Here is a 107,295-nt window from a genome sequence, read left to right on the forward strand (position 1 = left end):
ACGCCGGCGGGAAGCCCCTCCAACGTCGCGACAAGCGCGGGTCCGTGCGACTCCCCCGCGGTCAGCCAACGCAACCTGCTCAACGGATGCTCCTCATGCTCGCGCCTCGAACTGCGGTCTTCGTCGGCGCGGCCGGGTGCGCGGCCCTGGCCCGCCACCCCTGATCCTCCCACGACCTGAGTCGGGAACCGGCGCCCGGTCCACCTGGCGGACGGGCCTCGACCACGGCGCGACCAGGGCACGGGCCGGGCGCGACCCGGGGCCTACCGTGCGGCGAGGGCGTGCTCCCCGGCCTTGCGCATGGCGTCCAGCGGCGCCGGCGCGCGTCCCGTCATCTGCTCGACCTGCAGCACCGCCTGGTGCACGAGCAGGTCGAGTCCGCTGACGACCGCTCCGCCGTACGCCGACCAGCGGGCCGCGAGAGCGGTGGGCCACGGGTCGTACAGCACGTCGAAGAGGGTGGCCGGCCGCTCGGGCACGAGAGCTGACAGCGTGTCCGTCGTGCCCGCCGGGGTCGTGGCGATCACCAGGGGGGCGCTGAGCGCCTCCCGCGCGTCCTCCCACGCCTCGGTCCTGACCTCCACGTCGAGCCGCTCGCCCCACTGCCGCATCTCGGCGGCGCGGGCGTCGCTGCGCACGTACGCGGTGACCTCGCCCGTGCAGATCCGCGCCAGGGCGGCGAGCGCCGACGACGCGGTGGCGCCGGCGCCCAGGATCGCGGCGGAGTCGACCTGTTCGATGCCGCGTTCGCGGAGCGCGGCGACCATGCCGGGCACGTCGGTGTTGTCGCCGAGCTTCCGGCCGTCCTCCGTGAACACCACCGTGTTCACGGCCTCGACGGACGCGGCGGTCCCGCTGATCTCGTCGAGCAGCGGAATGATCGCCCGCTTCAGCGGCATCGTCAGGGAAAGCCCCGCCCATTCGGGACCGAGCTCCCCGATGAACCCGGGCAGGGCCGCCTCATCGATCTCGAAACGGTCGTAGGACCAGTCGCTCAGACCCAGCTCCTCGTATGCCGCACGATGCAGCACCGGGGAGAGGGAATGGGCGATCGGGGAGCCAAGGACTGCGGCTCGTCGCTGCTGCGCGCTCATTGCCCCTTCAGGTATTTCTCGCGGTTCCGGTTCTGCTCTTCGTTGGTCTCCGCGAAGAGCGTCTTGTCCTCGCTGACGGAGACGAAGTAGTACCAGTTGCCCTTGGCGGGTTGCAGGGCCGCGTTCAGCGCGACCTCACCCGGGTTACTGATCGGCCCGGGCGGCAGGCCCTTGATCTTGTACGTGTTGTACGGGTCGTCGAGCTTGCGGAGCGCGTCGACCGTGCCGGTGCCGAGCTTGGACTCGCCACGCAGGTAGTTCACCGTCGAGTCGAAGTCCAACAGGCCGTACGTCTCGGTGTTGTTGGGCTTCAGACGGTTGTAGACGACCGTCGCGACCTTCTCGAAGTCGTGCTTGAACTTGCCCTCGGCCTGCACGAGGCTCGCCACGGTGAGAACCTGCAGCGGGTCCTTGAGGTGGAGTTCCTTGGCCTTCGACTGGAGGCCGAGCTCGTCGTATTTCTCGCTGGCCTCGGCGACCATCTTCTTGAGGACGTCCGCGGGCTTCTGGCCCTTCGCGACCGGATAGCTGGAGGGATAGAGGAATCCTTCCAGGGGGTCCTTGATGTCCTTGTTGCTATTCGCCCAGGAAGGAAGTCCGAGGCTCTTCCATTCCTTCTTGGCGACGTTTTCGGTGGTGCCCTTGGCGACCTTCAGACGTTTGTCGATCTCGGCGTAGACCCACGCGTTCCGCCGGCCCTCGGGAATGATGAGGTTGTTACGGCTCTTGGGACTGAGCATCAAATCGACGGCGCTCGCCGCGGACATGTGCTTCTTGAGGGTGTAGACACCCGGCTGAATGGACTGGCCCTTCGGGTGCTTGCCCTGGGCGGAGACGAACGCGTCGACGCTCTTGACGACGTCGGCGGCCTTGAGCTTCTGCCCGATCACGTAGCCGCCGGCGTCCTTGGGGATGTCGACGGTGATCCGCCCCGAGCCGTCGCCCGCGTAGTCCGGCGCCGTGCCGAAACGATCCTGATAGAACTGGTAGCCGAAGTAGCCGACCCCGCCGAGGCCGCCCGCGAAGACGACGGTGACGACCAGACAGGCGCAGCCGCTGCGGCGCTTCTTGCCCTTCTTGCCGCCACGCCCGCCGCGCCGGTCACCTCGGCCGCCCCGGCGACCGGGCTCGTCGTCATCGTCGTACTCGTCGTCGCCACCCGCGAAGAACGCGTGTTCGCCCTGGTCGGGGCCCGGATCCCAGTCCGTCTTCTCGGAGCCGGGCTCGGGCGTCGGGGAGCGACGGCCCGGCGGCTCCGGCGGTGCGTAGGCGTCGGGGGTGGAGTAGTAGTCGTGGCTCTCCGCGCCGTAGCCGCCCTGCTGGCCGCCGTAGGGGTCCATCGGATCGCCGCCGTACGGGACCTGGCCCTGCCCGCCGGTGTCCCAGCCGCCGTCGTAGCCGTGGTCGGAACCGCCGCCGTACCCCTGCCCGGGGCCCGAGCCGTATTCCTGACCGGGATCGCCGTGGTACTGCTGCTGACCGCCGTAGGACTGCTGGTCGTAGGACTGCTGCTGACCGGTGCTCCAGTCGCCGCCGTACGGCGACGGGTGCGGCTGCTGATGCTGGTGCGGCTGCTGCGGGTGGTACTGCCCCTGGCCGCCGTAGGTGGACGTGCCGCTCGCGGGCACCTGTCCTCCCCATCCGCTGTCCCCGTACAACGGGTCCTCCGGATGCCACGGTTCGGAGCCTGGGCCCCGGCCATACTCAGTCATCGATCCCCTACATGCCGCGAGGCGGGGCCGCCGTCGGGATGGCCGGGCAACCGTTCCGCCTCTTGATGCTGTGCGGCAGCTGTTCGAACACCGCCGCATCGCGCGGAACGTTACCGTATCGCGATCAGATGACCACTTCGACGCCCTCGCCGGGAGCTTTGCCTGACGCCCGTTCGGACTCCAGAGCCTGTTGGAGAATGATGACCGCGGCCGCCTGGTCGATAACAGACCTGCCCTTTTTGGACTTCACGCCGGAGGCGCGCAGGCCCTGACTGGCCGTCACTGTGGTCATCCTCTCGTCCACCAGCCTCACCGAAATGGGGGCGACCATGCGGGCGAGGTCCTGGGTGAACACGCGGATCTTGGCGGCCGCCGGGCCCTCGCCCCCGTTGAGGGAGCGAGGGAGGCCGACGACGATCTCGATCGGCTCGTACTCGTCGGCGAGCTGTTTCAGGCGGCGCTGCGCCGCCGGGACGTCGCGCCCCGGGACCGTCTCGACCGGCGTGGCGAGGATCCCGTCGGGGTCGCACGAGGCGACCCCGATCCGGGCGTCACCGACGTCGATCGCGAGGCGTCGGCCCCGGCGCATGCCCTGGGCAGGCTCGGTCATCAGGCCGTCTCGGTGACGAGGCGCTCGACGGCGGCGATCGCGTCGGGCACGGCGGCAGCGTTCTGGCCGCCGCCCTGGGCGACGTCCGGCTTGCCGCCGCCACCGCCGCCGAGCGTCTTGGCGGCGGTGCGGACCAGGTCACCGGCCTTGAGCCCGCGCTCGCGCGCGGCTTCGTTGGTGGCGATGACCGTCAGCGGACGGCCGTTGGCCGTGGTGAACAGGGCGACCACGGCCGGGCGGTCGCCCTGGATGCGGCCGCGCACGTCGAGGACCAGCTTGCGCAGGTCGTCGGCGCCCGTGCCGTCCGGCACCTGACCGGTGACGAGGGCGACACCGCGGACGTCCCTGGCGGACTCGACGAGACCGGCGGCGGCCTGGAGGACCTTCTCCGCGCGGAACTTCTCGATCTCCTTCTCGGCGTCCTTCAGCTTGGCGAGCATGCCGGAGATCTTCTCCGGAAGCTCCTCCGAGCGGCCCTTGACCAGCTCCTGGAGCTGGGCGACGACCGTGTGCTCCTTGGCCAGGTAGTTGTACGCGTCGACGCCGACCAGCGCCTCGATGCGGCGCACGCCGGAGCCGATGGAAGACTCGCCGAGCAGCTTCACCAGACCCAGCTGGGCGGTGTTGTGGACGTGCGTGCCGCCGCACAGCTCCTTGGAGAAGTCGCCGATGGTGACGACGCGGACGCGCTCGCCGTACTTCTCGCCGAACTCGGCGATGGCGCCCTGCTTCTTCGCCTCGTCGATCGACATGACCTCGGCCTGGACGTCCAGCTCGTGGGCGAGGACCTCGTTGATCTTCTGCTCGACGTCCGTCATCACGGCCGTGGGCACGGCGGACGGCGAACCGAAGTCGAAGCGGAAGCGGCCGGGCTGGTTCTCGGAACCGGCCTGGGCGGCCGTCGGGCCGAGCGCGTCGCGCAGCGCCTGGTGCGTGAGGTGCGTGGCGGAGTGGGCACGGGCGATGGCGCGGCGGCGGTGGGCGTCGATCGACGCCCACACCGGGGCGCCGACGGTGATCTCGCCGACCTGCACGACGCCCTTGTGGACGTGCACGCCGGGCACCGGCTTCTGCACGTCACGGATCTCGACGACCGCGCCGCTGTCCAGGCGGATGCGGCCGGTGTCACCGATCTGGCCGCCGCCCTCCGCGTAGAAGGGGGTGCGGTCGAGGACGATCTCGACCTCGTCGCCCTCGGTGGCCGCGGGCGAGGAGACGCCGTTGACCAGGAGGCCGACGATCTGGGCCTCGTTCTCCGTGAGGGAGTAGCCGGTGAAGTCGGTGGCGCCGGAGGCGTCGGCGATCTCGCGGTAGGCGTGCAGGTCGGCGTGGCCGGTCTTCTTGGCCTTGGCGTCGGCCTTGGCGCGGTCCCGCTGCTCCTTCATCAGGCGGCGGAAGCCGTTCTCGTCCACGGAGAGGCCCTGCTCGGCGGCCATCTCCAGGGTGAGGTCGATGGGGAAGCCCCACGTGTCGTGCAGCAGGAACGCCTTGTCGCCGGAGAGGACCGTGCCGCCCGCGGCCTTGGTCTCGGTGACGGCGGTGTCGAGGATGTTCGTGCCGCCCTTGAGTGCCTTGAGGAAAGCGGCCTCTTCGGCGAGGGCGACGGTCTCGATGCGCTTGCGGTCGGTGACGAGCTCCGGGTACTGCAGGCCCATCGTGTCGATCACGACGTCGACGAGGTCCTTGACGACCGGTCCGGTGGCGCCCATCAGGCGCATGTTGCGGATGGCGCGGCGCATGATGCGGCGCAGGACGTACCCGCGGCCCTCGTTGCCGGGCGAGACGCCGTCGCCGATGAGCATGGTCGACGTACGGATGTGGTCGGCGACCACGCGCAGGGAGACGTCCGAGCCGTGCTCGGCGCCGTAGCGCACGCCGGTGAGCTCGGTGGCCTTGTCCATGACGACGCGCAGGGTGTCCGTCTCGTACATGTTCTGCACGCCCTGCAGGATCATCGCGAGACGCTCGAGGCCGAGGCCCGTGTCGATGTTCTTCGACGGGAGCTCACCGAGGATCGGGAAGTCCTCCTTGCCGTCACCCGCACCGCGCTCGTACTGCATGAAGACCAGGTTCCAGATCTCCACGTAACGCTCGTCGTTGACGGCGGGGCCGCCCTCCTCGCCGAACTCCGGGCCGCGGTCGTAGTTGATCTCGGAGCACGGGCCGCAGGGTCCGGGCACGCCCATGGACCAGAAGTTGTCCTTCTTGCCCAGGCGCTGGATGCGCTCGGCCGGCACGCCGACCTTCTCGCGCCAGATCTGCTCGGCCTCGTCGTCGTCGAGGTAGACGGTGATCCACAGACGCTCGGGGTCCAGACCGAAGCCGCCCTTGTCGACCGGGCTGGTGAGCAGCTCCCAGGAGAGCGTGATGGCGCCCTCCTTGAAGTAGTCACCGAAGGAGAAGTTGCCGCACATCTGGAAGAACGTGCCGTGCCGGGTGGTCTTGCCGACCTCTTCGATGTCGGGCGTGCGCACGCACTTCTGCACGCTGGTGACGCGCGGTGCGGGCGGCTTGACCTCACCCAGGAAGTAGGGCTTGAAGGGGACCATGCCTGCGGGGACGAGCAGCAGAGTCGGGTCGTCCGCGATGAGCGACGCCGAAGGGACGACGGTGTGCCCGCGCTCCTCGAAGAAGCTCAGCCAGCGGCGGCGGATTTCAGCCGACTCCATCAGTGGTCCTCATTCCGGTTGTACTGCGTCTTCATGTCGTTCTTGTAGCTGCTGTGGCCCTCGATGACCGCGAAGCGGCGCGGCGGGGCCAGTTCGGCGTCGGGATCGTTCCGCAGGCCCAGCGCCTCGCCCAGTTCGGCTTCGCGCTCGGCCATGCCGTCGCGGATGTCGAGCGCGAAGTCCTTCAGGCGGTGACCCGTCTCGATCGCCTTGTTCGCGGCCTGCGCGGCGAGGCTCTCGGGGGTCAGCTGCTTGAGCTTGCGGTTGACCTTGGTGGTGGCCCATACGCCGGCGGCTGCGCCCGCGGTGAACCAGAAAGTACGGCGGAACATCGCTGCGTCAGTCCCTCTTACTCCGGTCGGCCCGCTTGGCCCGCCGCGCGGACGGGACGGTGCGACCCACGATCACCGTACGACGGGACGGCTTGGCGGGCATGTCGTTTGCTTCGGGGCCGGGCTTGCGGCTGATCGCCCGGCGCACGCCGTAGCCGAACGCGGCCACCTTCACGAGGGGGCCGCCGAAGGTCGAGGCGACCGTCGTGGACAGCGCCGACGCGTTCGACGTGACTTCCTGGACGTCGGAGGCGATGGCGTCGACCCGGTCGATCTGGGTCTGCGCGGAGCGCACCGCGGTGGAGGCGTCCGCCAGGAGGGGCACCGCCTGCTCGGTCACGTCCGCGACGAGTTTGGTGGTCGCCCTGAGCGTCTGGGCCAGCCTCGCCAGTGCCACCGCGAGGAAGGAGACCAGGATCGCCCAGAAGACGGCCACCAGGACCCCGGCAACCTCTCCACCCGACACTTGGCACCGCTCCCTGAATCTCGTCCCTGAACTTCGTACCCGAACATCGAAAAAGTCGTTCTCCGACCCTATCGCGCCGGGGGCGTCGCTCCGTACCGCATTCCCCTTGGCCGCCGCAGGAGTTGTTCGAAGTGATTGTACGGACCGCATACGAATGAGTACGCTCCGTACCCCATGCGACCCATTCCGTCCGGCAATCTCCCTCTGGAGCTGACCGCCTTCGTCGGGCGCGGCACCGAACTCGCCGAGCTGGCCACGGCGTTGGAGTCCGGTCGGCTCGTCACCGTGACCGGGGTCGGCGGGGTCGGGAAGTCGCGCCTGGCCGTGCGGGCCGCCGCCCGGTGCGGACTGCCCGACGGCGCCTGGCTGGTGGACCTCTCGGCGCTGCGCGACCCGGACCTCCTGGAACACGCGGTCGTCGAGGCCCTGGGGCTGACCGACCACACGAAGCGGCCGCCCCGCCAGGTCCTGCTCGGGCACCTCGCCGAGCGGGAACTGCTCCTGGTCGTCGACGGCTTCGAGCACTTGGTCGACGCCTGCGCGTCGCTGGTCCGTGACCTCCTCACGCACTCCCCCGGCCTGCGGGTGCTCGCGGTGGGGCGCAGGCCCCTGGAGACCGAGGGCGAGCGGCTCTTCCCGCTCGCGCCGATGCCGGAGCCGGACGCGGCGGCGCTCTTCACCGACCGGGCCACGGCCGGACTGCCCGGGTTCACCGTCGACGACGGCAACCGCGCGGACGTCATGGAGTTGTGCCGTCGCCTGGAGGGGATTCCGCTCGCCGTGGAGCTGGCCGCGGGCCGGCTGCGGGCCCTCTCCCCCGCGCAGCTGCTCACCCGGCTCGACGACCGGTTCCGGCTGCTGACCGGTTCCCGGCGCGACGTGCTGCCGCGCCACCAGACGCTGCGGACGGCCATCGGCTGGAGCCACGAGCTGTGCGCGCCGCGGGAGCGGCTGCTGTGGGCGCGCCTCTCGGTGTTCGCCGGGCAGTTCGACCTCGAGGCCGTCGAGTACATCTGCGCCGGGGACGGACTGCACGCCGAGGACGTCCTGGACGTCCTCGAAGAGCTTCTCGCGCAGTCCGTCGTGACCCGTGAGGAGTGGCCCGCGGGCGTGCGCTACCGCATGCTCGACACCGTCAGGGCCTACGGCGGCGACTGGCTGGAGGCGGCGGGCGAGGGCGCGCGGCTGCGGCGCAGGCACCGCGACTGGTACATGGGGCTCGCCACCTGGTGCGAGCTGGACTGGTTCTCGCCGCGCCAGGAGCAGGTCGCCGCCCTCGTCGACGTCGAACTCCCCAACCTGCGGGCGGCGTTGGAGTTCTGCCTGACCGAGCCGGACGAGGCCCATCTGGGGCAGTACCTCGCCGGCACGCTCTGGTTCTCCTGGGTCGGGTGCGGGCGGCTCGCGGAGGGCAGGCACTGGCTGGACCGCGCTCTGGAGCTCGACGGCGGCCACGACGACTCCCGGCTCAAGGCGCTGTGGGTGCTCGGCTACGTGGCCGTGCTGCAGGGCGACACGGTCGCCGCGCTCGCCGCGCTGCACGAGTGCCGCGAGGGGGCGGAGCGCTCGGGCAGCGCCGTCGCGGCGGCGTACGCGGAGCACCGCATCGGCTGTCTGGCCCTGGTCACGGACGACCTGCCGCGCGCGGAGACGCTGCTGCGCTCCGCCCTCGATCAGTACCGGGCGATCGGCGAGCTGAACAGCAACGTCCTGATGGGGCAGACCGAGCTCGCCATGGCGCTGGCCTTCCGCGGCGAGCTCGCCGCCGCGGTGGAGCTCTGCGAGCACGTGCGCCTGGTCTGCGAGGACCACGGTGAGCGCTGGGCCCTCGCGTACGCTCTTTACGTCCTCGGCTACGCGGCGTGGACCCGCGGTGAGGCGGAGACGGCGCGGGAGCTGCTCGCCGAGTCGCTGGACATCGACCACCGCTTCCACGATCTGCTCGGCACGGTGCTCTCCATCGAGCTGCTGGCGCTGTTCACGGTGACGGAGGGCGATCCCGCGGAGGCGGCGGTGCTGCAGGGCGCCGCGGACGGCATCTGGCCCTCGGTGGGACTGCCGCTGTTCGGTTCGGCGCACTTCGGCGGGCCGCGGGTGCTGTGCGAGGAGCGGGCCCGCGAGGCGCTCGGCGACGAGCGGTACGAGGAGCACGTGCGGGTCGGCGCGGGGCTCGACCTGGACGCGGCGGTGGCCAGAGCGCTGCGCACGGGCCCAGGAAACGACCGAACCCGCCGCCTGCCCCGCCGGGAAGGGCGGGGAGGCGACGGGCTGAAGCAGGGTGAGCTACGTCCGGGTCAGCGGGCGTAGTACTCGACGACGAGCTGCTCGTCGCAGATCACGGGGATCTCCTTGCGGTTCGGGTCGCGGTCCAGGCGGAAGGCCAGGGCCTTCAGGTTCACCTGGAGGTAGCGCGGGGTCTCGCCGTCGGGGGCGAAGCCACCCTCACGCGCGACCTGGAACAGCGGCTTCTCGCGGCTGCGCTCGCGGACCATCACGACGTCGTCGGGACGGACGCGGTACGACGGCTTGTCGACCTTGCCGCCGTTGACCTCGATGTGGCCGTGCACGACCATCTGGCGGGCCTGGTAGATGGTGCGGGCGATGCCCGAACGCAGAACCAGGGCGTCGAGACGACGCTCCAGCTCGATGACCAGGGCCTCACCGGTCTTGAGCTGCGTCTTGGACGCACGCTCGTAGGCACGGACGAGCTGGCGCTCGGAGAGGTCGTACTGCGCGCGCAGACGCTGCTTCTCGAGCAGACGGACCTTGTAGTCCGAGTTCTGCTTGCGCCCACGGCCGTGCTCGCCCGGCGGGTAGGGGCGGGCCTCGAAGTACTTGACGGCCTTCGGGGTCAGCGCGATGCCGAGGGCACGCGACTTCTTGACCTTGGGGCGGGACTGGTTCGGCATGAACCAACCTCTCTGTTCATTGTGAAATCGGCTTCACCAGTGGTTAGGGGAGGTCGCATCCGCAGCCTGGGAAACCTCACGAGCCATGGGCTCACGAGGCAGCCGCTCCCTGGTCTGGGCACTATGTGCAGCACGCGAGTGGCCCACCGACCGATTCCCGGAGTACGAGATGGTGGTGGGCTGCCCGCGACACCTTCGACGGTGCGCGACGCTCCTGGATCCCCGGTGCCTCGCGGCGGTGGGGTTCCGGCTGGATGTCCCGTTCTGGTGGTGCCGGTACGAGACCGGTCACGGGACGCAGCACTCCGGGCAAGTGTACCGGGTGCGGCGGGGTGCTTCAGCCCGGGGCGGACGGGCCCGAGCCCGGGCCGTGCAGCTCCTAGTTCTCGGGCTGCTCGCCCTTGAGGCGGGCGCGGACGCGGTCGACCACGTCGGCGTACCGCGCCTCGGCGCCGTATCTCGTGGGCTGGTAGTAGCGCTTGCCCTCGATGGTGTCCGGGGCGTACTGCTGGGCGGCGATACCGCCCGGGACGTCGTGCGGATACACGTACCCCTGGGCGTGGCCGAGCTTGGCCGCGCCCTTGTAGTGACCGTCGCGCAGGTGGGGCGGGACGGGTCCGGCGAGGCCGCCGCGGACGTCGGCCTGGGCTTGCTGGATGGCGATCGTCGCGGCGTTCGACTTCGGGGCCAGGGCGAGGGCGATCGTGGCGTGGCTGAGGGTGAGCGCGGCCTCCGGGAAGCCGATCATGGCGACGGCCTGGGCGGCGGCGACCGCGGTGGGCAGGGCCGTGGGGTCGGCGAGGCCGATGTCCTCGCTGGCGGAGATCATCAGGCGCCGGGCGATGAAGCGGGGGTCCTCGCCCGCCTCGATCATGCGGGCCAGATAGTGCAGGGCGGCGTCCACGTCCGAGCCGCGGATGGACTTGATGAGGGCACTCGCCACGTCGTAGTGCTGGTCGCCGTCCCGGTCGTACTTCACGGCGGCCCGGTCGACCGACTCCTCCAGGGTCCGGAGGGTGATCTCCTGCTCGCCCTGGGCCAGGGCCGAGCCGGCGCCCGCCTCCAGGGCGGTGAGCGCGCGCCGGGCGTCGCCGCCCGCGATGCGCAGCAGATGCTCCTCGGCCTCTTCGGGCAGCTCGACCGCGCCGCCCAGGCCCCGCTCGTCGGTGAGCGCGCGGCGCAGCAGGCCGCGCAGGTCGTCGTCGGTGAGTGGTTCGAGAGTGAGCAGCAGGGAGCGCGAGAGCAGCGGGGAGATGATCGAGAAGTACGGGTTCTCGGTGGTCGCCGCGATCAGCGTGACCCAGCGGTTCTCCACGGCGGGCAGCAGGGAGTCCTGCTGGGCCTTGCTGAAACGGTGGATCTCGTCGAGGAAGAGGACGGTCTCCTTGCCGTGGCCGCCCATCGCCCTGCGGGCCCCGTCGATGACGGCGCGCACTTCCTTCACGCCCGCGGTGATCGCGGAGAGCTCGACGAAGCGCTTGTTCGTGGCCTTGGACACGACGTACGCGAGGGTGGTCTTGCCGATGCCGGGCGGGCCCCACAGGAACACCGAGGAGGGGCCGGCGGGTCCTCCCCCGCCCTCGCCCACCAGGCGGCGCAGGGGTGAGCCCGGCTTCAGCAGATGCTGCTGGCCGACGACTTCGTCGAGGGTGCGCGGGCGCATCCGGACGGCCAGGGGACTACTGGACGGGTCCTTCTCCTGGCGGTCTTCGGCTGCGGCGGTGAACAGGTCGGGCTCCACGTCAAGAACCCTATGTCACCCCACTGACAATCCCTCCGGTGCCCGGTCAGGCCCAGAGGTCGGCGCCCCAGCGCGTGAGGATCAGCATCGCGATGACGCCGGTGTGCATCACGGGCAGGGCCCAGGTGAAGTCGGCCAGGAAGCTCTTGGCCCAGCCCGGCGCGGGCAGGAAACCGGCCCGGATGTTGAGGGACGTGACGTACCAGAAGATCAGGAGCGTGGCGACCCAGGCCAGGCAGCACCAGAGGCAGAGCGCGTTGATGTGGTAGAGCGACTGGATCATCAGCCAGGTGCAGAATCCGACCCCGAAGAGCGCGCCCGCGTTGAACGTCAGCCAGTACCAGCGCGGGAAGCGGGCCCGTCCGAGCAGGCTCATGCCGACGCAGATCACGATGCCGTAGGCGACCAGGCCCAGCATCGGGTTCGGGAAGCCGAACGCCTCCGCCTGCTCGCTCTTCATGATGCTGCCGCAGGCGACGACGGGGTTGATGCTGCAGCCGGGCTGGAAGTTCGGGTCCTTCAGGAGCTCGAACTTGTCGAGCGTGATGACCCAGGAGGCGAGCAGACCGGCCGCGCCCGCGATCACCAGAAGCAGAGCGAGCGCACGGCTGCCGCCGACGGCGCGGGGAGCGTCCGCGCGGTCCCGGTCGTCCAGGGCGTCGTCCTTCGCTGACATCGTTTTGCTCATCACGCCGTTCCATCGCTTAGTGGGGCCGCGGGCACGCACATTGTGCCGCACCCATGCGGGTGTCCACCGTTCGATGGACATAAGGAGGCACGTACGGGGGTTCCGGCACTGCCTCCCCCGGAGCGAGGTCGCAGGGCTCTGCCCCGGACCCCGCTCCCCGCTCCTCAAGCGCCGGAGGGGCTCTTCTACTTGCCCAGCTTGGCCGTCAGCGTCGGCACGATCTCATCCACCGCGACTGCCTCCTGCTCGCCGGACTCCATGTCCTTGAGCTGGACGACGCCCTCGGCGAGGTCACGCTCACCGGCGACGACGGTGAAGCGCGCGCCGCTGCGGTTGGCGTTCTTCATCGCGCCCTTGAGGCCCTTCCCGCCGAACGAGAAGTCCGCCGCGACCCCGGCCTTGCGCAGCTCCGTCACCTTGGCGAAGAGGACCCGGCGCGCCTCGTCGCCCAGCGGTACCGCGAACACGCTGGTGGCCGAGGGCAGTTCGAGCTCGACGCCCTCCGCCTCCAGGGCAAGCACCGTACGGTCCACGCCGAGCGCCCAGCCGACGGAGGGCAGCGAGGGGCCGCCGATCATCTCGGACAGGCCGTCGTAGCGGCCGCCGCCGCCCACCGCGGACTGCGAGCCGAGGCCGTCGTGGACGAACTCGAAGGTCGTGCGGGTGTAGTAGTCCAGGCCGCGGACCAGCTTCTCGTCGTCCTCGAAGGCGACGCCCGCCGCGGTGATCAGCTCGCGGACCTGCTCGTGGTACGCCTTGCAGGCGTCGCAGAGGTAGTCGCGCAGCGAGGGCGCGCCCACCAGCTGCTTCTGGACGTCGGAACGCTTGTCGTCGAGGACGCGGAGTGGGTTGATGTCGATACGTCGACGTGTCTCCTCGTCCAGGTCGAGCCCGCGCAGGAAGTCCTGCAGCGCGGCCCGGTAGACGGGACGGCACTCCTTGTCGCCCAGCGAGTTGAGCAGGATACGGAAGTTCCGCAGGCCCAGGGCGCGGTACGCCTGGTCGGCCAGGATGATCAGCTCGGCGTCGAGCGCCGGGTCCTCGGCTCCGATCGCCTCGGCACCGACCTGGGAGAAGTGCCTGTAGCGGCCCTTCTGAGGGCGCTCGTAGCGGTAGTACGAGCCCGAGTACCAGAGCTTGACCGGGAGGTTGCCGGCCTTGTGGAGATTGCCCTCGAGCGCGGCGCGCAGCACGGAGGCGGTGCCTTCGGGGCGCAGCGCGAGTTCGTCGCCGCCCTTGGTGGTGAAGGCGTACATCTCCTTGGTGACGATGTCGGTGGACTCACCGACACCGCGTGCGAAGAGCTCGACGTTCTCGAAACCGGGCGTCTCGATGTAGCCGTATCCGGAGTTGCGCAGCGGCGCGGCGATCGCCTCGCGCACCGCGAGGAACTTCGCGGAGTCCGGCGGAAGCAGGTCGTACGTGCCCTTGGGGGCCTTGAAGGTGCTCACGGAATTTCTCTCGTCACATTCCTCGTCGCGGGGCGGACGTCTCGTCCGCGCCCAGGCCGGCGGCCACCTGCCGCAGATACGGGTTGGTGGCGCGCTCCTGGCCGATGGATGTCTGGGGGCCGTGGCCGGACAGCACCACGGTCGAGTCGTCGAGCGGCAGGCACACGCGGCCCAGCGACTCGAGGATCTCGGTGTGGCTGCCGCCGGGCAGGTCGGTGCGTCCGATGGAGCCGGCGAAGAGCAGATCGCCCGAGAAGAAGACCGAGGGGATCTCGGATGTCTCGGGCATCTGGAAGGTCACCGACCCCTTCGTATGGCCCGGTGCGTGCGCGACGGAGAAGTCGAGGCCCGCCAGCCTCAGATCGGCGCCGTCGGTCAGCTCCCGCAGGTCGTCGGGCTCCCCCACCGTCAGCTCGCCCATCAGCGGCATCCCGATGGAGCGGCCGAGGGCCTTCTCGGGGTCGCTCATCATGTACCGGTCGGAGGGGTGGATCCACGCGGGCACGTCGTGCGCTCCGCACACCGGGACGACCGAGGCGACATGGTCGATGTGGCCGTGGGTGAGGATGACCGCGACGGGCTTGAGCCGATGCTTCTCGAGTGCGTCCTCGACTCCCTGGGCGGCCTGGTGGCCCGGGTCGATGATCACGCACTCCTCGCCTGCGGCGGGGGCGACCAGATAGCAGTTGGTGCCCCAGGCCCCGGCGGGGAACCCGGCAATGAGCACGATCGTCCTTCGTTCGTCGTCCGGCGGGAGGTGACCGCGCTCCCCGGCGGAGAACGCGGCAGATCAGAGCCTACCGGCGCTGCCGATTCCACAGGTAACCCATATACGGTACGGGGCACATTCAGATGGTCCCGGAATGGGTCCCAGGACAAGGGGAGAGACCCGGTGGTCAGCAACGAGCAGCGGCGGCGGCAGCTCGCCCGGGAGAAGTTCGCGCGCCAGCAGGAGCGGCGGGAGGCCGCGCGGCGCAAGGCCCGGATGCGCAACGCGGTGATCGCTGGGGCGCTCGCGGTGGTGGTAGCGGGCGGTGCGGTGTCGTACGCGGCGGGCGCCTTCGACGGCGACGGGTCCTCGAAGGACGACGCGGCCGCGCGGCCCACCAGCACACCGAAGGACCCATGCGAGAAGGCGGCGCCCGGCAAGGTGAAGCCCTTGAGCTTCAAGAAGGAGCCGGCGCTCGACCTCGACAGGTCCGCCGACTACACGATGAACCTGAAGACGACGTGCGGCGACATCGGTCTCGACCTGGACGCGGCGAAGGCCCCGCACACCGTCAACTCGTTCGACTTCCTGGTGAACAAGGGCTATCTCGACCACACCAAGTGCCACCGCCTGACCACCGGCGGCATCTACGTCCTGCAGTGCGGCGACCCCCAGGGCAACGGGCAGGGCGGCCCGGGCTATTCGATCCCGGACGAGAACCTCAAGGACAAGCGCCTGAAGGGGAACGTGTATCCGGCGGGCACGGTCGCCATGGCGAACCAGTACAACGCGTCGAAGAAGAAGGGGAGGAACTCCGGCGGCAGCCAGTTCTTCCTCGTCTACCAGGACAGTCAGCTGCCGCCCGACTACACACCGTTCGGGACCATTTCCGATTCCGGGATGAAGGTTCTCAAGAAGATCGCGGCCGCCGGGGAGAGCAGCGGGCAGGGCGACGGCGCACCGAACGCGACGGTCGTCATCGACAAGGCCACCGTCACGAAATCCTGACCGCCGGTGGGCAAACTTCGCTCGCGCTGGATGCGGACAGCCGCCCCGCAAGTCGCCTATGTTGGCGGTGACGAAACTGTGGACGATGCCGGGGGCCCGAAGGCCCTGCGCAGGCATCATGTGGAGGAGGCGCTGTGAGCAGCGACCCGTGGGGCCGCGTCGACGAGACGGGGACCGTGTACGTGCGTACGGCCGACGGCGGCGAGCGAGTGGTCGGTTCGTGGCAGGCAGGATCTCCGGACGAGGCCCTCGCCTACTTCGAGCGCAAGTACGACGGTCTGGTCGTCGAGATCGGACTTCTCGAGCGCCGGGTGAAGACCACCGACCTGTCGGCCAAGGACGCCATGACCGCCGTGGACCACCTGCGCCAGCAGGTGGACGAGGCGCATGCCGTCGGCGATCTCGACGCCCTGAGCAAGCGGCTCGACAAGCTCGTGGAGAGCGTCGAGTCGCGCCGCGAGGAGCGCAAGGTCCAGAAGGCCAAGCAGTCCGACGAGGCGCGGCACGCCAAGGAGGCCCTGGTCACCGAGGCCGAGGAGCTGGCCCAGAGCGAGCAGTGGCGGGCGGCGGGTGAGCGGCTGCGGGCCCTGGTCGACACCTGGAAGGGCCTGCCGCGCCTGGACCGCAAGTCGGATGACGAGCTGTGGCACCGCTTCTCGCACGCCCGCTCGGCGTTCTCCAAGCGGCGCAAGGCGCACTTCGCGTCCCTCGACGCCCAGCGCGAGGAGGCCCGCAAGACCAAGGAGAAGCTGGTCGGCGAGGCCGAGGCGCTGTCGAGCTCGACGGACTGGGGCCCGACGGCCGCGCGTTACCGCGACCTGATGGCCGACTGGAAGGCCGCGGGCCGCGCCCAGCGCGAGCACGAGGACGACCTGTGGAACCGCTTCCGCGGCGCCCAGGACGTCTTCTTCGCGGCGCGCAGCGCGGTCTTCGCGGAGCGCGACGCGGAGCAGGGCGAGAACCTCAAGCTCAAGGAGGAGCTGGCCGACGAGGCCGAGAAGCTCGTCCCGGTGACGGATCTGAAGGCGGCCCGTGCCGCGTTCCGCTCCATCAACGAGCGCTGGGAGGCCATCGGCCACGTCCCGCGTGACGCCCGCCCGAAGGTCGAGGGCCGGATGCACGCCGTGGAGCGGGCGCTCCAGGAGTCCGAGGAGGCCGAGTGGCGCCGGACGAACCCGGAGGCACGGGCTCGGGCCGAAGGCCTGACGGGGCAGCTGCAGGCGGCGGTGGACAAGCTGACGGAGCAGATCGAGAAGGCGCGCACCGCGGGCAACAACGCCAAGGCCGACAAGCTCCAGAAGGAGCTCGACGGCCGTCAGGCGCTGCTCGACCAGGCCGTCAAGGGTCTGCACGAGTTCGGCGGCTGACACGGCCTTCACGACTCATGGGTCCGCCCCCGGCGCTCTGCGCGCCGGGGGCGGACCCATGTTGTGACAGGAGTCAGGGTCTGCGCGTCGAGGTGACCCTGTAGACGTCGTAGACGCCCTCCACTCCCCTGACCGCCTTGAGGACGTGTCCCAGGTGCTTGGGGTCGCCCATCTCGAAGGTGAAGCGGGAGGTGGCGACGCGGTCGCGGGAGGTCTGCACGGCCGCCGACAGGATGTTCACGTGCTGGTCCGAGAGGATGCGCGTGACGTCGGAGAGCAGCCGCGAGCGGTCCAGGGCCTCGACCTGGATGGCGACCAGGAAGACCGAGGACTGGGTGGGCGCCCACTCGACCTCGAGGATGCGCTCGGGTTCGCGCGAGAGCGAGTCCACGTTGACGCAATCGCTGCGGTGGACCGATACGCCGCTGCCGCGGGTGACGAAGCCGATGATGGGGTCGCCCGGGACGGGCGTGCAGCAGCGGGCCAGCTTGACCCACACGTCCTCGACGCCCTTGACCACGACGCCCGGGTCGGCGTTGGAGCGCCGCTTGCTGCGCCCGCGCGAGGGCGGCGCGCTCTCGGCGATGTCCTCGTTGGCCGCCTCCTCGCCGCCGAGGGCCTGGACGAGCTTCTGCACGACGGACTGCGCGGTGACGTGGCCCTCGCCGATCGCCGCGTACAGCGACGAGATGTCGGGGTAGCGCATCTCGTGCGCGAGGGTGACCAGGGAGTCGCCGGTGAGGATGCGCTGGATCGGCAGGTTCTGCTTGCGCATGGCGCGCGCGATGGCGTCCTTGCCCTGCTCGATCGCCTCGTCGCGGCGCTCCTTGGAGAACCACGCGCGGATCTTGTTGCGCGCCCGCGGCGACTTGACGAAGCCGAGCCAGTCGCGGGACGGGCCCGCGCCCGCGGCCTTGGAGGTGAAGACCTCCACCAAGTCGCCGTTGTCCAGGGTCGATTCGAGCGGTACGAGACGGCCGTTGACCCTCGCCCCTATGGTGCGGTGGCCGACCTCGGTGTGCACCGCGTACGAGAAGTCGACCGGGGTCGCGCCCGCCGGGAGCGCTATGACGTCGCCCTTCGGCGTGAACACGAAGACCTCGTTGCGCGAGAGGTCGAAGCGCAGCGACTCCAGGAACTCGCTGGGGTCCTCGGTCTCCTTCTGCCAGTCGAGCAACTGGCGCAGCCACGCCATGTCGTTGAGGTGGTCGTCCTTGCCACCGGCCTTGCGCGGTACGTCGGTGCGCACCTTGGAGGCACCGGCGACGGCCTCCTGCTTGTACTTCCAGTGCGCCGCGATGCCGTACTCGGCGCGGCGGTGCATGTCGAAGGTACGAATCTGCAGCTCGACGGGCTTGCCGTTGGGGCCGATGACCGTCGTGTGCAGCGACTGGTACATGTTGAACTTCGGCATCGCGATGTAGTCCTTGAACCGGCCGGGGACCGGGTTCCATCGCGCGTGGACGGTGCCGAGCGCGGCGTAGCAGTCGCGCACGGTGTCGACGAGGACCCGAATGCCCACCAGGTCGTAGATCTCGGCGAAGTCGCGGCCTCGCACGATCATCTTCTGGTAGACGCTGTAGTAGTGCTTCGGGCGTCCGGTGACGGTGGCCTTGATGCGGGCGGCGCGCAGGTCGGCCTGGACCTCGTCGGTCACTATGGCCAGGTACTCGTCGCGCTTGGGCGCCCGCTCGGCCACGAGCCGGACGATCTCGTCGTACATCTTGGGGTAGAGGATCGCGAAGGCGAGGTCCTCCAGCTCCCACTTGATGGTGTTCATGCCCAGGCGGTGCGCCAGCGGAGCGTAGATCTCCAGGGTCTCGCGGGCTTTCTTCTCCTGCTTCTCGCGCTTGAGGTAGCGCATCGTGCGCATGTTGTGCAGGCGGTCGGCGAGCTTGATGACCAGGACGCGGGGGTCCTTGGCCATGGCGACGACCATCTTGCGCACGGTCTCGGCCTGCGCGGCCTCGCCGAACTTGACCTTGTCCAGCTTGGTGACGCCGTCGACGAGCAGGGCGACCTGGTCGCCGAAGTCGCGCTTGAGGGTGTCCAGGCCGTACTCGGTGTCCTCGACGGTGTCGTGCAGGAGCCCGGCCATCAGGGTGGCCGGGTCCATGCCCAGTTCGGCGAGGATCGTCGTCACGGCGAGCGGGTGCGTGATGTACGGGTCGCCGCTCTTGCGCTTCTGGCCGCGGTGCCAGCGCTCGGCGACCTGATAGGCGCGCTCGATCTGGCGCAGCGTGGCCGTCTCGATCTTGGGGTCGTTGCTGCGCACTATGCGCAGCAACGGCTCGAGGACCGGGTTGTACGGGTTGGAGCGCTGCACGCCGAGCCGGGCGAGGCGGGCCCGTACCCGGTTGGAGGAGCCGGAACGGCCCGGCTGCCCCGTGGCGGGCCGGATCGCGGGGGCCGTCGGATGGTGGTCCGCGGCCGGCTTCGGGCGGGGCTGCTCGGCCGGTTTGTCGCCCCGAGAGACCTCTCCCTGGGCGCGCTGCGCGGACGTGCCGCCCTGCGCGCCTTCTGCCTTCTGCGCGGGCGCGGCGGAGCCCGCCGAGGCCTGCTTGGCCCTCTGGGCGGCCTTGGCGGCGGTGAGTGGCTGGGACTCGTCTGGCAAGAGCGCTCCCTGTGCGCGATCGGGGTCCCCCGGTCAGGCCCCGAAGAACCCATGGTATCGATCCTGGGCCGTCGGTTCCCCTTCGGCCGATGAGACGCCTCTGTACTGGAGAAACGCAAGGGGCGGTCCGTGGATTCCACGAGGACCGCCGCTCCGGTCCCCCGGCGGCGCCCTCCCGGCGCCCGCGGCGCCGTGGACGTCCGCCCGGGGCCCCGTCCAGAGCGCGAACCGGCCGAAACGACGACGGGCGCCCCGGAGACCTCCGGAGCGCCCGTCGTGCCGTACCGCCCGCCGTCTCAGACGGTGATCAGGGCCTCGAGCGGCGCCCCGTCCAGGGCGCGCTCGAGCTTCGCCCGTCCGCCGAGGAAGCCGAGCTCCATGAGGACCGCGACACCGGCCACCTCGGCGCCCGAGCGGCGGACCAGGTCCAGCGAGGCCGCCGCGGTGCCACCGGTGGCGAGGACGTCGTCGATGACCATGACGCGGTCGCCCGCGGCCAGGTCCTCGGCGTGCACCTCGATCTCGGCGCTGCCGTACTCCAGGTCGTAGCTCTGCTTCAGCGTCGCTCCGGGGAGCTTGCCCGCCTTGCGTACGGGGATGAAGCCGAGCCCGGCGCGGAGTGCGACGGGGGCGCCCAGGATGAAGCCGCGGGCCTCCAGGCCGACGATCTTCGTGGCGCCGTGCCGCACGCTGAGGTCGGAGAGGGTCTCCGTGAGCGCGGCGAACGCGACCGGGTCGGCGAGGAGCGGGGTGATGTCCTTGAACATCACGCCCGGCACCGGGTAGTCCGGGACGTCACGGATGCGGCTGAGCAGCAGCTCCGTGACGCCTGCGAGCTCGGTCATCGGCGCTTCCCCGACGGGCGCCCCTTGCCGCGGCTGCGGGACGCGGGCTGGGTGCGGGGACCGACGACGGCCGGTGCGGCGTTGTCCGCCAGGTCGTCGTCCTGCTCGTCCCCGTCGCCCGCGGACACCGGCGCCTCCGCGGACTCGCCCTTCGCCGCGGCCGCCGCGCGCTTGGCGAGCACCCGCTTCTTGAGCGCCTTCATCTGCGGCTCGCGCTCCTTGAAGTCGGCGACGAGCGGCGTGGCGATGAAGATCGAGGAGTACGCACCGGCCGCGAGGCCGACGAACAGCGACAGCGAGATGTCGTTGAGCATGCCCGCGCCCAGGGCGCCGCCACCGATGAACAGCAGGCCCGCCACCGGGAGCAGCGCGACGACCGTGGTGTTGATGGAGCGCACCAGGGTGCCGTTGATGCTGCGGTTGGCGAGTTCGCTGTAGGTGTACCTGGTCTGCTTGGTGATGTCCTTCGACTGCTCCTTCAAGCTGTCGAAGACCACCACCGTGTCGTACAGCGAATAACCGAGAATGGTCAGCAGACCGATCACCGTGCCGGGGGTGACCTCGAAGCCGACCAGTGCGTACACACCCACGGTGATGGTGATGTCGTGGATCAGCGCGATCAGTGCGGCCAGGGCCATGCGCCACTCGAAGGCGATGGCCAGGTAGATCACCACGAGGACCATGAAGATCGCGAGGCCCTGCCAGGCCTTGTTCGCGATCTGGTCGCCCCAGCTGGGGCCGACGAGGTCGGCGTCGATGTCGCCGGCCTTCACGTCCAGCTCGTCGGCCAGCGACTTCTTGATCTGGTCGGACTTCTTGATGTCGACGCCCGCGATCTGGATGCGGAGCTTGTCGTCACCCAGCTTCTGGACGATCGCGTCGTGGCCGGAGGCCTTCTCCGCGGCCTCTTCGGCGTGCGAGACCGAGGCGGTGGTCTTCGGGGTGTTGAAGACGGCACCGCCCTCGAACTCGATGCCCATGTTCAGGCCGCGCACCGCCAGGCCGACGATGGCCGTGATGGTGATCAGTATCGAGATGCCGTACCAGATCTTGCGCTTGCCGACGAAGTCGTAGCCGACCTCACCGCGGTAGAGCCTGGCGCCGAGATTGCCGAGTTTCGACATCTCACGCCTCCTTCGGGTCGACAGGGCCGGCAGGGGGAGCGGGGGTCCGGCGGGACCGGCGCAGCGGGGGCTTGGCGCCGAGCCGCTGCGGGTCGAGGCCGGACCACTTGTGGCCGTTGGCGAAGAACTTCTTGCGCGCCATGAGCGTCATCAGCGGCTTGGTGAAGAAGAACACCACGACGACGTCGAGCAGCGTGGTCAGGCCGAGCGTGAACGCGAAGCCCTGCACCTTGCCGACCGTGACCACGAAGAGCACGGCGGCGGCGAGGAACGACACGAAGTCGGAGACCAGGATGGTACGCCGGGCGCGCGGCCAGCCGCGCTCGACGGCGGGGCGCAGCGTGCGGCCCTCGCGGATCTCGTCACGTACGCGTTCGAAGAACACGATGAACGAGTCCGCGGTGATGCCGATCGCAACGATCGCACCACACACCGCGGGCAGGTTGAGCGCGAACTTAATGGTCGGGCCGAGCAGCGTCATGATCGTGTACGTCAGCGCCGCGGAGACCAGGAGGCTCGCGATGGCGATGAGCGAGAGGCCGCGGTAGTAGGCCACGAGGTAGACGATGACGAGCGCGAGGCCGATGGCGCCGGCGATCAGGCCCGCCTTGAGCTGCTCGCCGCCGAGGGCCGGGCTGACCGTGGTGACGCTCTGCTCGTGGAAGGTGAGCGGCAGGGCGCCGTACGAGAGGACGTTCGCCAGGTCCTTCGCGGACTGCTGGTTGAAGTTGCCGGAGATCTCGGCGTTGGCGCTCAGGGTCGTGTTGACGCTGGGGGCAGAGACGACGTCACCGTCGAGGACGATCGCGAACTGGTTCTGCGGGGGCTGCTGCTGCGAGAGCTTGCTGGTGACCTCGGAGAACTTCTTCGAGCCGCCCTTGGTGAAGTCCATGTTGACGACCCAGGCACCCGTTTCCTGCCTGATGGTCGCCTGTGCCTTCTTGACGTCCTTGCCGTTCACCTCGGCCGGGCCGAGGATGAACTTGTCCCACGTCTTGCCGTCGGGGCTCTTGCCACAGGCGATGGTGGGGTCGGAGGGCTTGACGCCCAGGCCGGCCTCGGCGCGGGCCTTCTTGTCCGTGCAGTCGAGCTTGGTGAACTGCTCCTGCAGCTTGGCGGTGGCCGGGTCCGGGGTCGGCGCCTTGTCCTGCTTGCCGTCCTTGCCGTCCTTGGCCTTGTCCGACGGCGTCGGGTCGTCCTTCAGCGCCTCGCTGACAGCGCGGCCCTGGGGCGACGCGGTGCCGGTCGGCGAGTTCGCCTTGTCGGTGGCCTTGTCCGTGGCCTTGTCGGTGGCCTTGTCCGTCGCCTTGCCCTTGTCCTTGTCCTTCTCCTTGTCCGTGCCGGACGAGGGGCTGGTGGACGGCTCGGGCGTGGGCTGGCCGGGGGCCTGCGTGATCACCGGACGGAAGTAGAGCTGAGCGGTCGTGCCGACCTGCTCGCGCGCCTGCTTCTCGTTCGACCCCTTGGGAATGTTGACAATGATGTTCTTGTCGCCCTGGGTCTGAACCTCGGCCTCGGAGACACCCAGACCGTTGACACGGTTGTTGATGATGTCAACCGCGGTGTTCATGTTGGTCGGGTTGATCGCGTTCTTCTGGCCCGGCTCGTTCTTGGCCTCGAGCGTGATGCTCGTGCCGCCTGCGAGGTCGATGCCCAGACGCGGCGTGGTGTGCCCGGAAAGGAACATTCCCCCCGTGAGCGCCACGAGGGCGATCAGGATGAAGACCAGTGAGCGTCCCGGCTTGCCCGGGGCACTCTGCCTTCGGCCCTTCTTCGGTGCTGCCACCTTCTCGTTCTCCCTGTCCAACCGCCCGGCATCCGGTCTGCCCCCGTAACCGTGCGGGGAGGCCCGGGCGGGCGGCCATGAAGTGGTGTCGAGATTCGGCGCGAAATGCACGTGATCCGGGGCCCGTGGTGCGCGAGCGGCGCACCCCACGGGCCCCGGGCGTGACTACTTCGCGTCGGACTCGCCGTCGGTCTTCTTCGGCTCCGCGTCGTCGGCCCCGGCGGGCTCGTCCTTCTTGCCGAGGTCGATGCGCGAGTCGTCGGAAGCGTCGGCGGGCTCGTCGGTCTCGGTCAGGGAAGAGGCGTCGTCCGGAACGACGGGGGTGTCCTCTTTCAGGTCGTCCTCGGTGCCGTGCACGATGCGGTTGTACTCGTCGTCGTCGAGGACGGCGCCGATCGAGTTCTTCGCGTAAACCGCGTGGACACCGGGGGCCACCTCAAGGAGGACGGCTTCGTCGTGGACCTCCTTGACGGTGGCGTACATGCCCCCGATCGTGCGGACGCCGGTGCCGGGATGCATTTCGTTACGCATCTGCGCGGCGGCCTGCTGCTTCTTCTTGGCAGACCGGGTCATCAGGAACATGGCCCCGATGAGCACGATGAAGGGGAGGAGGGTCACGATATTCACGGGACGGAGTTTCCTTCGCACGACCGCGCAGGTAAGCGGCCATTGGGATGGGGGTGGGTACGCCACCCGCAAGGGCGGCATCGGCGGAGTCTAAGCGAGTCCGCACCTAACGAACAACGCTCAGCATGGCACCGCAGTTCCTGGGGGGTCGACTCTCCGCGCCGTTCCGCTTCGGCGGCGGCGCCGTCTCGCGGACCTCACGCCCCGAACAGGTCCTGTTGTCCCTTTCCGCCCGCCTGGCGCGGGGGCACGAGGCCGAGGTGCGCCCAGGCCGCGGGCGTCGCGACGCGGCCGCGCGGGGTGCGGGCTAGCAGTCCCTCCCGTACGAGGAAGGGCTCCGCCACCTCTTCGACGGTCTCGCGCTCCTCCCCCACGGCGACCGCGAGCGTCGACAGGCCGACGGGTCCGCCGCCGAACAGCTTGAGCAGGGCTTCCAGGACGGCCCGGTCGAGGCGGTCGAGGCCGCGTTCGTCCACTTCGTAGACGGCGAGGGCCGCGCCCGCGATGTCCTTGTTGATCGAGCCGTCGGCCTTGACCTGCGCGTAGTCCCGGACGCGGCGCAGCAGGCGGTTGGCGATACGGGGCGTGCCGCGGGAGCGGCCCGCGATCTCGGCGGCGCCGTCGGTGTCGATCTCCACGTCGAGCAGGTGCGCGGAGCGGTGGACCACCCGCTCCAGCTCGACGGGTTCGTAGAACTCCATGTGCGCGGTGAAGCCGAAGCGGTCGCGCAGCGGCGGGGGCAGCAGGCCCGCGCGCGTGGTGGCGCCGACGAGGGTGAAGGGCGGCAGTTCGAGGGGGATGGCGGTGGCGCCGGGGCCCTTGCCGACGATGACGTCGACGCGGAAGTCCTCCATCGCCATGTAGAGCATCTCCTCGGCGGGCCGCGACATCCGGTGGATCTCGTCGAGGAAGAGGACCTCGCCCTCCTGGAGGGAGGAGAGGATCGCGGCGAGGTCGCCCGCGTGCTGGATGGCGGGGCCGCTGGTGATGCGGATCGGGGCGCCCATCTCGGCGGCGATGATCATCGAGAGGGTGGTCTTGCCGAGGCCGGGTGCTCCGGAGAGGAGCACGTGGTCGGCGGTGGCGCCACGCGCGCGTGCCGCCCGCAGGACGAGGTCGAGCTGTTCGCGGACCTTCTCCTGACCGATGAACTCGCCCAGGTCCTTGGGGCGCAGGGCCGCCTCGACCGCCTGGTCCTCGCCGTCGGCGGACGCACCCACGAGCCGCTCGGCCGCTTCGTCGGTCGTGTCGTCCCAGTTCATGCGGTGTGCCTCGCGATGCGGTTCAAGGGGTGGTGGCCGGCGGGTGCGTACAGGGGGGCTAGCGGGTGCGGTTCAGGGTCTGGAGCGCGGCCTTCAGGAGCTGGCCGACCTGCGGGGTGCCCTCGGCGGCATCGGCCTGGGGGGTGACGGCGGTGACGGCCTCGTCGGCCTCACGGGTGGCGTACCCGAGGCCGATCAGCGCGGCGTGCAGCTGCTCGCGCCAGCCCGAGGTGACGGCGGTGCCGATCGCGGGTCCGCCGGTGCCGAGCGGCTCGCCGAGGCGGTCCTTGTACTCCAGGAGGAGCTTCTGGGCGCCCTTCTTGCCGATGCCGGGGACGGCGGTGAGGGCCTTCTCGTCGCCGGTGGAGACCGCGCGGCGCAAGGCGTCCGGGCTGTGCACGGCGAGCATGGCCTGGGCCAGGCGCGGGCCCACCCCGCTCGCCGTCTGCAGGAGCTCGAAGGTCTGGCGCTCGTCGTCGTCCGCGAAGCCGTACAGGGTGAGGGAGTCCTCGCGCACGACCAGGGACGTGGCGAGCTTGGCCTGCTGGCCGACCCGGAGCGTGGAGAGGGTGTTCGGCGCGCACTGGACGGCCATGCCGATGCCGCCCACCTCGAGCACCGCCGTGTCGGGGGCGAGGGCGGCGACGGGGCCGCTGACGAAGGCGATCATGCGGTACGGCCTTTCTGTGCTGGGGCGGCTTTCTGCGCTGCCGGGGTTCTCGTGGCGTGCAGGGCGACGGCCTGCTGGAGGCGGTTCTGCGCGGGAGCGCGCCAGATGTGACAGATGGCGAGCGCCAGGGCGTCCGCCGCGTCGGCCGGCCTGGGCGGTGCGTCGAGCCGCAGGAGCCTGGTGACCATGGCGCCCACCTGCGCCTTGTCGGCGCGGCCGCTGCCGGTGACGGCGGCCTTGACCTCGCTCGGGGTGTGCAGGGCGACCGGGATGCCGCGCCGCGACGCGCAGAGCATGGCGACGGCGCTGGCCTGGGCGGTACCCATGACCGTGCGGACGTTGTGCTGGCTGAACACCCGCTCCACGGCGACGACTTCGGGGCCGTACTCGTCGAGCCACTGCTCGATGCCCTGCTCGATGGCGACGAGGCGGTGGCCCAACTCCGCGTCCGCCGGGGTCCGTACGACCCCGACGCCGCGCATGGACAGCGGCCGCCCGGCCACTCCCTCGACGACGCCGACACCGCACCGGGTCAGCCCCGGGTCAACTCCCAGCACGCGCACGTAGCCCCTCCCATCGCCTGTCCGTGCAGGCTATCGGGTCCCTCTGACAGCGCGACGGGCCGACGGGGGTGTGTCCCGTCGGCCCGTTCACGCAGCGGAGCGCTTACGCGTCGACCTGCGCCATGACCTCGTCGGAGACGTCGAAGTTGGCGAAGACGTTCTGCACGTCGTCGCTGTCCTCGAGGGCGTCGATCAGCTTGAAGATCTTCCGGGCGCCGTCCTCGTCCAGCTCGACCTGCATGGTCGGGACGAAGTTGGCGTCGGCCGAGTCGTACTCGATGCCGGCCTCCTGGAGCGCGGTGCGGACCGCGACCATGTCGGTGGCCTCGCTGAGCACCTCGAAGGTCTCACCGAGGTCGTTGACCTCCTCGGCGCCCGCGTCGAGGACGGCGCCGAGGACGTCGTCCTCGCTCAGCTCGCCCTTGGGCACGATCACGACGCCCTTGCGGTTGAAGAGGTACGAGACGGAGCCCGGGTCGGCCATCGAGCCGCCGTTGCGCGTCATGGCGACGCGCACGTCGGAGGCGGCGCGGTTGCGGTTGTCGGTGAGGCACTCGATGAGCACCGCGACACCGTTGGGGCCGTAACCCTCGTACATGATCGTCTCGTAGTCGGCGCCACCCGCTTCGAGACCGGCGCCGCGCTTGACCGCGGAGTCGATGTTCTTGTTCGGGACCGAGCTCTTCTTGGCCTTCTGGATGGCGTCGAAGAGGGTCGGGTTACCCGAGATATCGGCGCCGCCCGTGCGGGCCGCGACCTCGATATTCTTGATCATCTTCGCGAAGAGCTTGCCGCGCTTGGCGTCGATCACGGCCTTCTTGTGCTTCGTCGTAGCCCATTTAGAGTGGCCGGACATCTGCCTGTCTCCTTCGCGTTACCCAACAACCAGTAAGAACTCTCCCAGACCTTAAGGCCCCGGGGCGGTCCCCGGAGATCCTACTAGGATCCCGCTCGCGGGTTGCCCCTCGCCGTCTGCGTCCTCGCCATCTCCACGAACAGCGCGTGGACGCGATGGTCCCCCGTCAGTTCGGGGTGGAACGACGTGGCGAGCGCGTTGCCCTGGCGCACGGCGACGATGTGCCCCCCGTGTTCGGCGAGCACCTCGACCTGGGCGCCGACCGACTCGACCCAGGGCGCGCGGATGAAGACACCTTCCACCGGGGCGCCCTCGACGCCCTTGACGTCGACGGCGGCCTCGAAGGACTCGTTCTGCCGGCCGAAGGCGTTGCGGCGCACGATCATGTCGATGCCGCCGACCGTCTCCTGGCCCGAGCGCGGGTCGAGGATCTTGTCGGCGAGCATGATCATGCCCGCGCAGCTGCCGTAGACCGGCAGCCCCGCACGCACGCGCGCGCGAAGGGGCTCCATCAGGCCGAAGAGGGTGGCCAGCTTGGAGATGGTGGTGGACTCGCCCCCGGGGATGACCAGACCGTCGACCTCGGCGAGCTCTTCGGGGCGCCGGACCGGCCTGGCCACGGCGTCCGCCGAGGCCAGGGCGATCAGGTGCTCCCGCACGTCCCCCTGAAGGGCGAGGACGCCCACTACGGGAGTGGTCATTACCAGCCTCGGTTCGCGTAGCGCTCGGTCTCCGGGAGGGTGTCGCAGTTGATGCCGACCATGGCCTCACCGAGGTTGCGGGAGGCGTCGGCGATGACCTTCGGGTCGTCGAAGAAGGTGGTGGCCTTCACGATGGCGGCGGCGCGCGCGGCCGGGTCGCCCGACTTGAAGATGCCGGAGCCGACGAAGACGCCCTCGGCGCCGAGCTGACGCATCAGGGCGGCGTCGGCGGGGGTGGCGACACCACCGGCGGAGAAGAGGACGACCGGCAGCTTGCCGAGCTCCGCGGTCTCCTTGACCAGCTCGTACGGGGCGCGCAGGTCCTTGGCGGCGGCGTACAGCTCGTTGTTGTCGAAGCCGCGCAGCCTGGCGATCTCGTTCTTGATCTGACGCAGGTGGCGGACGGCCTCGACGACGTTGCCGGTGCCGGCCTCGCCCTTGGAGCGGATCATGGCCGCGCCCTCGGCGATGCGGCGCAGGGCCTCGCCCAGGTTGGTGGCGCCGCACACGAACGGGGTCGTGAACGCGAACTTGTCGCTGTGGTTGACCTCGTCGGCCGGGGTGAGGACCTCGGACTCGTCGATGTAGTCGACGCCGAGCGACTGGAGGACCTGGGCCTCGACGAAGTGGCCGATGCGGGACTTGGCCATGACCGGGATCGAGACGGCCTCGATGATCTCTTCGATCATGTTCGGGTCGGACATCCGGGCCACGCCGCCGTCCTTGCGGATGTCGGCGGGCACGCGCTCCAGCGCCATGACGGCGACGGCGCCGGCGTCCTCGGCTATCTTCGCCTGCTCGGCGTTGACGACGTCCATGATCACGCCGCCCTTGAGCTGCTCGGCCATGCCGCGCTTCACGCGCGCGGTGCCGGTCTCGGGCGTCTGGTTGCTGCTGGAGGGGGTGCTGGACACGGAGTTGACCTCACTCGAGGGAGACGGCTGCTGCGTCTACGAGGAAACTCCCGGCCACCAGGCCACAGCAAGGGCCAATGGGTCACCGGTGGCTCATTTTTTCGTGATGTGGCAGGTCAGGGGCGTAGGGGGTGCGGGGCCTCTGGTCAGCTGCCCGCGCGGTCGGCCAGGGCCACCGGGGGTTCGTCGTCCATCTCGAAGGCCATCGGGAACGGCGCGTGCCCGGCGAGCCGGAACCAGCGGACCTTGCGGTGGCGGCGCAGCGCGCGGGCGGCGCGCACGGCGTCGTTGTGGAAGCGCCGGGCCATCGGCACCCTGCGTACGGAGGCGGCCAGCTCCGTGGCCGCCTCGTCGCCGCCCGGTGCCTCCCGTACCGCCTCCACCTGCTGGACCTCGCCGAAGATCGCCCGCAGCGCCTGGCTGAGCTCGCTCTCGGCGACCTCGCGCTGCTCCTCCTCCGCCTGCCGGGCCGCGTGGGCCGCTTCGTAGAGCACGATCGAGGCGGCGGGGTCGAGGACTCCGGAGGTGGCCAGCTCCTGGGCGACGGAGGCGCGGCGCAGCAGTTGCGCGTCGAGGGCGGCGCGGGCCGCGTCGATACGTGCGTGCAGCCGGTCGAGCCGGCCCGCGGTCCAGCTCAGGTAGAGGCCGATCGCGAAGAGGGCTGCCGCGATCCAGATCAAAGTGGAGGTCACGGGCCGCAAGGCTACCTTCGGGCGGGGGCGCCTTGGGTCGGGTTCCTGTGCGGGGGCCTTGGTGAGGTGTTCCGGGGCGCGCGCTTGCTCCAGGCGGTCGACGGAGTAGATTCGGCGCCCCGCACCGGGGTTTCGGGGGCGCTGCCCCCGCGCCCCCGGTCCTCAAACGCCGGACGGGCTGGAATTGGACCCCAGCCCCAGGCGGTCGGCGGAGTGCATTCGGCGCCCCGCACCGGCGCTTCGGTCCTCAAACGCCGGACGGACTGGAATCGGACCCCGGCCCCAGGCGGTCGGCGGTGTGACTGCTGGAAGCGGTGCCCCGGCCCCAGACGCGCAGCGGCGTGAAGTCGGCGTCCCGCTCCTCACCCCTTCTGTGCCAAGCCCAACCTCGCCCGCAGGCCCACCCGTTCGTCCTCCGCCACCGATGCCGCGCCGTCCGTCACCGTTTCGTAGACCGCGAGGATGTCCGCGCCCACCGTCGACCAGTCGAAGCGGCGTACGTGGGCGCTGCCGCGCTCGTGCAGGCCCTTGCGGCGGGCGGGGTCGGCCAGCAGGCGTACGGCCGACTTCGCCAGGGAGTCCGCGTCCTCGTTGGTGAAGAGGTCGCCCGCCGCGCCCCGGTCGAGGACCTGGGCGAAGGCGTCCAGGTCACTGGCGAGTACGGGCGCGCCCGCGGACATCGCCTCGACCAGGATGATCCCGAAGCTCTCGCCGCCGGTGTTGGGCGCCACGTACAGGTCGACGCTGCGCAGCAGCCGCGCCTTGTCCTCGTCGCTGACCATGCCGAGGAACTCCACCCGGGAGCGGAGTTCGGCGGGGAGCGAGGCGACCGCCTCCTTCTCGTCGCCGCGGCCCGCGACGAGGAGACGGGCGTCCGGGCGCTCGGCGAAGATCTGCGGGAGCGCCTTCATCAGGACCGGCAGGCCCTTGCGGGGCTCGTCGATGCGCCCGATGAAGCCGATCGTCTCGCCCTGCCACTCGGGTCTGGGCTCGGCCGCGGCGAAGAAGTCCACGTCGACGCCGTTCGGGATGACGACCGCGTCGCCGCCGAGGTGCTCGACGAGCGTGCGGCGCGCGTACTCGCTGACCGCGATGCGTGCGCTGATCTTCTCCAGGGCGGGCTGCAGGATCGGGTACGCGGCGATCATCGCCCGGGAGCGCGGGTTCGACGTGTGGAACGTCGCGACGATCGGGCCCTGCGCGGCCCAGCAGGTGAGCAGCCCCAGCGAGGGCGAGGCGGGCTCGTGGATGTGGATGACGTCGAAGCTTCCCTCGTTCAGCCAGCGGCGTACCCGCGCGGCCGAGAGGAAGCCGAAGTTGAGGCGGGCCACGGAGCCGTTGTAGGGGACGGGGACGGCTCGTCCCGCCGACACCACGTACGGCGGCAGGGGCGTCTCGTCGTCGGCCGGGGCGAGGACGGAGACCTCGTGCCCGAGGCGGATGAGGTGCTCCGCCAGATCGCGGATGTGGAACTGGACGCCGCCCGGCACGTCCCACGAGTACGGGCAGACGATGCCGATCTTCACGAGGGCTCCCCCGGGCGGGCGGCGTCGGGGCGGGGTTCCAGGTCGTCGAGCCACAGACGCTGCAGCATGTGCCAGTCCTCCGGGTGGTCGGCGATGCCGGTGGCGAAGGCGTCGGCCAGCGCCTGCGTCATGACAGACGTCTTCTCGGTCCTGGTACCTGTCTCGGGGACGTCGACGGGTGGGTGGACGCGGCCCTTCATGACGGGCGTGCCGTCGTACCAGAGCGTCACGGGCAGCAGGAGCGCGCCGGTCTGCTGGGCCAGCATCGCCGGTCCCGCGGGCATGCGGGCGGTGTCCCCGAAGAACTTCACCTCCACGCCGGAGGCCGACAGGTCGCGGTCCGCGACGAGGCAGATGAGCCCGCCGGCGCGCAGCCGCCGGGCCAGCGTGCCGAAGGCGGAGCCCCCCGTGTGCGGCAGGACCTCCATGCCGAGGCTCTCGCGGTAGGCGACGAAGCGGTCGTACAGCGTCTCGGGCTTGAGGCGTTCGGCGACCGTCGTGAAGGGGGTCTCCAGCTTGGTGGTGACCCAGGCGCCCGCGAGGTCCCAGTTGCCCAGGTGCGGCAGCGCGATGATCACGCCCTTGCCCGCGGCCAGCCCGTCGGTGAGGTGGTGGACGTCCTTGACGTCGAAGCCGCTCTTGATGCGCTCCCTGCTCCAGGACGGCAGGCGGAAGGACTCCATCCAGTAGCGCAGGTAGGAGCGCATGCCCGCCTTGGAGAGCTCGGCGAGCCGCTGCGGGCCCGCGTCGGGCACCACGCGCGCGAGGTTGGATTCCAGGCGCAGGACGCCCTTTCCGCGGCGCTTCCAGATCGTGTCGGCGATGGTGCGGCCGAGCCGTGCGGCGACGGGCTCGGGAAGCTTCTTGACGGTGCTCCAGCCGAGCCCGTACAGCGCGTCGGTGAGTCGGTCCTTCACTGCGCGGCCTCACTCTCCTGGGCCCCGGAACCCGCGGCGGCGTCCGCCTCCGCGGACTCCCTGCGCACGGTCACGACGCGCTGGACGAGGGTCACCATGCTGCCGGCCGCGACGATCCACAGGGCGATGGGCAGCAGGACCTGGATGCCGGGGACGCCGAACTTGTGCAGGCCCGCGAGGCCCGCGGCGACCAGCGAGATCACCAGGCGCTCGGCGCGCTCCACCAGGCCGTTGACGGCGACGGGGAGGCCGATGGCCTCACCGCGGGCCTTGGTGTACGAGACCACCTGGCCGCTCGCCAGACAGAAGATGGAGACGGCGCACAGGATGTTGTCGTCGCCGGACCCCGCGTACCAGAGGGCGAGACCTCCGAAGATCGCGCCGTCGGCCACCCGGTCGAGCGTGGAGTCCAGGAAGGCGCCCCAGCGGCTGGAGCGGCCGAGCTGGCGTGCCATGTTGCCGTCGACGAGGTCGGAGAAGACGAACAGCGTGATGACGATCGTGCCCCAGAAGAACTCTCCCCTGGGGAAGAAGACCAGTGCTCCCGCCATCACACCGGCCGTGCCGATGAAGGTGACCGCGTCGGGGCTCACCCCCCGGCGGATGAGAAACGCGGCGAACGGTGTGAGGACACGCGTGAAGAATGCACGCGCGTACTTGTTCAGCATGGCCTTCCCGAGGGTTCGGTGCGCCGCGTGGCCCCGTTGGCCACCGGCTGGCCCATCGTAGTCACGCGGTTGACCGACCGGCTCGCCCCCTCACGATCGCGTACGACGTATGGACGCACAGTGACCCGAGTGGAAAGCTCGAAAGCACCGCGGGCGACGCACGAGCCGACCCGCACGCGGCCCCGCGTGTCCGCGAGCAGCCAGCATCCCCGAGGGGGCTGTGCCTCCTCACCGTGCACGTGACCGGGAGGCCAAGGCATGGGCGACAAGGCGAATGCACACCCCGGAGCCGCCGGCAGGGCTACAGCGGCCGACCACCCCGCCTCCGTACGGAATGTGGTGCTGGTCGGCCACAGCGGATCGGGCAAGACGACCCTGGTGGAGGCCCTCGCGCTGACCGCTGGGGCGGTGAACCGGGCAGGGCGGGTGGAGGACGGCACCTCCGTGTCCGACTACGACGAGATGGAGCACCGGCAGCAGCGCTCGGTGCAGCTGTCCCTGGTCCCCGTCGAATGGGACGGCTTCAAGATCAATCTGCTGGACACCCCCGGGTACGCCGACTTCGTCGGGGAGCTGAGGGCCGGTCTGCGCGCCGCGGACGCGGCCCTCTTCGTCGTCTCGGCGGCGGACGGCGTGGACGGCTCGACCCGCATGGTGTGGGAGGAGTGCGCGGCGGTCGGCATGCCGCGGGCCATCGTGATCACCCACCTGGAGTCGGCCCGCGCCGACTTCACCGAGATGACCCGCACCTGCGCGCAGGCGTTCGGCGCCGACGACCCCGACGCCGTACTGCCGCTGTACCTGCCGCTCCACGGCGAGCAGGGGCCGGACGGCCACGCGCCGGTGACCGGCCTGATCGGGCTGCTCTCGCAGCGGATCTTCGACTACGCGTCCGGCGAACGGAAGGAGTCCGAACCGGGCGACGACCAGCTGCCGCTCATCGCGGAGGCACGCGACAAACTGATCGAGGGGATCATCGCCGAGAGCGAGGACGAGTCCCTCATGGACCGCTATCTCGGCGGCGAGGACATCGACTTCAAGACACTCGTCGACGACCTGGAACGGGCCGTCGCACGCGGCATCTTCCATCCGGTGCTCGCCGCGGCGCCCGCCGCCGAGGGCGCGCGGCAGGGCATCGGCACGGTCGAGCTCCTCGAACTGATCACGGGCGGCTTCCCCACCCCGCTCGAACACCCGGCGCCGGTCGTGACCACCCCGGGCGGCGCGCCCCGCCCCGCGCTCACCTGCGACCCGCAGGGCCCGCTCGCGGCCGAGATCGTGAAGACCGCGTCCGACCCGTACGTGGGCCGGGTCTCGCTCGTACGCGTCTTCTCCGGCACCCTGCGCCCCGACGAGACCGTCCACGTCTCCGGGCACGGTCTGGCCGACCGCGGTCACGAGGACCACGACGTCGAGGAGCGCGTCGGCGCGCTCTCCTCCCCCTTCGGCAAGCAGCAGCGCACCCTCACCCGGTGCGTCGCGGGCGACCTGGCGTGCGTGGCCAAGCTGAACCGCGCGGAGACCGGCGACACCCTCTCGGCCAAGGACGACCCGCTCCTGATGGAGCCCTGGTCCATGCCCGACCCGCTCCTGCCGCTCGCCATCCAGGCCCACAGCAAGGCCGACGAGGACAAGCTCTCCCAGGGCCTGTCGCGGCTGGTCGCCGAGGACCCGACGATGCGGCTCGAACAGAACCAGGACACCCACCAGGTGGTCCTGTGGTGCCTGGGCGAGGCACACGCCGACGTCGCCCTGGAGCGGCTGCGCAGCCGGTACGGCGTCCAGGTCGACGTGGTGGCGCACAAGGTCTCCCTGCGCGAGACGTTCGCGGGCAGGTCGGGCGGCCGGGGCCGTCATGTGAAGCAGTCCGGCGGGCACGGCCAGTACGCGATCTGCGAGATCGAGGTCGAGCCACTGCCCGGTGGCAGCGGCATCGAATTCGTCGACAAGGTCGTCGGCGGCGCCGTGCCGCGGCAGTTCATCCCGTCCGTCGAGAAGGGCGTGCGCGCCCAGGCGGCCCGGGGCGTCGCCGCCGGGTACGCGCTGATCGACGTGCGCGTCACGCTCACCGACGGCAAGGCGCACTCGGTGGACTCCTCCGACGCCGCGTTCCAGACGGCGGGCGCGCTCGCGCTGCGCGAGGCCGCGTCCGGGGCCCGGATCCATCTGCTCGAACCGGTCGCGGAGGTGCAGGTGCTGGTCGGCGACGACCATGTCGGGGCGGTGATGAGCGACTTGTCGGGGCGCCGGGGCCGGGTGGTCGGCACCGAGCAGGCACCCGGCGGGCGGACCCTGGTGCGGGCCGAGGTCCCCGAGATCGAGATCGGCCGGTACGCGGTGGATCTGCGGTCCCTCTCGCAGGGCACCGCCCGGTTCAGCCGTACGTACGCACGTCACGAGCCGATGCCGCCGCAGCTCTCCGAGAAGATCCGCGAACAGGCGCAGGACACCGCGTAGTTGGGCCGCCCCCGCGCCGCCCGCCCGCTCGCACGCCTGCGGGCGGGCGGCATTCGGCCGCCCCCTGACGGATGTCGGTGCGCACGGATACGCTGATGACCTGATCAGCAGATGTGCCGGACGGCAACAGGTGTGCCGGACAAGGAAGTCGGGAAGAGCCGCGGCAGCGAAGGCGTCGCGGCGATGGGGGCGGCAGTGGCGGACGATGTATTCGACTTCAGGCCCGGGGCCCAGGTCCCTCTCTCGGGCGCCGCGGGGCAGACCGCGGCGACGCATGCCCTGGCCTCGGCCGCGTATCGCGACGGCGATGTCGACGGCATCCTCGCGGCCAACAACGAATGGCACAAGTCCGAGGTGAAGTCCGGGATCTGGTCGCTGTTCAAGCCGAACCTGGGCGAGGCGTTCGCGCGGACCGTGCAGGTGCGGATGCTGGGCGGCGGCCGCGGCCCCCTCATCCAGTCCTTCGGGACCGAGCCGCAGGCGGTCGTCGAGCACTGCCTCGCGGCGAGCCGCATCCGCAAGGAGCGCGACAGCTGGCTGACCGCCGTGACGGTCCTGTGCGGGGTGCTGTTCCTGCCGGGACTGCTCCTGTGGCTGCTCGTCTTCACCATCAGGCGCCAGGTCGCCAAGAGCGAGGACAAGCGCGCGGGCGCCCTCGCCACGGCGGTCCTGGTCGCGGTGGGCGTGCTGGCCGCCCTCGCCCTCCTCAAGCTTCCTTTCCACGGCTTCTGGGCCTGGTATCTGCGGGCGGCGATCGTGTTGCCCGTGGTGGGCTGGTTCTGGGCCAAGCAGATCGCCGAGCGCACCGCAAGGGACCTGCGCGAGCGCTGGTCGGGCCTGCTCGCGGGCGGCGGCATCGGCGCCAAGATCCCCGAGGCGGTGCCCGGCAGCCCCGGCGAGACGGCCGCCGAGCGGCTCCGGCAGGGCCTGGCCAGGCTCTCCGCGGAGCAGCAGAGCAACTCCGTCTTCTACGCGGGCCCCAAGGGCATACTGGGCATGGGCACCCGCTGGGGCAGCTGGCAGCTGGCGGAGGAGCTGGTGCCGGCCGACCCGGACAAGGAGATCCACCCCTTCCGCAGCTGGGATGTCATACGCGCGGTCCACGACCAGCTGCGCATGCTAGAGCGCGGGCCCCTGCACACCGGCGGCTTCCCCACGCCGGACATAAAGCACTGGATCGTCTCCCCCATCGGGGAGAACGCCAAGGCGGTGAGCCGCCCCACCGGCACGGACGTCGAGGCCTTCCAGATCCGCGGCCACGAGATACAGCGCATCTGCAACGAACAGCAGTTCGGCAGCGGCAACCGGCACTACCTCGGCGTGCAGTTCACGCTCTGGGACGGTCAGTTGGTCATCACGATGCTGATCACGGTGACCGTGCTGCACGAGACGCTGCGCATCGAGGTCACCGGCCACGCCCTGGGCCCCGTGCACCCGCTGTTCACCACGAAACCCTCACCGAAGACCAAGACGGTCGCCAAGCCGATCCGGTTCTGGGAGACCACCACCCGCAACCTGCCACTGATCGACGCCGACGAGGTCGTGCGCCTCGCGGTCCGCGCCCCCTTCACCTGGTACCCGCCGATACTCGACCACCTCGGCGGCAAGCTGGTCCTGCCCGAGCCGTTCGGCCTGCGGCACGCCTGGGCGGACAAGCCCTGGCGGCACCGGTTCATGGCGGACGACGCGCTGCGCGCCGCCACGCCCGTGCTGCGCGTGGTCCACTCGGCCGCGATCAAGGTCCTTGCGGAGAACGGCGTGAACACCGAGAAGTTCGGCGCCCGTTCCGGCTTCCTCAGCGGCGCGATCCAGGACCCGATGCCGAGGAAGGCGGACGTGTACGACGCGTGAAGTGGGGGCAGCGGGGCGCAAGCACGCACCCCGCCGCCCCCGGGAACCTCACCGGTGGCCGCCGCACGGACCACCGCTGAGGTGGATCAGAGTGGCGGATCAGATGGCCTGCCACAGAGCGGGGACGTTCGGCGGCTCCCAGCCCGGATAGGCGGTGTGGCCCTGGATGCAGCGGTAGCGGACGCCTTCGTAGGTCACCACGTCCCCCGCCGCGTAGGTCGCACCCAGCCGCCAGGTGGTCTCGCCGCCGCCCGGCACCGTGAGGGTGTAGGTGGTGGTGTGGGTGGCCTGTCCGCTGCCGGTGAAGGTCAGCGTGTAGGTCCCGGCGGCCGTGCCCGCGGCGACCTCGACGGTGGCCGTCGCGGACTCGCCCGAGAGCACGGAATCCGGACTGATGGAGACGCTCACCCCGGACGGGGCCCCCGAGGCCGTGAGCCCCACCTTCTGCGCGGACCCACTGGTCGTGGCAGTGGCGAGGGTGACCTTCGCGGACGAACCCGGCTCGACCGTGCCCGATGCCGGGTCGGCGGAGAGGGAGAAGTCGTCCGTCGGGGCGGGCTTGTCGCCGACGGAGGTCTTCCAGAGCGCGTACGCGACCCCGTCCACGCTGCGGTTCAGCGAGGTGGCGCTGACGTTGGCGGTGGTGTCACAGGCGGAGTGGTAGCACGAGTCGTACGAGCGGCCCGCGGTGCCGCCCCACTTCGCGGCCTCGGACGCGGACTTCGTGGCCGAGGCGCCGGTGGCGTAGCCGGAGGTCGCGATGCCGACGCGCTGGAAGGAGGCGTCGTCCGAGCGGCCCTGGCCCTCGACGTTCTCCTGGGGTGCGAGGTTGAGGGAGGTCCAGTAGTCCCGCAGCGGGACCGAGGCCGCGGAGGTCAGGTTGTTGATGAAGTACCCGGCGTTCGACGAGCCCACCATGTCGAAGTTGTAGTACGCCTTGATCTTGGCGCGCTCACTGGCCGGAAGCGATCCCGCGTAGTAGTCGGAGCCGTTCAGGCCCTGCTCCTCGTCGGTCCACCAGGCGAAGCGGACGCGGTTCTTCATGGTGGGGTTCTGCTGCGCCAGGGTCAGCGCGGCCTCCAGGATCGAGGCAGATCCGGAGCCGTTGTCGTTGATTCCCGGTCCCGCCGCCACGCCGTCGAGGTGCGCGCCGAACATGTAGACGTTGTCCGCGTCGCCCTGCGGCCACTCCGCGATCAGGTTGTTGCCCGCGCCGGCGGAGCAGCCGGAGGCGCAGGTCTGCTCGGTGACCTTGTACCCGGCGGCCTCCAGCTTGCCCTTCACGTACGCGAGAGAGGCCCGGTAACCGGCGCCGGTGGACCGGCGGTTGCCGCCGTTCTGCGAGGCGATGGTGTTGAACTGCGTCAGGTGCGCCCGCACCTTCTCCACGTCGATGTCCGGCGGGAGCGTCGGGTTGCCGCCGCCGCCCACGGTCAGCGTGTACCGGGCGGTGTGCGTCTTGGTGCCCGCGGTGCCCGTGACGGTGATCGGATAGGTGCCGGGCGTGGTGGACGCCGAGGTGGTGATCTTCATCGTGGCGTTGGAGCCGGACGTGACGGTCGCCGGGTCGAACGAGACCCCGACGCCGGTCGGCGCGCCCGCGGCGGTCAGCGAGATCTGCTGGGCGCTGCCGGTGACGGTCGTGGTGTTGACCGTGGCGGTGGTCGAGGCGCCCGCGTCGACCTGCCCCGCGGCCGGGCTGAGCCCGAGGGAGAAGTCGTTCTGCTGTCCGGTGCAGGTCGGGTCACCGCTCTGGGCGGGGATGCTGATGGCGTCCCAGGCGGCCTTGGTGGCGTTGAACAGGTCGCAGCTCGCGTCCAGGTTCTTCGCCGAGGTGAGCGTGGCGGTGCGGTAGCGCTTGTACGTCATGCCGCTGGTCTTGAGCAGCATGGCACCGTAGAAGATCTTGCCGGCGTTCTTGTTGCCCACGCCGGTCACCTGCTGGTTGTTGCAGGTGGGACTGGAGGGCTTGCCGCCGCCGGGGTTGGACCCCTCGGCGAGCAGGTAGAACCAGTGGTTCAGGGGCCCGGCCGCCTTGTGCTCCTCCGTGTTGGGGATGGAGGCGGAGTAACAGTTGGGGTCGTTGTTGACCCGGCTCGGGTCGTACATGTTCCGGATCGGGCCGCGTCCCTGGAGGTTGATCATTTCCCCGACGGTGTAGTCGGGGGTGTCGTAGGGAGCGGGCTCGTTGATGTACGCCTCGGTCAGGGCGCCCATGATGTCGCCGGTCGCCTCGCCCAGGCCGCTCTCGTGGTTCGCGCCGCCGGGGGTGTTGGAGTCCAGGCCGTGGCCGAACTCGTGGGCGACGACGTCGACTCCGGCGATCCACTCGTTGGCGCTGTTGTGGCCGATGGTGACGGAGGAACCGTCCCAGTAGGCGTTGAGCTCGTTGAGGCCCACGCTCACCGGCCAGCTGCCGCCGTTGCCGTTGTGCCCGTTGCGGCCGAACCACTCCTTGAGCATGTTCGACTGCTTCTGCGCGGCGAACATCACGTCGACGCAGCCGGTCTCGCGGCTCGTGGGGTTGCCGGTGCCCCAGTCGTCGGTCGCCTTGGTGAACACGCTGCCCTGGTAGCTGGAGCACTGCAGGCCCGGCCGCGTGGTGTCGCGCAGCACGTAGTTGCTGCCGGACCGGGAGGTGTCGATGGTCAGCGGGTCGGGGCCGTTCCACTTGCTGTGGCCGGTGCCCGCGTGGACGTCGTCGTAGGTGTCGATGACCTTGCCGGTGCGCGCGTCGACGAAGACGTGCAGCCTGCTGGGCTCGCCCGCCTTGCTGCGGCCGGTCAGCTCGGTCTCCCAGGCGAGCGAGGGCACGTCCTTCCTGACCCGGACCACCAGGCGCTTGGAGTCGACCTTCTTGACCGACGCCAGCTTCGTACGGCTCGTCCTGACGGCCTGCGCGGCCGTCACCCGGGCCTTGGTGGTGACCGAGATCCTGGCATCGGTCGCGGCCTGGACGGACCGGACCTTGCCCTTGCCGTCGGCGAGGACCACCGCGTCTCCGCCCACCACCGGCAGCCCGCGGTAGGTGCGTTCGTACGCGACCGAGTACAGGCCCTTGGTCCAGGGGGTGACCTGATGCCGGTCGTACTGCTCCTCGGGCCCTGCGGCGAGCGAGTCGAGGCCGCTGCGCACGGCCTTGTCGGCGGCGGCGACGGCTTTGGCGAGGGGGTCCGGCTCTGCGGCGGAAGGCGCGGTCTGCGCCGCCGAGGCGAAGGAGGCCGGTACCGTCACCCCCGCCAGTGCCAGGGCCAGGGTTATCCCGGCCACTGCGGATCTTCTGAGCATCACGGCTCCTTGTGAGAGGTGTTGAAGCTCGGCTGAGCCAGGGGGAGCACGCGTGCGTCAGGCGGTGCGGTCGCGCCGGTCGTTCCACTTCCGGTCTGGCGGTGACATGACACCCTCGTGGCTGGCGGAACACTCACACCGGCCCGGCCCCCGGTCAATGGATTTCAGACGTCCGGCACGCCCTGGCAAGAACTGGCAAGCGCGGCACGGCCCGCACGCCTCACTCCGACACGCCCCGCAGCCGCTCCCGGTACTCCCGGACCTCCGGCAGCTCCCCCCAGCGCCCGGCGAGCCGGCTGTGCAGTCCGCGCAACTCGACGGCGATCATCAACTCGCGTGCGTCCACGGCCTCTTGCAGGACAGGACCGGCCAGGGTGACCGCCGCGACCGGATCGCCTGCACAGGCCCAACTGTCCGCGAGGCGCAGCGTGAGCAGCAGGCGCGCGGAGCGCATCACGGGCGGCAGCAGCGCGTACGACCGTGCGGTGGCCTCGATCGCGCGCCGGGCCACCGCCCGGTCCTCCCGCACCGCCGCGAGGTCGCGCAGCGCCCCGCCGATCGCCGACTCGACGCGCAGCTCGCCCTCCGCGCCCGAGAGCCACGGCGCTTCGAGACGGTCCCGGTCATCGAGGCGCGCGAACCTGCGCCGCGCCGTGGAGACGTGCCGTCGGCACGCGGCGTCGTCGTGGCGCAGCGCGTACGCGCGCGCCTGGTACAGATCGGCCAGGGTCGCCATCCAGCGCCGCTTGGCGTCCACCACCCCGATGGCCTGCGCGTACACGAGCATCGACGCGACGTCCCCGTCGAGCCGGACGAGCGTGGACATGTCACTCAGGAGGGTCGCCCTGGCCTCGGCGTCCCGGCCGGCGTCCGCCCACCGCAGGCCGTGCCCGAACCAGGCCATGGCCACGCCGCCCTGCCCGCGCTCCATCCGCAGCCGCCCGGCGACCTGGGCGTACTGAGCGGCGAGCCGCAGCTGGCCGTACGGCAGCCGGCCCGCGGAATTGACCGCATCGGCCCAGCGGGCCACCCCGCGCAGCAGCCGTTCCACGGTGTTCGCGCACGCGTCGGTGACGTCGACGAACGCTTCGCGGATCAGACAGGCGAGCACGGCGGTCAGGCCGTGCAGCAGTTCCACCTCCGCCCCGGCCGATTCACCGGCCACGCCGTCCGGCCGGGTCAGCCCGCTCAGCAGGCCGGTGACCGAGCTCCGGTCGGGCGTCGCGCACCCCACCCTGCCGTGCAGCGGGCAGGCCAGGCCGTCGGCGGGCAGCCGCTGCGGCCACGGCTGCGCGGTCAGCGGAGCCTCGTCGCCGGGGGTGTCCGCCCCGGGGATCGGGGAGAACAGCGTGGGAGCCGTCAGGCGCGGGCCGGGTGCGTCCGGCGACGGGGACCGTGCGGCGATGACGGCGGCGAGCCGCCCCTCGGTCCCCAGGACCGCGTCGAGCCGGTTCACCAGGTCGAAGGGCGGTTCCCGCAGCCCGCCCTCGAGCCTGCTGATGAAGCTGTGGTGGTAGCCCACCCGACGGCCGAGCTGCAACTGGGTGAGCCCGGCCCGCCTGCGCTGCACGCGCAGCTGCCGCCCGAACTCCGCCCACCCCTGCTCGACCGCCTCCGACACGCCGACGGACATGACCCCTCCCTGGCCGGGCTCTCTGTGAAAGCAGAGTGGCAGGCGGGGTTTCCCGTACCAACCCCCTTATTGCACAGGGGGGTTGACGGTATGGAACGGCGTCACTGGCCGCCGGTCGGCGTGGGCCAGGCGTCCGCGAGCATCTTGCGGGTGTCGCCGAGCAGCTGCGGCAGCACCTTGGTGTGCCCCACCACCGGCATGAAGTTCGTGTCGCCGCCCCAGCGCGGGACGACGTGCTGGTGCAGGTGCGCGGCGATGCCGGCGCCCGCGACCGCCCCCTGGTTCATCCCGATGTTGAAGCCGTGCGCGCCGGACGCCGTGCGCAGCGCCGTCATGGCCTGCTTGGTCAGCTCGCCGAGCTCGGCGGTCTCGGCCCCGGTCAGGTCGGTGTAGTCGGCGACGTGCCGGTAGGGCACGACCATCAGGTGGCCACCGTTGTACGGGTAGAGGTTGAGCACCGCGTACACCTGCTCGCCGCGCGCGATCACCAGGCCGTCCTCGTCGGACTTGGCCGGGATGGAGCAGAACGGACAGCCGTCGTCGGCCCCTGGGCCCGTGGGCTTGTTCTCGCCCTGGATGTACGCCATCCGATGGGGCGTCCACAGGCGCTGGAACGCGTCCTGCGTCCCGACTCCGATCTGCTGCTCCGGCTCACTCGTCATGAGGTGAAGCATATGACTTGGCCCCGGGGAGAGGTCCCCGGGGCCCGAGCTCACCGCAGTGTCACCGTGGTGTCAGACCTGACGTCAGACCTGCGACCGCTCCTCGACGACCTTCACGATCTTCGCGATGGCCTCGTCGACGGGGATGCCGTTCTCCTGCGAGCCGTCGCGGTAGCGGAAGGACACCGAACCGTTGTTCATGTCCTCGTCGCCCGCGATGACCATGAAGGGCACCTTGGCCTTCTGCTGGTTGCGGATCTTCTTCTGCATCCGGTCGGACGACGCGTCGACCTCGACCCGCAGCCCCTGGGCGCGCGCCTTCTCGGCGAACTCCTGCAGGTATGTGACGTGCCCGTCACCGATCGGGATGCCGACGGCCTGCAAGGGCGCGAGCCACGCCGGGAAGGCGCCCGCGTAGTGCTCGAGGAGCACGCCGAAGAACCGCTCGATGGAGCCGAACAGCGCACGGTGGATCATGACGGGCTGCTGGCGCGAGCCGTCCGCCGCCGTGTACTCCAGGTTGAACCGCTTGGGCTGGTTGAAGTCGACCTGAATCGTCGACATCTGCCAGGAGCGGCCGATGGCGTCCTTGGCCTGCACGGAGATCTTCGGGCCGTAGTACGCGGCGCCGCCCGGGTCCGGCACCAGCGGCAGGTTCTGCTTCTCGGCGGCGAGCCGCAGCGCCTCCGTGGCCTCCGCCCAGTCCTCGTCCGTGCCGATGAACTTGTCGGACTCGTCGCGGGTCGACAGCTCCAGCTCGAACTCGGTCAGGCCGTAGTCGCGCAGCAGGTCGAGGACGAAGGTCAGGAGCGTGTCGAGCTCCTGCGGCATCTGCTCCTTGGTGCAGTAGATGTGCGAGTCGTCCTGCGTGAAGCCGCGCGAGCGGGTCAGGCCGTGCACCACGCCCGACTTCTCGTACCGGTACACGGTGCCGAACTCGAAGAGGCGCAGCGGCAGTTCGCGGTAGGAGCGGCCGCGCGACTTGAAGATCAGGTTGTGCATCGGGCAGTTCATCGCCTTGAGGCGGTAGTTCTGCTCGTCGAACTCGATGGGCGGGAACATGCCCTCCGCGTAGTGCGGCAGGTGCCCCGAGATCTCGAAGAGCTTCTCCTTCGAGATGTGCGGGGTGTTCACGAACTCGTAGCCGGAGACCTCGTGGCGGCGCCGCGAGTAGTCCTCCATGACCTTGCGGATCACACCGCCCTTGGGGTGGAAGACCGCGAGACCCGGGCCGAGCTCCTCGGGGAAGGAGAAGAGGTCCAGCTCGGAGCCGAGCTTGCGGTGGTCGCGCTTCTCGGCCTCGGCGAGGAACTCCAGGTGCGCCTTCAGCTCGTCCTTCGACGGCCACGCGGTGCCGTAGATGCGCTGGAGCTGCGGGTTCTTCTCGCTGCCTCGCCAGTACGCGGCGGCGGAGCGCATCAGCTTGAACGCGGGGATGACGCGGGTGGAGGGCAGGTGCGGGCCTCGGCAGAGGTCCTTCCAGCACAGGTCGCCGGTCTTCGCGTCGAGGTTGTCGTAGATGGTGAGCTCACCGGCGCCCACCTCCGCGTCGGCGCCGTCGGCGGCCTGCGCGGCGTTGCCCTTGAGGCCGATGAGCTCCAGCTTGTACGGCTCGTCGGCGAGCTCGACGCGGGCGTCCTCGTCGGTGGTGACGCGGCGCGAGAACTTCTGCCCCCGCTTCTGGATCTCCTGCATCTTCTTCTCGACGCGCTTGAGGTCCTCCGGGGTGAAGGGCTCCTTGACGTCGAAGTCGTAGTAGAAGCCGTCCCGGATGGGCGGGCCGATGCCCAGCTTGGCGTCGGGGAAGAGCTCCTGCACGGCCTGCGCCATGACGTGCGCGGTCGAGTGGCGCAGGATGTTCAGGCCGTCCTCGGAGGAGATCTCGACGGGCTCGATCTCGTCACCGTCGGCCACGGCGTACGCCAGGTCCTTCAGCTCGCCGGCCACGCGGGCGGCGACGACGGTGCGCTCACCGGGGAAGAGCTCGGCGGCCGTAGTGCCCGTCGTCACCACGCGCTCTTCCCGCTCGGAATCGCGATGGATGATCACACGGACGTCTGACACCGGTCTCTCCTACCTGAAGGGGGCTGCGCCGCTCTCTGTCACGCGTGCGCAAGGGGAATCGTACCGAGCCGCGGGCCCCCGCCGCGAAACGGATATCCCCTCCCCCGCGGACCGGGGCCCTGCGCGGGCCGTGGGCGGCGCGCGGGCCCACCTCCCACGGCCGCCCGCGCCTCAGTCCGTGCCTCCTCGGTCCGTACCTCAGTCCGTCCTCAGTCCGTGCCGAAAAAGTCCAGGTTCTCCTGGAGCGACTTCATGAGCCGGTCGCGCTCCTCGTCGTCCACCTGCACCGGCACCACCCCGCTCGCCCCGGTGAGCCTGCGGAAGCCGCCCCGGCTCTCCAGCCTGCCGTGCACCCGTATCGGCAACCCGACCAGATGCGCGTGGCCCGCGACCCGGTACGACTCCTCGTCCAGGGTCATCCGTACGTGCGGGACCTCGGCCCCCGCGATGACCCGGACCCGCACGACCCCGTCCCCACGCGCCGCCGAGCGCCGCATCCGCACCACCGCCCCGGTGATCCGCACCGGCATCGACGGCTCGGCGCGCAGATACCGGGCGCCCGCCTCGCACAGGACCGCCAGATCGCCGGGCGAGAACTCGACGGGCTCGGCGCGGGCCGCGCACCCCTCGGGCACCCCGGCGCCCGGCGCCCATTCCACGGCGACGCGCGCCCCTTCCGTGCCCCGCACCAGCGCGACGAGGGCCTCGGTCAGCTCGTGGCTGACACCCGCCTCGACCGCGCCGTCGAAGGCGTCCGTACGGCCGGTGGCGCGCTGGTAGTCGACGGCCTCCCGGGCCGCGTACAGCGCCTGGTGCAGCCGGACCGCGAGCGGGCGCCCGGCCGGCACCGGCACGAAGGCGGTGAGCCTCCGGCCGCCCGTCGCGGGCCCGACCAGGACGTTCTCCAGGGACGCGGCGGCGGGGCCGCGGTGCCGCGCGCCGTGGTACCCGGCGCGGCCGCGCGCGGCGAGCGCCCCGGCGAGCAGCATCTGCCGTGCCGCGGCGCGCAGTTGCTCCTCGGCGGGCCAGGTCGCGGCCCCCGCGGGCCCCACCGGCACGTCCCGCCACCAGTGGATCTCGTCGCTGGGCACGGAGAGGGCGACGAGCACCTCGCGCGCGGCGGGCGAGGCGCTGCGGGAGAGTGCGACGAGTGCCTCGCCGAGCAGGTCCTCGCAGTCGGGAAAGGCCCGGCTCTCCGGCACGAGGAGGCTGGTGCCCGCGCCGCCGGGGCCCGGCGGTGTCCACCGGGCGTAGCGGCCGGGGGCGCCGCCGCGCCGCTGCCAGCCGTGCCGGGACAGCAGCGCGCCGAGCACCGCGGGGTCGACCAGGGCGGGCTCGGGCGGCTGCGCCCACTGGCCCGCGGCCGGGGCGGGGTGCGGACGGACGGGAGGCAGTGGCTCGTCGTGCTCGAAGGGGCGGTGCATCAGGGTCTCCCTCCCGTCCCGACGCGCGTCATGATCTCGCAGAGCGCTCGGTCGTCGAAGATCCGCGAGGTGGGGACACGCACGGTGGTCCTGCGCCGGCCGGTCACCGGGTGCCCGGCGAGATTGGTCCAGTAGCAGCAGTGCCGCAGGTCGAGCCGGTCGTGACCGGCGCGCAGCCAGTCGTCACGGGACCGCGGCACGATCATCACGACCAGGATCTTGTGGACCGAGACCGGCGTGCGGGCGAGCTTCACCAGGTGCGCGTTGTCGAGCGTGAAGGAGAAGGCGGGCCCCGCCGGATGCGGCGGCAGCTGGTACGTGCACTTCAGCTGGACCTTGATGGTGACCTCGTCGTCGACCGTGTGCCCGGGGGCGCTGTGGCTGACGTGCCAGTCGATGCCGTTGTCCGGAAAGGGCTGCGAGAGCGAGCATCCGGCGGCCGCCGCGACGGCGTGCAGATAGCCCACCTGAAGGGTCTCCATACAGGCGGTGGTGGCGAGGGTGCCGCGCGGCGGTGCGATCCGCTCGGGCAGCAGCCCACCCTGTTCGGGCTGCGCGAGCGCCATGGTCAACAAGCCTTCCGAACCCGGTGGTTACTGGCTCGGGCCGTCGGTTTTCAGGTCCCGTACCTCTGTTGTCTCCGGGCTGCGTACAGCGCAAACGGCCCGGGTATCACCAGCGTGGGCAGGGGACCGAACGTCATCTGCCGGGACTGAACGAGGAGTTGCGTCACCATGACGTGCTGGTACGAGGGCCCCTTGGCCGCATTCGACACAGAGACCACGGGCGTCGACGTCGAGACCGACCGCATCGTGTCGGCCGCCGTCGTCGTCCAGCAGGGCGCGGGCACCCGGCCGCGCATCACCCGCTGGCTGGTGAACCCGGGCGTTCCGGTGCCCGAGTCGGCCACCGCGATACACGGACTGACGGAGGATCATCTGCAGCGCACCGGCCGCTGGCCGTCGCCGGTGATGGAGGAGATAGCGCGCGACCTGGCCGAGCAGAGCGCGACGGGGCGGCCGATCGTGGTCATGAACGCGCCGTTCGATCTGACCATCCTGGACCGGGAGTTGCGCAGGCACCGCGCCTCGTCCCTGAGCCGCTACATGGAGGGCTCGTCGCTGTGCGTGATCGACCCTCGGGTCCTGGACAAACAGCTGGACCGCTACCGCAAGGGCCGCCGCACGCTCACCGACCTGTGTGCGCAGTACGAGGTGGAACTGGCGGACGCGCACGACGCGGCGGCGGACGCGCAGGCGGCCCTGGACGTGGTCCGCGCGGTGGGGCGGCGCTTCGCGGCGCGCCTCGAACGCCTCTCGCCGGCCGAGCTGCACACGCTGCAGGCGGTGTGGCACGCGGCGCAGGCCCGCGGCCTGCAGGCATGGTTCGCCAAGAGCGGCACGCCGGAGACCGTGGATCCCGCGTGGCCGCTGCGTCCGGAACTCTCGGCGGCCGCCTGAGCATCGGAACGGGACATGAAAAAACCGGTCCGCCTGCTGACGGACCGGCATTCTCCGGGTGGGCGATACTGGGTTCGAACCAGTGACCTCTTCGGTGTGAACGAAGCGCTCTCCCACTGAGCTAATCGCCCGGGAACGGACTGAACAATACAGGTCCGGAGGCCTTTCCTTCAAACGGCTGTCAGCCTCGCCGCGAGGCCGCGCTGCCCGGCGCGCATCATCAGCGCGTGGTTCAGCAGGAACAGCGGCCGGCCGGGGACGGCGAGGCGCCGCATGAGGCGTCTGCGCACGACGACCTCCTGGTCGTAGCGGGCCCGGGTGCCACCGGGCACGGCCCGCAGGGTCCAGCGCGCCCACCCCTCCAGATCGCCCGTCATGGAGATCTCCAGGACCCCGGCGGCAGGGTCGCGGCGCCGCTCCCGCGCGGTGACGACCAGGTCGTACGGCAGGAAGGACCGGAAGCGGGCGATGCCGCTGGATGCGTCGAGCGGCGTCACCTCGCGCACCTGCGGCCACCAGAGCGGGTAGTCCTCCACCCGCTCCAGGGCGGCGTACGCGTCGGCGGGCGCGCCGGGCAGCGGCCAGACACTGCGGAAGCGGTAGTGACACCAGTCCATGGGGGCAGTCTGCCGGAAGGGGCGGGGCCGTCGGGGCGGATGCCCCGGGCCGGGTGCCGGATCTGAGTACGCCCTGAGTATCCGCACCGATGCCGTGCGGTGTGCCGCGGACCACACTTCCCCGACATGACGACCATTCCACCCCCGGCCGAGGAGCTCCGCATCCTCGACGGGGAGTTGCGCCAACTGGAGGCGCGCAGGACGCAGTTGCTGCAGCGCCGGGCCTGGCTGCTCGGCGTCCTGCGCGCGGCGGGCCCGGCCGGGCCGCCCCCTCGTCCGGCCGGGCCGCCCGCCCCCGGAGCCGCGCCGCCGAGCGCACAGAACGTCCTGCTCGCGCTGGGCGGAGTGCTCCTGACCGTCGCGGCGGTCGCCTTCACGGTGGTGAGCTGGGGTCATTTGGGCATCGGCGGCCGCGGGGCGGTCCTCGGGCTCGTGACGCTGGCGGCGCTCGGCGTGCCCGCGTTCCTGCTGCGCCGCTCGCTGCGTTCGACGGCGGAGACGGTGGCGGGCCTCGGGCTCGCGCTGACCGTGCTCGACGCGTACGCGCTGCGTCACCTGGCGCTCCCCGACACCCTCGCCTACGCGGCGGGGACCTCCGCGGTGCTCGCCGTGCTGTGGGCGGGGTACGGCCTGCTCCTCGGCGGTCTGCGCCTGCCGCTGCCGACGGCTGTGGCGACGGCCCAACTCCCGCTGGTCCTCTGGGCGGGCGCCGCACACGCCGGTGATCACACGATGACGGCCGCGCTGCTCGTGACGGCCGCCCTCGACACCGCGCTGGCCCTGTGGTCGGGCGTCCGTTCCGTACGGGTCACCGCCACGGTCTGCGCCGGTCTGCTGGGGGTGTGGGGCGCGGCGAGCGCGGGCTGGCTGTCCGCGCAGGCGGCCGATCCGGCCGGGGCGGCCCGCGCGGGCGCCCTGCTCCTGCTCGCGGCCGTGATCGCGCTGGCGGCCGCGTGGTGGGCGAAGGGGCCGGACGTCGTGACCGGCGCGGCGTGCGCCGGTGGTCTGCTCGTGGTGGCCGCGGTGGGCGGCGTGCCGCGGACGGCGCTGCCCGCCGCGTGGACGGTGCCGGTCCATCTGGCGTGCGGTATCGCGCTGTTGGCGCTCGCCGGTACCGCGCTGCCGGGTCCGCCGCGGCGTGGGATCGCCGGGGCGTCGGCCGTGGTGCAGGGGGTCGCCGTGCTGTGGGCGCTGCCCGTCGCCGCACTCGCCCTGTTCGGGCCGCTCGGCCTGGCCGCCCGGGTCTGGTCGGGCGCTCCCTCGGACGCCCGGGACGCGCTGCCGCTGGAACTGCCGCTGTCGCACCCGTTCATGGCCCCGCCGGTACTCGTGACCGTCGCCTGCGTGCTGTTCGCGGTGAGCCGTCGGCGGAGCGGCGCGGTGGCGCGTGCGGCCCGGTTCGGCGCGCCGGTGCTCGGGTGGGCCGCGGCCGTCGCCCTGCCGTCCGCGCTCGGGCTTCCATACGGCGCCGGGCTGGCGGCGCAGATCCTGGTGACCTCGGTCCTGCTCGGTATCGCCGCGCGCGCCACGACGGCGGCCCCGGCCCTGGTGGCCACCACACTCGCGCTGGTGTCCTCGGTGAGTACCGCGTTCCTCTCGCTGGCCACCACGGCGGCCACCCTCGGCACGCTCGGCCTGCTCACGGCGGTCTGCCTCGCGGCCTGCTTGCGCATGGCCCGCGGCGCGGCGCCCTCACCGGGCGCGGCGGCACTCCCGGCCTGTGCGTCCGTCGCGTACGCCACGGCGCTGGCCTGTGCCGCGGGCGCCGCGTGGGGGCTGCGCCCGGAACACGTCGGGCTGCTGGTGCTCGTGGTGCCCGCCCTGGCCGCGCTGGTCGTGCCGCGCGCGACCGGGCACCCCCTGGTGGTGCCCGTCGAGGTCACGGCGGCCGTTTCCGGGGCCGTCGCCCTTACCCTCGCGGCGGGCGACGGGCCCACGCTCGCGCTCGCCCTGACGCTCGGCGGACTCATCGCCTCGGGCACCGCGCTGCGTCCGGACCGCCGTGCCGTCGGATACGCGGCCGGGGCGCTGTTCGTCCTGGCGAGCTGGGTGCGCCTGGCGTCGTGGGAGGTGTCGGTCCCGGAGGCGTACACGCTGCCGGTGACGGTGCCCGCGCTGGCCATCGGGGTGCTGCGGCGGCGCCGTGACCCGGCGGCCTCCTCCTGGACGGCGTACGGCCCGGGCCTCGCGGTGACACTGCTGCCGAGCCTCGCGGCCGCCTGGAGCGACCCGCACTGGCCGCGTCCGCTGCTGCTCGGCACCGCGGCCCTCGCCCTCACCCTGGCGGGCGCCCACCACAGGCTGCGCGCCCCGCTCGTGCTCGGCGGCACGGTCCTCGCCCTGGACGCGCTGCACGAACTGGCCCCGTACGTCGTGCAGGTGATGGGCGTACTGCCCCGCTGGCTGCCGCCCGCGCTCGCGGGGCTGCTGCTCCTCGCCGTGGGCGCCACGTACGAACAACGGCTGCGCGACGCGCGGCGGTTCCGGAATGCGCTCGACCGAATGCACTGATTCCCGTCCCGCCGTGTCCTGTGGACCCGTCAATTCCCTTGAATGGCACGGGAATACGAGAACGGCCCGGAGGCTCTAAAGCCTCCGGGCCGTAATCCGGGGTGGGCGATACTGGGTTCGAACCAGTGACCTCTTCGGTGTGAACGAAGCGCTCTCCCACTGAGCTAATCGCCCCGGGCGCACGGAGAACATTACCGCATGTCAGCGGGTGCTCCGGACCGCCTCGGAGTCACCCGTCGGTCACTCCTTGATCTTCCACGGCATCGTGATGCCGAACTTCCACACGTAGACGCCGACGAGCACCGCGATGATCACGAGGCCGATGGTCGTCAGGATGATGTTCCTGCGCCGCACCTTGGGGTCGAGTGCACGCTGTGCGGCCTCGGTGACCTTGCGTTTCGTCCAGCGGAGCACCAGCTGGGCCCAGACGAACTCGGTGGCCCAGATCGCCATGCCGCCGAAGATCACCAGCCAGCCCGGTCCCGGCAGGGGCAGCATGATGATGCCCGCGACGACGACCGCGAGGCCCACGACGAAGACGCCGACCTGCCAGCTCAGGTGCAGTGCCCTGCGGGCCTGGATGAACTCCGGCGCCCGCGAGCCGAGCGGCTGCTCGGGCTTGACTCCGGCGACCGGATCCGCGGCCTCCGCCGGCTCGTTACTCCCCGTATTCATGCGGCCAAACCCTACCGGACGGAAACCCGTCACCGGAATGGGTGCATGACCGGACAGGACAATCCGCCAAACGAGGCGGATAAAGACACGCAAATCCCTCAGAGGGGTTTACAACGGCACCGTAGGTGGCATGTCGATTTCGCCGACGTGCGAATCCCCGAGCGCACACTGAGCGAAAGGCCCTGGCGCTTATGAACACCACGGTCAGCTGCGAGCTGCACCTGCGCCTCGTTGTGTCGAGCGAGTCCTCACTGCCTGTACCCGCAGGACTGCGGTATGACACGGCCGATCCCTATGCCGTGCACGCCACCTTCCACACCGGAGCCGAGGAAACCGTCGAGTGGGTGTTCGCCCGCGACCTCCTCGCCGAGGGCCTGCACCGGCCCACCGGAACCGGCGACGTCCGAGTCTGGCCGTCCCGGAGCCACGGTCAGGGCGTTGTCTGCATCGCCCTGAGCTCGCCGGAGGGCGAGGCTCTGCTCGAGGCCCCGGCGCGGGCCCTGGAGTCCTTCCTGAAGCGAACGGATGCAGCCGTGCCACCCGGCACGGAACACCGCCATTTCGATCTCGACACGGAGCTCTCACACATCTTGGCCGAGAGCTAACCGCCGCACGGCGCGTCGAGAACCACAGACGCCGTCCGACTCGGGGCGACGGCGCGGGCAGTCACGACACAACGACACAAGGCGAACAGATGCAGACACCGGCGCCGTCGCCGCGGACTTTCCGCGGCGACGGCGCCGGTGCGTCCCGTGGGTAAGCCGCTAGCATCGGCCAGCATCGGCGGGCATCGGCCCGACCTCCAGGCCAGGGAGCGAATCGTGCTGATCACCCACGACACCCGGTGTTCTCTCGACTCCGTGGTCGATCTGGTGAACACCGCACCGGAGACGAACGGCACGGACGGGCTCGCGGACGTGGCGGCACTCGGTGAGTTCGTACGGACCCACGACGTGAGCGACGTCGGGGTGCTCTCGCAGGAGGACCTCGCCGACGTCCACCGCATCCGCGACCGCTTCGGGGAGGTCTTCGCGCACCCCGAGCCGAGGACCGCCTCCGCGATCCTCAACGACCTGATCGCGTCGGCGGGCACCACGCCCCGGCTCACCGACCACGACGGCTACGACTGGCACATCCACTACTTCGCGCCCGGGGCGTCCGTCGCCGACCACCTCGCGGCCGACTGCGGGATGGCACTGGCCTTCTTCGTGGTCGCCGGTGAGCAGGAACGGCTGCGGCGCTGCGAGGCCCCGGACTGCCGGCACGCCTTCGTCGACCTCTCGCGGAACCGCTCGCGCCGCTACTGCGACAGCCGTACCTGCGGCAACCGCCTGCACGTCGCCGCCTACCGCGCCCGCCGCCGTGAGGCCGCGGGCTAGACACAGGACCTAGAGCAGCAGCAGGTCGTGCAGCGAAGCCAGCAGGATCAAGGTGCCGATCACCGCCAGAAAGATCATCAAGGGCGGCTGGGAGAGGGCGAAGAGACAGCCCTGCCGCTCCTCGTGGCCGGCGGGCCGCTCCGCTTCGCCGTCGGGGCCGTGCCGCTCGGGGTCGGCAGGTCGTCGCTCATGGGCCGGTGCCGCTCGCCTGCCGTCGTCCGACGGGGCGGCATCGCCCTCTGTGGTGTCCAGCATCTCGCGGTGATGATGACGCAGCATCGACGGGTCCGCTTACCAACACGCCCGGTCGGAGCGGGAGTTCGCCGGATCCCGTGAACAGGCGAAACCCCGTGAACAGGCGGAAGCTCGGCGCCCGGGGCGTTCCGTCCCGGCCCCACCGGCACGCCCCCTCGCGAGCCCCGGCGCCACCGCAACGCACTCGAACGAGGGAGCCGCCCATGTTCACGGGGGAGGCATTCACCGGAGGCAAGGGCACGCGGTCGCCGACGGACGGCCGCTCCCGCCGTCAGATGCCGTGCTTCTTCAGGATCGCCTCGATGTCGCTGAAGTCCTCCACGGGTGCGGCCTTCCGCGGCTTGTCCGCGGGGCGCCCCGCGGCCGGCCGGGCGCTCGCACCGAGCGAGGGCGCCGACGCCGCGGGAGCCACGGCCTCCCGCTGGGCGGCCCTCGCGGCCCTGCGCTCCTTGCGGGTGCCGCCCGTGCGGCGCTCGACCGCGCGGGTGCCCAGGAACATGAGCCAGGCCACGCCGAGCACGCCGAAGCCGACCCACGCCTTGAGGCTGAACGCGGTGTCGGCGGCCCAGCCGACGACGCCGGTCATCACCAGGCCCACCGGCACGAGGGAGTACGCGGCCAGGCGGGCCGCGGCGAGGAAGCGCTTGCGGTAGGCCGTGACCGCGGCGATGCCCAGCCCGGCCGCGGATACGGCGGAACAGACGGTCTCGGCAATCATCCGGTCCTCCAGGCATGCAGGCTTGCGTCGGAATATGACGCTGTCGTCCCTTCCATCCTGCACCGCGTGGGCCCCGGGGAGCCATGTCCCGGTCGGACCTCAGGGACATTTCCGGGTCATCTCGGGGTCCGGTCTCCTCCCCAGGTGCCGGTCATCGGCGCCCCGGCCCGGTTGGGAAGCGGCCGCGCGGGCTGGAAGACTGTTTCCCATGAGCGACTCCTCCCCCGCCCGCCCCGTCGTCGTCGACGTCTGGTGCGAGCTGCAGTGCCCCGACTGCCGTACCGCCCTCGACGACGTGCGCGCCCTGCGCGCCCGCTACGGCGACCGCGTCGAGCTGCGCCTGCGCCACTTTCCCCTGGAAAAGCACAAGCACTCCTTCGCCGCCGCCCAGGCCGCCGAGGAGGCCCTCGAACAGGGCAAGGGATGGGAGTACGTCGAGGCGGTGCTCGCCGGGGTCGAGGAGCTCGACCGCAAGGGCGAGCCCCACCTGGTGGACACCGCCCGCGAACTCGGCCTCGACGCCGAGGAGTTCGACACCGCCCTGATCGACGGACGGCACATCCTGATCGTCGACGCCGACCAGGCCGAGGGCAAGGCGATCGGCGTGACCGGCACGCCGACGTACGTCATCGACGGCCGGCGGCTGGACGGCAGCAAGAGCCAGGAAGGGCTGCGCGAGCGCGTCGAGGAGATCGCCGACCGCCTGCTGGCGGCGGACGCCGGTTAGGCAGTTTCCTTCGGATCACTCGCCGTCACGCCCGGCCACGGCGCAGGACGGCGCGGCGGTGACAAGGGCTGAGGCCCTCCTCACCACCGCGCCGTCCGTGGGTACCGAGCGCGTGCGTCAGTGACGGGAGTCGGGCTGGTAACCCGTGCCCTCGTGGCCGTAGCCCGCGGCCTCGGACCAGACGATGCCGAGCGGGCCGCCCACGCTGTCGTACGTACCGGCGAACCCCTTGTGGTGGTAGCCCGTCTCGTGGTGCGGGCCGTTGTAGTCGTCGTCGGCGACGGCCGCGCCTGCCCCGACGGCCAGGACGGAGACGGTGAGTGCGGCGGCGAGGATGGTCGAGCGAACGCGCATGAGAATATTCCTCCTGGAATACGCAGATACTGTCGCTCTGTCACCTGCCGCGGCAGCGGGGCCGGGTAACGGGGCAGCACCCGCTCTCCACCCGAACGGTCCCCAAGGTGCTCCCGCATGGCCCACGGGGACGGCTCCTTGGACAACCCCGCGCGTGCGCTAGAGCAGCGGCTTGCAGAGGTGGTACGAGACCGGTTCGTAGCCGAGCGACTCGTACAGGCGCAGGGCAGGGGCGTTGCCCGCGAAGACGTTGAGGACGATGCGGTCCCGGCCCGCCGCGACGCCCTGCGCCTCCGCGACGAGCATCAGGGAGCGGCCGTGTCCGTGCCCGCGGTGTGCCGCGTCCACCTCGACCCTGATGACGAACACCGCGTCGTCCTCGACGGCGGTCCACAGGACGCCGACCTGCGTGCCCCGGTGCGTGAGGACGCTCAGCCGGACGCCCGGCGTCGCGAGGCCCCGCGGGAGAAGACGCTCGTGGTCGGCACGGGCCTTCGCGCGGGCCTCCGCCCCGGACACACCGCGCCCGATCCAGTCGCGCACGTACTCCTCCCGGGCGTGCGCCACCCACGGCCCGCAGTCGTCCTCGGGCATGCCCCGCCACGCGGTGCCTTCGGGCAGCGGGGGCACGTCGGTGAGCGGCTTCGCCATCCGGCGGCTCCGCTCGACGTACCCGAGCGCCGTGGCCAGGCGCAGGGCCGCCTCCGCACCGGCCGGGACGACCGCCTCGATGCGCCGGCAGCCCCAGCCGCGGGCCACCTCCTCGGCGGCCAGCGCGGCGACGGTGCCGCGCCCGCGCCTGCGGTCGGGCCCGGCGATCCGCAGGTCGGCCACCCGGCACACCGTTGGCCCGAACTCGTCGTGCGTGGCGAGGCCTATCGACCCCACGGGGCGGCTGTTCACGCAGACGTCGTACGTGCGCGCCTTGGCGCCGTCGGCGCCCTGCTGAAGCGGCCCGCTCGGCCGCAGGGTCGTGGTCATCACTGACGTTCTACCCGCCCCGGGGCCGCGGCGTCACCGGGGATTCGGCGGACTTACGGGTCCAGGTCGTCCGCGGCCCGCTCGTCGAACACCCGCATCGCCTTCGTGGTCACCGGGCCCGGGGCGCCGGGGAGTTGGCGCCCGTCGACGCGGTGCACGGCCTGGACGTCGCGCAGCGTCGACGTCAGGAAGATCTCGTCGGCCCGGTCCAGGACGTCCAGGGGCAGGTCGCTCTCGCGGGCGCCCGTCCACTCGACGGCCAGCTCGCGCGTGATGCCCGCGAGACAGCCCGAGGCGACCGGCGGCGTGTGGATCTCGCCGTCGAGCACGACGAAGACGTTGGAGCCGGTCCCCTCGCAGAGCTGTCCGACGGTGTTGGCGAACAGCGCCTCCGATGCGCCCTGTTCGTGGGCGCGGGCCAGGGCGACGACGTTCTCCGCGTACGAGGTGGTCTTCAGGCCGGTGAGCGCGCCGCGTTCGTTGCGCGTCCACGGCACCGTGATCACCGCGGTGGAGTCGGGGCGGCGCGGGGCCTCGCCGAGCGCGACGACGAGCGTGGTGCCCTGGTCGCCGCGGTCCGAGCCGAGCGGCGAGAGCCCTCCGGTGTAGGTAATCCGCAGCCGGCCGAGCGGCAGGGGGTTGGCCTCCAGGACGGCGGCGCAGGCGCGGCGCACCTCGTCCAGGTCCGGCTCGGGCAGGCCGAGGCCACGGGCCGAGCGCGCGAGCCGGGCCAGGTGGCGGGTCAGGGCGAACGTCCTGCCCTCGACCGATTTCACCGTCTCGAAGATGCCGTCACCCACGGTGAGGCCGTGGTCGAGCACGGAGACGCGGGCGGAATCAAGATCCTGCAGCCCGCCGTTGAGCCATATCTTCACGCTGGGGTTCCTCCACTCGCTGCGTACGTCCCCGACGCTACCGCCAGCAGCCGCGCGGCCTTCAGCTCGGTCTCCCGCCACTCCCCCGCCGGGTCCGAGCCCCAGGTGATGCCCGCCCCGGTGCCGAACCGCAGCATGCCCTCGGCCCGGTCGATCCAGAAGGTGCGGATGCCGACGGCGAGCTCTCCGGTGCCCCGGTCGGCGTCCACCCAGCCGATACCGCCGCAGTACGGGCCGCGGGGCGCGGTCTCCAGCTCGTCGATGATCCGCAGCGCGCTGGACTTCGGTGCGCCGGTGACGGAACCGGGCGGGAAGGCGGCGCCGAACAGCTCGGCCCAGCCCGCTCCGGGGGCCAGCTCCCCGGCGACGGTGGAGACGAGGTGGACGAGGCCGGGGTGCTTCTCGACCACGCAGAGGTCGGGGACGGTCACCGTGCCGGTGGCGCAGACGCGGCCGAGGTCGTTGCGGACGAGGTCCACGATCATGACGTTCTCGGCGTAGTCCTTCTCCAGGAGGTCCGCCTCGGTCCGTCCGGTGCCCTTGATGGGGCCCGACTCCACCGTGCGTCCGATGCGGCGCACGAAGAGCTCGGGGGACGCGGTGGCGATCTCGACGCCGTGTCCGGGGAGCCGGATCGTCCCGGCGTAAGGGGCCGGGTTCCCGCGCGCGAGCAGAGCGGTCAGGGCGTCCACGTCGGCGTCGGCGGCGACGGGAGCGGACAGGACGCGGCAGAGGTTGGCCTGGTAGACCTCGCCGGCGGCTATGTACGCCCGTACCCGCCGCACGCCGTCCAGGTACGCGGCGCGGTCGAGGGAGGACGTCCAGGCGTCGGCCGCCGGACCGCGCCACCGGCCCGGGACCGGGGCGGGCACGGCCTCCTCCCGCACGTCGTCGAAGCGGGCGCAGACCAGACCCCCCTCGAAGTCCGCGGAGACCGCCCAGAAGCCGGTGGAGTCCAGGGCCGCGGGATCGCTGGTCACGTCGCGCAGACCGGTGGCCACGCGACCGCCGAAGCGCGCCATGGGCGGGAGCGCGGAAGGGGATGTCAGAGCGGGGTTGTGCACGGCTGTGAGTCTATGACCGGTGTGTCGGCGGCGCCCTGGCCAGCGACAGCGCAGCACGCTGCGCAAACGCGTTTTTGTACTGGCCCAGGAATCCGCTAGAGTTCAACACGTCGCCGGGACGCGCAAGCGGACCGGGAAAGACAAGCGGACGTAGCTCAGTTGGTAGAGCGCAACCTTGCCAAGGTTGAGGTCGCCAGTTCGAACCTGGTCGTCCGCTCGCAGGAAGTGGGGGATCTTCCCGAACCCCCGCACTCCTGGTGGAGTGGCCGAGAGGCGAGGCAACGGCCTGCAAAGCCGTCTACACGGGTTCAAATCCCGTCTCCACCTCCAAGGACGATTAGCTCAGCGGGAGAGCGCTTCCCTGACACGGAAGAGGTCACTGGTTCAATCCCAGTATCGTCCACTGGATCTTCACGAAGCTCGTCTTCACGAAGGTCGTCCCGCGCGATTAGCTCAGCGGGAGAGCGCTTCCCTGACACGGAAGAGGTCACTGGTTCAATCCCAGTATCGCGCACGCAGTACGCAGCACACGCAGGATCACCCGCGCGATTAGCTCAGCGGGAGAGCGCTTCCCTGACACGGAAGAGGTCACTGGTTCAATCCCAGTATCGCGCACCACCACACGAAGCCCCGGCCGTCTCCACGGCCGGGGCTTCGTCGTCACTCAGGACGAGAAGAGCATGTGCCCGAAGCTCTTGTGACGGTTGTGGCCGTAGTGACCGCCGTGGCCCCCGTGACCGCCGTGCGGGGCACCCCAGGCCGGAGCGGGCGCCGCGGGGTAGGCCTGCGGGGCCGGCGGCGCGGGCGGCGGTGGGACCTGCTGACCGCCCCACTGCGCCTCCAGGCGGGTCAGGGACTCCAGCTCGCCGTAGTCGAGGAATATCCCGCGGCAGTTGTTGCACTGCTCGATCTGGACGCCATTGCGGTTGTACGTGTGCATCGGTGCGTGACACTTGGGGCACTGCATGGACGGCTCAACTCCTCGCCGATGGTGACTGCTTCGCCGGAACACTGCCCGGCTTCGGTGCGTTGCACCCTACTTCGTGCCCTCCGGGGCGAACTCCGCCGGTCGGACCGCCACTTTGCCCATCCGGTGGCAGGCGTCGACCAAGGCCTGCTCGACCTCGTCCAGGGAACGGTCCGCGGCGACCGACTTGGTGATCGCCAGCGCCGCGGTCTGCACGGTGAGGGCGCGGGCGGGGACGTCCAGGGCCGGCCAGGGATCGGCGCCGTCCGCGGGCACCGCCGGGCCGCCGGCCCCTCGGTAGGCGTCCAGGAAGCGGGTCCACTCCTCGGGGGCGAGCAGGCCGCACGCGAACCAGGCGGCAGGGCGCGCGAGGTCCCACGCGGGATCGCCGTCGCCCAGGTCGTCCACGTCGATGAGCAGCCAGTTCCCCTCGGGGGCGCGGACGAGCTGGCCCAGGTGGAGGTCTCCGTGACAGAGGCGGCGCGGTCCCGGCGCGGGGGCCTCGGCGCGGGCCCAGGGCGGCAGGGCCGCCCAGGCGCGCAGGACGGGGGGCGCGGCGGGGTGCGGGCCGCTCGCGCGGAGGCGATCGACGGCGCGGGCGGCCTTCGCCGGGCCTCGCATGGCCGGGAGCGTGCGCGGCAGCGCGGTCCGGGGGGTGGCGTGCAGGCGGGCGAGGAGGGTGGCGACGGCCTCCCAAGGGGCGGCGTCGGGGTCGTCGCGGTCGACCGGGGCTCCGTACGGCCAGAGGGTGACGAGGCGGCCGCGGAGGTCCGTGGCGGCGGGGCGCAGCGGTGCGAGGAGGGTCCCCGGGAGGCGGGCCGCGACGTCGAGGCGGGCCGCCAGCTCCGCGGGGTCGGTGTCGGGGGCGTGCGCCTTCGCGACGAGACCGCCGTGCCGCACGACGGTGGCGTCGGCCCGGTCCGCGAGGATCGCGTCGCCTCCCCCGCAGGCGCAGGGCCCTCCGGGCGGCGGATGGGCCGCGGCGCGGACCGTGGCGGTCAGGGCGGGATGGATCGCGGAGGTCACGGGGCTTCCGTACGTTCGAGGGGCTCGGCTGCGTCGACGAAGCGTACGGCTACCGGGCGGGGGCTCGGCAGGGCGCCCTGGCCCGGGGCCGACCTCACTCACCCGCCCCGTCGCGTGGGCCACCTCCCCGTCACCTGCCCGCTCCGCGCGCCCCCCCCCGCCCCCAGGGAAATCCCGTCCCCTTCGACAAGCTGCACGCCCGCGCGCGGGCCCCCTCAGCGCCTCGCGTCCGCATCACCGCATGGCAATGCCCGCGCAGCTCCCCAGCTGCGCGGGCATTTTGCCGTCCGCCGCACCCCCGTCCCCACGGGGTTTCATGGCCGGATGTCCCCGCCCGGACCGCTCTTCCGGGCCTGGGGCGCCGCTCAGCGCCCCAGCATCACGCCCACGGACGACGCTTGTGTGACCACTGCTTCCCAGCCGCCGAAGACGACCACGAGCAGGGCTGCCAGGGGGAGGACCATGGCCGTCGCCACCAAGGGATGGCGCGTGCCGGACGGGCGGACGCCGAACGCGGAGAACCTGCGCCCTTGCGTGCGGATCATGGTCCGCGGTGCCGTGTCCGCCATGATTCCTCTCCTGACCGCTTCGTTGTGGTTTTTGGTAGCGGCGAGTGTCTGACCTCGGGGGACGAGTGCTACACCCGCCGCTTGACCTCAAATTTAGGTGCGGAGGGAGTTCCGGGCGTCATGCCCTCGTACCGATTGCCGGGCCTCCCGGAGGATGACCGCCCGACACCCGCGTACTCCCGTGGGTGGAGACGGGGGCCTAGGACGTGGTCCTAGGACTCGGGGAAGTCCCCGAGGGGTTGCGCGTGACCTCGGAGGAGTCCTCTCTGGGGACCGGTTGTTCGACCAGGGCCAGGACCCGCGTGGCCATGAAGCGCGCCGTACGCACCACCGAGCCGCTGCGGGTGACTTCGCTCACTTCCACCACTCCCCTGCGGACCGCCGTCTCCACCCGGCGACCCGCCCTGCTCGCCACCACTTCGTACGTTCGAGTCGTGTCACCGGCATCCACGACTATCTCCACACGATCACCCTTCACGGGATCAATCCCCCTTCAGCGATGGATGGTTGGGAATCGGGTCGGCGGCAACGCCCCCTTGTCTCCCGTCCCCTGACCACTCTTCAAGTTTCCCACCCGGCACTGACAATCGATCGCCCCGCGAGGGCGCGGCCTCTGCACGTGCCCGGCCGCGGAAACGTAAGCTGTGGCTCGTCAAACGGACCGGGTAGCGGGGATGGACATGACGATGATGCGGCTCCGGCGCGAGGACCCGCGTGTCGTCGGCTCGTTCAGGCTGCACAGGCGCCTGGGCGCCGGCGGCATGGGGGTCGTCTATCTGGGGTCGGACCGGCGGGGGCAGCGCGTCGCCCTGAAGGTGATCCGGCCCGACCTCGCGGAGGACCAGGAGTTCCGCTCGCGGTTCGCCCGCGAGGTCTCCGCGGCCCGGCGCATCCGCGGCGGCTGCACGGCGCGGCTCGTCGCCGCCGATCTGGACGCGGACCGCCCGTGGTTCGCCACGCAGTACGTTCCCGGGCCCTCCCTGCACGACAAGGTCGCCGCCGAGGGCCCGCTCTCCGCGGCCGACGTGGCCGTGGTCGGATCGGCGCTGGCCGAGGGGCTCGTGGCCGTGCACGAGGCGGGTGTCGTCCACCGGGACCTCAAGCCGTCGAACATCCTGCTGTCCCCCAAGGGCCCGCGGATCATCGACTTCGGCATCGCGTGGGCCACCGGCGCCTCCACCCTGACGCACGTCGGTACGGCCGTCGGGTCGCCCGGCTTCCTCGCTCCCGAACAGGTGCGCGGCGCCGCGGTCACCCCGGCGACCGACGTCTTCGCCCTCGGCGCCACCCTCGCGTACGCGGGCATGGCGGACTCGCCCTTCGGGCACGGCAGTTCCGAGGTCATGCTCTACCGGGTGGTGCACGAGGAGGCACAGCTGCACGGCGTGCCCGACGCGCTCGCGCCGCTGATCCGGGCCTGTCTCGCCAAGGACCCGGAGGAGCGGCCCAGCACGCTCCAACTGTCGCTGCGGCTGAAGGAGATCGCCGCCCGCGAGGCCCAGGGCATCGGCGACGTACGGCCGCCCGCGCCCCGTCACAGCCACGAGCAGCCGACGGGCCGGTACGTCGAGACGTACGCGGACGAACGCACCCAGCGGCGCACCGCTCCGGGTGCCGCTCAGGCGCCCCGTACCGGACCGTCCCGCACGGGCTCGTCCCGCACCGGCTCGCCCAGGACCGGCGGCTCCCGGTCCGGCTCCCGGCCCCCGGGGCCCCGCAACACCTCACGCTCGGGCGGCAGGCCCGCCCCGCGCAGCGGCGCCGGACGTCAGGGGCCGCGCACGACGGGCACGGGCCGCCGGGGTCCGGCCAATCCGCGACTGCTGCGCCAGCGGCTCACGGTGTTCGTGGTCGTGACGCTGCTGGTGGCGCTCGCCATCGCGGCGGCGCAGGGCTGCCAGGGCCCCGCGCGGGGCCTCGGGGACGACCGCGGCCGCGACTCGAAGCAGCACACGCGGCCCGGGCCCTCGTTCTCCCCGCTGAACGCGGAGCGCATGGCCGTGCACTACGAGTCGACGCTCACGCGAGAGGACTAGGGCCTCACCGCTCCCCGCTCCTCAGAGCTGCGGGCGTCCCGTCGCCACCGCGTAGAACGCGACCGCCGCGGCCGCGCCCACGTTCAGCGAGTCCACGCCGTGGGCCATCGGGATACGGACCCATTCGTCGGCGGCGACCAGGGCCTGGGTGGAGAGCCCTTCGCCCTCCGCGCCGAGCATCAGCGCGACGCGGTCCATGCGGTGCGGTGCCGCCTCGTCGAGGGACTTGGCCTTCTCGTCGGGGGTCAGGGCGAGGAGGTTGAAGCCCGCCTCGCGCACGCCCTCCAGGCCCTTGGGCCAGGATTCCAGGCGGGCGTAGGGGACCGAGAAGACCGCGCCCATCGAGACCTTCACGGAGCGCCGGTACAGCGGGTCCGCGCAGTCCGGCGAGAGCAGGACCGCGTCCATGCCGAGGGCGGCTGCGGAGCGGAAGATGGCGCCGATGTTGGTGTGGTCGTTCACCGCCTCCATGACGACCACGCGGCGAGTGGTCGCGAGGAGGTCGTCGGCGGTGGGCAGCGGCTTGCGCTGCATGGAGGCGAGGGCGCCGCGGTGCACGTGGTAGCCCGTGACGCGTTCGGCGAGGTCGGGGCTGACCGCGTACACGGGAGCGGGGAGCTCGTCGATGACGTCGCGCATGACGTCGACCCACTTGGCCGAGAGCAGCATCGAGCGCATCTCGTAACCGGCGTCCTTGGCCCGTCTGATGACCTTCTCGCCCTCCGCGATGAACAGGCCCTCGGCCGGTTCGCGCTTGCGGCGCAGTTCGACGTCGGTCAGGCCCGTGTAGTCGCGCAGGCGGGGGTCGTCGGGGTCGTCGACGGTGATGAGATCAGCCACAGGGTGATACTGCCTTGTCCTGGGTGTGGTGCCAACGGCTCCGGACGGGTTCCGTTACCGCTGGTTACTTGGGGGCGTGGGGGCGCGTTACGCGAGGGGTTCGGGGCCGACCTTCACGACCTCGCCGATGACGATGACGGCCGGGGGCTTCACCTCGTGGGTGCGCACCGCGTCGGCGACCGTGCCGAGGGTCGCGTCGACGCGGCGCTGGGCGGCCGTCGTGCCCTCCTGGATCAGGGCGAGCGGGGTGTCGGCGGACTTTCCGTGGGCGATCAGGGCCTCGGCGATCTTGCCGATCTTGTCGACGCCCATCAGGATCACGAGGGTGCCGCGCAGCTTTGCCAGGGCCGCCCAGTCGACCAGGGAGCGTGCGTCGTCCGGCGCCACATGCCCGCTGACCACCGTGAACTCGTGGGCGACGCCGCGGTGGGTGACCGGGATGCCGGCGGCCGAGGGGACGGAGATCGAGCTGGAGATGCCGGGGACGACCGTGCAGGCGATGCCCGCCTCGGCGAGCGCCTGGAGTTCCTCCATGCCCCGGCCGTAGACGTAGGGGTCGCCGCCCTTCAGGCGGACGACGGCCTTGCCCTGCTTGGCGTGCTCGATCAGGGCGTTGTTGATCGCCTCCTGGGCCATGAAGCGGCCGTACGGGATCTTCGCGGCGTCGATGACCTCGACGTGTGCCGGAAGTTCGTCGAGGAGGTCGCGGGGGCCGAGGCGGTCGGCGATGACGACGTCCGCGGCGGCGAGCAGGCGGCGGCCGCGGACCGTGATCAGGTCGGGGTCGCCGGGGCCGCCGCCGACGAGGGCGACGCCCGGGGTGCGCGTGCGCAGGTGCGGGGCGACCAGGCTGCCGTCGCGCAGGCCCTCGACGACCGCGTCGCGGATGGCGGCGGTGCGGCGGGGGTCGCGGTCGTGGATGTCGCTGGAGAGGACCGCGACGGTGACGCCCTCGGAGCGGCCGGTGGCCGGGGTCCAGGCGGTGGCGGCCTCGGCGTCGTCGGAGCGCACGCACCAGACGCGGTGCGCCTCGGCCTCCGCCGAGGCGCGGGTGTTCGCCTCGGCGTCGCTGGTGGCGATCAGGGCGTACCAGGCACCCTGGAGGTCGCCGTCCTCGTACCTGCGCCGGGACCAGGTGATCTCGCCCGCGTCCGCCATGGCCTCGACGGACGGGGTCGCCGACGGCGATACGAGGAGGACGTCGGCGCCTGCCTTGATCAGTGCCGGGAGGCGGCGCTGGGCCACCTGGCCGCCGCCGAGGACGACGACGCGGCGTCCTGCGAGGCGGAGACCTACGGGGTAGGCGGGGTTTTCGGCCATGGCTCTGTGGCTCCTCGTGCGGGCGGAGTCTTCGTGGTGCGCTACCGCTGCTGCGCTGGAGCGGCTGCTTGACGTGCGGGTTCAGTATGGCGGGGGCGGGGCCGGAGGTCTCCCCCAGCCCCGCCCCGGTGCCGAAAACGGGGGCTTCGCCCCATGGCGGCTACTTCTCGGTGACGCCCGCCGAGTCGAACGTGGCGACCTCGTGCATCGCGCGGGCCGCGCTCTGGACGACCGGCAGCGCCAGGAGCGCGCCGGTGCCCTCGCCGAGGCGGAGGTCCAGGTCGACCAGGGGGCGCAGGCCCAGCTTGTTGAGGGCCGCCACGTGGCCCGGCTCGGCGCTGCGGTGGCCCGCGATGCAGGCCGCGAGGACCTCGGGGGCGATGGCGCGGGCGACCAGGGCGGCCGCTCCGGCGCTGACGCCGTCCAGGATCACCGGCGTCCGCAGGGACGCGCCGCCGAGGAGGAGGCCCACCATGGCCGCGTGCTCCAGGCCGCCGATCGCCGCGAGGACGCCGATCGGGTCCGCCGGGTCGGGCTGGTGGAGGTCCAGGGCGCGGCGGACCACCTCGACCTTGCGGGTGTGCATCTCGTCGTTGATGCCCGTGCCGCGGCCGGTGACCTCGGCGGGGTCCACCTCGGTGTAGACGGAGATCAGGGCCGCGGACGCGGTGGTGTTCGCGATGCCCATCTCGCCGGTGAGCAGTGCCTTGTTGCCCGCCGCCACCAGGTCGCGGGCGGTCTCGATGCCGACCTCGATGGCCGCCTTGACCTCTTCCCTGGTCAGGGCGGGGCCGGTGGTCATGTCGGTGGTGCCGGCGCGCACCTTGCGGGGCAGCAGGCCCGGCGTGGCCGGGAGTTCGCTCGCCACGCCCACGTCGATGACGCAGACCTCGGCGCCCACCTGGTTGGCGAAGGCGTTGCAGACCGCGCCGCCGCCGAGGAAGTTGGCGACCATCTGCGCGGTCACCTCCTGGGGCCAGGCGGTGACGCCCTGGGCGTGCACGCCGTGGTCGCCCGCGAAGATCGCGACGGCCGCGGGCTCCGGGATCGGCGGCGGGCACATCCGGGAGAGGCCGGAGAGCTGCGCGGAGATGATCTCCAGCATGCCGAGCGCGCCCGGCGGCTTCGTCATGCGCTTCTGGCGTTCCCACGCCTCGCCGAGCGCCTTGGCGTCCAGCGGGCGGATGTTGGAGACGGTCTCGGCGAGCAGGTCGTGCGGGTCCTCGCCGGGCAGGGCGCGGCGGCCGTACGTCTCCTCGTGGACGACCCAGGAGAGCGGGCGGCGCTTGGACCAGCCGGCCTGCATCAGCTCGGGCTCGGCCGGGAACTCGTCGACGTATCCCACGCAGAGGTAGGCGACGACCTCGAGGTGCTCGGGCAGGCCGAGGGCGCGGACCATCTCGCGCTCGTCGAAGAAGCTGACCCAGCCGACGCCGAGGCCCTCGGCGCGCGCGGCGAGCCAGAGGTTCTCGACGGCGAGCGCCGAGGAGTACGGGGCCATCTGCGGCTGGGTGTGCCGGCCGAGGGTGTGGCGGCCGCCGCGGGTGGGGTCGGCGGTGACGACGATGTTCACCGGGGTGTCGAGGATGGCCTCGATCTTCAGTTCCTTGAACTGCTTCGCCCGGCCCTTGGGCAGCGACTTGGCGTACGCGTCGCGCTGGCGGACGGCGAGTTCGTGCATGGTGCGCCGGGTCTCGGCGGACTTGATGACGACGAAGTCCCAGGGCTGGGAGTGGCCGACCGACGGGGCGGTGTGCGCGGCCTCCAGGACGCGGAGCAGCACCTCGTGCGGGATGGCGTCGGAGCGGAAGCCGTTGCGGATGTCGCGCCGCTCGCGCATGACGCGTAGGACGGCCTCGCGCTCGGCGTCGGCGTACCCCGGAGCGGCGGTGCCCGCGGACACCACGGGCTCGGGGAGCTCGCTGCCCGCTTCCGGTGCCACCGGCGCCGTCGGGAACCCGGCGGCTTCGGGGGACTCCACCACCAGCAGCCCGGGGGCTTCGGGGGCGTCCGGTGCCTCGCCCGCCGCGGGGGCTTCCGGCGCGGCGGCGGGGGCCAGGGGGACTTCGGGAGCCTCGGTCGGCCCGGCGACGGGCGCGGGGACGGAGGCTTCAGGCGCTTCGGCCATCTCGGATGCTTCGGCCACTTCGGTCACTTCGTTCGCTTCGATCGGTTCGAACGAGATGACTTCGTCGGCCTCGTCCAACTCGTCGGCCGGGTCGGCCGTCTCCGGGGCGGCCGGGAACTCGGCCGGAGCCGCCACGGAGGAGACAATACGGGGCACAGCGGAGACGGTCGGGCCCTGGGGGGCCTCACCGGCTTCGGCCGTCGTCGCGTCCACCGCCGGGACCGGCTCGCCGCCCTCGGCAGCGAAGCCCGCGCCGCTCTCCTGAACCGCCGCATCCGGCGCGGGAGTCGGCTCGGCGACGGGGGCCGCGGCGGGCTCGGCGCCGTCACGCGGGGCGGGCACGGTGGCGGACTGCCGCGCCGCTTCCGGCGCCGCCTCGGGGGCGGCCGGGCCCTCGGCGGTCCCGGGCGTCCCGGCCACCGGAATCCCGGCCTCCTGAGCCTCGGCTTCCGGAGTCACAGCTTCCGGAGTCACGGCCTCGGCACCTGTCGCCTCGTTCTGCGGTACGGGTACGGGTACGGGGGCGCCGTCCGCCGGGTCCGCGGGGGCGGCCTGCGCGGCGGCCTCCTCGGCGGCCGGGTCCTCCTGCGGGACGATCACGGGGTGCGGCGGCGTGGGGGCCAGGTGAGGCGTGGTCGGCACCGAACCGTCGACCGGCACGAACTGGCCGAGGGGCGCGGGTCCCTGAGCGCCGCCGGGCTCGTTCCGGAGCGGGGCGTTCAGGGGCGCCGACGGATCCTGCGGGCCCTGCGGCTCGGGGTGCTGCGGGCCGGGCGCGGCGTGCCGCGCCTCGGCGGGACGGCCGCCGTCCATCGGGGGGAACTGCGGGGCGTGCGGCGCGGCGTGCGCGCCCTGGGCGTCGTCGGGGGCGAAGCCCGGCTGCACCTCCCCGTCGGCGTACGGGGGCTGCGCCTCGTGCCACGGCTGGGCGGAGGCGACGGCGAACGCGGGCTGGCCGACGGCGGCGGGCACGGCGTGGGCGAACGCCGGCTGCTCGGCGACCGGCACCTGCTGCTGCTCCGGCTGCGGGAACTGGTGCTCCCCCGTCCGGAACTGGTACTCGCCCGTCGCGAACGGCTGCTCCTCGGCCGGGAACTGCTGCTCCTCCACGGGTGCCTGGCCGGACTCCGCGGCGTTCGGGAACGCGGTGGTCTCCGGGGCGTGCGCGGGTACCTGCGCGGGCAGCTCGGCGGAGAAGGCGTCGGCTTCGGCGCCCGGCATCTGCGGCGCCGGTGTGACACCAGGGGCTTCGGTGAAGCCGGGTGCGACGGGGGCCTCTGCGGAAGCCGGGGCATTCGCGGGCTCAGAGGCTTCTGCGACGTCCGGGGCTTCTGGAGTGCCCGAGGTATCTGGGGCGACTGGGACGTCTGGGACGTCTGGGACGACCGGGACGACCGGGACGACCGGGACGACCGTTTCTGCTGGTGCGGCAGGGGCGGCCTCGCCGGGCGGGGCGTCAGCCACGTACTCCTCAGCCGCGGGCTCGTGGGCCGCGGGCTCCTGAACAGCCTGCTCCTGGGCCTCGGGCTCCTGGGCCTCGGGCTCCTGGACCGCCTGCTCCTGGACCGCCTGCTCCTGCTGAGAGACCTGCCCGTGCTCCTGCCCCTCCGGCGCTCCCCACGGCACGGCACCCTGCGGCGGGATCTCGCCGAGCTGCGGTCCCGGCAGCCCCGCGGCGTCACGCGGGATGTCGAGGTACTCGGGCATCGTGGGCGGCCCCGCGTGCCGCGCGGGCCCCCGGTCGGCGAGCGAACGCACGGGGCTCGCCGAGCCGTCCGGCACCGCGGGGCCCGACGGGCCGTGGTGCAGCGGGCGGCGGGCGGGTCCCGGGTGGGACGGGGCGGGGGTGCCACCGGGCATGCGGATGCCGTTCAGGTCGATCGAGCCGCTGTCACGGCCGGAGGTCTCGTGCGGACCCGGCTGGTGGACGGGCTGGGCGGCGGCGGGCGCGGGCCGGTCGGCCGCGGCCTCCGCCGGGAGGCCGCCCTGAGCGGACGCCTGCCCGTGGCCCGGGACCTGGCTGTGCCGGCCCGGGACGTGCCCCTGGTGGGCCTGTGTCTGCTGGGCCTGTGCCTGCTGGGCCCGGGCCGACGCGATCTGCGCCTCGGTCCACGCCCCCTGGGCGCCCGGCATCAGCAGCAGGTCGTCGTCATCGGCGGGGTTCTCGGAGGGGTCGGTCGGGTCGACGAAGGTGTACGCACCCGGTGCGGGAACGCCCGGCTGCTGCGCCCCCATGCCCTGCGCGGGCCCGGAAGGTACACCGTTGCCTGCGCCCTCCGGCAGTCCCTCACCCGGGACCTGGCCGGTGTCGGTCATGCGTAACCCCTCGCCCATCGGTTAGTGCTTCTTCGACCGCCCCTCGGCCTTCGGCCGGGGAGGCCCCATCGCCCGGAGCGGCGCACCGACCGCCCGTCATCCTCAACGAGCGTGCGCGCCGCGCGGCACGAACCGCGCACCGGACTACAGGCATTCTCCCTGTCCGTCCGCCGCCGTGGCGGCTTGATCGGCCACGGCCCGCTGTGGACTGCGCCACGTTGCGCGTCCTCCGTTCATGCCGTACCACACGGCCCCCCGAAAAGGGCGGGCTTTCCGGACGTCGGCCAACGAACTCCTTGGCACCCGGGTGCAGTACAACGATCGGCCAGCCTACCCCGCACCGCGTGCCGAAAGGGTCACGGGGAGCGGTCGGGAAGACGCCCGGAGAGCAGGAACACCACGGTCCGCTTCTCTTCGCGCCAGGCGCGTGTGTCGAGCTCCACGGACTGCAGGAGCGCGCACTCCACGACGTATCCGTGCTCGCTCAGATCCCTGCCGACGAGTTCGGCCTCGTCGCGTGTCGCGGCGTGCGTCACGATGCGTTCCGGCCGCCGGTCGGCGACCGCGGAGACCACCGCGGCTCCCCCGCCCCCGACCCGTACGACATCGGGTTCGGGGAGGTCTTCGAGGACGTGCGGGGCGACGCCGTGCACGGTCTGCGCCTGGACGCCGAAGCGGCGGACGGCGGCCGTGGTGCGGCCGAGGGCGTCGGCGTCGCGGTCGACGGCGATCACGGCGGCGCCGAAGCGGGCCGCCTCCGCGGTGAAGGCGCCGCTGCCGCAGCCGATGTCCCAGACGAGGTCGCCCGGGCGCGGTCCCAGGCGCGCGAGTTGGGCGGAGCGCAGCCGGTCGGTCTCGCCCTCGCCGAGCCAGATGTCACCGCCGTACTCGGCGGCGGGCAGCGCCCAGCCGCGCGGGCCCCTGCCCGGCTCGCGCCCCATGATCCAGCCGGTGTCCGCGGACGACGCGGTGCCGCCGATGACGATGACGACGTTCGGGTCGCGCCAGGTGTGGTCGGCGGCCTTGTCGGAGGTGACGACGGAGACCTGCTCCCGTTCGGTGCCGAGCTCCTCACAGATCACGAAGGTGCGGTGGACGTCCTGGAGGAGCAGGCCGAGTTCGGCGGGGCCCGCGCCGGGCGAGGTGAGGACGGCGACCTTGGTGTGGGCGCGGCAGACGTTCACGGCGCGGCGCAGGGTGCGGCGGTGGGCGACCACGACCTCGGCGTCGTCCCAGGGCATGCCCGCGCGGGCGAAGGCCTGGGCGACGGAGGAGACGGCGGGCACCACTTCGACCTCGAGGCCGAACTCCGGGACGCGCAGGGTGCGGACGACGCCGAAGAAGCCCGGGTCGCCGTCGGCGAGGACGACGGCGGTGCCGCGGTGGGCGGCGATGCGGCGGGCGGCGAGGCTCACGCTGCCGAGGCGGATCCGTTCGGCGCGGGCGGGCACCTCGTCCAGTGCCAGGTGGTGGGCGGCGCCCGCCACGAGCGTCGCCGCGCTGAGCGCGGAGCGTGCCGCGGCGGTCAGCGGCGTACCGTCCCAGCCGATCACCGTGACCCGGTCGGCCATCGTCGTCTGTCTCCTGGGTTCTCGCGGGTCGTCAGTGCGGGGCGGTGGCTGTGCGGGAGCGACCGTGCACGCGGCCAGGGGCGAGCGTACCTGCTGGGGGTCGGATGTGACCGGGTACCGCAGGCCGCGTGCCGTGCGCGGGGCGGCGCGGGCGGCATCGGGCCTGTCGGGTCAGTTCCAGTCGGAGTAGGCCGAGAACCCGCTGTCGGCGAGGCTCTCCGAGACCCCTTCGAGGTCCTCGGGGAGCAGGCTCCACACGATGAGGTCGGTGCGCACGTCCAGCCAGCCGCCGAACGGGTCGCCGCCGTTTCGCGTGCGGGCTATCCAGGCGCCGCGCAGAACGCCCTCGCTGATGGAGCCGATCTTCTGCGCGACCTGCTGGGCCGCGGTGTTGTCGGCGGCGGTGCGCAGTTCGATGCGCTCGAACTTCTGGTCGTGGAAGAGCCATTGGGCGGTGGCGAGCGCCGCCTCCGACGCGTACCCCTCGCCGCGGGCCCACGGGGCGACGACGTAGTTGAGCTCGGTGGAGCGCACCCGCCAGTCGGTGTCCCGGAGTTGGATGATGCCGACAAGGCGCTGGGTGAGGAACTCGGTGACGGCGAGGACGAGGCCGCGGCCCGCGGAGCGCTCGGCGGGGGCGAGGCGGGTGATCCAGTCGCGCGCGTCGGCCTCGGTGTAGGGCTGGGGAACGGAGGTCCAGGCCGTGACGTTCTCGTCGTTCATCATCTCCGCGTACGCGGGGACGTCCGCCTCTTCGAGGGGGCGCAGCACCAACCGCTCCGTGCTGATGGAGATGTCGGGAAACCCCGATGTGCCCGATGTGCCCGAGGAGGCTGTAGTCATGCGCCGCTCCATAACCTTCATAGACCTGAAGGACCTTCACCTTTCGGTCTTCTGAAGTGCCCAGCATGCAGCATGCACGGGCCCGGACGCACCACGGGGTCCTGTCCCGATGTGGGAGAGGACCCCGTGGGTGTCACGCGCGCGAGAGGTCGTTCAGCCCGCCTCGACGGGCAGGACAGACCCCTCGTACTTCTCTTCGATGAACTTCTTGACCTCGGGCGAGGTGAGCAGTTCGGCGAGCTTCTTCACGCGCGGGTCGTCCTTGTCGCCCTTCTTGACGGCGAGGACGTTGTTGTAGGGATTGCCCTTCGGGGACTCCAGGAGGATGGCGTCCTTCTTGGGGCTGAGCCCGGCGTCGAGCGCGTAGTTGTTGTTGATGACCGCCGCGTCGAGGTCGTCGAGCGAGCGCGGCAGCTGCGCCGGGTCGAGCGGCTTGACGGTGAGCTTCTTCGGGTTGGACGTGATGTCCTCGGGGGTCGCCTCGGAGCCGGCCCCCTTCTTGAGCCCGATGACGCCCCGGGAGGCCAGCAGTTGGAGCGCCCGGCCCTCGTTGGTGGTGTCGTTCGGAACACCGACGGTCGCACCGGAGCGGAGCCGGGCGACGTCGTCGGTCTTCTTCGCGTACACGCCCATCGGAGGCAGGTACACCTCGGTGACCGGCACCAGGTCCGTGTTCTTGGCCTTGTTGAAGTTCTCGAGGTACGGGGTGTGCTGGTACAGGTTGGCGTCGAGCGAGCCTTCCTGGAGCGCGGTGTTCGGCGTGTTGTAGTCGGTGAACTCCGTGATCCGGAAATCGAGTCCGGCCTTCTTCGCCAGGTGCTCCTGTATGTACGTGAGGACTTCGCCGGCCGGGGTCGGGGTGGCGCCGACGACGAGCTCGCCGTCGGCGCCCCGGTCCCCGCCGCACGCGGTGAGGCCGAGGGCGAGGGCAAGGGCCCCCGCCCCGGCGGTGATGACGCGCGTACGCATGATCAGAACGCGGCGACGACGGCGCCGTCGTACTTCTCGTCGATGAACTTCTTGACCTCGGGCGAGGTGAGCAGCTTGGCGAGCTTCTTCACGCGCGGGTCGTTCTCGTCGCCCTTCTGCACGGCGAGGAAGTTGCCGTAGGGGTTGCCCTTGGCGGGCTCGGCGACGATGGCGTCCTTGGCGGGGCTGAGCGCGGGCTTGGCCTCGAGCGCGTAGTTGCCGTTGATCACCGCGGCGTCGACGTCGTCCAGGGTGCGGGGCACCGTGGGGGCCTCTAGCTCCTTGAACTTGATGTTCTTCGGGTTCTTCGCGATGTCCTTGGGGGTGGCCTCGTAGCCGACGCCCTTCTTGAGCTCGATGACGTCGTTGTCCGCGAGGAGCTTGAGCGCGCGGGCCTCGTTCGTGGTGTCGTTCGGGATGGCGACGGTGGCGCCGTCCTTCAGATCACCGAGCTTCTTGACGCTCTTGGAGTACACGCCGAGCGGCTCCAGGTGCACCGTGGCCCCGGGGACGGGCACGATGTCGGTGCCCCGCTTCTTGTTGAAGTCGTCCAGGTACGGCTTGTGCTGGAAGTAGTTCGCGAAGACCTCGCCCTGCTGGACGGCGGTGTTCGGCGTGATGTAGTCCGTGAACTCCTTGACCTGGAGGTCGAGACCGGCCTTCTTGGCCAGGTGCTTCTGGACGTAGTCCAGGATCTCGCCCTGCGGGGTGGGCGTCGCGGCGACGATGAGCGGACCGTCCTTGTCGCCGGCGCCCTTGTCGGAGCCGCAGCCGGAGAGCCCGAGAGTGAGGGCTCCGGCGGCGAGGACAGCGGTCGTGATCTTGGTGGTGTTACGCACGAAAAGTGCCTTTCTCCATGGGTGGTGCAGCCCCGCGGGGTGGTACGCGGGGAAGTCTGCGGACGGGACGCGCGGTCCCGCCGGGGACCGGCCGGTCCGGTGCAGCCGGACTCGGTCAGCTCGTCTTGCCGACCGACTCGGGGGCGGTGGTGCCGGGCAGTGCGCCGCGCAGCGGCCGGAAGAGCAGCAGCGAGCCCGAGCCGCCGCCGCGCTTGTGCAGTCGGCGGGCCGCGTAGTCACCGGCGAACTGGATGATCGAGATGACCACGGCGAGGATCGCCACGGTGATCCACATCAGTTCGGTCTCGAAGCGCTGGTAGCCGTAGCGCAGTGCGAGGTCGCCCAGACCGCCGCCGCCGACCGTGCCCGCCATCGCGGAGTAGCCGATGAGCGCGACGATCGTGGTGGTGGCGCCCGAGATCAGCGAGGGCAGCGACTCGGGGACGAGGACCTTGCGCACGACGGTCCAGGTGGAGCCGCCCATCGACTGCACGGCCTCGACGAGCCCGCCGTCGACCTCGCGGATCGAGGTCTCCACCAGGCGCGCGAAGAACGGGATGGCGCCGACGGCCAGCGGCACGAGAGCGGCCTCACGGCCGATCGTGGTGCCGGTGATCCAGCGCGTGAAGCCCATCAGGGCGACCATCAGGATGATGAAGGGCATCGACCGCGCGATGTTCACGATCTGCCCGATCACCTTGTTGAGGAAGGCGTTCTGCAGCAGCCCGCCGCGCTCGGTGAGCACGAGCAGGACGCCGAGCGGCAGTCCGGCGACGACGGCTATCAGCGTCGACCAGCCCACCATGTAGAGGGTGTCCCAACAGGCCTGCTCCAGCAGGGGCTGCATCTCCGACCAGGTCACTTGGCACCTTCCTTGACCAGCAGCGTGGCGTCCTTCGGGGTGGCCGAGGGGTCTTCGCCCGCGATCTCGACCTGCAGCCCCTGCTCGCGCAGGAAGCCGATCGGGACGACGTTCTCCTCGAAGCGGCCGGGCAGTTCGATGCGCATGCGGCCGACCTGGCGGCCCGCGACGGTGTCCATCGCGGCCCCGAGGATCGAGATGTCGATGTTGTACGTGCGCGACAGCTGGGAGATGACCGGCTGGGTCGCCGCTTCGCCGTGGAAGGTCACGTCGACGACGGTGCGGTCGTCGCCGGTGGCCTCGCCGCTGACCGGGAAGAGCGCGGCGGCGAGCTCGGAGCCGGGCGTCGCGAGCAGCTCGGTGACGGTGCCGGACTCGATGATCTTCCCGCGCTCCATGAGGGCCGCGGAGTCGCAGACGCTCTTGACGACGTCCATCTCGTGCGTGATGAGCAGGACGGTCAGGCCGAGCTGCCGGTTCAGGTCGCGCAGGAGCTGGAGGATGGAGCGGGTGGTCTCGGGGTCGAGGGCGCTGGTGGCCTCGTCGGAGAGCAGCACCTTGGGGTCGCCGGCCAGCGCGCGGGCGATGCCGACGCGCTGTTTCTGGCCGCCGGAGAGCTGGGCCGGGTAGGACTTCGCCTTGTCGGCGAGGCCGACGAGGTCGAGGAGTTCGAGGGCCTTGCGGGTGCGCTCCTGGCCGCTCAGGCCGAGGATCTCCAGGGGCAGTTCGACGTTGTCCTGCACGGTGCGCGAGGACAGCAGGTTGAAGTGCTGGAAGACCATGCCGATGCGGCTGCGGGCCTGGCGCAGTTCCCTGCCCGCGCGCGAGCCGCGTCCCGCGAGGGCGGTGAGGTCCTGGCCCGCCACCGTCACGGTGCCGGAGGTGGGGCGTTCCAGGAGGTTGACGCAGCGGATCAGGGAGGACTTGCCGGCGCCGGACTGGCCGATGACGCCGTACACCTCGCCCTCGCGGACGTGCAGGTCGACTCCGTCGAGAGCGGTTACTTCACGACCGCGTGAGCGGTAGACCTTGGTGAGGCCGGAAGTGGTGATCACAGGGGATTCCGTCACTGTCGAGTGCGCGGCGCGGGTGTGGCCGGGCACGGGGCATTCGTTCGGAACGCGGCACGGTTCTCGCGGCGGTGGGGCGGTGGAACCGGAGGACGTGTGCGCGGGGCGGGCTCGCTTCCTACGTCAGTACGGATCTCGTCGCGTACGTCGTGCAGGGGCGTGGCACAGCGGCTTCGCTTCGGGGCGCGATGCTCTCGGGTGGTGCGGGGGCCCTCAGAAGGCGCACATTCGACACATACAACGAGCACCGGGCGTCGTGATCGCCTCGGTCGCAAGGGTGCGGCTGCTCGTCGTGGTCATGGGCCCAAGTAAAACATGCGTAGGGGCGCCGCTCGCCATCGCTGTCCGTATAGCGGACAGCGATGGGACGGCGCCGGACGTTCGGATTCTGCTCGTCAGTCGGCGAGCAGAATCTCCACGCCACCGGCCGTGGCCTGCGCGGACACGGCGGAGAGGTCCTTGACGACGACATCGGCGGAGAGCTCGGCTGCCTCGTGTGTTGTGGTCAACGCCACGGTCGTCATGCCCGCGGCCCGGCCCGACTGCAGCCCCGCGGGCGCGTCCTCGAAGACCACGCAGCGTGCCGGGTCAACGCCGAGTTCGGCGGCCGCGAGGAGGAAGGGCTCGGGGTCGGGCTTGCCGCGCGTGATGTCGTCGGCGGCGATGACGAGACCGGGGCGGATCCCGGCCTCCGCGAGGCGGGCCTCGCCCAGGGCGCGCGTCGCGGAGGTCACCACGGCCCAGCGGTCGACGGGCAGGGACTCCAGGAGTTCACGGGTGCCGGGCAGCAGGACGACACCGCCCGCCACGTCGGAGACCTCCAGCTCCTCGATGCGGGCGACGGCCTCGGCGACCCGCTCCGCGGGCAGCAGGTCCGCGACGATCTCGACGGCGGGCCGCCCGTGCAGCTCGACCTTGCCGAATTCCTCCGCGGTGATCCCGTACTCCCGCGCCCACCGCGACCAGCAGCGGTACACCGACTCCATGGAGGAGATGAGGGTGCCGTCGTTGTCGAACAGGAGCGCGTCAGCGTGGATCTTCATGCTGTCCGAGGGTACGGGCCCCGCCCCCGGGAGGCGCATCGGGGCGAGGGGCGGTGGGCGGGGGGCCGAAGGTCCCGTAATAAAGTCACGGGCATGGTTGATGCCCTGACGATCGCGGTTTCCGTGGCCGCGCTCGCCCTCGCCGCCTGGTGCGGTTTCGCCGCGTACCGCGACCAGCCGACCAAGGACTGGCACTTCATCGGAATGGCCGTGGTGACCCTCCTGGCCACGGTGCAGCTGATCGTCGGCATCGTCCAGCTCGCGCGCGGCGAGGAGGCGGACCAGGGCACGACGATCTTCGTGTCGTATCTGATCGGCGCCTTCGCGTGCGTACCCGCGGCGGGCTTCATGTCCCTCGCCGAGCGCAGCCGTTGGGGTTCCCTGACGGTCGCCGCGGGCGGCGTGGTCCTCGCCGTGCTCGAAGTGCGGCTCTACGACATCTGGGGAGGCTGAGGTGACGGTGACCGAACCCGGCAGGAACGACGAGGCCGCCCGGGGCGGACCCCCCGCGCGCCAGAAGCTGATCACCGGCCCCGGCATCCTGCTGGTGTGGCTGTACGGCGTGATGGTCGTCGCCGCCGTGTCCCGCTCGGCCGTGCAGATCTCCACGGACTTCGACAGGGCCCCGCTCGCGTACACGCTGTCCGCGCTGGCGGGCGTCGTCTACGGCTTCATCACGTACTCCCTGGTGCGCGGCGGCGCCGCGGCCCGCTCGGCAGCACTGGTGTGCTGCGCCGCCGAACTGCTCGGCGTCCTGGTGGTAGGCACCTGGACCCTCGCGGAACCGTCCGCCTTCCCCGACGCGACCGTGTGGTCGGACTTCGGGATGGGCTATCTGTTCATTCCGGTGATTTTGCCGGTTACGGCGATTTTCTGGCTTCGGCGGGGCACGCGGTAGCGGGGCGGCGCGCCCCGGCTCAAGCAGCACCACGCGGCACCCCTCCCTCCCCCCCCGTGTCCGAGCCAACGGCGATCGGACCGTCCACCAGCGCAAGGGGAGCCGCTGGGAGGCCGACGACTACGTCCTGGCCTCCTGGCCCCGGCGCAGCGCCCGTCTGCTGACGTTGCCGTCAACTACTGCCGTCACCCACCGCAGAAGCCCCGCCAGGACACACCTGACGGGGCTTCATTTTTGCTGCTGCTAACGGATCTTCTGCTTACCCATACGCCTCATCGCCTGTCACTCTGCAAAAACAGGATTGAGCCAGACCGAAACCAGATCACCGTTGTCGACGCCCAAGACAGTTCCGCTAGCGATTTGGACAAACTTAGCGTCGGCGGCATCGTTCAGACGAATGGCGACCCACCCGGAGGAAGGATCATACGAAACCCGCCACCTGTCTCCAGGGGCCTCGAAAGAAACCCCAGGATCGAAGGATTGGTCCGACGAGATGAATACCCTTCCGGGATTGAACTCCGGAGCAGTCAACTCGGCCACCACACCCCGAACGTTTGGGAAGTACCCCCAGGCGAACAGGACTTCCCGAGACTCAATATCGACCTCAAGTTGGAGCGTGCCGATCAGCACACTCGCAACCCCCTCCGAGCCGAGCCTCTCGCTCAACGACTCCCCGCTCTGCGCACTGAAGGAGAATCCGTACTCAGCCTCGTCATAGGCGAGAACGCCCACAAGGGGAGATCCCTCTTGGATGGAGAATTTCATATCCGGCTAGCCCTTTGTGCTCTTGAAGAGGAAGTGAACGATCCTGTTGGAATTTGCGTCGATGTTGAGCTCCCAGATCCCGTTGCTTCCGTTCATCGCTCCGGGTGTTCTCCACTCGACAACCCCAGCAGCGCCACGGGAATCCATCCTGGGCGCGGATCCCTCCATGATCCCCCGAAGGAGTTGCCCATTGTTGCCGTTCATGTAAGGGCGTGCAGCCTTACCGAAGTTAGGGGCATCGACATCCCGAGTACCAGCAATGTCCCAGGTGTGATTTTCGACGGTCTTGGTCATCGAAATGTTCTCAACATCAATCTTGGCTGCGAGATCTGTGACGCCACAGCTCCCGTTGCTGTTGTGAACGAGTACCGGCGTAGCCCCCGCCACCACATAGTACGTATGCAGATCCGCAACCGTCAGGTTGTACACAGCCGCCGCCTGCGTCCAGCGCGCTACCGACGTGATCTGCACATACGTGCCGGCACTCGTCCGCAGCTTCTGGCCCGATCGCAGGTCCGTCGCGTCGATCCATTCGCCCAGCTCCGGCACCCAGAACGGGTGTCCGTCCGTCGCGGTGACGGAGGCCTTCCCTCCGCCCCGCTTGCCGTTCGTGTCGATCGTGACCTTGACCAGGTTCTTGGCGCCCTTGCCCTTGATCTCCGCCGTGACCGTGCGAACCTTCGTCTTTCCGGTCTTCGGGTCGGTGGCAACGACCTTGTCACCTATGTCGACGTCTCTGATGGACTTCGTACTGCCGTCCGCCATCAGGACTCTGGTGCCCGGTTTGAAGCTGTTGCTCACCGAGCACTTGGCGGCGTCCTCCAGCTTGTCGGCCTTCTTGTCCAGCGCGCGCCACTTGCTGTAGCTGCCCTTGAGTTTGTCCAGCAGCCCCCAGACTCGTTTGGCGAGTGCGGCGCCCTTCTTCCAGTTCCACAAGTACTTCTTGGCCAGTTGGCCGATCTTCGCGCCGATCGCGCTCACGACGACGTTCAGGATCGTTGCGCCGCAAGAACCGAGGCTGCCCGTACTGAAACAGTCCAGGGCGTCCGTGATGCCCAGCTCATCCGAGATGATCTTGCCGAGCTCCTTGGCGGCTGCGACCGCGAAGCTCTGCTCGACGTTGGCTCTGGACCGTGCGGCCACGGCCTTCCGCTGTGCTGGGGTTTTGTCCAACTGGTAGTAGTTGTAATAGGTCTTGGAGGGCTTGGTTGCCCAGCCGCCATTGCTCTTCATCCAGCACTGCATGCCCATGAGCTTGCAGTCGTCCGGCATCCGTCCCGTCGGGTCGGCCAACGTCACCGGGCTGTTGTTGGCGTACGCGTACCCGTTGATCTGCTGGGGATCAGTGAAGTCGATCAGCGGGTCGGCGGAGATGAAGCGGCCGTTCGCCGGGTCGTACTCCCTGGCCCCTACGTGCGTCAGGCCCGTCGACGCGTCCACCGGCTTGCCGAGGAAGCCCTTGTCATCGACCCAGGGATCGGTCACAGCGGTGCCGCGTTCGTTGCCGAACGGGTCCATGCGGCGCCGGGTGACCGCGCCCGACTTCGCGTCCACCGCCGCCAGTGACGTCCCGTGGTGGTCGCCCGCCAGGAACTGCACGCCCTTGGGCGTACGCATCGCCACCGTCTGGCCGGCGAAGCTGTAGTAACGGGTCGCCTCCACCGCGCGCGTCTCGGTGTTCAGGGTGAGTTCCATGCCCGGCAGATAAAGCGTCTGCTTGCCGGGCTCCTTGCGCAGCAGACGCTCGCCGGCCGTGTCGTACAGGAAGGACGTGGCCTCTGAGTCCGGCTTCGACGAATCCGTCAGCCTGCCTTCGGCGTTCCAGGTCAGGTCCTGGGTGGTTCCGTTCAGCACCCGCTGCTTCGTGTTGCCCGCGGCGTCGTAGGCGAAGGTGTCCTGCGACTTGACGGCCGGGCCGCTGCCGCTGGCGGGGGCGTCCGTCACGACCTTGTTGAGGGTGTGCGGGCCACCGTTGCCCTCGGCGTCCTTGCCGTACGTGTACGTCCGCGTCACATCGGGCTTGCCGCCCACACCGTGCAGGACCTGCTTGCTCCGGTTGCCCGACGCATCGAAGTCGAAGTCCTGCCAGTAGGCACCCGGGCCACCGAGGGTCGAGGGGCTCGGGGCGCTCGCGCACGCCTTGTTCATCTTGCCGGTACCCCTGGCCTCGTCAGAGGCATTGGCTGTGGCCCAGGCCGACTTCAGGCGCCGCTGCCAGTCGTAGCGGAAGCACTGGACGTCCGCCTGGCCGCCCGTCGGGGTGTCGGCGACGGAGGTGACGTTGCCGGACGCGTCGTAGGTGTAGTCGGCGTCGTATGTCACCGGGTCGACGCCCGAGACATCCACCTTGGAGTTCGTCAGGCGGTCGGTGCCACGCTCGTGCTCATAGGTGAGCCACGTCTTCTTGCCGTCGGAGCCGCCGACCGTGCCCAGTTCCAACTGCTGGAGCTGGGAGGTCGGGGCGTAGGACGCCAGCCCGACGTAAGCCCCCTGCTGCTTTCCGTCCAGGTTCGACAGGAGCTGAGTCGGACGCTGCAGGTCGTCGTAGGTGTAGGTGAGGGTCTCCGGGCCGAGGCCGCCCCCCGACGGGAGTTGTTGCGACTGCACGGTGCCGTCCGAGTTGTACTCGGTGCTGTATTCATAGGTGCCCTGGAGCTCTTCGGCCACGTCACCGCCCAACGCGACCTTGGTGAGTTCCGGCTGGTAGAACTCGTCCAAATGGACGTTGACCGTCGCGGCCTGCACCTTCCCGCCGGCGTATCGATACGTGCCGTACAACTGCCCCTTGGCCACGTGGTCGTAGGTCGTTGCGGTCAGCTGCGTGCCCGTATCCGGCTCACCCTCCCATGTGGAGGCCGGCCGTCCGAGTACGTCGTACTTCGTGGCCACCGTCTTGCCCCGCGAGTCCGTCGTGGAGAGGAGGCGGTCCAAGGTGTCGTACGTATATGTCGACTTGCCCGTGTCGGGGTCGCTGGACGAGGTCTTGCGGCCCCGCTGGTCGTAGCCGTACGACCAGGTGTTGCCGGCCGTGTCCTCGACCGTCTTGAGCTGCCCCGCCGGTGTGTAGCCGTACGACGTGCTCTCGTACTCCGCCGACGGTCCGTTGGGCAGAGGCTTGTCGCCCTTGTACCGGCGGATCTCCGTCGTCCTGTCACGTCCGTCGGTGATCGTCGTCGTGGGCGGCGTGCCGGCCGGCGGGTCGACGTGGACGCGGTCACCACCGTAGGAATAGGTGGTGCGCCACTTCTCCTCGTCGGCGACCTGAACGATCTCGGCTGTCTTGCGCCCGGCGCCGTCGTACCGCGTGACGGTCTGGCCGTCCACCTCGCCCGTCGGCTTGAAGACGGCGTCGGTGGGAGGCTTTGTGGCGTAATAGTCCGAAGCTGTTTCCACTACATTGCCGAGGCCGTCGTAGTGCGTGTCAGCGACGATACGACCGCCGTTCGGGCCTTCGGACTGCTGCTGACGCGGCCGCAGCAAGCCGTCGTAGAGCGTGTATTCGACTCCGTAGGTGCCGTGCCTCTCGCTCTTCTCCGTCTTGACCACGGTCGGCGCGCTCTTGCGGACCAAGTAGGTGTACTTGATCGATGCGGGCGCGCTCCGCGACCGGTCGGGCAGCCAGACGTCAGTGACTCGGCCGAGTGCGTCGTGGGCGGTCTCGCTGCGCTTGCCGTTCATGTCGACCTGCGCGACCGGGCTGCCCCAGGACCGGACGTACTCGGTCGAGACCTGCCAGCCGAGCGGGTTGGTCTCTGTCTGCTTGGTGGTCAGCCCGTCCGTCTCGGTGTAGGCGAATTTCGTCTCGGTGCCCTTGGCGTCCTTCACCTTCAGCGGGCGCCCGAACCGGTCGAAGTCCGTCGTCGCCGACTCCGTGACCGTCTGGTACGTGGCCTTCGTACCGTCGTGCTTCGAAAGCCGCTGCGCCTTGGTCACATCACCCTTGACCGGTGCTTCGCCCAGGCCCTTGCCGTCGTAGAACGTCAGGTCGTCGGAGATGACCTGGGTCTTACGGTCCGGCTTGGTCTCGCAAGTGACGGAGACCTTCTCGACCCGCGAGACCAGTTCGTAGAGGTGCTTGGTCTTGTCGTCCGCGAACTCGGTGCGGATGCACTGGTTGTCGGAGGCGTCCCCGATCTTGCCGTAGTCGTCGGTCTCCACCGCACGGCCGGTCGCGGAGTCGTAGCGAGTGGTCGCGGCGACCTCCTGCCACTTGCCACCCTCCAGGGCCGTGTATGTCCTCGTTGTCTGGGGTCGCACGTAATACGCCTTACGCGTGCCCCAGCTCTTGGTGCGGGTCGCCGTGGCTCGCGACCAGGTGGTGCTGACGTTCTTCGACACGATCTTGTCGGCTGAGTAGCCGCCGTCGTACGTGATCGTCTCCAGCTCCTGGCCGGAGAGCTCCTCATCATCGGCGTGCTTGGCGCCGGTCGAGTCCTCGACCTCGCCGCCGAGGCCGCGCAGGAAGACGTGCTCCGTCCGCTGGTCGGCCGCACTGACGGTGCCGGCTGACTTGGTGACGCGGACCTTTCCGTAACCCCGCCAGTCGCTGTACGTGCGGTACTCGTCCTTCGTGATGCCGTCCGGCTTGGCCTTCTTCCAGCCCGCACTGCCCATGTAGTCGTAGTCGCTGACGCTGTTGGGCGCGTCCGTGGTCACGTCGTCCTCGAGCACCCGGGCGACCAGGTATTTGTGGAACCAGTCAGTGATGGGCTCCTCGGCCCCCGGCGGATTCCACTTGACCGGATAGCAAGCCGTCTTCGGTGAGTCGGCCGACGGCAGATCGTTCGCCTTGCATTCGGCGTCGCGGTACAGGACGTCGAGCCTGCCGCCCGTGCCGTTGTCGACGCCGGCGAGACGGAAGCGGTTCATCGCCTGGATCTGGTCGCCGGGCTTGTCGACCCGGTTGGGCAGCTGCTGGCCGAGCAGTTCAACGGCCGGTGTGGTCACCGTGCCGGACCCGGCGTGCCCTGTCTGCTTGATGGTGTTGAGCCAGAGCGACTTGGAGCTGTCGCCATTGTCCGTGAAGACATGGCCGAGGGACCAGGAGTCGACGTCCGCGTAGCCGTCGCCGTAGCGGATCTGCGTGGTGATCTTGCTCAGCTTCTTACGGGTCCAGAACGTGGGACTGTTCTGCCCCTTGCACTTGGTGCCGGACTTGCAGTTGAGGTCCCAGGGAACATCGGGCCAGCGTCCTGCGGTCGCGTCCGTGAGGTCGCCGGGCTCGCAATCGGCCGCCGTGGCCAGGCACCGCTCGTCGGTGTCGAACAGCATGCGGCCCGCGGCGGGTGTGCTGTACACCTTGCCGTCCTGCTGGCCGTAGTCGATCCGCTTGAGGTAACCGCCGCGCGTGTACGACTTGCCGTCCTCGTCGGTCTTCAGGCCCTGGGTGTAGTAGTTGGTCTCCTTGCCGTAGTAATAGGCCATGGCGTTGTCGTGCGGGTCCACGACGTAATCGAGGTTCCAGCGCCAGGCCTGCTTGCAGTGGGCGTCGGCCAACGTGGCGTCGTAGCAGGGCTCGCCCGCGTCATCGCCGTAGACGGGAACCGTCCAGGTGGAGCCGGTCTGCTCCTTGCCCGAGGTGTATCCGGGCAGGTTGTCCAGGCCGAAGTAGTACTGGGTACCGTCGGTTGTGGTGACGCGCCAGTGCTCTCCGTTGTCGTCACTGTTGCTCGCACCGGTCAGCTTCTCGACCTTGCTGTTGTCGTCGCCGCTGATCCGCCACTCGCCGCTGTCGTCATCCTTGATCAGCTCACCGGAGCTGCCGCCACCCAGCTGGATCGTGGCGTTGTCGTATGCCCAGCACTGGTCACCGTTGGTCTTGGCATGACCGTCGTCGGCACACGGCTTGTACCGCCGCTCGATGAACCCGGGCTCGTAGCCGAAGCCCTGGCCGATCCAGGATCCCTGGTTGTTGGTGGCTGCGGTCTGGCCGTCCACGGACTGGGAGTTGTAGGAGAGCGCGACCGAGGGCACGAGTCCGCCCGGGGCGGGTGGTGTGCGCAGCGGATACGACCAGTTGAACGCACCGGAGGAGTTGGAGACGCTCCACTCGGCTGAGGGCGCGAGCGGGGTCGAGCCGAAGCTGCCTTGATCACCCGAGGCGGCAGCCGTCGCGGCGAGGACGGTGGCAGGGCCCGACGACCGGTCGCCACGGGCCCCTACCGGGACATCTGCGCTCAGCGTGGAGGTGTCGGTGTCATTGGTGGCAGGCAGCTCCCGCGAGGTCGTGCAGCTCTTCTTGTCCGGTGTACTCAGAGCACACCGCGGGAGCTCCACAAGACGGAGACGGGAGCCGTATCCCGCTCCGTACGCGTCGGCGAACTTCGAGTAGTCGAGGGTAAGACGCGCCCTGCCGGGCTTGGTCGACTCCCCCGGCTGCTTCGTGGTGCCGCGTGCCCGTGTGCCGTTCCCCACGTCAGCGAGCGTGAGGAGCACTCCCTCGATTCCAGCCGCCTTCGTCTGGTCCCGGTCGGCGACCACGACCTTCACGGACTCAGGAGTCGCCGGTCTGTGTCGTGTGCGTCTCTCGGGCGGACCGACTTTGACGGGTAAACCTTCCGCCTTGACCAGCCGGGTCGGCGCACTGCCGAGGGACACGATGTCGCTCGTCCCCCTGGGCCAGGTGACCTCGGCCGCCCCCGTCACCCGCGCTTTCTCCGCCGGGTTGGGCCGGTCCTTACCGGCCTTCAGGTCGGTACCGGGCACGGGGGCACCGAGGTCCTTCTGAATGCCCGGGCGGGTACCGCCCTTGTCATCAGCCGCCGCATTAGGGACGTACTGCGGCAGGAGCCCGACGGCGAGCGATAGGCCCAAGGTGATGACGACGTGGCGTCGCAGCTGGGGGCGTGTGGACCTTGAGGGCAGGCGGAATCGTTGTGGCGTAGACACGTTGCGTCTCCAGGAGGCTCGAAATGGGGGCATCGGGGTCTGGGGCGGGACGGGCTCCGGGGAGCCCGCCCTACGTCCTGGCGGCTAGGTCACCGTGCCGTCCAGATTCGCGCCGGACTTCAGGTTCGCCACGGCTGCCACCAGCGGCTCGTCCAGTGCGCCCTCGAAGACGCGTACCTCGTCGATCGCCCCCGAGAAGTACTGCGATCCCGAGGTCAGGCCTGCGCGTCCTACTTGCAGGCCCGCCGTGGAGAAGTCCCAGTCGTTGGACCACCGCACGACCTGGCCCGTCCACTGACCGTTGACGTACAAGCGGGCTTCTTCGAACAGCGCGTTGTAGGAGAGAGCGAGATGGTCACCCCGTCCCTCACTGCTGGGCTGGACGGTGCCTGCCTCGGATTCCGTCACGACGGCGTCGGAGGTGTCCTTTTCGGTCAGCCTCAGCTTCCACCGCTTACTGTCCTTGTCGAACCGGACAGAGGCCACCGATCCCTTGGTGCCGGGCAGCGCGAAGACCGTCTGGGTAGCCGTGGCGTCGGGGGAACCGAGCCTGGCTCGTGCCGTGACGGTGAAACTGGCCTTGGCCTTCAGCAGCCCCGCCGCGCGACTCGCATACCCGTCCTTGCCGTCCAGGGCCAGGTGGCCGTCACCCCAGACGGGCTGTTCGGCCGGTTTGCAGTTCGGATCGAGGACGTCGCAGGTGTCGTTCGCCTGGTACACGGAGGCACCTCCGCGCAGGGTCATCCCTGTGCCGTCCGTACGGTCCGGCACCATCCCGTCGTCGGACTCGTCCATGTCCCAGTAGGCGCGCTGCAACGGCGGAATGCCTCCCAAGCTCTGTGTCTCGCCGGCGGAAAGAACACGGTCGAAGACCTGGACGTCCGCCACCGTCCCCTTCAGGTTCGCCGTGTAGCCGGCGGGTTCCAGAGCCCGCCCGATCTGCAGGGAACCCGTGGCGTTCCAGGTCGTCGGGCGCTCCTGGATGTCGCCTTGCACCAGGGTGCCGTTGACGTACATGCGCATCGTGCCCGAGGAGCCGGCCCTCTTCTCGTCCTTGTCGTAGACGCCGACGAGATGCGTCCACTCACCGGGCACCGCCCTTGGCCCCTGCACCTCCCAGGAGATCGTCGAGTCGATCTCACTGTCGGGTGCCAGGAAGGACCATCGGTGGGAGGCGGCGTCGTACCCGAGCGAGAAGCCCGACTGGGCTGATCCGTCCTGACTGATCACGCTCATCGACTTCGTCGGCAGCTGGGGCAGCATCACCCAGCCCGCCACCGAGAAGGTCTTGTCCGTGTCGACCACGTGCTGGCCTGTGTTGAGGTAGGCACCACTGCTGCCGTCCAACGTCGCCGCCGTACGCACGGAGCCGTGCGGGCCGTCCTCGCCGAAGGTCACGCCGGGCCCTGCGGTCGCCGCCTGCGTACCGTCGCCCCCCGCTGCCTGCCCGGAACCCTCGGGGTCCGCCAGCGCCCATGAGGATTTCGGGGAACGCCCCTTGGCCACCCGAAAGCGATAGGACTTGGTGATCTCCCGGTTGTTGCCCGCCCGGTCCTCCGCCTCGACGTACAGAGTCACCGGCCGCTCCCGCTGCGGCATCCAGCGCACGATGGCCGGCCTGCCGGGCGCGTCCGGCGTGATCGTGTGCTCCGCCTCACCCGTGAACTGGTAGCGGTACTTGACCACGTCGGTCCCCTCGGAGTGCAGCTCGAAGCTGCCGTACTCACCGACTCCTGCGTGCCACTTCCCGTCGTTGGGGTACTTCTCGGACTTCACCTCCGGCGCGTCGGGCTTGGTCGAGTCGAGAATGAACTCGCAGCGGGTGCCGGAACCTTCGTGGCTCCAGGGCCCCCAGGACTCGCCCGATCCTCCGATGTCGTCACCGCCGCGCACCCACCAGCCGATCACGGTGTTCTGCGGCAGCGCGAAGGAACCCGTGCCGTCACCGCGGATGTCTTCGCCCACCTTGTAGGTGAACTCCTCGTATCCGCTGTCGCGGCTCCGGTCGGTGTTCGTCTGCTGGTAGCCGGTGGTGACGACGTACTTCTTTTCGTTGCCGTTCTTGTCCGTCCAGAAGACCTCGAACTGCGCCCTGACCTTCTCCGTGTTGCCCTTCACGTCGCCGTGGTCCGGGTCCCACACGATCGCGGAGAGCGTCGGCGCCTTCTTCGTGTAGTGCTTGGATGCCTCTCCGTAGGCGCACTTGCCTCCGGGGTCCATGGAGAGCTCGTCCATCTTCGGCTGGTAGGGCGGCCTGTTGTACGTCACTTCCAGTGCCGCGTTGTTGCAGAACCGCTTCCAGGAGACGTACGAATCCTCGGTGGCGGCCTGCAGTCCGAACGTGGTCGTGTCCCAACCGCTGGATGACGCCTTCTGCACGGTGCCCTTGACGTCGAAGCGCACGTTCTGATTGGTCGCCGAGCAGGAACCTGTCGCATTGGTCGGCGACTCGGAAGTGATGTGGTCCTTGCTCGACGGACGATTGGACCAATTGGTACGCGAGTTGATCGCACTGCCGCCGGAGCTGTTCACGCGATGCAACTGCACCGAGCGGGCCTCGCTGTTGTACGTGTGCACCAGCGTGATCGCGAACTCTGCCTTGAGGATCCTCTTGCCCTCGAACGTCCCCGTCGGCAGCGCGTAGTACTGACGCTGAACGTCGTTGCTTCCGGTGCAGCGCACGGAGTAGTTCGCCGGACAGCGGCCGACACCCTTGCCGGACTCGACGCCGTCGTCCGAGTTGGGGAACTTCCAGCCCTCGAGGCCCGGCTTCGCGGACGACACCCAAGTCCACGCGGTGCGGCTCTTCGTCCTGGCCACCGGGTCGATGATCACCGGATAGCGGGTGTGCTCCCCCCTGAGCAGGGTCAGATCAGGCTTCAGGGTCATGACATCGCGCCGCAGACCGAGACCGACGTCCGAGACTCGGGCGCCGTCGGCGGGGGCGGCCTGCGCCGCGCCCTTCCTCCGCGCCGCGGCCCCGCTGTCACCGCTGGAGTCCCACATGACGGGCTGCGGCGCCTCGAAGACCGTGCCGCCGGTAGCCGGATCCTTGGCCACGAGTCCACCGCCGGACGCCTTGCGTACGGCGAGACCACGAGTGGCGACGGGAAGCTCGATGCCGGTCAGCTTCGGGTTGGCAGCCGCCTTCGCGGTTTTGACGACCAGCAGATGCGCGAATCCCTCGGGCTCCGCACGCACGACCAGGTCTACGTCCGGCAGGACCGCGCGGTACGTAGCCGTTGAACCCGCTACCTCGGGTGCGGGCAGCCTGCCGGGCCAGGACAGGGACAGCGTCTTGCCGTCGCGCACCATCGTGGCGAACGGACCCTCACCGCCGCCGGACAGCGTCACAGCGGTGGGGGTGGCCTTGGGAGCGAGGGTTCCGTTCGGCTGTTCGACCAACGTGGTGTCGATGTCGGCCCACTTCTCGCCCTTGAGCGTCCGGACCGGCTGCGCGTACTCCTTGGTGGTGAAAGTGCCGTCCGGGTTCGCGAACGTCTGGCCGCGCTCGGTGCGGCGCCCGAGGACTTCGATCCGTTTCCCCGCCTCGTCCGCGCGCCGAACTGCCGCGTCGTCGGTGAGCTCGGCAGTCGACGTGGCCTTTCGCGGCTCACCCGGCGGCTCGGACGATGCCGCGCCGGCCGCAGGCAGCCCGCCGATTCCGGATACCAGCACGGAAGTAATCAAACCGACCGCGACGGCCGCTCTTCGCACACGCCGTTCTGCCCTGCTCTTCACCATTCCCCCTGATCCCCCAGTGTCTGGACCCACGGGAACGCCGCAGGCCGGGAAGCCATCACGGGCGCCGCTGTGTGCACGGCGCCCCGCGTCCGCCTACCTCACGTCCGAACCGAATGCCTTGCCCTCGTCCGGGATGCCGTCGGCGCCCGGCTTGAGCGTGCGCACCGAGCCGGTGCCGTCTTCGATGTGCTTCCACGACATCGCGTACACCAGGCCCTTACGGTCGGCCGGCGTCTTGCTGTAGGGCACTCCGACGTACAGGTCCTTGTACGAGGCCCACAGCCCGAGACCCGCGAAGTCGCGGGCCTGCGCGGTGCCCGGGAGCCCCTTGCCCCGCGTAAGGGCCTTGCCGCCTCCGCCGGAGCGGTCGAGTGCGGACAGGATGTGCACGGCGCCGGCGTTCTCCGCGGCTCCCACTTCCTGGTTGGGAACGCTGACGGCCAGCTTGATCGTCTCGGTGGTACCGACCTCACCGGGAGCGGTGTTGGCGAGGGCTACCCGCTGGCCGAAGAAGTCAGCCGTGGCCGGCCGCTCGTCGCCGCCGGATGCCAGACGGTCCATGAAGTTGACTTCGGTGACGGCACCTGAGGGTTTGATCCGGATGACGGTCACGGCACCCGCGTCCGCAACCGTGCCGATGTTCTCGTTGGGGGTTCCGACGGCCAGCAGCGCGTCCGTCTCGGAATCCGCGCCCGACGGGCGGTACGGGACCATCGACAGCGCTGTGCCGAACCGGTCGTCCTTGGCGGACGCACCGGACACCAGGGCGGGATGGTCCTCGTCCACTCCGTCCAGTGCCGTTGGTCGTCCGGCCACCAGAGCGTGGTTGAACAGGGTCACGGCCCCGGCGAACGACTCCTCACCGATGGCCTCGCCGGGCGCTCCGACGGCGATGAAGCGACTCGTGGCGGCAAGGGAGTGCCCGAACCGGTCATGAGGCTCGGCCACACCCGGCACGTCGGGGTCGTCCTGATTGACCGTGGTCTTGGTGGTGCCCTGCACGTAGTGGATGCACCCTGCGTCCGAGCGGTCCCCGATGGCCTCCCCCGGTACGCCGATGGCGAGGTACGGCTTGCCGCCCGACGTGGCGCCGGCCGCGAGGGCGTACCCGAAGAGGTCACCGGCCTCGGTGGTGGTGTCGCCGTCGAGGCCCGCCTGGGTGTAGCTCTCGACCGTGGCCCCCTCACCCAGGCCCGTCGGCCGGCCGTGGATGACGTAGACCGCTCCGGCGTCCGCCTGTGCCCCCTCGGTGGTTTTGACGTCCTCGTACGGCGCTCCCACCGCCAAGTCGTCACAGCCGTCCTTGTCCGCGTCGTACACGGCGATCGACGCACCGAACTTGTCGCCGGTCTCCGGGTTGGCGGTCATGCCGCTCATCGCCTGGGAGATCTCGGTAACGCCCTTGTCGCCGCCGAGCACGATGCGGACGAGGCCTGCGTTCGCCTTGCCATCGACGGTGGCTTCGGGATCGGCCACGGCCATGTCGCGCATGCCGTCGCCGTTGAAGTCCGACCCCACTCCGGCGGTGCACGAAACCGCGGTCGCGGACGGCGCGCCCAGAGAGAAGGACGCCGCGGCTGTCACCACGAGGGCCGCCAGGGCACCCCACTTGTTCACCCGCACGCCAATGCGCAGGTTGTTGTTCAACTCCACAACCCCACCCCAGAGTTACGGAACATCCACCGGATGTTCACAGCGGGGCGAGTTAATGCTCCGGCCCGATAAGCCGTCAACATGACGCACGTCACACACAATTAACATACGGCCACGACGGTTTACTGTCCGTAGCGACCGGAGGCGACTCCCGGCCACGCTCCGAAAGCCCGACAACACGTGGGATCGGGGCGCCTTTTGGGCGGATGTGAGGTTCACAGCGAACTCACAGGCTGCCTTGCCGCGCCAGCTCACGCCCGAAGCGGCGGAACACCAATAGGGCTCTGCGCGGCGAGAATCGGCCATGCCTGGATGTACCGCACCCAGGGGCATCACGGAACGCGAGGTGAAAGCCAGGCGAAATCCGTGTAGCCCCTGGGCGTTATGTCCCCTCTGGCATCGCCCCTCGCGCAGCCGGACGGCGACCCGAGCGGGGCCGACGTATCCGCTAGGCGCTCGCCACGAACGCGCTCGCCGGTACGTCCTTGGCGAGAGTGACCCGGGTGAGCCGCTCGTTCACGCGCTGGGTGTCCACCGCGGCGTATCCGTGCTTGCGGTACAGCTGCAGGTTCTGCTCGCTGCGGTGGCCGGAGGAGAGCTGGAAGCACTTGGCGGTGCCGGTCGCGCCGAGGTGCTGTTCTATCGCGTCGAGCAGGCGGCCGCCCAGGCCGTGCCGCTGCATGCGGGGGTGGACGATGAGCTTGCCGATGCGCGCCGTGCCGTCCGCGTCGACCGTGCCGCGTACGGAGGCCACCACCTCGTCGCCGAGGCGGGCCACCAGGACCGTGCCCGCGGCCATTTCGGCCCTGATGGAGTCGAGGGACTGCGTCAGGGGTTCGATCGAGTAGTCGCCGTAGATCTCGGCCTCGCTCTGGTAGCAGAGGTACTGCAGTTTGAGGATCTGCTCGACGGCGTCCTCGCCGTCGGCCGTCGCCACCGAGATGGTCACGCTCATGCCCATGTGTGCATGCCTCCCGCTCACCTGCTCCACCGGTTGTCTACCGCTCCCTTCCCCACGGAGCAGGAGCCGCAACCTCCGCCGTGAGCATTCTGCGCAGGCATCCCAGGCATCGGGAACGTTCCGGCCCCAGACTGCCCTGTGACATTCCCAACTCCCCTGCGATTTCGCGGTAGGTGAGGTCCTCGGGGGACAGCAGCGCGGCCATGATGCGCGAGCAACGGCCGGGCAGCCTGCGCACGGCGGCGTGCAGGGCGCGGTGCCGGTCGGCGGTCAGGGCGCGCTGCTCGGGGCCGTGCTCGGCGTCGTCGGCGGGCTCGTTCGCGTACGCCGCCTCGCGGCGCCCGGTGTGCCGGGTGCGGCGCGCCTCGGACCGGACGGCGCCGCGCAGCCACCGCGCCGGGTCGGCGGGCGGCCCCGTCGTCTTCATGCGCTCCAACAGGCGCAGCCAGACGGCCTGTTCGAGGTCACCGGGGTCCGCGCCGGAGCCGAGGGCCTCCGCGGACGCCTCGGCGGCGAGCAGCGGGCGCAGGGTGGGGATGAGGTCGTGGGTCATGCCCGGCGGGACGCGGCCGCTCCGGTACGAGGTTTCCGGAACGGCCGCTTCTCACCCCAACCGGGGCCGGACGGTCGGCCGTTGACGCGAGTCACCCGGCGTCGAAGAGGGACGTCAGTCCTGCGCGAAGTCCGCGGCGGCGAGCAGCGCGGTGTCGCAGTTGTCGGAGAAGATCCCGTCGATGCCCGTCTCGAAGTAGGCCTTGAAGGCGCCGAAGGCGTCTCCGTAGGCGTTCGGGTCGGTGCCCTTCCTGAAGTTCGCGGGCAGGAAGGTGTTCTCGTTGCGCATCGTGTACGGGTGCAGGATCAGGTCCGCCGCGTGCGCGTCGTCGACCAGCGTGGTCGGGGTGCCGAGGCTGCCGTCCGCCTTCTTGGGGATGACGAGGTCGAGGGTCGGGCCGATGCCCTGGGCGAAGCCCGCCATCCACCGCAGGCCCTTGGGCGTGATCAGGTCGGCGACGGTGCGCGGATCGCCCGCCTCGACGAAGTCCCAGGGGCGGGAGTTCGCGGTGGAGAGCAGCACGACGCGGGGGCCGGAGACCAGCTTGGCGAGGCGCTGGATGCTGGAGGGCTCGAAGGACTGCAGGAAGTTCGGCGAGTTCTTCTTGTGCCGGCCGTAGCGGCGCAGGAGCTTGGCGAGCGGCTCCTCGAGACCCAGGCCCAGCTTGCGGAAGTACGTGGGGTGCTTGGTCTCGATGTGCAGCCAGACCGGCCTGCCGCGCCTGCGCCCCTCCTTCTCCGCCCAGCGGAGGACCTCTTCGAGGGTGGGCACCTCCCAGCGGCCGTCGTAGAGGGTGTTGTGCTGGCGGGTGCCCGGGATGCGCTCCTTGGCGCGCAGCGTCTTCAGCTCGGCGAGCGTGAAGTCCTCGGTGAACCAGCCGGTGAGCTTGACGCCGTCCACCGACTTGGTGGTCTTGCGGGACGCGAACTCGGTGTGCGCCGAGACGTCCGTCGTCGCGGTGATGTCGTTCTCGTGACGGCATACGAGGTGGCCGTCCTTGGTGGGCACGACGTCCTGCTCGATCACGTGCGCGCCCATGTCGAGGGCGAGCTGGTACGAGCCGAGCGTGTGCTCGGGGCGGTAGCCGCTGGTCCCCCGGTGCGCGACGACCGTCGGCACGGGCAGGCTCCGGTAGCCGCCGTGCCCCCCGTGACCGCCGCCGTGACGCTCGTCGGCTCTTGCCACGCCGGGCACTCCCGCCACCGCCGTGCCCGCGCCGAGGACCGCCGCCCCCAGTACCGCCCGCCGCCCCGGACTCGTCCCCGGCTGCTGCTGACCCGATCCCTGCGTCGCCATTGGCGCTCCTCCCGATGTGCTGCCGCCTTGCACCTGACAAAGCGGGACTGATCGTAGGTGGCCGGGAGTGACGTGTGGGAGACCCCCGACGGAACGGCGGGATGACGTGGCGTGGCGAGTGGGCGCACCATGGACGTGGCGGCCCGCGCCCGGCGGCCCGCCACGCAGAGCGACGGGTGTGCGTGACAAGGACCACTGGTTCGGGCCACAACGATCCCGTGGGGATACGGTCGTCACAAAGGCGACGGCGCAGGGCAAGATCCCGCAAAGTCAGGTCAACACTGCGTATCGAGTGCATGAACCCGATGTGCAAAGGGCGGTGGCCCGCGAGTATCGTCCTCACCTGCATTTACTCGTCGTCGACCCGTTGACACCGGAGGGCCTGTTGTCCCGTCTAGCGCTCATCAAGGCAGTGCTCGGACCGATCTTGCGCCTGATGTTCCGCCCACGGGTAGAAGGCGCCGAGAACATTCCGGGGACCGGTCCCGTCATCCTGGCCGGAAACCACCTGACGTTCATCGACTCGATGATCCTGCCGCTGGTGACGAACCGTCCGGTGTTCTTCATCGGCAAGGACGAGTACGTCACCGGAAAGGGCCTCAAGGGCCGCCTCATGGCCTGGTTCTTCACGGGTGTCGGCATGATCCCGGTGGACCGGGACGGTGGCCGCGGGGGCGTGGCCGCGCTGATGACCGGTCGGCGCATTCTCGATGACGGCAAGGTCTTCGGCATCTACCCCGAGGGCACGCGGTCGCCCGACGGGCGGCTGTACCGGGGGCGTACGGGGATCGCTCGCCTCACCCTGATGACGGGTGCGCCCGTCGTCCCCTTCGCGATGATCGGCACGGACAAGCTGCAGCCCGGCGGCAAGGGGCTTCCCCGGCCGGGGAAGGTGACGGTGCGCTTCGGTGAGGCGATGGAGTTCTCGCGGTACGACGGCATGGACCGTGACCGGTATGTGCTGCGGGCGGTGACGGACTCCGTGATGACGGAGGTCATGCTCTTGTCGGGGCAGGAGTATGTGGACATGTACGCCACGAAGGCGAAGGCGGCCTAGCCGCCCGGGTGACGGTTCTCATCGGCGCGCCCGTGCCGGGGTCGGGGTCTTCCCCCGGCGCCGGGGCGGGCGTTGTTCGTTCCCTGGGGGCGGTGTGTGGCTGGTCGCGCAGTTCCCCGCGCCCCTGGGGGGACTGGCCTCTGCTCGTTGCCTGCGGGTCGTGGTGGGTTGCTCGCGCCGTTCCCCGCGCCCCTGAAGGGGCTGGCCTGCGTTCGTTGCCTGCGGGCCGTGGTGGGTTGCTCGCGCCGTTCCCCGCGCCCCTGAGGTCTTCGCCGGGGCAAGCCCCCAGCTGGGTGCGGAGGGCAGCGCGGGCAACCACGCACTACCAGGGGCGCGGGGAACTGCGCGACCAGCCACACACCGCCCGCAGACAACACCCGACCCCTTAAGGGGCGCGGGGAACTGCGCGAGCGGTCACCACGTACCGCCCGCCCGCGACGCCCTAGTGCTCGACGCCCGACTCCAACTCCTGGCCCTTCAACAGGAACCACGCCGCCGCAGCCGTCGCGAGCAGCACCGCCGCCCCCACGCCCGCCGCCAGGCGCAGACCGTCCACGAAGGCCGTCTGGGCGGCCGAGAGCAGGACGTCCGCCTGAGCCGCCGGCAGGGACGCCGTCGACTCCACCGCGCCGCCCAGCGACTCGTGCGCGGCCGACGCGACGTCCGGCGGCGTGCCGGGCGGCGCCGTGAAGTCGCGGTAGACGCCGGTGACGATGGAGCCGAGCAGGGCGATGCCGAGCGCCGCGCCCAGCTCGTACGCCGTCTCGGAGACCGCGGACGCCGCGCCCGCCTGTTCCTTGGGGACGCTGGAGAGGATGACGTCGGCGGTCACCGTGAACGAGAAGCCCGCGCCGATGCCGACGACCAGGAGCGAGGCGCCGAGCAGCGGATAGCCGGTGTGCTGGCTGAGCCCCGTGAGCGCGGCGAGGGAGAGACCGACCGCCGCGAGGCCTCCGGCGACCACGATCCGTACGGAGAAGCGCCGCGCCACCATGCCCGCGATCAGACCGGCCCCCACCGCGCCGACCGCCGCGGGCAGTTCGGCGAGGCCCGCCTCGAACGGCCGTCGGCCCTGGACCAGTTGCAGGAACTGGGAGAGGAAGAAGACCAGGCCGGAGAGGCCGAGGACGGTGAGCAGGTCGGCGAGGACCGCCCCGGAGAAGCCGCGGTTGCGGAACAGCCGCATGTCCAGGAGCGGCGCCCTGAGCGTCAGTTGGCGGCGTACGAACCAGGTGAGCGCGGCGACGCCCACGACCGCGCCCGCCACGGCGTCCCAGCGCAGACCGTGCGCGGCCGCCTCCTTGATGGCGTACACGACGGCGATCATGCCGATGAGGGAGAGCACGACGCTGACCAGGTCCCAGGGGCCCGGGGCCGGGTTCTTGGACTCGGGCAGGAACTTGATGCCGACCAGCACGAGCACGGCCATCACGGGCAGGTTGATGAGGAAGACCGAGCCCCACCAGAAGTGTTCGAGCAGGAAGCCGCCGACGACCGGCCCGACGGCCGCACCCGCGGACGCCATGGCGCCCCAGATGCCGACCGCGAGGCTGCGCTCGCGCGGGTCGTGGAAGATGTTCCGGATCAACGCGAGCGTGGACGGCATCAGCGTCGCGCCCGCGACACCGAGCAGCGCGCGGGCGAGGATCATCAGCTCGGGGCTGGTGGCGTAGGAGTTGAGCACCGATACCGCGCCGAAGGCGACGGCCCCGGTGAGCAGCAGCTTCTTGCGGCCGATACGGTCGCCGAGGCTGCCCATGGAGACGAGCAGACCGGCGATGACGAAGGAGTAGACGTCGCCGATCCACAGCAGCTGGGTGCCGGAGGGCTTGAGGTCCTCGCTGATGTACGGCGTCGCCAGGCCCAGCACGGTCGCGTCGACGGCGACGAGGAGCACCGCGAGGGCGAGTACGGCGAGGGCGAGCCAGCGGCCGGGGCTGCGCTCCGCATCGGGCGCCGCCGTCTGCTGATGTGTGCTGGTCATGAGTCCACTCTCCGCTGTGCGCCGCCGATCAGCAGCTCGGCGATCATGTACGAGAAGTCGTTGGCGGCCACCCGGCCGTCCTGCACCGCCCAGGCGCCGGAGCCGACGAGGCCGTAGAACGCCTCGGTGAGCCAGCCGGGGGTGAGATCGATGCGGAACTCGCCGTTCTCCTGGCCGCGCCGGAAGAGCGCGGCGAGCCGGTCGTCGATGCGGGACCAGCCCTCGTTCTGGGTGTCGCCCTCGAACAGCTGGTTCTCGGTGTACAGGAACGCGAGCAGCCCGGCGGCCTGCTCGATCTCCTTCACCAGGCGCCGCAGCGCCTCGCTCGCGCTGCCCTCGCGCAGCCGGGCCCGGTCGACGGCGGCCTCGCACTCCTGGAGGCCGAGGTCCTCAAGGGCGCGCACGAGTGCATCGCGGCCCGCGAAGTGGCGGTGCAGGGTCGCCCTGCTGATGCCCGCGGCGCGGGCGACCTCGTCCATGGTCGAGGTGGCTTTACGGGTGAGCAGGGCCGCGGCGCTGCGCAGGACCTGGTCGCGATCGACTGACATGACACAACCATAAGCCGTGTGAGACACGAATGTCTCATGATGTGTCAGCGGTTCGGTGTCGGCGAGCCGCGGACCGGAGATCGACCCGGGCCCCCTCCCCCGTTCAGTTCCAGGGCAGGCGCGCCCGGCCCTCCCAGTACGCGGCCGGGTCCTGCACGAGCCCCACGAGCCGTTCCAGCTGCCCGGCGTCCAGGTCGACGGCGGCGGCGTGCAGGTTGGAGACGAGCTGGACCGACGTGGCCGCGCCGGAGAGCACGACGCCCGCCCACGGCTCGGCGAGCAGGACGCCGAGCGCGACCGCGTCGCAGCCGAGCCCCGCCTCCTCGGCGACCTCGCGCAGCGCGGGCGGCGCGTACGGCCCCGCGAGCCTGCCGTTGGCCATGCCCTCCTTGACGATCACGGTCAGCCCCGCCTCGTGCGCCTCGGCCAGCGCGGGCCCCGCCGAGGTCTCCAGGATGTTGTACGTGGCCTGGACGGTGCGGAAGAGCGGCTCCCCGTCGATGGTCACGGCGAGGGCGGAGCGGATCGCGGCCGCCTGGTCGGGGCCGCTCACGGAGAGGCCGACGGTGACGCCTTCGGCGGCGAGCGCGGCCAGGTGGCCGTGGAGTTCCTTGTCGGTGAGCGCCGGGCTCTCGGGCGTCACGGAGTGGATCTGGTAGAGGTCGAGCCGGTCTCCGAGCAGTTCGGCGGTCTCGGCGCGCTGGCGGGCGTACGCCGCGACGCTGTGGTCCTTGACCTCGTGCGGGCCCTCGACGTCGGTGCGCCAGTCCGCCGTGTACGTATAGCCCCACTTGCTGCCGATGACGACGTCGGTGACGTCGGGCCTGGCGCTCAGCCAGTCGCCGAGGAACTCCTCGGACCTGCCGTACGACCGGGCCACGTCGAAGTAGCGGACCCCCGACGCGTAGGCGGCGTCGAGGAGTTCCAGGGCGCGCTCGCGCAGGTCCTCGACGCTGCGGGAGGGCGGCAGGTCGGTCTCACGGCCCAGCGTGATGTAGCCGGGCCTGCCGACGGCGGCGAGGCCGAGTCCCAGGTGCGCGGTCGGGGTCGTGGCTGCGGCCAGCCGTGCGAAGGGCATCGCGGGCTCCTCGTCGTAGGGGGTTCCCCGTCAACGTAACCCGCGACGCCCTTTTGTCACCTACGGGCACCCGGCGTCACCGTCGTCCTCGCGGACACCGGCCGTCACTTGCGGGCGCCCGCCCACTCCTGCTGCACCGCCAGGTCCGCCTTGACCTCGGCGAGTTGGACGGCGACGGCGGAGGGCGCGGTGCCGCCGCGGCCGTCGCGGGAGGCCAGGGCGCCGGGGACGTTCAGGACGGTCCGCACCTCGGGGGTGAGGTGCTCGGAGATCTCGGCGAACTGCTCGTCGGTGAGGTCGTCGAGCTCCTTGCCCCCGGCCTCGGCGACCTTCACGCACGCGCCCGCGACATCGTGCGCGACACGGAACGGCACGCCCTGCTTGACCAGCCACTCGGCGATGTCCGTGGCGAGCGAGAAACCGGCCGGGGCCAGCTCCTCCAAGCGCTCGCGGTGCACGGTGAGGGTCGCCATCATGCCGGTGAAGGCGGGCAGTAGGACCTCCAGCTGGTCGCAGGAGTCGAAGACCGGCTCCTTGTCCTCCTGGAGGTCGCGGTTGTACGCGAGCGGGAGCGCCTTGAGCGTCGCCATCAGGCCCGTCAGATTGCCGATGAGGCGGCCCGACTTGCCCCGCGCCAGCTCGGCGATGTCCGGGTTCTTCTTCTGCGGCATGATCGAGGAGCCGGTCGAGAAGGCGTCGTGGAGGGTCACGAAGGAGAACTCCTTCGTGTTCCAGATGATGACCTCCTCGGCGATCCGGGAGAGGTTCACCCCGATCATCGCGGTGATGAAGGCGAACTCCGCGACGAAGTCCCTGGAGGCCGTGCCGTCGATGGAGTTGGCGGACGAGCCGTGCTCGAAGCCGAGGTCCCTGGCGACCGCCTCCGGGTCGAGGCCGAGCGAGGAGCCGGCCAGCGCGCCCGAGCCGTAGGGCGACACGGCCGTCCGGGCGTCCCACTGGCGCAGCCGCTCCGCGTCCCGGGACAGCGACTGGACGTGCGCGAGGACGTGGTGCGCGAAGAGCACCGGCTGGGCGTGCTGCAGGTGCGTGCGGCCCGGCATGGCGACGTCGGGGTGCGCCTCGGCGAGGCCGACGAGCGCGCCCTGGAGGTCGGCGAGCAGGCCGCCGATGATCCGGGCGTGGTCGCGCAGGTACATCCGGAAGAGCGTCGCCACCTGGTCGTTGCGGGACCGGCCGGCCCGCAGCTTGCCGCCGAGGTCGGGGCCGAGGCGTTCGAGCAGGCCCCGCTCCAGGGCGGTGTGGACGTCCTCGTCGGCGACGGTGCCGACGAAGGAGCCGTCGGCCACGTCGGCCTCGAGGCGGCCGAGTCCGTCCAGCATGCCGGCCAGCTCGTCCTCGGTGAGCAGGCCCGCCTTGTGGAGCACGCGGGCGTGGGCGCGGGAACCGGCGATGTCGTACGGGGCCAGGCGCCAGTCGAAGTGGACCGACGCCGAAAGCTTCGCCAGGGCCTCCGCGGGCCCGTCGGCGAACCTTCCGCCCCAGAGCCGGACGTCACCGCCGTTGTTGCTGCTCACTGCACGTGCTCCTCAAGGCCGTTCCCTGCATGCACCGTCATGCATGAGTATGCAGTACTCCGTATGTTTCGTCAATCGAACCACCCCGCACGACAGTGTCCCATTTCGTTAGACAAACAAAGAACATTGCTCAATAATCACTGGCCATGGGAAAAACCTATGAACGCATCGACGGCAGACTCCGCACCTTCATCGAGGAACAGCCGATGTTCTTCACGGCGACCGCCCCGCTCGCCGACGACGGCACGATCAACCTCTCCCCCAAGGGCCTCCAGGGCTCCTTCGTGGTCCTCGACGAACTGCGCGTCGCCTACCTCGACTTCGCGGGAAGCAACGCCGAAACCATCGCCCACCTGCGGGAGAACGGCCGCATCACGCTCATGTGGTGTGCCTTCCAGGGGCCGCCGAACATCGTGCGGGTGCACGGGACGGGCGAGCCCGTCTTCCGTGACGACCCGCGCTTCGCCGAGCTGCTCGGCCACTTCCCCGGCATCGACCCGACGCCGCACGGCCTGCGCGCCATCATCGTCGTGACGGCCGACCTCATCCGCGACACCTGCGGGTACGGGGTGCCGTTCATGACGTACGACGAGGACCGCGACCTGCACAGCAGGCGCTTCGCGCGGGAGGACGACGAGTCGCTCAGCGCATACTTCGCCAAGAAGGACTACATCGCGCAGAGCATCGACGGACTGCCGGGGCTGCCCCTGCCGCTGCCGCCCGCCGTTCCCCGGACGCAGACCTCCGTGTAGCGACCACATACCGAGACGGGGTTGCATGCGCGCCCCGCCGGGGCGTTGCATCGCGCCGTGCGATCCGAACAGCCCGTGCGACCCGACCAGACGCTCACCGGCCCGACCGGCGAGGCGGAGCCGACCGGCGGGGCGGACCCGGCCGACAAGGCCGCCCGCCGCGCCGTCACCGTCTTCCCCGTCCTCGTCCTCGCGGCGGGCGCGCTCGGCCTCGCCCTGCCGGACGCCTTCGAGGGCTGGGGCACGAACGTCCCGTACCTGCTGGGTGTCGTGATGTTCTGCATGGGCCTGACCATGACGCCGCTCGACTTCCAGGGTGTGGTCAAGCGCCCCTGGGCCGTAGCGCTCGGTCTCGTCGCGCATTACATCATCATGCCGGGCCTCGGCTGGCTGATCGCCCACGCGCTCGGCCTGTCACCGCAGTTGGCGGCCGGCGTGATCCTGGTGGGCTGCGCGCCGAGCGGCACGGCGTCCAACGTGGTCACCTACCTCGCCCGCGGCGACGTGGCCCTTTCGGTCTCCGTCGCCACCGTCTCGACCGTCCTCGCGCCGCTGGTCACGCCCCCGCTGACGCTGCTGCTCGCGGGCGAGTACCTGCCGGTGGACGCGGGCTCGATGGTCACCGACATCCTCAAGACCGTGCTTCTTCCGGTCCTCGGCGGGCTGGTCGTGCGGCTGCTCCTCGGGCGGTACGTCGACCGGGTGCTCGGCGCGCTGCCGTGGCTCTCGGCGCTGACCATCGCGGCCATCGTGGCGATCGTCGTCGCGGGCAGCGCCGCGGCCATCAAGTCGGCCGCGGCCCTGGTGTTCCTCGCGGTGTTCCTGCACAACGGGCTCGGTCTCGCGCTCGGTTACGGCGCGGGCAGACTGACCCGCCTCGGCCCGCCCGCCTCGCGGGCCATGGCCTTCGAGGTCGGCATGCAGAACTCGGGCCTGGCGGCGTCTCTGGCGACGGCCCACTTCAGCCCCCTCGCGGCGCTGCCCTCGGCGGTGTTCTCCGTGTGGCACAACGTGTCGGGGGCGTTGGTCGCGGCGTGGATGGCGCGGCGGAATCCAAGCCCGTCCGGCGATTGAGGACGAACTCGGCGGAGCCGGTGATCAACAGCACCCAAGGCCCAGGGCCAGCATCAGTGCTCGTGCGACGCCAGCGGAGACCAAGCCCGTCCGGCGATTGAGGACGAACTCGGCGAAGCCGGTGATCAACAGCACCCCAGGCCCAGGGCCAGCATCAGTGCTCGTTCGACGCCAGCCGCAGCAGGTGGTCCGCCAGCGCCTGCCCCCCGGTGGCCTCCCTGCTGATCAGCATCAACGTGTCGTCGCCCGCGATCGTGCCGAGGATGTCGTGGAGTTCGGCCTGGTCGATGGCGGACGCCAGGAACTGGGCCGCGCCCGGCGGGGTGCGCAGGACGACGAGGTTCGCCGAGGCCTCCGCGGAGATCAGCAGCTCCGCGGAGAGGCGCCGCATCCGCTCCTCCTTGGCCGATTCGCCCAGCGGCGCGCGCGGGGTGCGGAAGCCGCCCTCGCTCGGGACCGCGTAGATGAGGTCGCCCTCGGTGTTGCGGATCTTCACCGCGTTCAGCTCGTCGAGGTCGCGGGAGAGCGTCGCCTGCGTGACGGTCAGCCCGTCGTCGGCGAGCAGCTTCGCCAGCTGGCTCTGGGAGCGCACCGGTTGCCGGTTGAGGATGTCCACGATCCGGCGGTGGCGTGCGGTGCGGGTCTGCGGCACGGCGGGCCCCGCGTGGTCGCCGTGCTCGTTGCCTTGCGCCTGGCTCATCGTCGTCTCATTCTCCGGATCGTCCGTCCCCGTCGGCTTCTGAAGCCCTGCCCAGGATGCCGGGCAGTGCCTCCAGGAACGCGTCCACCTCGTCGTCGCGCACGTTCAGCGGCGGCATCAGCCGTACGACATCGGGGGCGGGCGCGTTCACGAGGAAGCCGGCGTCCTGAGCCACCTGCTGCACCCGCGGCGCGAGCGGCTCGGTGAGCACGATACCCAGCAGCAGCCCCGAGCCCCTTACATGACCTACGAGCGGGTGTCCCGGTGACTCGATCGCGTCGCGCAGTTTCTCGCCCGCCCGCTTGGTGTTCTCGAGGAGCCCCTCGGCCTCGACGGCGTCGATGACGGCACGGCCCGCGGCGCACGCGACGGGGTTGCCGCCGAACGTGGTGCCGTGGTGACCGGGCTTGAAGAGCTCCGCGGCGGCGCCGAACGCTACGGTCGCGCCGAGCGGAAGGCCGCCGCCCAGACCCTTCGCGAGCGTGACGACGTCCGGCTCCACGCCGTCGTGCGCGAGGTACTCGAACCAGTGCCCGGTGCGGCCGATTCCGGTCTGCACCTCGTCGAGGACGAGCAGCGTGCCGGTGGCCGAGGTGATCTCCCGGGCCGCCTTCAGATAGCCCGCGGGCGGCACGACGACGCCGTTCTCGCCCTGGATCGGCTCGATGATCACGAGGGCGGTCTCGGTGGTGACCGCCGCGCGCAGCGCCTCGACGTCGCCGTACGGGACGTGCGTGACGTCGCCGGGCAGGGGCAGGAAAGGATCCTGCTTGCCGGGCTGGCCGGTGAGGGCCAGCGCGCCCATGGTCCGGCCGTGGAAGCCGCCCTCGGTGGCGACCATGTGCCGGCGGCCGGTCAGCCGGCCGAGCTTGAACGCGCCTTCGTTGGCCTCGGCGCCGGAGTTGCAGAAGTACACCCGGCCCTCGCGCCCGAAGAGCTGCAGCAGCTTCTCGGCGAGCGCGACGGGCGGTTCGGCAACGAAGAGGTTCGAGACGTGCCCGAGAGCGCCGATCTGCGCGCTCACGGCCTCGACGACGGCCGGGTGCGCGAGGCCGAGGGCGTTGACCGCGATCCCGCCGACGAAGTCGAGGTACTCCTTGCCGTCGGCGTCCCACACCTTGGTGCCCGCGCCGCGCACGAGTGGCAGCCTGGGCGTGCCGTAGTTGTCCATGAGCGCGCCCTGCCAGCGCGCCGTCAGCTCCTGGTTGCTCATGACTCCCCCTCCTCGTCGGGCACGACCATCGTGCCGATTCCCTCATCCGTGAAGATTTCCAGCAGGATCGAGTGCTGGACGCGTCCGTCGATGACGCGGGCGGTCTCCACGCCGTTGCGCACGGCGTGCAGGCAGCCCTCCATCTTCGGGACCATGCCGCTGGCCAGCTCGGGCAGGAGCTTCTCGAGCTCGGCGGCGGTGAGCCTGCTGATGACCTCGTCGGAGCGGGGCCAGTCCTCGTACAGGCCCTCGACGTCGGTCAGGACCATCAGGGTCTCGGCATCAAGCGCCGCAGCGAGTGCCGCAGCCGCCGTATCAGCATTGACGTTGTAGACATGGTGGTCGTCCTGGGAGCGGGCGATCGAGGAGACGACGGGAATGCGGCCGTCGGCGAGCAGCGCTTCGATGGCGCCGGTGTCGATCTCGGTGATCTCGCCGACGCGGCCGATGTCGACCAGTTCGCCCTCGATGCGGGGCTGGTGCTTGGTGGCGGTGATGGTGTGCGCGTCCTCGCCGGTCAGGCCGACGGCGAGCGGGCCGTGCTGGTTGAGCAGCCCGACGAGCTCGCGCTGGACCTGTCCGGCGAGCACCATGCGTACGACGTCCATGGCGTCCTCGGTGGTGACCCGCAGACCCGCCTTGAACTCGCTGACGATGCCGTGCCGGTCGAGGGCCCTGCTGATCTGCGGTCCGCCGCCGTGCACGACGACGGGCTTGAGGCCCGCGTGGTGCAGGAAGACGACGTCCTGGGCGAAGGCGGCCTTCAGCTCCTCGTCGACCATGGCGTTGCCGCCGAACTTGATGACGACGGTCTTGCCGCGGTGCCGGGTCAGCCAGGGCAGCGCCTCGATGAGGATCTGCGCCTTGGGGAGCGCGGTGTGCTTCCGCGCGGTCGGCCGGCTCATGAGCTGTACGCGCTGTTCTCGTGCACGTAGTCCGCGGTGAGGTCGTTGGTCCAGATCGTCGCGCTCTCGTCGCCCGCCGCCAGGTCGGCGGTGACGACGATCTCCCGGTAGCGCATGTCGACGAGCTCGCGGTCCTCGCCCACGCTGCCGTTCTTGCAGACCCAGACGCCGTTGATGGCGACGTTGAGCCGGTCGGGTTCGAAGGCGGCGGACGTCGTGCCGATCGCGGAGAGCACGCGGCCCCAGTTGGGGTCCTCGCCGTGCAGGGCGCACTTGAGGAGGTTGTTGCGGGCGATGGAGCGGCCGACCTCGACGGCGTCGGCCTCGCTCGCGGCGTTCACGACCTCGACCTTGATGTCCTTGCTCGCGCCCTCGGCGTCGCCGATCAGCTGCCGGCCGAGGTCGTCGCAGACCTCGCGTACGGCGGCGGCGAACTCGGCGTACTCCGGGGCGACTTCGGACGCGCCCGAGGCGAGCAGCAGGACCGTGTCGTTGGTGGACATGCAGCCGTCGGAGTCGACGCGGTCGAAGGTGAGCCGGGTGGCGTCGCGCAGCGCCCGGTCCAGGACGTCGGCTCCGAGGTCGGCGTCGGTGGTGAGGACGACCAGCATGGTGGCGAGGCCGGGGGCGAGCATGCCCGCACCCTTGGCCATGCCGCCGACGGTCCAGCCCTCCTTGGTGACCACGGACGTCTTGTGCACGCTGTCGGTGGTCTTGATGGCGATGGCGGCCTTCTCGCCGCCGTGCGCGGAGAGTTCACCGGCGGCCTTGTCGACGCCCGGCAGGAGCTTGTCCATGGGGAGCGTGACGCCGATGAGCCCGGTCGAGGCGACGGCCACCTCTCCGGCGTTCAGGGACAGCGCCTCGGCCACCTTCTCGGCGGTGGCGTGCGTGTCCTGGAAGCCCTGCGGGCCCGTACAGGCGTTGGCACCACCGGAGTTGAGGACGACGGCGGAGACCAGGCCGCCCTTGAGAACCTGCTCCGACCACAGGACGGGGGCGGCCTTGACGCGGTTGGAGGTGAAGACGCCCGCGGCGGCCAGGCGGGGCCCGGTGTTGACCACGAGGGCGAGGTCCGGGTTGCCGTTCTCCTTGATGCCCGCGGCGATGCCCGCCGCCGTGAATCCCTTGGCTGCCGTCACACTCACGGCGCGACTCCGATCGTAGTGAGCCCGGTGGCCTCGTCGAGGCCGAGGGCGATGTTCATGCTCTGCAGGGCGCCGCCCGCGGTGCCCTTGGTCAGGTTGTCGATGGCGCCGATCACGATCACGCGCCCGGCCGCCTCGTCGTACGCGACCTGGACCTGCACGGCGTTCGAGCCGTACACGGCCGCGGTGGCGGGCCACTGCCCCTCGGGAAGCAGCCGCACGAACGGCTCGTCGGCGAACGCCTTCGCGTAGACGGCCCGCACGGTCTCCGCGGTCACGCCCGCCTTCGCCTTCGCACTGCACGTGGCGAGGATGCCGCGGGGCATCGGGGCCAGGGTCGGCGTGAAGGAGACGGTGACGGGGGTGCCCGCGGCGGCGGAGAGGTTCTGGATGATCTCGGGCGTGTGCCGGTGCCCTCCCCCGACGCCGTACGGGGACATGCTCCCCATGACCTCGGAGCCGAGGAGGTGCGGCTTGGCCGCCTTGCCCGCGCCGGAGGTGCCGGACGCCGCGACGATCACCGCTTCGGGCTCGACGAGGTCCGCCGCGTACGCGGGAAAGAGCGCGAGGGAGACCGCGGTGGGGTAGCAGCCGGGCACCGCGATGCGCTTGACCCCCTCCAGGGCGGCGCGGCCGCCCGGCAGTTCGGGCAGGCCGTAGGGCCAGGTCCCGGCGTGCGGGCTCCCGTAGAACTTCTCCCACTCCCCCGCGTCCGTCAGCCGGAAGTCCGCGCCCATGTCGACGACGAGGACGTCGGGCCCGAGCTGCTCGGCGACGGCGGCGGACTGCCCGTGGGGCAGCGCGAGGAAGACGACGTCGTGCCCGGCGAGGACCTCGGTGGTGGTCGGCTCCAGAACCCGGTCGGCGAGCGGAAGCAGATGCGGCTGCAGCGCGCCGAGGCGCTGCCCCGCGTTGGAGTTGCCGGTGAGGGCGCCGATCTCGACCCCGGGGTGCCCGAGCAGCAGACGCAGCAGCTCGCCGCCCGCGTACCCACTCGCCCCTGCCACCGCTGCGCGTACCCTCATGGAACCCTCCTCTTGGATGGCATGACTATACGTTTCGCCGCAGTTTTATGCAATGTGCTGCCTGGTGGAGCCCCCCGCGCAGTGTGACCGAGAATTTTTGTTGGCACATGGAGAGTGCTAGTTGGCACACCTTGGTCACGTAGCGCTGTGTAGCCAGAGCAGCTGTGCAGCCGGAGAGCCTTGCGCGAGGAGGTCGTACGCGGTGGTGCGCGACAGCGTCGTACGCAATTGGGGACGATCGGCGGTACACCCCAGGCCACCGATACGTGGAGCCGGACTCCCGGTCCGCCCCGGGCCACCACGGCTCCACTCCCGGCCGCCCACGGAGGCCGGCAGTGTCTTCAAGTTGCGCGTTGATCGGTGTCCGCGGCGTCGGCACGGCGCCGACCGACAGGGCCTGAAAATGGGCTGCGGCCGAATGAGACCGGGGCCCACACGTCACTGACCTGGCGACCGGAGGGCCAGATGCTAGTGGTCTGCAGCCTGAACGGGATCACTGCGACGTACTGGGCGGCGAACAGGGCGGAGTCGCGATAGCCCATGCCGCCGCTCCCGCACAGATACGCGCGAGCGGATCTTCCCGGCTCGTGATGCGGACCGTACCGGCCCCGGCCACGCGCACCCCGAGCGCCACAACCGGCTCAAGGGCGATCTAGCTTGCAGCGTCCACCGGGGCAAGCGGCTCGTCCGCCAGCAGATCGAGATGACCACCGGCGACTGCATCTGGCACGTATTCAACACCGAGCGCCGTACGGTCTGGATCGACAGCAACCCATGACCAACGCCGTGGCCGATTGGAGCGCCCGGCCCTCCTCGCTCGGAATCTAACCAAGATCACCGGCTCGGCGCCGAGACCGTAACCGGAACCACGCCGAGACTTGCCCGGAGCGCGAGCCAGCTATTACCCACGCCTCGGCGCCGCCGGACGGCTCTCACCATTAGCCGCTTCGCATGGGTGCCGCATTCAGGGAGCCGCTTTTCAGTAGGCGTGATTCTGCTACTGTCGAGACACCCCTCCAAGAATTCCGGTGGATTTCAGCTGGTCTACCGGGAGGAGGTGATTCGGTGTCCGGCAGGAACCCCGACGAGGGAACCAAGCCGGACCGGACCAAGCGGCAATCAGCCGTCCAGATATGCATCCTGATCGCGCGTGCCAGCCAGGCCGCGTACTGGGTGTACAAGCTCTGGCAGCTGAACTAGCAGCAACGATGGGCCCGGCCGATGCCACGGCCGAGCCCATCCCAGGTCCGGAACCGGGGGCCCCACGATCTCGTGCAACAGAGGCGTGGGGCCCGACTCATTTGTGGACCGAGTGATCTGTCCGGCTTCCCGGAACTGGCGATCAGCTGCCAGCATACATCCCTTTTCCTATTTGTGGAACCCAATGAATTCCGGATCCCGATTCCTGAATCGGGAAACTGTCGAATCTCGGGGTCCTCCAGTTCTCGCGAATGTTGGCATTTCATTCTTTCGATTCGCCCCTGCCGTATGACTTCATTTCCTCATCCTGTGGTGTTTCGAGGGCACGGTCATCGGCTTCGGGGGCGTCCCCGTTCGCTTCGGGAGCACGCTGCCGGGCTTCGAGGCCAGCCACTCTCGCGAG

87 protein-coding genes and 7 tRNA genes are annotated in these 107,295 nt (G+C 70.7%); 22 read left to right on the forward strand and 72 right to left on the reverse strand.

Features of this window, described 5'->3' with window-relative positions; genetic code table 11:
- Positions 1–263 precede the first annotated feature (263 nt).
- From ACZ69I_RS34335 to ACZ69I_RS34360, 6 genes are all read right to left on the reverse strand, one after another.
- A complete protein-coding gene (locus ACZ69I_RS34335) occupies positions 264–1,094 on the reverse strand; it encodes a shikimate dehydrogenase (RefSeq protein WP_470836459.1) in 831 nt (276 codons plus the stop codon).
- Positions 1,091–2,806, reverse strand: a complete 1,716-nt coding sequence (mltG, locus tag ACZ69I_RS34340; protein ID WP_470836461.1) for an endolytic transglycosylase MltG — start codon at positions 2,804–2,806, stop codon at positions 1,091–1,093. Before mltG ends, ACZ69I_RS34335 begins: the two co-directional genes overlap by 4 nt.
- Before the next feature lie 124 nt (positions 2,807–2,930).
- A complete protein-coding gene (gene ruvX, locus ACZ69I_RS34345) occupies positions 2,931–3,416 on the reverse strand; it encodes a Holliday junction resolvase RuvX (protein WP_467679401.1) in 486 nt (161 codons plus the stop codon).
- Positions 3,416–6,085 (reverse strand): alanine--tRNA ligase, encoded by a 2,670-nt coding sequence (gene alaS / locus ACZ69I_RS34350; RefSeq protein ID WP_470836463.1) that lies wholly within the window; start codon positions 6,083–6,085, stop codon positions 3,416–3,418. The genes ruvX and alaS overlap by 1 nt, the downstream gene beginning before the upstream one ends.
- Positions 6,085–6,417 carry a DUF6167 family protein gene (locus ACZ69I_RS34355; RefSeq protein ID WP_467679397.1) on the reverse strand — a complete coding sequence of 111 codons (333 nt, stop codon included), beginning with the start codon at positions 6,415–6,417 and terminating at the stop codon, positions 6,085–6,087. The genes alaS and ACZ69I_RS34355 overlap by 1 nt, the downstream gene beginning before the upstream one ends.
- A gap of 7 nt (positions 6,418–6,424) precedes the next feature.
- Positions 6,425–6,883, reverse strand: coding sequence for a DUF948 domain-containing protein (locus ACZ69I_RS34360; RefSeq protein WP_467679395.1), 459 nt, complete (start codon positions 6,881–6,883; stop codon positions 6,425–6,427).
- A gap of 174 nt (positions 6,884–7,057) precedes the next feature.
- Between ACZ69I_RS34360 and ACZ69I_RS34365 the strand changes: the two genes are divergently transcribed.
- Positions 7,058–9,190: an ATP-binding protein gene (locus ACZ69I_RS34365; protein WP_470836465.1), complete on the forward strand. Its 2,133-nt coding sequence runs from the start codon at positions 7,058–7,060 to the stop codon at positions 9,188–9,190.
- Here ACZ69I_RS34365 and rpsD read toward each other — a convergent pair.
- The 5 genes from rpsD to ACZ69I_RS34390 form a co-directional block, all read right to left on the reverse strand.
- Positions 9,178–9,792, reverse strand: coding sequence for a 30S ribosomal protein S4 (gene rpsD, locus ACZ69I_RS34370; RefSeq protein WP_055563995.1), 615 nt, complete (start codon positions 9,790–9,792; stop codon positions 9,178–9,180). The two genes, ACZ69I_RS34365 and rpsD, sit on opposite strands and share 13 nt — an antisense overlap.
- Positions 9,793–10,171: 379 nt before the next feature.
- The gene (locus ACZ69I_RS34375) at positions 10,172–11,533 is read right to left on the reverse strand and encodes a replication-associated recombination protein A (protein WP_470836466.1); all 1,362 of its coding nucleotides are present in this window, start codon (positions 11,531–11,533) and stop codon (positions 10,172–10,174) included.
- 46 nt (positions 11,534–11,579) lie between these two features.
- Positions 11,580–12,221 carry a vitamin K epoxide reductase family protein gene (locus ACZ69I_RS34380; RefSeq protein ID WP_470836467.1) on the reverse strand — a complete coding sequence of 214 codons (642 nt, stop codon included), beginning with the start codon at positions 12,219–12,221 and terminating at the stop codon, positions 11,580–11,582.
- A 185-nt stretch (positions 12,222–12,406) separates the two neighbouring features.
- Positions 12,407–13,672, reverse strand: coding sequence for a histidine--tRNA ligase (hisS, locus tag ACZ69I_RS34385; RefSeq protein ID WP_467679387.1), 1,266 nt, complete (start codon positions 13,670–13,672; stop codon positions 12,407–12,409).
- Between the two features lie 13 nt (positions 13,673–13,685).
- Positions 13,686–14,399 (reverse strand): MBL fold metallo-hydrolase, encoded by a 714-nt coding sequence (locus ACZ69I_RS34390; RefSeq protein ID WP_470836468.1) that lies wholly within the window; start codon positions 14,397–14,399, stop codon positions 13,686–13,688.
- A gap of 165 nt (positions 14,400–14,564) precedes the next feature.
- On the opposite strand from ACZ69I_RS34390, the gene ACZ69I_RS34395 reads away from it, so the two are divergent.
- Positions 14,565–15,389, forward strand: a complete 825-nt coding sequence (locus tag ACZ69I_RS34395; RefSeq protein WP_467679383.1) for a peptidylprolyl isomerase — start codon at positions 14,565–14,567, stop codon at positions 15,387–15,389.
- A gap of 134 nt (positions 15,390–15,523) precedes the next feature.
- Positions 15,524–16,756, forward strand: coding sequence for a DUF349 domain-containing protein (locus ACZ69I_RS34400; RefSeq protein ID WP_467679381.1), 1,233 nt, complete (start codon positions 15,524–15,526; stop codon positions 16,754–16,756).
- A gap of 73 nt (positions 16,757–16,829) precedes the next feature.
- On the opposite strand, the gene ACZ69I_RS34405 is transcribed toward ACZ69I_RS34400, so the two are convergent.
- The 15 genes from ACZ69I_RS34405 to pgsA all read right to left on the reverse strand — a co-directional run bounded on the left by ACZ69I_RS34405 (position 16,830) and on the right by pgsA (position 32,521).
- The gene (locus ACZ69I_RS34405; RefSeq protein ID WP_470836469.1) at positions 16,830–19,370 is read right to left on the reverse strand and encodes a RelA/SpoT family protein; all 2,541 of its coding nucleotides are present in this window, start codon (positions 19,368–19,370) and stop codon (positions 16,830–16,832) included.
- Positions 19,371–19,666: 296 nt separating this feature from the next.
- The gene (locus tag ACZ69I_RS34410; RefSeq protein ID WP_470836470.1) at positions 19,667–20,215 is read right to left on the reverse strand and encodes an adenine phosphoribosyltransferase; all 549 of its coding nucleotides are present in this window, start codon (positions 20,213–20,215) and stop codon (positions 19,667–19,669) included.
- Positions 20,212–21,339 (reverse strand): protein translocase subunit SecF, encoded by a 1,128-nt coding sequence (gene secF / locus ACZ69I_RS34415; RefSeq protein ID WP_467679375.1) that lies wholly within the window; start codon positions 21,337–21,339, stop codon positions 20,212–20,214. Before secF ends, ACZ69I_RS34410 begins: the two co-directional genes overlap by 4 nt.
- Before the next feature lies 1 nt (position 21,340).
- A complete protein-coding gene (secD, locus tag ACZ69I_RS34420; RefSeq protein ID WP_470836471.1) occupies positions 21,341–23,125 on the reverse strand; it encodes a protein translocase subunit SecD in 1,785 nt (594 codons plus the stop codon).
- A 165-nt stretch (positions 23,126–23,290) separates the two neighbouring features.
- On the reverse strand, positions 23,291–23,752 hold the full coding sequence (yajC, locus tag ACZ69I_RS34425) for a preprotein translocase subunit YajC (protein WP_389722646.1): 462 nt from the start codon (positions 23,750–23,752) through the stop codon (positions 23,291–23,293).
- A 197-nt stretch (positions 23,753–23,949) separates the two neighbouring features.
- Entirely contained in the window at positions 23,950–25,014 is a 1,065-nt protein-coding gene (gene ruvB / locus ACZ69I_RS34430; RefSeq protein ID WP_467679371.1) for a Holliday junction branch migration DNA helicase RuvB, read from the reverse strand.
- A gap of 58 nt (positions 25,015–25,072) precedes the next feature.
- Positions 25,073–25,684: a Holliday junction branch migration protein RuvA gene (ruvA, locus tag ACZ69I_RS34435; protein ID WP_470836473.1), complete on the reverse strand. Its 612-nt coding sequence runs from the start codon at positions 25,682–25,684 to the stop codon at positions 25,073–25,075.
- A complete protein-coding gene (ruvC, locus tag ACZ69I_RS34440) occupies positions 25,681–26,247 on the reverse strand; it encodes a crossover junction endodeoxyribonuclease RuvC (protein ID WP_467679367.1) in 567 nt (188 codons plus the stop codon). The genes ruvA and ruvC overlap by 4 nt, the downstream gene beginning before the upstream one ends.
- 103 nt (positions 26,248–26,350) lie before the next feature.
- Positions 26,351–27,103 carry a YebC/PmpR family DNA-binding transcriptional regulator gene (locus tag ACZ69I_RS34445; RefSeq protein WP_467679365.1) on the reverse strand — a complete coding sequence of 251 codons (753 nt, stop codon included), beginning with the start codon at positions 27,101–27,103 and terminating at the stop codon, positions 26,351–26,353.
- 83 nt (positions 27,104–27,186) lie between these two features.
- Entirely contained in the window at positions 27,187–27,804 is a 618-nt protein-coding gene (gene pdxT / locus ACZ69I_RS34450; protein WP_467679363.1) for a pyridoxal 5'-phosphate synthase glutaminase subunit PdxT, read from the reverse strand.
- Positions 27,804–28,718, reverse strand: coding sequence for a pyridoxal 5'-phosphate synthase lyase subunit PdxS (pdxS, locus tag ACZ69I_RS34455; protein WP_389722658.1), 915 nt, complete (start codon positions 28,716–28,718; stop codon positions 27,804–27,806). The genes pdxT and pdxS overlap by 1 nt, the downstream gene beginning before the upstream one ends.
- Positions 28,719–28,864: 146 nt before the next feature.
- Positions 28,865–29,410: a LemA family protein gene (locus ACZ69I_RS34460; RefSeq protein WP_470836474.1), complete on the reverse strand. Its 546-nt coding sequence runs from the start codon at positions 29,408–29,410 to the stop codon at positions 28,865–28,867.
- A gap of 362 nt (positions 29,411–29,772) precedes the next feature.
- Positions 29,773–30,936, reverse strand: coding sequence for a glycosyltransferase family 4 protein (locus ACZ69I_RS34465; protein WP_470836475.1), 1,164 nt, complete (start codon positions 30,934–30,936; stop codon positions 29,773–29,775).
- Entirely contained in the window at positions 30,933–31,853 is a 921-nt protein-coding gene (locus ACZ69I_RS34470; protein ID WP_470836477.1) for a phosphatidylinositol mannoside acyltransferase, read from the reverse strand. Before ACZ69I_RS34470 ends, ACZ69I_RS34465 begins: the two co-directional genes overlap by 4 nt.
- On the reverse strand, positions 31,850–32,521 hold the full coding sequence (gene pgsA, locus ACZ69I_RS34475; RefSeq protein WP_467679355.1) for a phosphatidylinositol phosphate synthase: 672 nt from the start codon (positions 32,519–32,521) through the stop codon (positions 31,850–31,852). The genes ACZ69I_RS34470 and pgsA overlap by 4 nt, the downstream gene beginning before the upstream one ends.
- A gap of 258 nt (positions 32,522–32,779) precedes the next feature.
- Between pgsA and ACZ69I_RS34480 the strand changes: the two genes are divergently transcribed.
- On the forward strand, positions 32,780–34,978 hold the full coding sequence (locus ACZ69I_RS34480) for an elongation factor G-like protein EF-G2 (RefSeq protein ID WP_470836478.1): 2,199 nt from the start codon (positions 32,780–32,782) through the stop codon (positions 34,976–34,978).
- Positions 34,979–35,161: 183 nt separating this feature from the next.
- Positions 35,162–36,829 (forward strand): hypothetical protein, encoded by a 1,668-nt coding sequence (locus ACZ69I_RS34485; protein ID WP_470836534.1) that lies wholly within the window; start codon positions 35,162–35,164, stop codon positions 36,827–36,829.
- Positions 36,830–36,928: 99 nt separating this feature from the next.
- Here the strand turns inward: ACZ69I_RS34485 and ACZ69I_RS34490 are convergent, their stop codons facing one another.
- The 6 genes from ACZ69I_RS34490 to ACZ69I_RS34515 all read right to left on the reverse strand — a co-directional run bounded on the left by ACZ69I_RS34490 (position 36,929) and on the right by ACZ69I_RS34515 (position 46,466).
- Entirely contained in the window at positions 36,929–40,117 is a 3,189-nt protein-coding gene (locus tag ACZ69I_RS34490; RefSeq protein WP_470836479.1) for a M20/M25/M40 family metallo-hydrolase, read from the reverse strand.
- Between the two features lie 220 nt (positions 40,118–40,337).
- The gene (locus ACZ69I_RS34495) at positions 40,338–41,750 is read right to left on the reverse strand and encodes a helix-turn-helix domain-containing protein (protein ID WP_470836481.1); all 1,413 of its coding nucleotides are present in this window, start codon (positions 41,748–41,750) and stop codon (positions 40,338–40,340) included.
- A gap of 101 nt (positions 41,751–41,851) precedes the next feature.
- On the reverse strand, positions 41,852–42,424 hold the full coding sequence (locus ACZ69I_RS34500) for an HIT family protein (protein WP_467679347.1): 573 nt from the start codon (positions 42,422–42,424) through the stop codon (positions 41,852–41,854).
- Between the two features lie 72 nt (positions 42,425–42,496).
- Positions 42,497–44,476: a threonine--tRNA ligase gene (gene thrS / locus ACZ69I_RS34505; protein WP_470836482.1), complete on the reverse strand. Its 1,980-nt coding sequence runs from the start codon at positions 44,474–44,476 to the stop codon at positions 42,497–42,499.
- Between the two features lie 209 nt (positions 44,477–44,685).
- Entirely contained in the window at positions 44,686–45,903 is a 1,218-nt protein-coding gene (locus tag ACZ69I_RS34510; protein ID WP_470836536.1) for a hypothetical protein, read from the reverse strand.
- Complete coding sequence (locus ACZ69I_RS34515; RefSeq protein WP_470836483.1) at positions 45,900–46,466, reverse strand: DUF4365 domain-containing protein; 567 nt, start codon at positions 46,464–46,466, stop codon at positions 45,900–45,902. The genes ACZ69I_RS34510 and ACZ69I_RS34515 overlap by 4 nt, the downstream gene beginning before the upstream one ends.
- Before the next feature lie 168 nt (positions 46,467–46,634).
- Between ACZ69I_RS34515 and ACZ69I_RS34520 the strand changes: the two genes are divergently transcribed.
- Positions 46,635–47,360 (forward strand): exonuclease domain-containing protein, encoded by a 726-nt coding sequence (locus ACZ69I_RS34520; RefSeq protein ID WP_470836485.1) that lies wholly within the window; start codon positions 46,635–46,637, stop codon positions 47,358–47,360.
- Positions 47,361–47,419: 59 nt separating this feature from the next.
- Here the strand turns inward: ACZ69I_RS34520 and ACZ69I_RS34525 are convergent.
- Both ACZ69I_RS34525 and ACZ69I_RS34530 read right to left on the reverse strand, forming a co-directional pair.
- A tRNA-Val gene (locus ACZ69I_RS34525) sits at positions 47,420–47,491 on the reverse strand.
- 39 nt (positions 47,492–47,530) lie between these two features.
- Positions 47,531–47,977: an SRPBCC family protein gene (locus ACZ69I_RS34530; protein WP_467679339.1), complete on the reverse strand. Its 447-nt coding sequence runs from the start codon at positions 47,975–47,977 to the stop codon at positions 47,531–47,533.
- 126 nt (positions 47,978–48,103) lie between these two features.
- On the opposite strand from ACZ69I_RS34530, the gene ACZ69I_RS34535 reads away from it, so the two are divergent.
- Positions 48,104–50,488 (forward strand): SCO7613 C-terminal domain-containing membrane protein, encoded by a 2,385-nt coding sequence (locus ACZ69I_RS34535; protein WP_470836487.1) that lies wholly within the window; start codon positions 48,104–48,106, stop codon positions 50,486–50,488.
- A gap of 102 nt (positions 50,489–50,590) precedes the next feature.
- Here the strand turns inward: ACZ69I_RS34535 and ACZ69I_RS34540 are convergent.
- Positions 50,591–50,662, reverse strand: a tRNA-Val gene (locus tag ACZ69I_RS34540).
- A gap of 66 nt (positions 50,663–50,728) precedes the next feature.
- Positions 50,729–51,163, reverse strand: coding sequence for a TIGR02611 family protein (locus ACZ69I_RS34545; RefSeq protein WP_470836489.1), 435 nt, complete (start codon positions 51,161–51,163; stop codon positions 50,729–50,731).
- A 191-nt stretch (positions 51,164–51,354) separates the two neighbouring features.
- Here ACZ69I_RS34545 and ACZ69I_RS34550 point away from each other — a divergent pair, with 191 nt between their 5' ends.
- Positions 51,355–51,768: an SsgA family sporulation/cell division regulator gene (locus ACZ69I_RS34550; RefSeq protein ID WP_003959770.1), complete on the forward strand. Its 414-nt coding sequence runs from the start codon at positions 51,355–51,357 to the stop codon at positions 51,766–51,768.
- Positions 51,769–51,984: 216 nt separating this feature from the next.
- Positions 51,985–52,542 carry a CGNR zinc finger domain-containing protein gene (locus ACZ69I_RS34555; RefSeq protein WP_467679335.1) on the forward strand — a complete coding sequence of 186 codons (558 nt, stop codon included), beginning with the start codon at positions 51,985–51,987 and terminating at the stop codon, positions 52,540–52,542.
- Between the two features lie 9 nt (positions 52,543–52,551).
- Here the strand turns inward: ACZ69I_RS34555 and ACZ69I_RS34560 are convergent, their stop codons facing one another.
- Both ACZ69I_RS34560 and ACZ69I_RS34565 read right to left on the reverse strand, forming a co-directional pair.
- Complete coding sequence (locus ACZ69I_RS34560; protein ID WP_470836491.1) at positions 52,552–52,797, reverse strand: hypothetical protein; 246 nt, start codon at positions 52,795–52,797, stop codon at positions 52,552–52,554.
- 271 nt (positions 52,798–53,068) lie between these two features.
- Positions 53,069–53,515: a hypothetical protein gene (locus ACZ69I_RS34565; protein ID WP_470836493.1), complete on the reverse strand. Its 447-nt coding sequence runs from the start codon at positions 53,513–53,515 to the stop codon at positions 53,069–53,071.
- Between the two features lie 208 nt (positions 53,516–53,723).
- Between ACZ69I_RS34565 and ACZ69I_RS34570 the strand changes: the two genes are divergently transcribed.
- Positions 53,724–54,242: a DsbA family protein gene (locus ACZ69I_RS34570; RefSeq protein WP_470836495.1), complete on the forward strand. Its 519-nt coding sequence runs from the start codon at positions 53,724–53,726 to the stop codon at positions 54,240–54,242.
- 117 nt (positions 54,243–54,359) lie between these two features.
- On the opposite strand, the gene ACZ69I_RS34575 is transcribed toward ACZ69I_RS34570, so the two are convergent.
- The 4 genes from ACZ69I_RS34575 to ACZ69I_RS34590 all read right to left on the reverse strand — a co-directional run bounded on the left by ACZ69I_RS34575 (position 54,360) and on the right by ACZ69I_RS34590 (position 57,474).
- The gene (locus ACZ69I_RS34575) at positions 54,360–54,596 is read right to left on the reverse strand and encodes a hypothetical protein (protein ID WP_467679329.1); all 237 of its coding nucleotides are present in this window, start codon (positions 54,594–54,596) and stop codon (positions 54,360–54,362) included.
- 159 nt (positions 54,597–54,755) lie between these two features.
- Positions 54,756–55,577 carry a GNAT family N-acetyltransferase gene (locus tag ACZ69I_RS34580; RefSeq protein ID WP_470836497.1) on the reverse strand — a complete coding sequence of 274 codons (822 nt, stop codon included), beginning with the start codon at positions 55,575–55,577 and terminating at the stop codon, positions 54,756–54,758.
- A gap of 53 nt (positions 55,578–55,630) precedes the next feature.
- Positions 55,631–56,452 (reverse strand): aminotransferase class IV, encoded by an 822-nt coding sequence (locus tag ACZ69I_RS34585; RefSeq protein ID WP_470836499.1) that lies wholly within the window; start codon positions 56,450–56,452, stop codon positions 55,631–55,633.
- On the reverse strand, positions 56,449–57,474 hold the full coding sequence (locus ACZ69I_RS34590) for a chorismate-binding protein (RefSeq protein ID WP_467679647.1): 1,026 nt from the start codon (positions 57,472–57,474) through the stop codon (positions 56,449–56,451). The genes ACZ69I_RS34585 and ACZ69I_RS34590 overlap by 4 nt, the downstream gene beginning before the upstream one ends.
- Positions 57,475–57,660: 186 nt before the next feature.
- On the opposite strand from ACZ69I_RS34590, the gene ACZ69I_RS34595 reads away from it, so the two are divergent.
- The 5 genes from ACZ69I_RS34595 to ACZ69I_RS34615 all read left to right on the forward strand — a co-directional run bounded on the left by ACZ69I_RS34595 (position 57,661) and on the right by ACZ69I_RS34615 (position 58,134).
- Positions 57,661–57,733 (forward strand) — tRNA-Gly (locus tag ACZ69I_RS34595).
- Between the two features lie 39 nt (positions 57,734–57,772).
- Positions 57,773–57,846, forward strand: a tRNA-Cys gene (locus ACZ69I_RS34600).
- Position 57,847: 1 nt separating this feature from the next.
- A tRNA-Val gene (locus ACZ69I_RS34605) sits at positions 57,848–57,919 on the forward strand.
- Positions 57,920–57,958: 39 nt separating this feature from the next.
- Positions 57,959–58,030: transfer RNA gene (locus ACZ69I_RS34610), tRNA-Val, on the forward strand.
- Between the two features lie 29 nt (positions 58,031–58,059).
- A tRNA-Val gene (locus tag ACZ69I_RS34615) sits at positions 58,060–58,134 on the forward strand.
- Between the two features lie 46 nt (positions 58,135–58,180).
- On the opposite strand, the gene ACZ69I_RS34620 is transcribed toward ACZ69I_RS34615, so the two are convergent.
- From ACZ69I_RS34620 to ACZ69I_RS34635, 4 genes are all read right to left on the reverse strand, one after another.
- On the reverse strand, positions 58,181–58,483 hold the full coding sequence (locus tag ACZ69I_RS34620) for a TFIIB-type zinc ribbon-containing protein (RefSeq protein ID WP_470836500.1): 303 nt from the start codon (positions 58,481–58,483) through the stop codon (positions 58,181–58,183).
- 69 nt (positions 58,484–58,552) lie between these two features.
- Positions 58,553–59,509, reverse strand: a complete 957-nt coding sequence (locus ACZ69I_RS34625) for a phosphotransferase family protein (protein ID WP_470836502.1) — start codon at positions 59,507–59,509, stop codon at positions 58,553–58,555.
- A 365-nt stretch (positions 59,510–59,874) separates the two neighbouring features.
- On the reverse strand, positions 59,875–60,078 hold the full coding sequence (locus tag ACZ69I_RS34630) for a hypothetical protein (RefSeq protein WP_055569527.1): 204 nt from the start codon (positions 60,076–60,078) through the stop codon (positions 59,875–59,877).
- Between the two features lie 199 nt (positions 60,079–60,277).
- Positions 60,278–60,556 (reverse strand): hypothetical protein, encoded by a 279-nt coding sequence (locus ACZ69I_RS34635; protein ID WP_467679321.1) that lies wholly within the window; start codon positions 60,554–60,556, stop codon positions 60,278–60,280.
- 196 nt (positions 60,557–60,752) lie between these two features.
- Between ACZ69I_RS34635 and ACZ69I_RS34640 the strand changes: the two genes are divergently transcribed.
- On the forward strand, positions 60,753–62,114 hold the full coding sequence (locus ACZ69I_RS34640; protein WP_470836504.1) for a serine/threonine-protein kinase: 1,362 nt from the start codon (positions 60,753–60,755) through the stop codon (positions 62,112–62,114).
- A gap of 21 nt (positions 62,115–62,135) precedes the next feature.
- Here the strand turns inward: ACZ69I_RS34640 and ACZ69I_RS34645 are convergent, their stop codons facing one another.
- From ACZ69I_RS34645 to ACZ69I_RS34690, 10 genes are all read right to left on the reverse strand, one after another.
- A complete protein-coding gene (locus tag ACZ69I_RS34645) occupies positions 62,136–62,954 on the reverse strand; it encodes a TrmH family RNA methyltransferase (protein WP_467679316.1) in 819 nt (272 codons plus the stop codon).
- An 87-nt stretch (positions 62,955–63,041) separates the two neighbouring features.
- The gene (cobA, locus tag ACZ69I_RS34650) at positions 63,042–64,274 is read right to left on the reverse strand and encodes a uroporphyrinogen-III C-methyltransferase (RefSeq protein ID WP_470836505.1); all 1,233 of its coding nucleotides are present in this window, start codon (positions 64,272–64,274) and stop codon (positions 63,042–63,044) included.
- Between the two features lie 160 nt (positions 64,275–64,434).
- On the reverse strand, positions 64,435–68,718 hold the full coding sequence (cobT, locus tag ACZ69I_RS34655) for a nicotinate-nucleotide--dimethylbenzimidazole phosphoribosyltransferase (RefSeq protein WP_470836507.1): 4,284 nt from the start codon (positions 68,716–68,718) through the stop codon (positions 64,435–64,437).
- A 356-nt stretch (positions 68,719–69,074) separates the two neighbouring features.
- Positions 69,075–70,289, reverse strand: a complete 1,215-nt coding sequence (gene cbiE, locus ACZ69I_RS34660) for a precorrin-6y C5,15-methyltransferase (decarboxylating) subunit CbiE (RefSeq protein WP_467679310.1) — start codon at positions 70,287–70,289, stop codon at positions 69,075–69,077.
- A gap of 171 nt (positions 70,290–70,460) precedes the next feature.
- Positions 70,461–71,144 (reverse strand): GNAT family N-acetyltransferase, encoded by a 684-nt coding sequence (locus ACZ69I_RS34665; protein WP_467679645.1) that lies wholly within the window; start codon positions 71,142–71,144, stop codon positions 70,461–70,463.
- 141 nt (positions 71,145–71,285) lie between these two features.
- Positions 71,286–72,101, reverse strand: a complete 816-nt coding sequence (locus ACZ69I_RS34670; protein WP_470836509.1) for a MetQ/NlpA family ABC transporter substrate-binding protein — start codon at positions 72,099–72,101, stop codon at positions 71,286–71,288.
- A gap of 2 nt (positions 72,102–72,103) precedes the next feature.
- Complete coding sequence (locus tag ACZ69I_RS34675; RefSeq protein ID WP_470836510.1) at positions 72,104–72,940, reverse strand: MetQ/NlpA family ABC transporter substrate-binding protein; 837 nt, start codon at positions 72,938–72,940, stop codon at positions 72,104–72,106.
- Between the two features lie 115 nt (positions 72,941–73,055).
- A complete protein-coding gene (locus ACZ69I_RS34680; protein WP_470836511.1) occupies positions 73,056–73,802 on the reverse strand; it encodes a methionine ABC transporter permease in 747 nt (248 codons plus the stop codon).
- Positions 73,799–74,857 (reverse strand): methionine ABC transporter ATP-binding protein, encoded by a 1,059-nt coding sequence (locus ACZ69I_RS34685; protein ID WP_470836512.1) that lies wholly within the window; start codon positions 74,855–74,857, stop codon positions 73,799–73,801. The genes ACZ69I_RS34680 and ACZ69I_RS34685 overlap by 4 nt, the downstream gene beginning before the upstream one ends.
- A 410-nt stretch (positions 74,858–75,267) precedes the next feature.
- Positions 75,268–75,915 carry an HAD family hydrolase gene (locus tag ACZ69I_RS34690; protein WP_470836513.1) on the reverse strand — a complete coding sequence of 216 codons (648 nt, stop codon included), beginning with the start codon at positions 75,913–75,915 and terminating at the stop codon, positions 75,268–75,270.
- A gap of 93 nt (positions 75,916–76,008) precedes the next feature.
- Between ACZ69I_RS34690 and ACZ69I_RS34695 the strand changes: the two genes are divergently transcribed.
- Together ACZ69I_RS34695 and ACZ69I_RS34700 are read left to right on the forward strand one after the other, a co-directional pair.
- Positions 76,009–76,368, forward strand: coding sequence for a hypothetical protein (locus ACZ69I_RS34695; protein WP_361726574.1), 360 nt, complete (start codon positions 76,009–76,011; stop codon positions 76,366–76,368).
- A 7-nt stretch (positions 76,369–76,375) separates the two neighbouring features.
- Complete coding sequence (locus tag ACZ69I_RS34700; protein WP_470836538.1) at positions 76,376–76,813, forward strand: hypothetical protein; 438 nt, start codon at positions 76,376–76,378, stop codon at positions 76,811–76,813.
- A 282-nt stretch (positions 76,814–77,095) separates the two neighbouring features.
- Here ACZ69I_RS34700 and ACZ69I_RS34705 read toward each other — a convergent pair whose 3' ends face one another.
- The 7 genes from ACZ69I_RS34705 to ACZ69I_RS34735 all read right to left on the reverse strand — a co-directional run bounded on the left by ACZ69I_RS34705 (position 77,096) and on the right by ACZ69I_RS34735 (position 92,673).
- Positions 77,096–77,578 (reverse strand): hypothetical protein, encoded by a 483-nt coding sequence (locus ACZ69I_RS34705; protein WP_470836515.1) that lies wholly within the window; start codon positions 77,576–77,578, stop codon positions 77,096–77,098.
- A gap of 6 nt (positions 77,579–77,584) precedes the next feature.
- Entirely contained in the window at positions 77,585–84,067 is a 6,483-nt protein-coding gene (locus ACZ69I_RS34710) for a polymorphic toxin-type HINT domain-containing protein (RefSeq protein WP_470836517.1), read from the reverse strand.
- A gap of 483 nt (positions 84,068–84,550) precedes the next feature.
- The gene (locus ACZ69I_RS34715) at positions 84,551–88,144 is read right to left on the reverse strand and encodes a LamG-like jellyroll fold domain-containing protein (RefSeq protein ID WP_470836519.1); all 3,594 of its coding nucleotides are present in this window, start codon (positions 88,142–88,144) and stop codon (positions 84,551–84,553) included.
- A gap of 159 nt (positions 88,145–88,303) precedes the next feature.
- A complete protein-coding gene (locus ACZ69I_RS34720) occupies positions 88,304–89,863 on the reverse strand; it encodes a VCBS repeat-containing protein (RefSeq protein ID WP_470836520.1) in 1,560 nt (519 codons plus the stop codon).
- A gap of 448 nt (positions 89,864–90,311) precedes the next feature.
- Positions 90,312–90,824, reverse strand: coding sequence for a GNAT family N-acetyltransferase (locus ACZ69I_RS34725; protein WP_467679297.1), 513 nt, complete (start codon positions 90,822–90,824; stop codon positions 90,312–90,314).
- Between the two features lie 37 nt (positions 90,825–90,861).
- Positions 90,862–91,377 carry an RNA polymerase sigma factor gene (locus tag ACZ69I_RS34730; RefSeq protein WP_470836521.1) on the reverse strand — a complete coding sequence of 172 codons (516 nt, stop codon included), beginning with the start codon at positions 91,375–91,377 and terminating at the stop codon, positions 90,862–90,864.
- 114 nt (positions 91,378–91,491) lie between these two features.
- Positions 91,492–92,673: a glycerophosphodiester phosphodiesterase gene (locus tag ACZ69I_RS34735; protein WP_470836523.1), complete on the reverse strand. Its 1,182-nt coding sequence runs from the start codon at positions 92,671–92,673 to the stop codon at positions 91,492–91,494.
- 319 nt (positions 92,674–92,992) lie between these two features.
- Here ACZ69I_RS34735 and ACZ69I_RS34740 point away from each other — a divergent pair, with 319 nt between their 5' ends.
- Positions 92,993–93,730, forward strand: coding sequence for a lysophospholipid acyltransferase family protein (locus ACZ69I_RS34740; RefSeq protein ID WP_467679641.1), 738 nt, complete (start codon positions 92,993–92,995; stop codon positions 93,728–93,730).
- Positions 93,731–94,172: 442 nt separating this feature from the next.
- Here ACZ69I_RS34740 and ACZ69I_RS34745 read toward each other — a convergent pair whose 3' ends face one another.
- From ACZ69I_RS34745 to argH, 4 genes are all read right to left on the reverse strand, one after another.
- Positions 94,173–95,714 (reverse strand): MFS transporter, encoded by a 1,542-nt coding sequence (locus ACZ69I_RS34745; RefSeq protein ID WP_467679291.1) that lies wholly within the window; start codon positions 95,712–95,714, stop codon positions 94,173–94,175.
- The gene (locus ACZ69I_RS34750) at positions 95,711–96,262 is read right to left on the reverse strand and encodes a TetR/AcrR family transcriptional regulator (RefSeq protein ID WP_467679289.1); all 552 of its coding nucleotides are present in this window, start codon (positions 96,260–96,262) and stop codon (positions 95,711–95,713) included. Before ACZ69I_RS34750 ends, ACZ69I_RS34745 begins: the two co-directional genes overlap by 4 nt.
- 103 nt (positions 96,263–96,365) lie before the next feature.
- Entirely contained in the window at positions 96,366–97,340 is a 975-nt protein-coding gene (locus ACZ69I_RS34755; RefSeq protein WP_470836525.1) for an aldo/keto reductase, read from the reverse strand.
- Between the two features lie 104 nt (positions 97,341–97,444).
- Positions 97,445–98,875 (reverse strand): argininosuccinate lyase, encoded by a 1,431-nt coding sequence (argH, locus tag ACZ69I_RS34760; RefSeq protein ID WP_470836527.1) that lies wholly within the window; start codon positions 98,873–98,875, stop codon positions 97,445–97,447.
- Positions 98,876–99,021: 146 nt separating this feature from the next.
- Here argH and ACZ69I_RS34765 point away from each other — a divergent pair, with 146 nt between their 5' ends.
- On the forward strand, positions 99,022–99,627 hold the full coding sequence (locus ACZ69I_RS34765) for a pyridoxamine 5'-phosphate oxidase family protein (RefSeq protein ID WP_467679283.1): 606 nt from the start codon (positions 99,022–99,024) through the stop codon (positions 99,625–99,627).
- Positions 99,628–99,702: 75 nt separating this feature from the next.
- Positions 99,703–100,701, forward strand: coding sequence for a bile acid:sodium symporter family protein (locus tag ACZ69I_RS34770; protein ID WP_470836540.1), 999 nt, complete (start codon positions 99,703–99,705; stop codon positions 100,699–100,701).
- Positions 100,702–100,855: 154 nt separating this feature from the next.
- Here the strand turns inward: ACZ69I_RS34770 and ACZ69I_RS34775 are convergent, their stop codons facing one another.
- From ACZ69I_RS34775 to argC, 5 genes are read right to left on the reverse strand one after another with little or no spacing between them, the layout of a single operon-like run.
- Positions 100,856–101,401 carry an arginine repressor gene (locus ACZ69I_RS34775; protein WP_389720904.1) on the reverse strand — a complete coding sequence of 182 codons (546 nt, stop codon included), beginning with the start codon at positions 101,399–101,401 and terminating at the stop codon, positions 100,856–100,858.
- Positions 101,402–101,408: 7 nt separating this feature from the next.
- Positions 101,409–102,614 (reverse strand): acetylornithine transaminase, encoded by a 1,206-nt coding sequence (locus tag ACZ69I_RS34780; RefSeq protein ID WP_470836528.1) that lies wholly within the window; start codon positions 102,612–102,614, stop codon positions 101,409–101,411.
- A complete protein-coding gene (gene argB / locus ACZ69I_RS34785) occupies positions 102,611–103,519 on the reverse strand; it encodes an acetylglutamate kinase (RefSeq protein ID WP_470836530.1) in 909 nt (302 codons plus the stop codon). The genes ACZ69I_RS34780 and argB overlap by 4 nt, the downstream gene beginning before the upstream one ends.
- Positions 103,516–104,667 carry a bifunctional glutamate N-acetyltransferase/amino-acid acetyltransferase ArgJ gene (argJ, locus tag ACZ69I_RS34790; protein ID WP_470836531.1) on the reverse strand — a complete coding sequence of 384 codons (1,152 nt, stop codon included), beginning with the start codon at positions 104,665–104,667 and terminating at the stop codon, positions 103,516–103,518. Before argJ ends, argB begins: the two co-directional genes overlap by 4 nt.
- On the reverse strand, positions 104,664–105,692 hold the full coding sequence (argC, locus tag ACZ69I_RS34795; RefSeq protein ID WP_470836533.1) for an N-acetyl-gamma-glutamyl-phosphate reductase: 1,029 nt from the start codon (positions 105,690–105,692) through the stop codon (positions 104,664–104,666). The genes argJ and argC overlap by 4 nt, the downstream gene beginning before the upstream one ends.
- Before the next feature lie 1,065 nt (positions 105,693–106,757).
- On the opposite strand from argC, the gene ACZ69I_RS34800 reads away from it, so the two are divergent.
- The gene (locus ACZ69I_RS34800) at positions 106,758–106,892 is read left to right on the forward strand and encodes a hypothetical protein (RefSeq protein WP_281392946.1); all 135 of its coding nucleotides are present in this window, start codon (positions 106,758–106,760) and stop codon (positions 106,890–106,892) included.
- Positions 106,893–107,295: the final 403 nt, after the last annotated feature.

Source organism: Streptomyces sp. NPDC036815 (assembly GCF_055609205.1).

Bases quoted from the DNA above. Each gene is read 5' to 3' on its own strand.
- ACZ69I_RS34335 (WP_470836459.1), bottom strand. From the start codon at position 1,094: ATGAGCGCGCAGCAGCGACGAGCCGCAGTCCTTGGCTCCCCGATCGCC.
- mltG (WP_470836461.1), bottom strand. From the start codon at position 2,806: ATGACTGAGTATGGCCGGGGCCCAGGCTCCGAACCGTGGCATCCGGAG.
- ruvX (WP_467679401.1), bottom strand. From the start codon at position 3,416: ATGACCGAGCCTGCCCAGGGCATGCGCCGGGGCCGACGCCTCGCGATC.
- alaS (WP_470836463.1), bottom strand. From the start codon at position 6,085: ATGGAGTCGGCTGAAATCCGCCGCCGCTGGCTGAGCTTCTTCGAGGAG.
- ACZ69I_RS34355 (WP_467679397.1), bottom strand. From the start codon at position 6,417: ATGTTCCGCCGTACTTTCTGGTTCACCGCGGGCGCAGCCGCCGGCGTA.
- ACZ69I_RS34365 (WP_470836465.1), top strand. From the start codon at position 7,058: ATGCGACCCATTCCGTCCGGCAATCTCCCTCTGGAGCTGACCGCCTTC.
- rpsD (WP_055563995.1), bottom strand. From the start codon at position 9,792: ATGCCGAACCAGTCCCGCCCCAAGGTCAAGAAGTCGCGTGCCCTCGGC.
- ACZ69I_RS34380 (WP_470836467.1), bottom strand. From the start codon at position 12,221: ATGAGCAAAACGATGTCAGCGAAGGACGACGCCCTGGACGACCGGGAC.
- ACZ69I_RS34410 (WP_470836470.1), bottom strand. From the start codon at position 20,215: ATGACCGAGCTCGCAGGCGTCACGGAGCTGCTGCTCAGCCGCATCCGT.
- secF (WP_467679375.1), bottom strand. From the start codon at position 21,339: ATGTCGAAACTCGGCAATCTCGGCGCCAGGCTCTACCGCGGTGAGGTC.
- ruvB (WP_467679371.1), bottom strand. From the start codon at position 25,014: ATGAACTGGGACGACACGACCGACGAAGCGGCCGAGCGGCTCGTGGGT.
- ruvA (WP_470836473.1), bottom strand. From the start codon at position 25,684: ATGATCGCCTTCGTCAGCGGCCCCGTCGCCGCCCTCGCCCCCGACACG.
- ACZ69I_RS34445 (WP_467679365.1), bottom strand. From the start codon at position 27,103: ATGTCCGGCCACTCTAAATGGGCTACGACGAAGCACAAGAAGGCCGTG.
- pdxT (WP_467679363.1), bottom strand. From the start codon at position 27,804: ATGACCACTCCCGTAGTGGGCGTCCTCGCCCTTCAGGGGGACGTGCGG.
- pgsA (WP_467679355.1), bottom strand. From the start codon at position 32,521: ATGCTGAACAAGTACGCGCGTGCATTCTTCACGCGTGTCCTCACACCG.
- ACZ69I_RS34480 (WP_470836478.1), top strand. From the start codon at position 32,780: ATGGGCGACAAGGCGAATGCACACCCCGGAGCCGCCGGCAGGGCTACA.
- ACZ69I_RS34485 (WP_470836534.1), top strand. From the start codon at position 35,162: ATGGGGGCGGCAGTGGCGGACGATGTATTCGACTTCAGGCCCGGGGCC.
- ACZ69I_RS34490 (WP_470836479.1), bottom strand. From the start codon at position 40,117: ATGCTCAGAAGATCCGCAGTGGCCGGGATAACCCTGGCCCTGGCACTG.
- ACZ69I_RS34495 (WP_470836481.1), bottom strand. From the start codon at position 41,750: ATGTCCGTCGGCGTGTCGGAGGCGGTCGAGCAGGGGTGGGCGGAGTTC.
- ACZ69I_RS34500 (WP_467679347.1), bottom strand. From the start codon at position 42,424: ATGCTTCACCTCATGACGAGTGAGCCGGAGCAGCAGATCGGAGTCGGG.
- ACZ69I_RS34515 (WP_470836483.1), bottom strand. From the start codon at position 46,466: ATGGCGCTCGCGCAGCCCGAACAGGGTGGGCTGCTGCCCGAGCGGATC.
- ACZ69I_RS34520 (WP_470836485.1), top strand. From the start codon at position 46,635: ATGACGTGCTGGTACGAGGGCCCCTTGGCCGCATTCGACACAGAGACC.
- ACZ69I_RS34530 (WP_467679339.1), bottom strand. From the start codon at position 47,977: ATGGACTGGTGTCACTACCGCTTCCGCAGTGTCTGGCCGCTGCCCGGC.
- ACZ69I_RS34535 (WP_470836487.1), top strand. From the start codon at position 48,104: ATGACGACCATTCCACCCCCGGCCGAGGAGCTCCGCATCCTCGACGGG.
- ACZ69I_RS34545 (WP_470836489.1), bottom strand. From the start codon at position 51,163: ATGAATACGGGGAGTAACGAGCCGGCGGAGGCCGCGGATCCGGTCGCC.
- ACZ69I_RS34550 (WP_003959770.1), top strand. From the start codon at position 51,355: ATGAACACCACGGTCAGCTGCGAGCTGCACCTGCGCCTCGTTGTGTCG.
- ACZ69I_RS34560 (WP_470836491.1), bottom strand. From the start codon at position 52,797: ATGCTGGACACCACAGAGGGCGATGCCGCCCCGTCGGACGACGGCAGG.
- ACZ69I_RS34565 (WP_470836493.1), bottom strand. From the start codon at position 53,515: ATGATTGCCGAGACCGTCTGTTCCGCCGTATCCGCGGCCGGGCTGGGC.
- ACZ69I_RS34570 (WP_470836495.1), top strand. From the start codon at position 53,724: ATGAGCGACTCCTCCCCCGCCCGCCCCGTCGTCGTCGACGTCTGGTGC.
- ACZ69I_RS34575 (WP_467679329.1), bottom strand. From the start codon at position 54,596: ATGCGCGTTCGCTCGACCATCCTCGCCGCCGCACTCACCGTCTCCGTC.
- ACZ69I_RS34580 (WP_470836497.1), bottom strand. From the start codon at position 55,577: ATGACCACGACCCTGCGGCCGAGCGGGCCGCTTCAGCAGGGCGCCGAC.
- ACZ69I_RS34590 (WP_467679647.1), bottom strand. From the start codon at position 57,474: ATGGCGCGCTTCGGCGGTCGCGTGGCCACCGGTCTGCGCGACGTGACC.
- ACZ69I_RS34620 (WP_470836500.1), bottom strand. From the start codon at position 58,483: ATGCAGTGCCCCAAGTGTCACGCACCGATGCACACGTACAACCGCAAT.
- ACZ69I_RS34630 (WP_055569527.1), bottom strand. From the start codon at position 60,078: ATGGCGGACACGGCACCGCGGACCATGATCCGCACGCAAGGGCGCAGG.
- ACZ69I_RS34640 (WP_470836504.1), top strand. From the start codon at position 60,753: ATGGACATGACGATGATGCGGCTCCGGCGCGAGGACCCGCGTGTCGTC.
- cobA (WP_470836505.1), bottom strand. From the start codon at position 64,274: ATGGCCGAAAACCCCGCCTACCCCGTAGGTCTCCGCCTCGCAGGACGC.
- cobT (WP_470836507.1), bottom strand. From the start codon at position 68,718: ATGACCGACACCGGCCAGGTCCCGGGTGAGGGACTGCCGGAGGGCGCA.
- cbiE (WP_467679310.1), bottom strand. From the start codon at position 70,289: ATGGCCGACCGGGTCACGGTGATCGGCTGGGACGGTACGCCGCTGACC.
- ACZ69I_RS34665 (WP_467679645.1), bottom strand. From the start codon at position 71,144: ATGGAGCGGCGCATGACTACAGCCTCCTCGGGCACATCGGGCACATCG.
- ACZ69I_RS34670 (WP_470836509.1), bottom strand. From the start codon at position 72,101: ATGCGTACGCGCGTCATCACCGCCGGGGCGGGGGCCCTTGCCCTCGCC.
- ACZ69I_RS34690 (WP_470836513.1), bottom strand. From the start codon at position 75,915: ATGAAGATCCACGCTGACGCGCTCCTGTTCGACAACGACGGCACCCTC.
- ACZ69I_RS34695 (WP_361726574.1), top strand. From the start codon at position 76,009: ATGGTTGATGCCCTGACGATCGCGGTTTCCGTGGCCGCGCTCGCCCTC.
- ACZ69I_RS34705 (WP_470836515.1), bottom strand. From the start codon at position 77,578: ATGAAATTCTCCATCCAAGAGGGATCTCCCCTTGTGGGCGTTCTCGCC.
- ACZ69I_RS34725 (WP_467679297.1), bottom strand. From the start codon at position 90,824: ATGGGCATGAGCGTGACCATCTCGGTGGCGACGGCCGACGGCGAGGAC.
- ACZ69I_RS34730 (WP_470836521.1), bottom strand. From the start codon at position 91,377: ATGACCCACGACCTCATCCCCACCCTGCGCCCGCTGCTCGCCGCCGAG.
- ACZ69I_RS34735 (WP_470836523.1), bottom strand. From the start codon at position 92,673: ATGGCGACGCAGGGATCGGGTCAGCAGCAGCCGGGGACGAGTCCGGGG.
- ACZ69I_RS34745 (WP_467679291.1), bottom strand. From the start codon at position 95,714: ATGACCAGCACACATCAGCAGACGGCGGCGCCCGATGCGGAGCGCAGC.
- ACZ69I_RS34750 (WP_467679289.1), bottom strand. From the start codon at position 96,262: ATGTCAGTCGATCGCGACCAGGTCCTGCGCAGCGCCGCGGCCCTGCTC.
- ACZ69I_RS34755 (WP_470836525.1), bottom strand. From the start codon at position 97,340: ATGCCCTTCGCACGGCTGGCCGCAGCCACGACCCCGACCGCGCACCTG.
- ACZ69I_RS34765 (WP_467679283.1), top strand. From the start codon at position 99,022: ATGGGAAAAACCTATGAACGCATCGACGGCAGACTCCGCACCTTCATC.
- ACZ69I_RS34775 (WP_389720904.1), bottom strand. From the start codon at position 101,401: ATGAGCCAGGCGCAAGGCAACGAGCACGGCGACCACGCGGGGCCCGCC.
- ACZ69I_RS34780 (WP_470836528.1), bottom strand. From the start codon at position 102,614: ATGAGCAACCAGGAGCTGACGGCGCGCTGGCAGGGCGCGCTCATGGAC.
- argB (WP_470836530.1), bottom strand. From the start codon at position 103,519: ATGAGCCGGCCGACCGCGCGGAAGCACACCGCGCTCCCCAAGGCGCAG.
- argC (WP_470836533.1), bottom strand. From the start codon at position 105,692: ATGAGGGTACGCGCAGCGGTGGCAGGGGCGAGTGGGTACGCGGGCGGC.